Source organism: Bradyrhizobium sp. SZCCHNRI1009 (assembly GCF_032487575.1).
Classification (GTDB): domain Bacteria; phylum Pseudomonadota; class Alphaproteobacteria; order Rhizobiales; family Xanthobacteraceae; genus Bradyrhizobium.
In genome coordinates this window covers 626,134-737,568 of record NZ_JAUEUL010000001.1, presented here as the reverse complement: position 1 = coordinate 737,568, position 111,435 = coordinate 626,134, and the positions used below count along the sequence as shown (strand labels likewise).

Below are 111,435 nucleotides of genomic sequence, written 5' to 3'. Positions count from 1 at the left end.
TCGCGGCTCCTATGCCGAGGAGACGCTGCGCGCCAACCGCGACGATCTGCAGAAGATCAAATTCCGCCAGCGCATCCTGGTCGACGTGTCCAAGCGCGATCTGTCGACGACGATCCTCGGCGAGCCCGCGTCGATGCCGCTGATCCTGGCGCCGGTCGGCCTCCTGGGCATGCAGCACGGCGACGGCGAGATTCACGCCTGCCGCGCGGCGCAGGCCGCCGGCATCCCGTTCACGCAGAGCACGATGTCGATCTGCTCGATCGAGGACATCGCTGCTAGCGTCGAGAAGCCGTTCTGGTTCCAGCTCTACGTCATGAAGGACCGCGGCTTCATCAAGGCCCTGGTCGAGCGCGCGATCGCCGCGAAGTGCAGCGCACTATGCCTGACCGTCGACCTGCAGGTGATCGGCCAACGTCACCAGGACATCAAGAACGGCATGAGCGTGCCGCCGGAATGGACGCTGTCGAAGCTGTTCGATTTCGCGATCAGGCCGGCCTGGGTGCAGGGCGTGCTGCAGGGCAAGCGCCGGACGTTCGGCAACATCGCCGGCCACGTAAAGAACACCGAGGATCTCACCAAGCTCTCGGCCTGGACCGCGGCGCAGTTCGACACCTCGCTGAACTGGAAGGACGTCGACTGGATCCGCTCGATCTGGCCAGGCAAGCTGATCATCAAGGGCATCCACGACATCGAGGACGCCAAGCTCGCGGCCGCCACCGGCGCGCAGGCGCTGGTCGTCTCCAACCACGGCGGCCGCCAGCTCGACGGCGCGCCGTCCTCGATCCACGTGCTGCCCGGCATTGCGGAAGCAGTCGGCGACAAGATCGAGATCATGTTCGATGGCGGCATCCGCTCCGGCCAGGACGTGATGCGCGCGCTCGCGCTCGGTGCCAAGTCCTGCATGCTCGGCCGTGCCTATGCCTACGGCCTCGGCGCCGGCGGCCAAGCCGGCGTCGCCAAGGCCATCGACATCATCCGCAACGAGCTCTTGACGACGATGGGCCTGTGCGGCGTCAACACGGTGGCCGAAATCGACCGCAAGGTGCTGGCGGATTAGGCGGAGTTGGGTCGAGGGTCTAAGGGGAGAGGGAGCGCACCGTGCTCGCGGCGCCGCTCACATCGGCGGCGTCAGCCCATCGCGGCCGACGCTGACGCGGCTGGTCTCGAGCGAACCGTCAGGCAACGGCTTGACGATCGCGATCACCTTGGCGCCGGCTTTCAGCTCGGACTTGTCGCCCGGCACGAAGGTGACGATCGGCGTGTCCGGCGCGATGTCGACGCGCTTCTCGCCGCCCTTGTACTTGACCAGCAACGTATGACCGTCGGTCGAGACCGAGCTTTCGGATACGGTGGCGTTGGTCATGCTCGAGTTCGGCTTCAGGTCCCACGACCGCGAGCCTTCGCCCGTGCCGCGCATGTCCTCGGGAAAAATGTGGATCTCGACCGCCTTCGGCGCGCCGTCCGGGCCGGGCACCGTGGTGGCGCCGATGAACGAGCCCAGCTTGATGTCGGAAAGCTGCGCCTTGACGACACCCGAGACGCGCAGATCACCGGCCATGCGGAGCTTGAAGATCTCGCCGCTGCGGGCTTTCACCGTCATGGTATCGGCGTCGACGCTTTCGATGGCGCCGCGCACGCGCGTCGGCACTGGCGCCTGCTGCGCGATGGCGGTCAGCGACGCCGCCGCAACCATTGCGAGCGCGGCGACCGGACGGATCAGAACGAGACGGGCAGACATGCTGGAAACTCCGAGGGCTCGAGAGACGCGTTCCGCGCTCGTATCGGAGACGCGGGCATCTGACGAGTGAAACGCCGGAGAGGGCCGCTCATTCCACACTCAAGCCCTTGTGAGATCAGCCTCGACCAACGCGCGCAGTTCGGGCGTGACCTGGGGGCGGCGGTGGAACCACAATTCGAAGCCGCGCACCGCCTGGTGCAGCAGCATGCCGAGCCCATCGGCGGTGCGCAGGCCCCGCGATCGCGCGGCGCCGAGCAATCGCGTCTCCAGTGGCACGTAGACGAGGTCGGCGACCACGGCGTGCGGCGACAGCAGATCGACGTCGAGCTCGAGCGGCGGCTGGCCGTGCATGCCGAGCGAGGTGGTGTTCACGAACAGGCCCGCGCGCGGCAGCAGCGCGCCGACGCGATCCCAGCCTTCGGCAACGACCCGGTCGCCGAACTGATCGGCCAGCGCCTGCGCGCGCGCAGCGGTGCGGTTGACCACATGGACGCGGCCGATGCCGCGCTCGAGCAGACCGAACACGACGGCCCGCGCCGAGCCGCCAGAGCCGAGCACCAGCGCCTCGTCGGTGCGGTCCCAGCCCGGGGCGGCGGCATCCAGGTTGCCGATAAAGCCTTCGACGTCGGTGTTGGTGGCCCGCAGGATGCGGTCCTCGTACCACAACGTATTCGCGGCGCCGACGGCACGGGCGCGCGCGTCCGGCTCGGTCAGCTCCAGCACGCGCTCCTTGTGCGGAATGGTGACATTGGCGCCGACGAAGCCGCGGCGGTCGAGATGCGTGACGAAATCCGCAAGCTCTTCCGGCGGCACCGCCTCGATGGTGTAGCCGCCGGCAATGCCGAGCTCGTGCAGCCAATGATGATGGATCAGGGGCGAGCGCGAATGCGCGGCAGGCCAGCCGATCAGGCACGCGGCGCGGGGTTTGGCGGCGACGGTCATGGCCGTGACATCGGACAAGCTCCGGCCGGAGTCAATGCTGCGGGCAGTCGAACCGGCCGCGACGACGAAGCCGGCCGTCGGTGCGCCTCGGTGGAGACCGGCGCGCGAGGCCGGACTCAGCTCGCCGCCAGCCCGTCGGAGATGTCCTCCTGCGGCGTCTCCTTGCCCTTGATGTCGGCGACCGCGCGCTCGATGGTCTCGCGGAAACGCACCAGCGGCGGCCGCACGCCGTGGGTCAGCAGCGCCCGGCGCACGGTCGGTGATGCGCCGGTGATGAACAGGCGGATGCCCTGGCGCCTGGCCTTGGCGGCGACGCGGCTCATGGCGTTGGCGGCTGTCGAATCCAGGAACGGCACCGCTGCGAAGTCGACCACGAAGGCCTTGCGGCGGTCGGCGATCGAGTCGAGCACGGTGCCGACGGTCGAGGCGGCGCCGAAGAAGAACGCGCCGGTGATGCGATAGACCAGCACGTCCTTGTCGGCGCTGAGCTTCGGATTGTATGGCACCCGCGCCTCATCCTCGAAGTCGGCGCGGTCCTTTGCGGCCAGAGGCGACCCGCCCTCGACGCCGGTCATCTGCGCCATGCGGTTGATGAACAGCACGGCGCCGAGCGCGAAGCCGACCAGGATGCCCTCGGTGAGATCGCGGAAGATCGTCAGCCCGAAGGTTGCGAGCAGCACCGTGGCATCGCCCCAGGACGATCGGATCAGGGTGGCGAACTCGTGCTTCTCCGCCATGTTCCAGGCGACAACGACGAGCACCGCGGCCAGCGCCGACAGCGGGATGTAGCTCGCCAGCGGCGCCGCGATCAGCATGAACACCAAAAGAAACAGCGAATGCAGCATGCCCGACACCGGCCCGCGCGCGCCGGCGCGGACGTTGGTCGCGGTGCGCGCGATGGTTCCGGTGACGCAGATGCCGCCGAACAAGGCCGAGCCGATATTGGCAAAGCCCTGCGCCACCAGCTCGCAGTTGGAGCGATGGCGGCGGCCGGTCATGCCGTCGGCGACCACGGCCGAGAGCAGCGACTCGATCGCCCCGAGCAGCGTGAAGGCAATCGCATCGGGAAACACCGCCTGGATCTTGGCAAGCGAAAACGCCGGCAGCGCCGGTGCCGGCAGCTCGCGCGGGATGCCGCCGAAGCGGGTGCCGATGGTCTCGACGGGAAGCTGCAGCGCGTAGGTGATGATGGCGGCGACCACGACCGCGATCAGGATGCCGGGCCAGGTCGGCCGCAGATGCTTGAGGCCGACGATGATCGCGATCGACAGCGCGGCCGTCGCGACCGCAGGCATGGTCGCGGTCGGCGCGCCATGCGCGAGCGCAGCGAGCTTCGGGATCAGCTCGCCCGGCTCCTTGCCCGCAAGCGTGATACCGAACAGATCCTTCAGCTGGCTGGCAAAGATGATGACGGCGATGCCCGCGGTGAAGCCGACCGTGACCGGATAGGGAATGAACTTGATGTAGGTGCCGAGCCGCAGATATCCGGCGATCACCAGCATTACGCCGGACATCATCGCCGCGATCAGCAGGCCATCGAGACCCTGGCGATCGACCGTCGCAGCGACCAGCACGATGAAGGCACCCGCGGGACCGCCGATCTGAAAGCGGCTGCCGCCGAGCAGCGAAACCAGGAAGCCGCCGACCACGGCGGTGTAGAGGCCGCGCCCCGGCGAGACACCGGAGGCGATCGCGATCGCCATCGACAGCGGCAGCGCCACGATCGCTACCGTCAGGCCCGCCAGCGCGTCGGCACGAAAGTCGCTGAGGCCGTAGCCCTCGCGCAAGACCGTCAGGAGCTTGGGGGAATAAAGCTCGGCGAAGGTCGGCTCATGATGTCCGACCCGCCCGTGCGAACGGTGTTCGTTTGCGATGCTCATGCCGACCACGCTCCCGTCGCCTCATCGGACCGCGGCGCAGCCGACGATGCGTCCCACACGAAGCGCTCAGGAGCCCCGTGGCGCGCGATGAGCCTAGCTCGCGTCATCGCGCACAATGTCAGTTTGACGGCCCATGCGGCGAGGCGGCCCCGGGTCCTTCAGGCGAACACCACGCCCGCCATTCTCACTGCGGGAATGCTCACCGATCAGATCCACGCCCGCACGATTGAGCGCATCGACGACCTTGGTCAGCGAGTCCACCACGCCGCGGACGTTGCCCGTGGAGGCTTCCATCCGCTGGATCGTCGGCAGCGACACGCCAGCCAGCTCGGCCAAGGTTCTCTGATCTATCCCGAGCAGCGCTCGCGCTGCCCGCATCTGGAACGACGTGATCACGATGGCCTCACGTGGCAGACACCATAAATGATGTCTGAGACAAAGACAATGATGTAAAATACATCATAAACTGATCTCGGACGCAAGCTGGAACCCGGCCCTCGCCGTCCGTCCCCTGCGCGCGCGAGCGACGGCCATGACGCGATCCGGCCCGCCATCCCGAGAGAGGATGACGGGCCGGTGCTGTTCGGCGCGGTGCGTTCGGCTCAGGCGGCGTCGCGGTGGGACGCGATGATGTGATCGGCGGCGCGGCCGGTCACCTCGGCCATATGGTCGAACTGGCGGGTGAAGCTGCCGGCGCCGGCGGTGGCCGAGCGCAGTTCGACGATCAACTCGCCGATCTCCGCCTCCGGCATCATCGCCCGCACGCAGTCCCAGCCCGGCCAGCCGTCACGGGTATCGAAGGACAGGATCTGGCCGCGCCGCGCCGACAGGATCGCGTTGATCCTGGCGGTCGCTTCCGTCGGGCAGACGATCTCGACGGTATGGATCGGCTCCAGCAGCACCGGCGCGCATTGCGGCAGGCCTTCGCTGACGCCGGCCCGCGCCGCGGTGCGGAACGCGAGGTCGGACGAATCGACGCTGTGATAGGAGCCGTCGGTGAGCGTCACCTCGACGTCGATCACCGGAAAGCCCAGGGGGCCGCGGGCCATTGCGTCGACGACACCCTCCTCCACCGCCGGGATGTAGTTGCGCGGCACCGCGCCGCCGACCACCTTCTCGGCGAAGCGGAAGCCTTCGCCGCGCGGCAGCGGCTTGATGTCGAGCACGACGTCGCCGAACTGGCCGTGCCCGCCGGACTGCTTCTTGTGGCGGCCGCGCTGCGTGATCGGCTTGCGGATGGTCTCCTGATAGCCGATCGCGGGCTGGTGCGATTTGACGTTGACGCCGAAACGGTCGCGCAGCCGCTCCAGCGCAACGCGCAGATGCATCTCGCCCTGCCCCCACAGCACGGTGTCGTGGGTGCGCGGGTTCTGCACCATGGTCAGCGACGGATCCTCCTCATGCAGCCGCTGCAAGGCCTGGCCGAGCTTGACGTCGTCCTTGCGGTCCACGGCGGCGATCGAGAGCGCCAGCACCGGCGGGCACGCCTCCACCTTTGCCAGCGGCGGTGGCGCCGTCTTGCCGGTCGCAACCGTATCGCCGGTCTTGACCGCATCGAGCTTGCCGAGCGCCACCGTGTCCCCGGCCTCGGCGCCCGCGCGCTTGCTGTCATAGGCGCCGGTGGCAGCCAGGATGCCGGACACGCGCGCCGCCTCGCCCGAGGCGGCATGCAGCGTCGCGCCGTCGTCGAGATGGCCGGACAGCACCCGCGTCAATGACAGCTTGCCGCCATGCTGCAGATGCAGCGTCTTGAAGACATAGCCGAGCGCCTCCTTGGTGTCCTTCACACCGAGCCGCCGCGCGGTCTCGGCGATTCCGGGCGCCTCGTGGCGCAGCGCCTTCATCAGCCTCAGCACGCCGTTCTCGCGCAACGCCGAGCCCAGCAGCACCGGGCAGATCAGTCCCTCGCGCAATTCGCGCGCGAGATCATCGAACACGGCGTCGCGCGGCGGCGGGATGTCCTCCAGCAGCTGCTCCATCAGCGAATCGTCGTGATCGGCGAGCTTCTCCAGCATCGAGAAGCGCGCCTCCTTCTCACGGTCGAGATCGCCGCCTTCGAGCGCGATCACCTCGCTGGCCTTGTGCTCGCGATAGATGAAGGCGCGCTCCAATGCGAGGTCGACGAAGCCCTCGATCAGCTCGCCGTTCCAGATCGGGATCTGGCGCAGCACCAGCGGCACGCGCGAGGCCGGCTGCAAGGTCGCGAGCGTCTCCCTGACACGTGCATTGGCGCGGTCGATCTTGTTGAGGAACAGGAAACGCGGGATGCGCAGTTCCTCGAGCTCGCGCAGGATGATCTGCAATTGCGGCAGCTTCTTCTCATCGGCCTCGCAGACCACGATCGCCGCATCGACCGCCGGCAGCGCGGCGCGCATGTCGTGGATGAACTCGATCGAGCCGGGACAATCGAGGAAGGTGTAGCTGTCGCCCATGAAGGTCGTCGTCGCCGCCGTCATGGCGACGCTCATCTTGTGCTGGCGCGCCTCCGGGCTGGCATCGCCGACGGACGTGCCGGCGTCGACGCTGCCCGCGCGCGCGATCGCGCCCGTCCGCGCCAGGATCGCCTCCAAGAGAGTGGTTTTACCGCTTTGGAAAGGGCCCACCAGCGCGATGCACCGTGGACCTCGGGGACTTCTCAGGTCTTGTCCCATTCGCCGCCTCCTCGTTGTGGAGCTCGGCCCTTGATTGGGTCGGCAAAGCCAAATGCTCTGCCTCGGCTGCCGCTTTGGCAAGCAGGCGGCCTGCGAAAAACGTTGCTGCAGTGCGGGGGATCCCACCGTCTTCCCGCACGATGGCGGGAAGAGCGCTGTTCACGGCAAAGGGAAGATCACCGACCCGGGCGCAATTCGAGGCTTTGCAGCCCCGCCGCGACGCTGATGCCGACCTGGCCCTGGACGCTGAGCGGCTGCAGCGCGATCGAGTTGGCGGAGCCGCCGACCAGCACGTTGCCGCCGACACCGACGCCGACCGCGGCCGAACCCTGCGCACCGGCATAATCGCCGGAGAGATCGCCCGGCCCGAGCCGCGCGACCGGCGCATAGACCACCCAGGCCAGCAGCGATTCCTGGGTGATGCCGAGATCGAGGCCGACCTTGCGGATGGTCGCGACGTAACGATCCTCCGGCAGCCCGTCGGCGCGCAGCACGCAGCCGAGATGGGTGACCGAGCCGACGATGAAGCCGACGCTGGCGCCGCCGCGGCATTCGAGGACGCCGACCCGCACGCGATCTTGCGCCTGGGCAGCGCCGCCGATGCAGAGGACGGCCGCAGCGGTGAGCCCGGCGAGGATGGTCGAGCGCATGAATAAAACTCCGGCTGAAATGAACATGTGATGCGGCGCTCGGTGATCGGGACTGATGATCACGAGCCATCACATCTATGCCACAAGGCTTACAGCCGCACCAGAAGCGGCGCGCCGTTCATCTGGCTGAACGACTCACGGCCTCGACCAGCGCAGCGCGGCTGCGAGGCATTGTCGCCGTGCTCAGCGATAGTAGCGCGAGAAGTAGGACGAGGGCTGGCTCGGGCTCGGATGGATCGGCAGCAGCGGCACCAGCTCGACCTCGGTGATTCCCGCGGCGAGGTTCATGCCGGTCTGCCCCTGCAGGCTGATCGGCTGCAGTTGGGTGGCGCGATCGGTGTCGCGCACCAGGAAGCTGCCGCCGAAGCCGACCAGCGCGGCGGCGTTGGCCGACAATCCGCCATAGCGCCCGCGCAGCTCGCTGCGGCCGAAATCGTTGACCGGCGCGTACACCGCCCACGCCATCCGGGTCTGATCCGTCAGTCCGAGATCGAGACCGTAGCGGCGGACCTTGGCGACATAACGCTCCGGCGCGCGGCCCTGGCTGCGGAAGACGCAGCGCAGACGGGCCTGTGACATCACGAGCTTGCCGGCCGTCCGGCGGCCCTCGCACTCCAGAACCCCCGCACGCATCGGGCGGCCCTGATGGGCCTGCGCGAGCGGCACGAGCATCACCATCGCCACGATCGACAGCACAAGCAGCCGCATCGAACTCCAACCTTACGCCACGCAACTTGATCCCGGACAAAAGAAAGGCGCCATGTTCAAAACATGGCGCCTTTCTGTGCGGAAATTGACCTTTAGAGATTCAAAGGTCGCTGTTGCCCGATTACCTCAAATTGCCGCAGAAGCGCTGGATGCGCTTGCAGGCGTCCTCGAGGTCGGAGGTCTTGGTCGCGTAGGAGATGCGGAATGCCGGGCCGAGGCCGAATGCCGAGCCGTGCACCACCGCGACGCCCTCGGTCTCCAGCAGCTCGGTGACGAAGGCCTCGTCATTGTCGATCACCTTGCCCGACGGCGCGGTCTTGCCGATCGTGCCGGCGCAGGACGGATAGACGTAGAACGCGCCCTCGGGGCGCGGGCATTCGATGCCGCTGGCCTGGTTCAGCATCGACACCACGAGGTCGCGGCGCTCCTTGAACACCTTGTTGTTGGCCGGGATGAAGTCCTGCGGACCATTCAAGGCTTCGACGGCAGCCCATTGCGCGATCGAGCACGGGTTGGAGGTCGACTGCGACTGGATCGTCGCCATCGCCTTGATCAGCTGCGCCGGGCCGCCGGCATAGCCGATGCGCCAGCCGGTCATGCAATAGGCCTTGGAGACGCCGTTCACGGTCAGCGTGCGGTCGTACAGCGAGGGCTCGACCTGTGCCGGCGTGGTGAACACGAAGTCGTCATAGACCAGATGCTCATACATGTCGTCGGTCATGATCCAGACATGCGGATGCTTGACCAGCACCTCGGTGAGCGCCTTCAGCTCGGCCTTGGTGTAGGCCGCGCCCGTCGGGTTCGACGGCGAGCACAGGATCAGCCATTTGGTCTTCGGCGTGATCGCCTTCTCCAGCGCCTCCGGCTGCAGCTTGAAGCCATGCGCGGCTGTGCAGACCACCGGCACCGGCTCGCCGCCGGCGAGCGCCACCATCTCGGGATAGCTGACCCAGTACGGCGCCGGGATGATCACCTGGTCGCCGGGATTGATGGTCGCCATCAGCGCATTGTACAGCACCTGCTTGCCGCCGACGCCGACGATCACCTGGTTCGGCTTGTAGGTCAGGCCGTTCTCGCGCTGGAACTTGCCGATGATGGCTTCCTTCAGCTCGGGGATGCCGTCGACCGCGGTATACTTGGTTTTGCCGTCCTGGATCGCCTTGATCGCGGCCTGCTTGATGTTGTCGGGCGTGTCGAAATCCGGCTCGCCGGCGCCCAGCCCGATGACGTTGCGCCCCGCCGCTTTGAGGACGCGCGCTTTGTCCGTGACCGCGATGGTCGCGGACGGCTTCACACGGTCGAGCGCAGCGGCGAGAAAGGACATCATCAGCTCCTATGCAGGCGTCGTGGATCACCCTTTTCGGGCCACGACCAGTCATGTCAGGGAAACGCTTGCTTTTAAGGCCCCGGGCGCTGCATCGCAAGAAGCTTGGGCACATGGCTCCCAAGACTTTAGGGAACGTTAAAGCGGCCCCGCTAGCGTGGCCCCCACGATTGTCCAGAGTTTCAGGCCGAAATGACCAATATCGGGTACGCCCTGCGATCCGGCGACTGGCTGACGGCCACGCGGATCAAGTCCTACAGCTGGATCCTGCTCGCGGTCACGGTCGCGGCCATCGCCGGCTGGATCGCGCTGTCCGATGGCCTGATCGACCGCAACGGCAAGCCGATCGGCACCGACTTCTCCAACGTCTATGCGGCAGGCGTGCTGACCCTTCAGGGCAAGGCGGCCGACGCCTATGATCCGCCGCTGCAGCATGCGATGGAAAAGGCGGTGTTCGACGGCCGCGACGTGCCGTTCTTCGGCTGGCACTACCCGCCGTTCTTCTTCGCGATCGCCGCCATCACCGCCCTTCTGCCCTATGCCGGAGGGCTCGCGCTCTGGGTCGTGTCGAGCCTGCTCGCGTACCTCGCGGTCATGCGCGCGATCCTGCCGCGCTCCGAGACCCTGCTGGTCGCGACCGCATTTCCCGCCGTGTTCGTCAACATCGGTCACGGCCAGAATGCATTCTTCACCGCGGCGCTGCTCGGCGGCGCGCTGCTGTCGATGGAGCGCGGCCGGCCGTGGACGGCCGGCATCCTGATCGGCCTGCTCGCCTACAAGCCGCAATTCGGCGTGCTCATTCCCGTGGCGCTGCTCGCAGGCGCGCGCTGGCCGACGGTTGCTGCGGCAACCGCCACGGTGGCCGCGCTGGTCGCGATCAGTTTCGCCGCGCTCGGCAACGAGGTCTGGCACGCCTTCTTCCAGTCGATGACCTTCACACAGAGCGTCGTGCTCGAGCAAGGCGGCACCGGCTGGGAGAAGATCCAGTCGGTGTTCTCGGCCGCGCGTCATTGGGGCGCCGATATCAGATCCGCCTATGCGCTGCAGAGCCTGCTGGCGCTGTCGCTCGCGGCCGGACTTGCCTGGCTGTGGCAGAGCGAGGCTGCGTTCGATCTCAAGGCGTCGGCACTGGCGAGCGCGAGCCTGCTGGCGACGCCCTATGTGCTCGACTACGACCTCGTCGTCGTTGCGGTCGCGATCATCTTCTTCGTCCGGCACGGCTTCGCGAACGGCTTTCGCGACTACGAGCTCAGCGTGCTCGCGGCCGCCTGGATCGTGCCGCTGCTCTCGCGCAGCGTCGCCGGGCTGACGACGATACCGCTGGGCCTCATCGTTCTGATGACCCTGTTCGCGCTGACCTTGCGCCGCGCACTCACCGATCGCGCGGTCGAGATCGGTGGACAGGCGCGCATCGCGCAGGCGTGATCTCGATTGTTTGAATCTATTGGAAAGTTGTTATTCGAGAGTGCAGTGCAGTAGCGCATTTCGACTTTTTCCATCCGCCGGCTCTTGCAGCCTGCGCTCATCGGCATCATTGTCTGGCCGCATTGCGGGACGATCTGGCGTCCGGATGCGCGATGCGTCCAACCCTTGATTCCTCGAACTCGAAACCGGCCGGATGTACAAGCTCTATTCGATGCAGCGGTCAGGCAACAGCTACAAGGTCCGCCTTGCGCTCGCGCTTCTGAACGCGCCCTATCAGGCGATCGAGATCGACATCCTGCGCGGCGAGAGCCGCACGCCGGATTTTCTCGCCAAGAATCCCAGCGGCCAGGTGCCGCTGCTGGAGGTCGGCGAGGACCGCTTCATCGCCGAATCGAACGCGATCCTCTGGTATGTCGCCGGCGGCACGCCGCTGGTGCCGGAGCAGCGCATCGAGCGCGCCGAAGCGCTGCAGTGGATGTTCTTCGAACAGCATGCGCTCGAGCCGAACATCGGCGCCGCCTATTTTTGGCTGCTGCTGGTCAAGGGCGGGCGCGACCTGCAGACCCATGCGCTGGAGGACTGGATGGAGCGCGGCTATGCCGCGCTGCAGGTGATGGAGAATCATCTCAAGAGCAACGACTACTTTGCCGCGAAGCAGCTGACGGTCGCCGACATCGCGCTCTACGGCTACACCCATGTCGCCGATCGCTGCGACTTCGATCTGTCGACCTTCCCGAAGATCCGCAGCTGGCTGCGCCGTGTCGAGCAGACGCCCGGCTTCGTCGCGATGGACTGGCAGCCGGCGCTGATCGATTCGGCAGGCATTGCTGCCGACTACGGCTGACACGTTCACCGTAAGACTACCGACTATCCGTAGAACAGCGGGGAAAATACACGCGATGGCGGGAACGATCACCGCCGACGCCATGTTTCTGCCCTTTTTTCTGATTTGCCGCCGCAATCCTGCCCAGCGCGACCTTAGAATTTACCTCTGCGAGTGATTCGCTCGCGGATGTATGGGTAAGGGATTTCGACTTCATGTCCGGGTGGCGTCTTGCTTCCGTTCCGAAGTTCAGTTGGGTTCGCGGCCAGGCATGGCCGCTAACGCCGGACCTCCGCCGAGAGCTCCCGGCGCCCGTCAGCGGCTTTCACGACGACGCGACGCTCACCCTGTCGCCGAGCCTGACCACCGCCGTGGTCGCGACGATCGCGGCCAGCACGCTCTCATTGGGTGTCAGCGTCACCATCGCGGTGGTGTCGATCCGCGCCCTCTTGTCGATGCCCGCTTAGCAGGAAGCCATTTTGACAACCCTTCGCGGTTTTCGCGACAACAGGCGATGATTGTCTCGCGCACAAAATGGCGATGAAATCAACGGTCGTAATCGTTGCCGTGACCCTGGCACTCGCGATCCTGCTGGCGGCGTCACTGCTGATCCTGATCGAGCGGCGGGGCGAGCTTTCGTTCTCACCGCTGACCGAGGAGGATCGGTCTGTCTATGTCGAGCTGGTGCGGCCGCCCGCCACCGAGCCGGTGCTGCCCGTCCCGGATTGATCGTGGGCGCGGCTGCGCGTATCGAGGGGCCGTCGACACTCAAACGGACGGCGAAGCCTTCATGCACGAAGCCCTCACTGTGCGCGCCATCGCGCGCGACGATCATGATCGCTGGTTGCCGCTCTGGGACGGCTACAACGCCTTCTACGGCCGTTCGGGGCCGACGGCGCTGCCGAGCGAGGTGACCGCCGTGACATGGTCGCGCTTCTTCGATGCCGACGAGCCGGTGCATGCCCTGGTCGCCGAGAGCGGCGGCGAGCTGATCGGCCTGGCGCACTACCTGTTTCATCGCGCCACCACCACGATCGGGCCGCTCTGCTATCTCAACGACCTGTTCACGAGCGAGGCCGCCCGCGGCAAGGGCGTCGGCCGGGCGCTGATCGAGGCGGTCTACCGCGAAGCGCGTCAGGCCGGTGCGCCGCGGGTCTATTGGCAGACGCACGAGACCAACACCACGGCACAGGCGCTCTACGACAAGGTCGCCGAGCGCTCGGGCTTCATCGTCTATCGCAAGGCGCTGTGAACGGGCGGTGTCACGCCGCCGTCACGGGGCAGGCCTACGCTCCATTGAGCGCCTGATCATCCCCGTCACCGGTCACGCGTTTCAGCGGTCCCCGTCAGTCGCCGTCTCTGACCGGGGCCGCATTTTTTTGGCGTGGCCACCTCTGAGAGCGGAAAGCGAGATGCTGCCGTGCGATCGGTGGGCTCCCTCTCCCCGTTCTTCACGGGGAGAGGGCTGGGGTGAGGGGCAGCGGATCGGGCGGTGCAGCCTTGCCAGAGCGCCCACTACTCACGCGTCAGCTCATCTTGAATCAGCGTCAGAACGCCTTCGATATTTCCTAGGACATCGTTGTTCCAAAAGCGAAGAACCCGATAGCCTTCCTCCGCTAAACGGCGATCGCGAACAACATCCTGCTTAGACTCGCTGTGTTGTCCCCCGTCAATTTCAACGATGAGGCGCCTCTCTCGACAAACGAAGTCGCAGATATATTCTGCGACCGGGAGCTGCCGAACAAACTTGTGACCATCCAGCCGACGGCTGCGTATCTTATCCCACAGCGTGTTCTCCGCGTTCGTCTGGGCAGTGCGGAGCCGCCGAGCAAGACCGACGGATTTCAGATCTGGTCCTCGCATGTGCCGTACCTCATCGCAGGTCTTCATCGTGCTGAAGCCGTTGAGACTGCAATACAGCACGAGCTGACGAGACCGGGCGAGCGCGACGACCACCACCCGTGCCGCTGCCCCTCACCCCAACCCTCTCCCCGTGAAGAACGGGGAGAGGGAGCATACCGGCTACGCAGCGGCAGCTCGAATCCAAATCCCGAGCAACGTCCTACTTCTTCCCACCCACCGTCTGCCTCACCTCGAAGCCCTCGAACTGCGGCGGGCCGAGATAGAGCGGCTTGTTGTCGCCGGCGCCCTTGTGGGCCATGCGGAAGGCTTCGGACTTGGTCCAGTCCTCGAACGCCCCCTTCGACGCCCAGATGGTGTGCGAGGCGTAGAGCGTATGGTCCTCGGCTTCCGGTCCCTTCAACAAGTGAAACTCGACGAAGCCCGGCACCTTGTCGAGATGGCTGTCGCGCGACAGCCAGACCTGCTCGAAGGCGGCCTCCGAACCCTTGGCAACGCGAAAACGATTCATGGCGATGAACATGCTGATCTCCTGAGGGATGAATGCCGCAGGCCAGGGAGTAGCAGACTTCGCGATGCAATGCGCCTGCGGCAATCGCCGCTGATGCCGCGACGTTGAACGCTACGGGACCCGATCAGGACAGGCGCAAGCGATCCCTACGCCACGAGCCCCTTGATCGGCTTCACGGCCGCGCTGTCCGGAAACACCGCGCCGCCGAGGGCGTGCTCACCGATGCCGAGATGATCGGCGAGCACGCCCTTGAACACCGCGCGCAGATCCGTGGTCGGCGCAAGATCGCGTCCCTGGTAGAGGCTGGCCATCTTCAGCGTCGGCCAGTCGGCGATCACCCGCCCGCCCTTCACCGCACCGCCGGCGAGCAGGGCGACGGTGCCGGTGCCATGATCGGTGCCTTGCGTGCCGTTGATCTTCGCGGTGCGCCCGAACTCGGTTGCGACCATCACGACCGTATCGCGCCAGCGCGGGCCGAGCCCGCTCTCGAACTCGGCGAGCGCACCATCGAGACCCGACAGGAGTTGCGCCAGCCGGCCGACCGCGCCGCCTTCATTGGCATGGGTGTCCCAGCCGTCGAACGCCAGCGCCGCAATGCGCGGACCGTCATCCGCCGCGATCAGCTTCGCCGCACCGCGCGCGACCTGGCGCATTGCCGCGATCTGGTTGCCGCCCGGCTTCGGCTTCATGTCGTCGCCGAACGCGACCTTGTCGAGCTTGAGCCCCTGCGACAGCGCAGCCGCCAATGCGGGATCGCGATGCGCATAGAGGTCCACCAGCCGCGTCGCGGTGTCGTCATCGGCCTGCGGCAAGGTCACCGGCGCCCAGCCGACGGTGGGCGCTGCGCCGCGTAGCACCAGCGGTGCCGTCGGACCGACCGCGAGCGCGCCCGTGACGCGGGGGCCGCGTGGCAGAGCCTCGACTGCGCGGTTGAGCCAACCCGATTGCACGCGGCCGGGACCGGCGAAGCCGCTTTCGAGCACGTCCTGGCCATCAAAATGCGAGCGTTCGCGATACGGTGTCGCGACCGCGTGAATCACCGCCGCCTGCTTGTCGCGATACATGCGTGCGAATTCCGGCATCGCCGGATGCAGCGCAAAGAACGAGTCGAGCGGCAGCGCCGGACTAGGTCCCGCCGTCGTCAGCGCAATCGCGCCATGCAGCCCGGCGTAGTCGGGATCGCCGACCGGCGCCACGGTGGCGAGCCCATCGAGCGCGCCGCGCAGGATCACGACGATCAGCCGTGGATCACGCCGATCGGCGGCCCGCGCGAATTTCGGCAGATAGCCCCAGGCGGCAAAGGACGCGCCTGCCAGCAGCAGGTGGCGACGCGAGGTCAACAGCGAGGTCGCGATCCGGTCCATCGTCATCTCCTCTGGAATTCCGGCGACATCAGCAGCAGCGCCAGCGCCTGCTGGCGCGATTCCGCACGCTCGATCGTGCGCCGCGTCTCCGTCGAAGTCGCGTCTCCCGCGGCGAGATCGAGCAGATCACGGGGATCGAGATTGTTGCCGAGACGCGCGGCGAGTTGCGCGGAGATGTCCAGCCGCAGCTTCATGCCCTCGGGGGCGGCCCACATCGCGGTGGTATCCGCGAATCCGTTCGGCCCTGCGGGCGCCCACAGCGGCTGTCCCAGCATGTTCAGGGAATTGAGATAGAAGCCGGGATCCTCGGGCACGCGCGCCAGCAGCCGGCCGCCCGCGACCAGGAACTCATAAGGCGAGCGGATCTTGGTCAGCGGTGCCGACCAGGCTTCATCGGCATCGACGAGCGCCAGCGTCACCGCTCTCAGATCGCCGTCGCTCTTCTTGAATACGGCCTCGAGCCGCGCGACCAGCGCGGGCGGCGGATCATCGGCGACGAAATGGCGCACGAGCTTGGTGGCGATGAACTTCGCAGTCGACGGATGCCGCGCGATATCGGCGAGCGCAGCCTCGCCCTGGGCGAGGCCATCATCCCCGTAGACCTTGCCGAGCAGGGTTTGCGGCCCCGGCTGATGCGCATTGGCATTGAACACGAAGCTGCCGGGCGCCGCGTTGCGGGCGTTGCGGCCGGCGAAGCTCCAGCCGGTGATGATGCGCGCCAGCGACGTCACGTCCTCCTGGCCGTAGCCGCCGCCGACACCCAGCGTGTGCAGCTCCATGATCTCGCGCGCGAGATTCTCGTTGAGGCCGCGCTTGCGGTTCTGGCCGGCGCGCGAGTCCGGTCCGAGCGATTCCTGGTTGTCGAGAAAGAACAGCATCGCCGGATGCTGCTCGACCGCCTTCAGCATGTCGGCGAAGCGCCCGAGCACGTGCGGCCGGATCGCCTCGCGCTCGAACGCGCCAGCCCACATCCGCGCCAGTTCGCCCTTGCCCGCTGAGATGCAGAAATGATTCGACCAGAACGCCACCAGCCGCTCGGTGAAGCCGCAATCGGCGAGCACGGCGCGCTGCAGCCGCGCCAGCGCTTCGGCACGGAACGTCTTCTGGACGACGTTGGGCGGCTGCTGAGCCTGCGCGGGCTTTGCCGGCGCTCCCTGCATCGCGGGTGCGGGGTCGGCACCGGCCGCCGGGGCTGCCGAGGGCGGCGCGGCCATGGCTTTATCCGCGCCGCTCGTGGACAGGCCGCGCGTCTGACTGGATGGCTCCTGCGGCGCGGCCTCGGACTTCGCGGCCTCACGCGCCCGCTTGACCTCGTCCTGATAGGCGAAGACGGCAGCGGCGAGTGCGGGCGTCGACTGCAAGCCCGGCGCCTCCAGCAGCGCTCCATTGGGACGGCCGAGCTCGGCCTTGACGAAGCCGCGCGGGTCCGACGCCGCATTGACGAGATCGCCCGAGGCGCCGCCACGCGCGCCGAAGCCGAAGCGATTCAATGCGACAAGAGCCGCCTGGGCATCACGCGCCATGCCTCATCCTCACCAGCGGCCCGTCATCACGGGAGCTCCCGAAGCAGTTTGCTGCCGCGACCGCAGACTGCGATGGCGCGGCAGATTGTCACGCACTATACTTGCCCGCGCAGATGAACCGGACATGAAAAGAGGTGGATCGGACGTGGTTCCGAAGGTGACAAATCGTTTAGCAGACGTGGCCGCGCGGCAACTCATCTGTGAGTCGTGCGGCGTGGAGTTCAGCTGCGATCCCGGCGGCTCCTGCTGGTGCTTCGAAGAGGCCGTGCGCCTGCCGCTGCCCGAGACCGGACAGACCCGGTTCAAGGACTGCCTGTGCATCAATTGCCTCAAGAGGCTGGCCGGCGAACCGGAGCCGGGCGCATGACGCGCTGGCACGTCGAAGCCGTCCTGCTCGACATGGACGGCACGCTGCTCGACACCGAGAAGGTCTATCTCGAAGCGGCAATCGCAGCGCTGAATGCGCTCGGCTATAGTGATGGCGTCGTCGAGCTCTGTCACGCGATGATCGGCATTCCCGGACCCGACAACGAGCAGACCCTGCGCGACCATTTCGGCGACGATTTTCCGCTGCTCGAAGTCAACCGCCTGTTCGCGGCCAAGACCATCGAGATCCTGCAGGCGGGCATGCCGCTGAAACCCGGCGTCATCGCGCTGCTCGACGCGATCGACGCGGTCGGGCTGCCCAAGGCCGTCGTCACCTCCTCCTCGCGCCGCACGGCGGCGGAGCATCTTGGCCTCGCCGGCATCGACCACCGCTTCGATGCGGTGCTGACGCGCGACGACGTGACCCGTGCCAAACCGCATCCGGACCTCTATCTGCTCGCCGCGGAACGGCTACGGACGCGCGCGCCGGCCTGCGTCGCGATCGAGGATTCCAATCCCGGCGTCGCCTCGGCGCACGCCGCCGGCGCGATCACCTTGATGGTGCCGGACATCGTGGCGCCGAACGATCATTCGCGGGCGAATGCGGCGGCCGTGCTGCCGGATCTCGACGCCGCCATGGCGCTGCTCGCACGCCGTTCGGTGCTGCCCGCCAGGATGTGACGTCAGATCCGCGGCCTGTGAAGCGGCCGTACAGCTTTGCCATTGTCTTCAAACGCGACCGAACATAGTCACAATCGGTTCACGTCGTTGCGCCGGTGCCCACGGCCCTATCGGATGCATTAACCCGCACGCCCTACCGTGCACGGCGTTGGTGGATGGGCTTATTTCATGTTGCGATTCATTGGCGCCGCAGGTGCGGCATTCTTGGCTGCGTTCGCTGGTGTGAGTTGGGCGGTCAGGGGGTTTCCGCTTCCGGATGGACCGTGGCGGGGCATGATGCAGACAGCTTCGATTGAAGCCGCATCAAATCTCGCTGCGCCGACGCCCGGGACCGTGGCGGTCGTGGCTCCCCTCTCCCCGACGGTCGACAGGACCTTCGGCGGCCCAGAATCGAAGGAGTTCGAGCGCAAGGCGTGGCTCGCGCAGCACACCTCGCAGAGCGACAAGAATCCCAAGCTGGACGTTTTACGCATGGACGCGTTGCAGGCCGCGACGGCCTACAAGCTGTCGCCCTGCGACACAACCATGAAGCAGAACCTGGTCGACGCACTGACGGCCTACACGCGGGCCTATGTTGCCAAGCTGGACTGCAAGCGGCAGTTCTGGGGCGCGAAAATCTGCACCGACAAATCGCTTCGGGAGGCGGCCGACAGCGTCGGCACGCCGCTCGATCAGCGCGTGAAGGAGGCGTTGTTCGAAGCCTTCGAGGAGAAGGGCATCACCAAGGCGGACTTTCCGGCTGATGTGCGCGAGGAGGTCCCGCACTTCGCCGGACCCGCTTTCTGGTCCGACGAGTCGGCGGTGTGCCGGACGAGGCAGGCGCAACGGGACCGGCGATAGCAAACGGGCGCTGCCATGAACCGGCTGATCTTCATCATTGCGGCCATCGTCGTCTGGCAGGTCGGCGGACGGCTGTTCCTGACAGACGCGCCGACCGCGGCGGCGTTTCCGCCCGTCACCGGCGCGGAGTTTCAGGACCACGAGAAATACACCGAGGACGCCCGGCGTTCGCAGCGCGAAGACGCGCTGAAGTCGCTCGACCTCGCCTGGAGCGACCGCTGCGGCGCCAAGCGCGACAACTTCATCAGCGGTCTCAACCACTACTACTATCATCGGCAGAACCAGAACGAGCGCTACCCCGAGACCTATGGTCCGGCCGGCGCCGCCTATATCGCCGGCGTATGGACGACCGCCGAGGATCGAAGGATCGAACGGCTCACGCAGGAAGCCTACGCCGCCGGCTACATCAAGCCATCCGATTTCGACGGCATGGCGAGCCAGATGGTCGCCACGGTCGTCCGCGGCGAACAGGTCAGGGGACGCGGCTGCGCCGGCTGAGGGTTGCGCGCGACGCGGACCGCTTGCCCTTCGGCAGGGCCGCGGCGACCAGCGTCCGTGCCGCCGCGCCCGCGGTTTCCATGTAGCTGGCGTCACGATGCAGCAGCACGACGGCGAACGCGCCGTCGAGCAGCAGCAGCATCTGGCGGGCGAGCACGCCCGCTTCGGCAATTCCCTGCTCTGCGAAGATCGCCTGCAGCCAGGCCTCGAACTTCTTCTTGTGGGCGGCGCCGATCCTGATGGCGGGATGGCCGGGCAGATTGGCGAGCTCCGCGGTGGTGCGCAGGAAGCCGCAGCCGCGCCATTTCGGATGCCGCGCGGCGCGGGCGAGCTGGTTGAAGATCCCGGCGATCTTGTCGGGCAGCGCGCCGTCGGTCTCATCGAACCAGCGCTTGAACAGCGCCAGGTTCGGCTGGTCGCGCGCGGCGAGATAGGCCGCGACGAGATCGTCCTTGCTGCGGAAATGATAGTACAGCGTCTTCTTGGTGACCCCCGCCTTCTCCGCCACCGCATCGACGCTGACGGCGCGGATGCCCTCGGCATAGAACAGCCGGCTCGCGGCGGCGACGATGCGGGCGGGCGTGGGATCGGAGGAACGGGGCATGGCGGCGCTCGGTCAATGTATACTGACCAGTGAATATACCACGGCGGCCGCGGCGCCTAGTCTTTGCCTGCTCCACCCATCAGCCTGCGAGACGCCATGACCGACCTCATCCTGCTCGACATCTCCGACCGCATCGCACTGATCACGCTGAACCGGCCGCAGCGGCTGAACGCACTCAGCTACGCGCTGATCGACCGGTTGATGGCCGCGCTCGACCGCATCGAGACCGATGCCGGCGTCAGGGCCGTGATCCTCACCGGCGCCGGGCAACGCGCCTTCTCAGCCGGCGCCGACATCGACGAATTCACCGCGAGCGTCCGCCAGGGGCGTGCCGCGGCGCTGCGCGACTTCGTCCGGCGCGGCCAGGCGATGACGGCGCGGCTTGAGGCGTTCCGCAAGCCGGTCATCGCGGCGGTCAACGGGCTCGCCTTCGGCGGCGGCTGCGAGATCACCGAGGCGGTGCATCTGGCGGTGGCGAGCGAGCGCGCCAGCTTCGCCAAGCCCGAGATCAGGCTCGGCATGCCGCCGACCTTCGGCGGCACGCAGCGGCTGCCGCGGCTGGTCGGCCGTAAGCGCGGGCTCGAGCTGCTGCTGACCGGCGATTCTGTCCCGGCGCAGCGCGCGCTGGAGATCGGGCTCGTCAACGCCGTCGTGCCGCATGACGAGCTGTTGCCGGCGGCGCGGGCGCTGGCACAGCGCATCATCCGCCATGGGCCGGACACGGTCGGGAGCATCATCACCGCCGCGACGCGCGGGCTCAACATGACGATCGGCGAAGGGCTGCAGGTCGAGAGCGAGCAGTTCGCGAGCCTGGTCGGCAGCCGCGATCTCGCCGACGGGCTGGCGGCCTGGCGCGAGCGCCGGCCGCCGCGGGTCCCCAGCTAGACCGGATGGCCGGGCGACTTGCGCGCCAGCCCGTCGAACGCATCGAGCAGCCGCTCGCGCCAGGCATGGACGCTGTCGCTCTCCTCCAGCAGCCGGAACGGGCTCACCACGCGCGCCCACTGGAAGCCGCCGAACACGATGTAGTCGGCATAATCGGGCGCATCGCCGCCGATGAAGGCCTGCGTCTTCAAGGTCTGGCGCAGCGGCTCCAACGACCTGCGGAAGCCGATGACCGCCTGGTCGCGCGCGGCCATGACCTCCTCGAGGCTCTTGCCGAACCGCGCCTCGCGCGATTTGCGGAAGTAATCGGCATCCGCGGCGGCGAGGTTGTTCGGAATGTCGGCGATGATCAGCGGGAAGATGCCGCCGACGATGGCGATGTCGCCCCAGGCATTCATGAAGCGCGCCATCGCGCGGCCGCCGGCGCCGCCGAACAGCGACGGCCGGTCTGGATAGGTGTCCTCGAGGTAGTTGGCGATCACCCACGAATCGACCACCGCGCGGTCGCCGTCGAGCATGACCGGAACCTTCTCCGAGCCATGCGGCGCGATCGCCGCCTTTTCGGTGAAGCGCCACGGAATCGATTCGGTGCTCAGCCCCTTGTGCGCCAGCGCCATCCGCGTACGCCAGCAGTACGGGCTGAACGGGCGGCCCGCATCGGTCCCGACGAGTTCATACAGCTTCACGGCCATTCCCGGTCCTTCCTCCATCTCCGGCCCGTTCTAGCGCACCACGCGGCCGTTGTCGCGCAGCAGCTGCGCGCCGGCGTCGGTGACGACGATGAAGATGCCGACGCCCGCGATCGCCTCGCGCGTGACATAGCCGAGATCGGCGGCATCTTCCCACACCGTCAGCCGCGGGCAGCTCGTCCGCCACGTCGCCACCACCTCGGCGTGGCGGCGCGGCGCGCGCGCGATCCACTCGACGAAGTCCAGCACCAGGGGATCTGCCGATACGGCCATGCTCGCCTCACTCCGCCGCCGAGCTCTGCGCGGCCAGCAGCAGCCAGCCGCCATAGAGGATATAATAGCTCGCCACCGCCGTGATGATGCGGGTGGCCCAAATGCGGAACTGCTGCTCGCTCATCGCCTCCAGGAGCCGCCGCGCCAGGCTGGTGCCGAGCATCGACGCCGCCACGGCAACGAGCGCGAGCACCGGATCGAGGCCCGCGGCCTGGTCGATGATGCCGCCGAAATAGATCAGCTTGGTGAGATGGCTCGCGACCTGGCAGGTCGCCTTGGTGGCGACGATCGACCTGCGATCGAACCGCGCGCCGAGAAAGAACGTGTCGAGCAGCGGCCCGGACACGCCGGTCATCAGCATCAGCCCCATGCAGATCGTGCCGTAGATCGCGCCCTGCCAGACGCTGTCCGGGTCGGGCTTCAGGCCGGGCGGCATCAGCCGCGCCATGAACGGGGTGATGCCGAGCAGCAGCAGCGCCATCGGCGTGTCCGGCACGTAGCGGATCAGCGACCACAGGCCGAGCGCCAGCGCGCAGCCGATGAGATACACCGCGACCGGCCGCCAGCGGATGTGCCGGCGCCACAGCACCGCGCGCCAGCCGTTCGATGCCATCTGCGTCGCCGCGTGCAGCACCATCGCCGCCGGCAGCGGCATGATCGCCAGGAGCACACCGATCAGGATCAGCCCGCCCGCCATGCCGAACAGGCCCGACAGGAACGCCGTCGCCACCATCAGCAATCCGAGCGCTGCAATCAGGGCGGGTGTCATGGCTGATCTCCTCGCCATGCAATTTGTCGCACTGGCGATATCGGCACAAACCGAGTTATCTTGCCCTCCATCAGTTTTCCTGAGGGCGCGATGAGACGGCTGCTGTTCCTCAACGGCATCAAGGCGTTCGAGGCGGCGGCGCGCACCGGCAGCTTCGCCGCGGCAGGCAGCGAGCTCAACGTCTCCGCGGCCGCGATCAGCCGCATGGTCAACCTGCTCGAGCAGCGGCTCGGCGTGGTGCTGTTCGAGCGCAAGGCCAACCGGCTGGCGCTGACCGCGCCCGGCCGCGCCTATCAGAGCGGGCTGACGCCGATCTTCGATGCGCTGTCGAGCCTGACCGCGCAGATCATGGCGCCGTCATCGATGCGCGTGCTGACGCTGGGCGTCGGGCCGACATTCGCGATGAAATGGCTGATCCCGCGGCTCGCCGATTTCAGCACCGAGCAGCCGGACATCGAGGTGCGCATCACCACCGGCGGAGCGGCGGTGCCGTTCGGCGACGATTGGAGCTGCGGCATCAAGCTCGGCGACGGCGCCTGGCCGGGCCTCGTCGCCGAGCGGTTGTTCGCCGCCGACCTCGTGCCGGTGTGCACGCCGCGGCTCGCCGCGACCTTGAAGAAGCCGGCGGATCTCAAGGGACCGAGCCTGCTGCGGGTGTCGCACGCCGCCGAGGACTGGGCGCTGTGGCTGAAGGCCGCGGGCATCACGCGCGTCAGCGCGCGCGGCACCGAGTTCCAGTACTATGGACATGCGCTGCAGGCCGCAATCGACGGTCTCGGCGTCGCCATGGGCATCCGGCCCTATATCGACGACGATCTCGCCGCGGGACGCCTGGTTGCACCGTTCGCACTGACCGTCCCGAAAGGCGAGCGCTGGTATCTTGTCTACCGACATTTCCAGGCCGGCCAACGTGATTTCGCCGCGTTCCGGCGCTGGATCATGCGCGCGGCGTCACAGCCCGCGACCCGGAATTCTCAACGCAGGGACGCGATCAAAAAAGACGCGGACGTGTGAACCTGTTCACAAATGATCGGACCAATTCATGCTGTCGTTGCCGTTCGGGACATCCAGGACTGCGCAATGACGTATTTGTACGAGGACTTCGCCATCGAGCCGTTCGAAGCAGGACGCGGCTTGTGGCACGCGCGGATCCGCCGCGCGGACATGACCCCGGTGGTGATCAATGGCGTTTCGTTCCCCTCGCTCGAAGTCGGCTTCGCCTGGTCCGACGCGGACATGGCGATTGCCGACGCGAAAAGCCATATCGACCGCTTTCGCAAGCGGTGGGGCTGACACCTGCAAACCGATTCGGCGCACTTTGAGGCACGCGACGGAGGATATCGACCGAACCCCGGGAAAAGACGGATAGCGCGACGTGGAACAATCTCCGAGAGTGAAGTCCCCGAGAGTCCACCCGCGCGGCCAGACGGTTCCAAGCCAACATTCCAAACGCCAATTCGAAATGCCGAGTGTATTCGTAATGCGGACTGCAATTCATGGCTGAGCCTGCCGTCAAACACCTCGCTTTTTCGGTGCGTACGCGATGCCCGGACTGCGATGCAGAGCTGAGCGTCCTGAGCGTCATCAACGGCCGCGGCGGTTCCGAGTACTGGGCCCTGCAATGCGTCGCCTGCCACGGCGTGCATCTCGACATCGTCGAGCAGCCGACCCGGCATTGACCGTCGGCACGGCGTCGCGGGAACGCCATCGCGCTCATTGAACGCGCGTGGTCGTCCGCGCGCATGCGCATCGCGGCGTCCTGCTGCCACCATGCTGTCAGCAGGGCTCGCGGGCGCGCCCGATCACTCTTTCAAGTCGGCCTCATCCGTCCCATATTCGGGCGATGGCGAAGACCCCCGACACCCCCAAGAAGCCCGGCCGAACTCCGAAATCGAAAGCGCACCGGCCCGACGTGCAGCCGATCGGGCCCGCGCTCGCCGAGCTGCTCAATCCCGCCATCAACCGCGGCGAGAGCGGCATCGGTTCCTCAACGGGACTGCAGCCTCCGCCGGATAATTCCTGGGACCGCCGCAGCGGCGGCGAAGCCGCCGCGCACCGCGCGCGGGCGTCGACGAAGGGCAGGAGCGCCGAGGTCGCGACGGGCGACGCGTCGGCGCGGCCCATGCCGCTGCGGCCGAATCCGCAGCCGGCGGGGGAGCGGTCGTCCGTCCGTGACACGTCACGAGCTTCAGCCCAGCAGGACGCTGCGCTCCCTCCTCCCTTGTGGGGGAGGGCTGGGGAGGGGGGTGCCCCAAGCAACACTGCCCGTGAATCCACCCCCGCCTCCTCCCCGCAAGGGGGAGAGGAGGAGAGCGTGGCAGCGCGACCTGCGCCGCCTCCCGCGCTGGCCGACGACTCAGACGCAGCTCGTGCTGGAGTACCCCCCTCCCCACCCCTCCCCCACAAGGGGGGAGGGAGCGCCGCGGCGCAAGCGGACGCGCCCTCTAACAACACTGGCGCTTCCGGCCTCGCCGAAGCGCCGCAGGCCAATTACGGCACCGCCGCCACCATCCCGACGCTCGATCCGGAACTGGCGCGGCAGCTCGGCCTGCCCACCGCCGAGGACGACGAGGAAGCGCTCGCCCGTCCGCCGCGCAGCAAGATGGAGGCGCTCGGCGTCAAGGCCACGGCGGAAGCGCTGGAGTCGCTGATCCGCGAGGGCCGTCCCGAGTTCCGCAAGGACGACGGGTCGCTCAAGATATGGACGCCGCATCGTCCGCCGCGCCCGGAGAAGTCGGAAGGCGGCGTCCGCTTCGAGATCAAATCGGCCTATGAACCCAAGGGCGACCAGCCGCAGGCGATCAGGGAGCTGGTCGAGGGCATCCAGCGCAACGACCGCACCCAGGTGCTGCTCGGCGTCACCGGCTCCGGCAAGACCTACACCATGGCGAAGGTGATCGAGGCGACGCAGCGCCCGGCCATCATCCTGGCGCCGAACAAGACGCTGGCCGCGCAGCTCTATGGCGAGTTCAAGAGCTTCTTCCCCGACAACGCCGTCGAGTATTTCGTCTCCTATTACGACTACTACCAGCCCGAGGCCTACGTCCCGCGCACCGACACCTATATCGAGAAGGATTCCTCGATCAACGAGCAGATCGACCGCATGCGCCATTCCGCGACGCGCGCGCTGCTCGAGCGTGACGACGTCATCATCGTCGCCTCGGTGTCCTGCATCTACGGTATCGGCTCGGTCGAGACCTACACCGCGATGACCTTCGCGCTGAAGAAGGGCGAGCGCATCGACCAGCGCCAGCTCATCGCCGACCTCGTCGCCCTGCAATACAAGCGCACCCAGCACGATTTCACCCGCGGCACCTTCCGCGTCCGCGGCGACGTCATCGACATCTTCCCGGCGCACTATGAGGACCGCGCCTGGCGCGTGAACCTGTTCGGCGACACCGTCGAGAATATCGAGGAGTTCGATCCGCTCACCGGCCACAAGCAGGACGAGCTGGAGTTCATCAAGGTCTACGCCAATTCGCACTATGTGACGCCGCGCCCGACCCTGGTGCAGGCGATGAAGTCGATCAAGTCCGAGCTGAAGGTGCGGCTCGACCAGTTGCACGCGCAGGGCCGCCTGCTCGAGGCGCAGCGGCTGGAGCAGCGCACCACCTTCGACTTGGAGATGATGGAGGCGACGGGGAGCTGCGCCGGCATCGAGAACTACTCGCGGTATCTGACCGGACGCCTGCCCGGCGAGCCGCCGCCGACCCTGTTCGAATACGTCCCCGACAACGCGCTGGTGTTCGCCGACGAGAGCCACGTCACGGTGCCGCAGATCGGCGGCATGTTCCGCGGTGACTTCCGCCGCAAGGCGACGTTGGCCGAATACGGCTTCCGCCTGCCGTCCTGCATGGACAACCGCCCGCTGCGGTTCGAGGAGTGGGACATGATGCGGCCGCAGACCGTGGCGGTGTCGGCGACGCCCGGCGGCTGGGAGCTGAACGAGGCCGGCGGCGTGTTCGTCGAGCAGGTCATCCGCCCCACGGGCCTGATCGATCCTCCCGTCAACATCCGGCCCGCCCGCACCCAGGTCGACGATCTCCTCGGCGAGGTCCGCGCCACCGCGCAGGCGGGCTATCGCTCGCTGATCACGGTGCTGACCAAGCGCATGGCCGAGGACCTCACCGAATATCTGCACGAGCAGGGCATCCGCGTCCGCTACATGCATTCGGACATCGACACGATCGAGCGCATCGAGATCATCCGGGATCTCCGCCTCGGCGCCTTCGATGCGCTGGTCGGCATCAACCTCTTGCGCGAAGGCCTCGACATTCCCGAATGCGCGCTGGTCGCGATCCTCGACGCCGACAAGGAAGGTTTTCTGCGCAGCGAGACCTCGCTGATCCAGACCATCGGCCGCGCCGCGCGCAACGTCGACGGCAAGGTGATCCTCTACGCCGACCAGATGACCGGCTCGATGGAGCGCGCCATCGCCGAGACCAACCGCCGCCGCGAGAAGCAGGTCGAGTACAACACCATCAATGGCATCACGCCTGAGAGCGTCAAGAAGTCGATCGGCGACATCCTCAACTCGGTGTACGAGCGCGACCACGTGCTGATCGAGACCGGCGGCGGCACCACCACCGACGACGTCATCTCCATCGGGCACAATTTCGAGGCCGTCCTGGCCGACCTCGAAACCCGCATGCGCGAAGCCGCCGCCGATCTCAACTTCGAGGAAGCGGCCCGCCTCCGCGACGAGGTCAAGCGCCTCCGCGCCACAGAGCTCGCCGTCGTCGACGACCCCACCGCCAAGCAGCGCACCGTCCAGGGCAAGGCCGGCGCCTACGCCGGCACCAAGAAATACGGCGACGCCGCCAATTTGCCGACGGCGGCCTTGAAGGGCCGAAGCGGGCGTGGGGGAGCAAAGTCTCGCGACAGAGATCCGCTCGCGCCCCTGCTCGACGAACTCACTGGCTCTTCGCGCAGCGACGACGGTCCCTCCTCCCCCTCTCCCCGTTCTTCACGGGGAGAGGGTCGGGGTGAGGGGCGCCCCACGGGCAGTCCCTCGGCTTCAAAAGTCCACAAGCCCCATCTCGACGAGATGCACGGCCCGGAATCCCTGCCCTACCGCCCCAACGCCAAGCTGCCGTCCAAGCCGTTCGGCGGCAGCAGCAAGATCATCCAGCCGACCAACTCCCGCGAGTCCGGCCCCGAATTCGGCCCGGCGCCGCGCTCGACCGGTGGCGCGCCAGGCAAGCGAGGTGGGTGGAAGAAGCGGTGAGGAAATCAGGTCATGCCCAATGAATGGGAAAAGCTAACCGATCAAGAACTTGCGAGGATCGCTCAGGACGGACTGCAAGGGCAAGGTGCGCCCGTCGAAGCGATGCGTAGGCTCCGAATTGCTCTTGAAAGCGCCAGCGCGAGTAGCGACACCTATTCACGAAGGATGTTCTGGCTTACTATAATTGTTACCTTCCTGACAGCGATTCAGGCAATTGGTGCGTTCGACGTGATTTGGCGTTGGATCAAATAGATATTCGTAAACCCGGACTATCGAGCCGGGAACCTGCTCGATCCCGCCCGATACCCTCCGAAGAAGCTCGGCAAATACGGTGGATTGAAACGCGGTGAGCACATTATCTGGATTCCGAAGGTTTTGGCTTAGAATAAGGTTGTGGCTGGATTCGACCTACCTTCAAATTTTTGTTCGGCCCTACAAGCGACCACCTCCAATAGATATTCCAACCGCATTTGCCAGTTTCGTTGAGGAACAAGGTGGCGAGATCTGCGATCGCTTAGCACAAACCCAAAAACTTAAGGGCGAAATCGCAGACTACATTTTTCGTCAAAAGAACGTCGTCGCCGAACTGAAATGCCTAGAGACTGACCCATTCCATTCACCAGCAGATTTCAGTCGGCTTCTGGATGAACTCCGGAAGGCAGGCATGTCGGAAGTGGAGATCACCGACTGGCGCACCGGCGGTCGCACCCTGACGGAGAGCGCGGTTTGGCGACTTGCAACGCTCTTTCGCCGAAGAATTGAGAAGGTAGCTCGAAAGGCAGCGAAACAAATCGATGCAACAAAACAGGCATTTGATATGCCGTCAGCTGAAGGCTTATTACTAATTGCAAATGACAACAACTACCTATTCAACTATCCTGAAAAGTATGGATTTATCTCAGATGTATTTGCGAGACACTTCGAAGAATCAAGCATCAAGGGGTTTGTATTCTTTACTCCCAATGTACCTATGCGCGCCGCAGGCTCCCTACGGGAGTGGCATCCTTGGGCAGCTTCATACTCTAAGTCTGCCAGCAATGAATTAGTTGATTTCGTCGACGACCTTGGCCACCATTGGAATCGATCATTTTTCGCGCAAGAAGGTAGTCGATCGTTGACTTTTAGGACATCTGATCGAACTTTCATGTCGAGCTGGATGGCAGGAGCATCGAACGTAAAAATTCGCAGGAAATGAAAATCGTCTCGTGAGCGTCAAAATTTGAAACTCGGCTTCGAAGAATCCCCAACCGCCTACACCAGCGGCACCCAGAAAGCGCGGGCCTGGACCGAGGCGTGGGTCGGTGCGCAAGCCTATTGTCCGAACTGCGGCCGATCGAACATGGCGCAGTTTCCCAACAACAGCCCGCTGGCCGACTTCTTCTGTACGAGCTGCCGCGAAGAGTTCGAGCTGAAGAGCCAGAAGAAGGCATTCGGCGCCAAGGTCGCCGATGGCGCCTATGGGACGAAATGCGAGCGGCTGGCCGCCAGCAACAATCCCAATCTCCTGCTGATGAACTACGATCGTGACACCCGGTCGGTCATCAACCTGTTCGTCGTGCCGAAGCATTTCTTCGTCCGCGACCTCATCGAGCAGCGCAAGCCGCTCGCCGCGACCGCGCGCCGCGCGGGGTGGGTCGGCTCGAACATTCTTCTCGACCGCGTTCCCGAGGCGGGCAAGATTCACATCGTCCAGAACGGCGTCGTCCGCGCCAAGGAGCTGGTGCTGGAGGAATGGCGCAAGACGCTCTTCCTCCGCAAGGAATCCCTGGATGCGCGCGGATGGCTGATCGAGGTCTTGAAATGCGTGGAGTCGCTCGGCAGAGCGGAATTCACGCTCGACGATGTCTACGCCTTCGACCGCCATCTCAGCCTGCTCTATCCCGGCAACCAGAACGTCCGGCCAAAAATCCGCCAGCAGCTCCAGTTCCTGCGCGATCAGGGATTCCTGGAGTTCGTCGCGCGCGGCCGCTACCGATTGAAGAGATGAGGTCCGGCAATGGCGTGGTTCTTGAATTTCTATCGCTGTGAACGCTGTGCGCACGCCTGGACCGACGAGTGGTCGTGCATGTGCGACGACGAGTGTCCTCACTGCGGCGCGCGCGACATGTCTCCGTCCCGAAGCGAGGACCTGACGGAGCTGATCCTGAGCAACGAAGATTGCTTCGTCGTCCTGCGCTCGCCTGATGACGCAGAGAACGAGCCTGCCTATGAAGAGCTCGGGCGGTTTTCGAGCCGAGCCAAGGCGGAGGAATTTCTTGCGGCGTCCGCTCCCAGCTAAGTCAGCATCGACGGCGACGATCTTCGGCTTTGCGACGCGCATAGCCCTCAACCAAGTGCTCGTCATGGCAGCAGGAAGCGCGTGAGACGCAGCGTTCGTTCCGAAAAATAAAAAACTCTTGCGCCTTATCGGAAATCATGATTATCTCCCCCGCATCCCGCCTCACTGCGGAGGGGCGTTGCGCGCGATCGTCACGACACGCGAGGTGGGGATGCGATGGCCGCGGTGAAGCCGCAGCGTGTCTTCGGGCACGCCGACGAACGGCTTTGCTGCGGACGTGAAATCGCAGCGTCCTGATACCCCGACGCTGGTATCAAGCCGCGATGGCGCTGATGTGCCGCGTGGTGATGGTGGCCAACAAGCCCGGCGCACCAGGGAGACTGCGTATAAGCGTGAAGACCGTCGCGCAGGGAATGCCGGAGTGTTCGGCTTTGCCTGTGGTACCTGCCGCCTGCATTTTTTTCTGCAGGCGGGCCATGGGTGAGGCCTTCACCCGGCATTCCCTGCGCCCTCTGCATGATTTGCGAGGGACGTGTTCAATGCATCACTCGGGCGAATCTCGCCGCGAGATCACGTTCTCATGTCTTCAACTCGATCGCTGTTTGAATCGTAAATCCGCCAAACACACCGCTGTCGTCCCGGACAAGCCGTGACGCGCGCCAGCGCGGCGCGGCGCCGATCCGGGACCCATACGCCGCGGCGGACGTGATGGGCCAAATGCCAATGACCAGTCTGCCTCAAACCGATCCCTGGGTGTATGGGTCCCGGCTCAATGGCCGGGACGACAGTGGAGCGTGCTGAGACAGACGCGCGTCATCCTCGCTGACGTCGAACAAGCCGCGACGCACACGAGCGCTGCGCCGAGCCAGGCACCATGCTTCGCGGGACGGCGCCCGCCTCACCCCATCGCCAGCACCGCGACCGACAGCAGCGCCAGCATCACGGTCGAGCTCAGCAGTTGCAGCGATCCCTCGGGCTGCGTGCGCCAGCGCAGCACCTTGTCGGCGAGGCCGAGCGTTGCGTCGTAGAACTCCGCCGCGTAGGCCTGCCTGAGCATGCGCTGAAAGCGCGGGCCTGCCGCCGAGGTCATGAGCACGTGGATGATGGTCGCGCTCGCGACGAAGCCGATGATCCCCGGCCGCAGCGCGGTGCTGTGCGCGAGCTTGAGGATCAGCGCGGCGCCGGCGTAGGTCGGAATGGCCTGGAACAGCGCGGTCAGCGCCATGCCTTCGAGCAGATTGAGCAGCGCCGCCTTCGGCGCGGAGGTGCTGGGGGAGGCGACGGTGAGCATGGCCTGGACATCCGGTTGCGGCGGCCCTCGGCGAGGACCAGACCGCTCCCGTCTAGCCGCCACGTCCGGCTCGGACCGTGAGACCTGTCACGCCGGGCACCGTCTCCGGGCCGGTGCGGGGGCACGCCGCAGACGAGCGACGCGCCGCATCGACTAGGTTCGGCCCTGCCCGTTCACCTGGCCCTGCTGCTGCTGACGCTCCTGCTCCTTGGCGCGGTGACGGCCATAGAGACAGCCGGCGGCGGCGCCGAGCACGCCGTGATGACCGGCATAATGGCCGGCGACGCCGCCGACGATGGCGCCCTTGATGCACCCCTTGGCCTCGGCGGCCTGCGTCGACAGCAGCGCCAGCGCTGCGACGGAGGCGGCCAGCATGGTCTTCGTGATCGACATCGTCATGATCGAGCTCCGCTGGGATTGGTGCGGGGTAACGGCGACGCCGCGGGCCGGTTCCCGGCTCGCAACCGGCATGACGCGTTGCGCGAACCTTGTCGCGCGCGGTGATGACCCAGAAGCTGAGAGATCAGCTGGATGAGCTGAGAGACGCCCCCAGACATGATCGTGACGCGATCACCCGCCAAGCTTCCGTTCACCGTACCGGCGCATAGAGCTGGCCGACGGTTACACAGGTGGTTGACGGCCGCGCGCCGGCATCTCCAGAACGACATCGCCGACGCGGGTAGTCCCGTCAGTGGAGACAGGATGATCGAGCACATCAACAAGCAGCGTGTGCGCAGGCTGCTCGAGGCCCATGCCGCCGGTGATTTCGACAGCGTGCTGGCGCATTGCACCGACGACCTCGAGCACTTCGCGTCCGCGCCGATCGACATCTTTCCCCATCTCGGCGGCCGCCGGGGCAAGGCCGAGGTGCGGCAGATGTGGGAGACGTCCCGCAGCCGCTATGCCGAGGTCCGGCACGAGATCAAGACCATGATCTGCGAAGCCGACCAGGTCGCCGTGGATCTGCGCATCTTCCTGCGCAAGCGCGACAACGACCGCATCGTGCAGTACGACCTCGCCGCCTTCTATACGCTGCGCGACGGCCGCGTCGCCCGCATCCGCGAGATCATGGACACCTACGACTTGGTGCAGCAGGTGCTCGAATGCGATCTCAGCCGGCTGCTGATCGCGGGTGCCGCCCGGCCCTGAGGCCGGCACGGCCGTCGCGGACTAGCGCCCGGACCGGCCGATCACGCAAACGTCACCGACGGCGGCCTCATTGCCTTGAACCTGTGGCCCCGGCTCCGCACCCCATCAGCGGTGATATACGGGGCATTGGTGACATGAGAATAGCATTCCTGGCGATGGCCGGACTGGTGATGGGCGTCGTCGGCGGCGCGACGATCGGCATCGGGCTGGGGCTGGCCTGGATCGAGCTGTTCAACACCAGCGAATTCGAAGGCTATGCGGGCATGCTGGTGTTCTTCACCTTCATGCCGCTCGGCGCCCTGATCGGCGGTCTCGCCGGCGCCACCCTGTTCGGCCTGGCCGCCTTCCGAGAGCACGAGGTCGCGATCGCGCAGCAGCGGTTGCAGCACGAAGGACGCTGACGGCCCCGGCGCCCGCGCGCGGGACCGGTAGCGGCGCGCATTTGTGCAATGCAAAAACAACCGTTGCGCGCGCAGGTGGTTGATTTATGTGAGGCGTAAGAGAGATAGATTCGGCGCCCCGGCGCGACGTCGTTTCGACGTCGCCTCAAGGCCGGCGCGCCCCCTCGCAAGCCAGTTCAGGATCCCGACCCGATGACGGAGCACAGCCTCTGGCGTCTGTCGCGCGCATTGCATGGCGCGATCAACGACCGCCATTTCGACGATTTCGCCGCGCTTCTCGACGACGACATCGACTGGGCCATCTACGGCCCGATCGACATGTTTCCCTTCCTCGGCGCCCGGCACGGCCGCGCCGCCGTGCTCGACGCCGTCAGGCAGATCGCCGAGCATGTGAGCATCCGGCGGATCGAGCGCGAGACCCTGATGCTGGACGAGACCAGCGCGGCGACCATGGTCCGCTGCGCGATGACGGCGCAGGATTCCGACAAGCCGATCACGGCGCGGCTCGCGCAATTCATGCAATTCCGCGCCGGCAAGCTCGCCCGGCTTCGGATCCTGATCGATACGTTCGACCTGGTCGAGCAGACGCTCGGCCGCCCGATCGACCTGCCGCGCATCGGCAGCTTCGCCTGAGCCGCCCTGCCTGTTAGATTGTGGTCACAGTCACCGGCAACCCAACACATCGTGACTGGCGCAGCCATAATTTTGCGCCAAGATTCCACCATATTCCGGCACACAGGTTCGGGCGGCGGGGGTTGCTCTCATGACATCGTATGGTTGCGCGCTGGCGGTTTTCACGGCCGGCTTCGGGCTTCTTGCGTCCGCCGCCGATGCGCAGACGCTGATGCAGGCGCCGCAGCCGCTGCAGATCGCGCCGTGGCAGCAGATCGCGCCGGAGCCCGAGGACGAGGACAAGTCCGAGGACCAGGTGGCGGCAGCCGACCCGATGCAGGACATCGACGTCGAGAAGCTCGACTGGAGCCAGCTCGCGATCGACGACACCACCTTTCTCGACCGTCCCGAGGCCGCTGCCGCGGCGAAGCGCAAGGCCGCCGCCGAGAAGGCCGCCGCGCTCGACTGGTCGAACCAGAACAAGGGCAGCCTTGCCTCGGGCGTGTCGGTCAAGCAGTCGGTGTCGCCGTTCTGGGACGCCCGCGTCGGCGCCGACATGACGGTCGCGCGGCAGCCGACCACGATGTCGGAATTGCTGGCGGAGAAGGCCGAGAACGGCGGCAATGCTCCGGAGTCCGGCGGCTCGGCCTGGGCGGCCGTCACCGCGCCGGGTGCCGGCGCGATCTGGGACAAGACCGCCATCGAGGCCCGCGTCGATCCCGGCTCGGATCAGAGCCGGCTCGGCACCACCATCACCAAGGCGGTGCCGATCGATCACTACAATCTGACCCTGCAGAACGGCTACAACGTCACCCAGCAGGGCATGGTGCCGATTCCCGGCGCGGCGCCGAAGACCAGCCGCAGCTTCGACACCGAGCAGTCCGCCAGGCTCTCCATTGGCGACACCGGCACCAGCGTCACCGCAGGACAGACCTTGTCGTCGGGCGACGACAAATGGCTGCGCAAGGTCGGCGCCGAGCAGAAGCTGTCGGATGGTCTCAGCGTCTCCGGCTCGGTCAGCGAGACCGCGCAAGGCGGCACCAGCAAGAGCATCTCGGCCGGCTTCAAGCGGAGCTGGTGACGTTCACCATTGCGGCAGCCCGCCACGAATGATCGAACGATCGCCGCAGCTTTGCCGCGGTGCGGCCCAATTTGGCCGCACTGATAGGCTTTGAGAAGTTCGTCGTGCGGGGACACCGCGCTCGCTTGAACGCGAAATGAGGAAATAGCCGATGAATGTCATTCGTCCGGACAAGATCGATGGAACTGAAGCCGAGCTGGATACGGATCTGGCCGCGGTCTCCGAAGTCGAGGCCGGCATTCGTGATTTCGTCCGTAACGATATCGCCTATCTGCGCCGCCCCAATGCGGCCGCCACGGCCGAGGCCTCGATCGACGCCGATGCAGCGGTGAACAGCGTCACCACGCTGATCCAGCGCGTCGCCGGCACCTCGCTGTCGGAGATCGAGAACCTGATCGGGGAGCTCGAGAGCCTGCGCGAGCTGCTGCATGCCGAGGGCCAGCGGGTGCAGCGCGAGATCGCGAGCTATGCGCAGCTCAGCCAGGCGGCGATGAAGTCGACCCGGGCCATCGCCGAGAACGTGACGCAGTGGAAGCGCGCCGCCGACGGCCTGCGCAGCAGCTGATCGTTCTTTCCGGACCTTGAAGAGGACCGCCGTGCGAGCCATCGCGCGGTGGTTTTCGTCTTCGAATGCGCCAGGCGCTTGAACGTATCAAGACAGTCCCGCGACCAACTCCCGCCGCTCGCGCGGCGGGCAGCTTGCGTCAGGGGGATGTCACTTTGATGGAAACGATCCGGCCGGACAACACCGATCCGATTCCCCTGAGGCCTGAGCCTCAGCGGATCGGGATCATCATGGTCCGCTTCGTCGGATTGCTGCTGGTGGCCATGGCGGTCATGGTGCTCATCTGGAGCCGCTAGACCGCCTCTGCGAACAGGACCGCCCGGTCCGTTCTGGTTAACGAGTAGTTAAGGCGCTACTCGTTGATCGTCGCTGACGTCTCCAGCGAGTAAGAACCGTCGGCATAGCCCTTCACGACCATCCCCGTCGCAAGCATCACCGCGAGCGTCACGCTGGCAAAGATAAAGCCGAGGAGTTTCAGACCACCGCGATCTGCCATACTCATCCCCCACATCCTGATCCCTGATTGGCTGTCTTATAGAGTCCGAGTTCAGAATGCGTTAGCGCGAACTTCGTTCCGTGCCGACAATCCTACGAAGCGTGACCTTTTCGCCTCAACCGTTGTTCCGCCTCGGGACAAAGGCCGACGCAAGCACCGAGAACACCAGCTCGCCGCGCTGATTGATGCCGGTGTTGCGCGCTTGCAGGATGCCCCATTCGGGGCGCGAGGCCGACTCGCGAAGCGAATCAATCTCGCTCGAGAAGCTGATCGTATCGCCTGCAAGCACCGGCTTGTGCCAGCGCAGCTCACGAAAGCCGGGAGAAGGACCTCCGAGAACGACCGGCTCGCCGCGCGAGCGCGCGGCCTCCAGGAGACGCTGGTTGTCCGCGACGATCAGCTTCATGCAGACGGAGCCGACGTGCCATCCCGATGCCGCGAGCCCGCCGAACAGCGATCGGCGGCCCTCTTCCTCGTCGAGGTGAAAGCGTTGCGGATCGAATTGAACGGCGAAGCGCTTGATCTCTTCGGCCGTGAACGTGTAGGCGCCGAGCTCGCGGCGCTGGCCGACCTGAAGATCTTCGAAAAAGCGCATCAACCCACCTGCTCGCGGCGCTCGACGATGATGGGAGAGACCATCTCGCAGAGTCTCATGCCCGCCTTGTTGCGCACGCCGCATTTGAAGGTGACGATCCCGGTCGACGGACGGCTCCGCGACACCCGCGCTTCCAGAACCTCCACATCGAGCATCAGCTCATCGTCAGGACGCAACGGCGACAGCCACCGGACCTCGTTGACGCCCGGCGAGCCGAGCGAGGCGGTGCGGCCGATGAAGCCGTCGAACATCATGCGCATCATCAGCGAGCAGAGATGCCAGCCCGAGCCGGACAGGCCCTTGAGCATCGACTGCGAGGCAGCTTCTTCGTCCAGATGCATCGGCTGCGGATCATACTCAGACGCGAAGGCGACGATCTCGTCGCGGGTGACGTGTCGCGGGCCGAAGCTGCCGAACGGGCCTTGCGGAAAATCTTCGAAGGTGAGGGTCATGAGGTCGGGAATGGCTGAAAGAAGCCCGATTGTGGCCGCACTTTGCAGCAATCACAACCGGGCCGCTCGCATGGCTGACGCCCGGTCCAGTCGCAAGAGAGTGCCAGAAGGCGCCATATACCGGAATGAATTCGGCTGCCGCCGATGCCGTCTGGCGCGCAATTCGAGCACGACTTAAAGACGGATTTGACGACCGATTCGGACGTGGCCGGGGGATCAGGATGTTGGAATTTCGCGATTTGTTCCAGTGGGACCGCTTCATCACGCCCACCATCATCAAGACGTTCTATTGGCTCGTGATTGCGCTGATCATCCTGTCGGGAATTCGCGGCATTTTCACGGGCCTCTCCGAAATGGCGATCAGCCCGTTCGGCGGTTTCCTGATGCTGCTATCGTCGCTCGCCGGCATCATCGTCGGCATGGTGTTCTCGCGCATCATCGCCGAGTTCGTGCTGATCGTCTTCCGCATCAACGAGCACCTCGGCGCAATCCGCGAACAGGGGCGGATGTAGCCGCCCATGCGGCCTTAGTTGTTGAAGCGGAAGTGCATCACGTCGCCATCGGCGACGACATACTCCTTGCCTTCGAGGCGCAGCTTGCCGCCCTCGCGCGCGCCAGCCTCACCGCCGAGCGCGACATAGTCGGCATAGGCAATGGTCTCAGCGCGGATGAAGCCTTTCTCGAAGTCGGTGTGAATGACGCCAGCCGCCGCCGGCGCCTTGGTGCCGCGGTGAATGGTCCAGGCGCGCGCTTCCTTCGGACCGACGGTAAAGTAGGTGATCAGGTCGAGCAGCTGATAGCCGGCGCGGATGAGCCGATCGAGACCAGCCTCTTCGAGCCCGAGCGTCTCCAGGAAATCCACCCGCTCCTCGCGCGACAGCGTCGCGATCTCGGACTCGATCTTGGCCGAGATCACGACCGCGACCGCCCCCTCTTCCTTGGCGCGCGCGAACACCGCCTGTGAGAAACTGTTGCCGTCCTTGGCCGAGCCTTCCTCGACATTGCAGACGTAGAGCACGGGCTTGGAGGTGAGCAGTCCGAGCATGCCGAAGGCGCGCTCCTCCTCGGGCTTGCGCTCCAGCAGCCGCGCCGGCTTGCCGTCGCGCAGCAGCACGAGAGCACGGGTAACGAGCTCGTACTGCTCCTTGGCGTCCTTGTCGCCGCCCTTTGCCTTCTTGGAGAGGTTGTCGACCCGCTTCTCGAGGCTGTCGAGATCGGACAGCATCAGTTCGGTCTCGATGGTCTCGATGTCGGCGAGCGGGGCGATCTTGCCCTCGACGTGGGTGATGTCGGAATCCTCGAAGCAGCGCACCACATGGGCGATCGCATCGACCTCGCGGATGTTGGCAAGAAACTGGTTGCCGAGGCCCTCACCCTTGGAGGCACCGCGCACGAGGCCTGCAATGTCCACGAACGTGAGCCGCGTCGGAATGATCTGGCCGGACTTGGCGATCGCCGCGAGCTTCTCGAGCCGCGGATCGGGCACAGCGACCTCGCCGACATTCGGCTCGATGGTGCAGAACGGATAGTTCGCCGCCTGCGCGGCCGCCGTCTCCGTCAGCGCGTTGAACAGCGTCGACTTGCCGACGTTGGGCAACCCGACGATCCCGCATTTGAATCCCATGACCCGTCCCGCATCCTTTTGGACAACGCCCGAAGCGCTCACGCGGCGCCGGCGTCGCCCTTGTCCAGAAAACCTTTGGCCTGCAGCGCCAGATGCACCTTGTTGGCGAAGGTGGAGTCGCGCTTGCCGGTCAACAATTCAGCATTGTCGGCCACCGCCTCGCACAACGCCTCGACCCACGGCATGTCGGACTTGGCGAAGTCCGACAGCACGTGCCCATGCACCAGCTCCTTGACGCCGGGATGGCCGATGCCGAGCCGGACGCGGCGGTAGTCGTTGCCCAGATGCGCCGAGATCGAACGCAGTCCGTTATGACCAGCAATGCCACCGCCGACCTTCACGCGCAGCTTGCCCGGTTGCAGTTCGAGCTCGTCCTGAAACACGGTGACGTCGCCGACGCCGAGCTTGAAGAAGCTGGCCGCTTCCTGCACCGCGCGGCCGGATTCGTTCATATAGGTGGTCGGCTTCAGGAGAATGACGCGCTCGGAGTCGAGTGTGCCTTCGGACGTCTCGCCCTGAAACCTGCGCCGCCACGGCGAGAAGCGGTGACGCCGCGCGATCTCGTCAACGGCCATGAAGCCGATATTGTGCCGGTTGCGCGCATATTTCGCGCCGGGATTGCCGAGGCCGACAAACAGCAGCATGACGCGGCATCCGCACCCGCCGTCGCTTCGGGAAGCACGGGACCCGCCCGCGCTTCCCAGAAGCGGAACGGCTTACTTCTTCTTGTCGCCGCCAGCCGGCGCCTTGGCCGCGGCCGCGGGAGCCTTCGCAGCGGCAGCCGGAGCAGCAGCGGCGGGAGCCGCGGCAGCGCCAGCAGCAGCCTTCTGCTCCTCGCCATAGCCCGACGGCGGCACGATGGTGACGAGCGTCGCGTCGTCGCGCGACAGCGTCTTCACGCCGGTCGGCAGCTTGACGTCGGAGATGTGCAGCGAGTGGTTGATCTCGAGCGCGCTGACGTCGGCCTCGATGAACTGCGGGATGTTCTCCGCGAGGCACTCGAGGTCGAGCGTGTGGGTCACGATGTTGACCGTGCCGCCACGCTTCACGCCCGGCGCGCCTTCCGAGCCCACCACGTGCAGCGGCACGCTGACGCGAATGGTCGCGCCCTGGCCGAGCCGCATGAAGTCGACGTGGATCGGGAAGTCCTTGACCGGATCGAGATGGAAGTCGCGCGGGATCACCCGGTGCTTCTTGCCGTCGAGGGTGACGTCGAAGATCGTGGTCAGAAACCGGCCTGCGAGGATGCGCTGGCGCAGCTCGCGGTCTTCCACCGAGATCGGCAGCGGGGGCTGGTTGTCTCCATAAATCACTCCGGGCACTCTCCCGGCGCGACGCTCTGCCCGTGCGGCCCCCTTGCCGACTGACGGACGGGCGGTCGCCTTCAGTTCTCTGACGGTCGCCATCGTGTTAAGTCCTTGTTTTAAAAAGTTAAAGGCCGCGATGCGGCCCGTTGCTGGACGTCCTTCGGCAAGCCTCCAGGGGTGCGGGGGCCGCGGACGTGGCGGCGTTCTAGCGGCAAACCCGGGAAATGACAAGGAAATGAAGGGACCGGCGGCCCCTTCATCCCACCAACTCTCCGGAGGTATTTCGCGCGCGGGTCAGCCGTCCGCGCTGCCGGCGCCCGGCGGCGTGCCGGCCGCGCCACCCAGCTTGGCCTCCAGCGCCGCGATCCGCGCCTTCAGCGCCTCGTTCTCCTCGCGGGCGAGCCGGGCCATGTCCTTGACCGCCTCGAACTCCTCGCGCTTCACGATGTCCAGGTCGTTCAGGATCTTTTCCGCCTGGTTGCGGATGACGGAATCGACCTCCCGCTTCATGCCCTGGGCGGCACCTGCGGCATCGTTCATCAGGCGGCCGAGTTCGTCGAAAAACCGGTTGTTGGTCTGAGTCATGTGAGAAACTCCGCGTCCCGCGACGAGCACGATGATGGAAGACAGAATGGCGATCCCTGTCGCCGCCCGCAAGATGGGCCGTCTTGTCATGCCTTGGTTTCCTTGTCATCGTACTTGTTGCGCCGGCCCGCGGCGCTGGTATGAGCAGCCCTGAGATCACATCGCGCCGCGCCCGTTCATGTGGCGGAGCTCGTTCGAAGCCCGCATCGCCCGCGGGCTTCCGGAAGCGGGACGCCGTGCCCACGAAAGCCAGTGAATGACGCCTCTCCTCATCGATTTCCCCGTGTTCGATCCGGTTGCGATCGCCATCGGCCCGTTCGCGATCCGCTGGTACGCGCTGGCCTATATCTGCGGCATCGTCATCGGCTGGCTCTACGCGCGCTCGCTGCTCAAGAAAGAGCGGCTGTGGGGCGGCCCGGCGCCGGTGTCGCTGGTCCAGCTCGACGACTTCATCCTGTGGGTCACGATCGGCATCATCCTCGGCGGCCGCACCGGTTACGTGCTGTTCTACAACCTGCCGTTCTTCATCGAGCACCCGCTGGAGATCTTCCAACTGTGGAACGGCGGCATGTCGTTTCATGGCGGCTTCATGGGCTGTGTGCTCGCCGTGATCTGGTTCGCCCGCCGCAACGGCCTGCCGATCATCTCGCTCGGCGACGTCACCACCGCGGTCGCGCCCATCGGCCTGCTGCTCGGCCGCATCGCCAATTTCATCAATGGTGAGCTGTGGGGCCGTGCCGCCGATGCGAGCGTTCCCTGGGCGATGATCTTCCCGCGCGATCCGACCCACCTCCCGCGCCATCCGAGCCAGCTCTACGAGGCCGGCCTCGAAGGCATCGTGCTGTTCATCGTGCTGGCGATCATGATCCGGTTCGGCGCGCTGAAACGGCCCGGCCTGATCCTCGGCAGCTTCATCACCCTCTACGGCGTGGCGCGCATCACCAGCGAGCTGTTCCGCGAGCCCGACAAGCAATTGGGCTTTCTCTGGGGTGGCCTGACCATGGGCATGGTGCTGTCGGTGCCGATGCTGATCATCGGCGCCATCCTGGTGGCGCGGGCGCTCCGCAGGCCTGAGAGTCGTCAAGCCACTCCCCCGCTGCAGGCCAATCCGTGATCGAAACCTCTCCGCTCCACACCGAGATCAAGCGGCTGATCAAGGCATCCGGCCCGATGCCGGTCTGGCGCTACATGGAGCTGTGCCTGATGCATCCGGAGCACGGCTACTACGTCTCGCGCGATCCGCTCGGACGCGAGGGCGACTTCACCACCTCCCCCGAAGTGAGCCAGATGTTCGGCGAGCTGCTCGGGCTGTGGGCGGCCTCGATCTGGAAGGCGACGGGATCGCCGCAGCAATTCCGGCTGATCGAGCTGGGACCCGGCCGCGGCACCATGATGTCGGATGCCCTGCGGGCGCTGCGCGTGCTGCCGCCGCTGTACCAGACGATCTCGGTCCACCTGGTCGAGGTCAATCCTGTCCTGCGCGAAAAGCAGAAGGCGACGCTGACCGGCCTGCGCAACATCAACTGGCACGAGAGCTTCGACGAGGTGCCGGAGGGCCCCAGCGTCATCTTCGCCAACGAGTATTTCGACGTGCTGCCGATCCACCAGATGATCAGGCGCGAGACCGGCTGGCACGAGCGCGTGGTCGAGCTCGACGAGGAGGACAACTTCGTCTACGGCGCGGCCGCGGATCCAACGCCCGGCTTCGAGCTGCTGCTGCCGCCGCTGGTGCGCGCCGCGCCGGCCGGCGCGATCTTCGAATGGCGGCCGAACATGGAGATGATGGCCATCGCCAGGCGCATCCGCGACCAGCGCGGCGCCGCCGTCATCATCGATTACGGCCATGTGCGCAGCGACGTCGGCGACACCTTCCAGGCGATCGCCCGTCATAGCTTCGCTGATCCCCTGAAGACACCGGGGCTTGCCGACATCACCGCCCATGTCGATTTTGACGCGCTGGCGCAGGCCGCGGAAGCCGTCGGCGCGCGCGTTCACGGCCCGGTCACGCAGGGCGAGTTCCTGCAGCGGCTCGGCATCGAAACCCGCGCGCTGACCCTGATGCAGAAGGCCTCGCCGGAAGTCTCGGAGGACATCGCAAGCGGGCTGAAGCGCCTGACCGGCGGCGGCCGCGGCGGAATGGGGTCGCTGTTCAAGGTGCTCGGCATCTCCGATCCGGCCATTCCGGTGCTGGCGGGCATCAGCGACGAGCACACCAACGAGAAGACGGGAGGCGCGTGATGCTGGTATCATCGGATGTGATGTCCGCGGTCCCTGGCCTGCGCCACGCCTTCTTCACCCGCGAGGGCGGCGTCTCCGACGGCATCTATGCCGGCCTCAATGGCGGGCTCGGATCGCATGACGTGCCGGAGAACGTCCGGGAAAACCGCCGCCGCATGGCCGCCCATCTCGGCGTCGCGCCCGACCAGTTCCTCAGCGTGCACCAGATCCATTCGCCCGACGTCGTGGTTGCGACCGGGCCCTGGGACGGCCCCGTCAGGCCGAAGGCCGATGCGCTGGTGACCGCGACGCCGAATCTCGCGATCGGCGTCACCACGGCCGATTGCGGGCCGATCCTGTTCGTCGACCCGCATAAGCGCGTCATCGGCGCGGCCCATGCCGGCTGGAAAGGTGCGCTCACCGGCGTGCTCGAAGCCACGCTGCAGGCGATGGAGGAACTCGGCGCAGAGCGCGGCCGGATCATTGCCGCGATCGGCCCCCTGATCCGCCAGCCGAGCTACGAGGTCGGCGCCGAGTTCGTCACGCGCTTCCTCGACGACGACGCCGAGCACGCGCGCTTCTTCCTGCCGTCGACGCGCGACGGCCACGCGATGTTCGACCTGGCCGGCTTCATCCGGATGCGGCTGGAAAACGCCGGCGTGCTGCTGATCGACGATATCGGCCTCGACACCTATGTCGACGAGCGCTTCTTCAGTTACCGCCGCTCGGTCCATCGCAGCGAGCCGGACTATGGCCGGCACGTCCATGCCATCATGCTCGAAGGCTGAAGCTGGGCGCGATTGTGGCCGCATGTGGATTGCTTAACCCTTTCTGTACAACTGAATGCACTCTGTCCCAATCTGTGGCAGCCGCGACCTAGACGTTAATCGATTTTAACGATATCGCTCCCGACGATGAGGGGAGCGCCGACACCACTTCGACGGATCAGCCGCGCTGCGCAGCACGCCTGCGTTGCCGTTTTGCTGATCACGTCCGCTGCAGCGCTCGGCGGCTGCGCGACCAGCGGTGGTCCGTCCAACGCCTACGCGATGGCGCCTGCATCGGATAACGCCACGATCGCCTTCGAGCAGATCGACGGCCCGCCGCCGCAAATCTTCGACCGCATGGTCAGCGTGCTCGACAGCGAGTCCAAGCTGCGCAGCCTCGCCATCGTGTCGCGCGAGGCCCCTGCAGCGTATCGTGTCCGCACCTATCTCTCCGCCCAGGTCGTCGGCGGCAAGGGCGTGATCGCCTGGGTGTTCGACGTCTACGATCGCAATCAGCAGCGCGCGCTGCGGCTGTCGGGCGAAGAGCCGGTCGGACGCGGCGGCCGCGATCCGTGGAACAATGTCGACGACATGGTGCTTCGGAAAATCGCGCAGGCCGGCTTCAGCGGACTTTCGAACATGCTGAACGGCACCGCGCCCGTCGACGGCGCGCCCCCGGTGGCACCGGCCACCCGCGGCCCTGCGGTCGCCGTGGCCGAGCCCGCATCGCCGGCGTCCGGCGGCACCAGCGTCGCGGCCCTCGGCTACACCGACCGTTAGGCAAGGAGGCGCATTTTGCGCCGTTTTTGACCGGGAAAAACAGCCGTTTGACCGGGAAAAACACTTGCGGCGGGTTGCCATGCGCGCGGTGTCCTTGATATCACCTCGCCCGTGCAAAACTGCCGGTTCCATGGATCGCCCGATATGCTGAACAAGGTCTCCAGCGAGACGCGAGGAGAATTCACGATGTCGGCCAAGAACGGCTCCATCAAACTCGTCGCCGGCAACTCCAATCCGGCTCTCGCCGCCGGCATCGCCGCTGAGCTCGGGCTGCCGCTGACGAAGGCGGTGGTCCGGCGCTTCGCCGACATGGAGATCTTCGTCGAGATCCAGGAGAACGTCCGCGGCTCCGACGTCTTCATCATTCAATCGACGTCCTATCCGGCGAACGACCTCTTGATGGAGCTCCTGATCATCACCGATGCGCTGCGCCGCGCCTCCGCGCGCCGCATCACCGCCGTGGTGCCCTATTTTGGCTATGCGCGGCAGGATCGAAAATCTGCCTCGCGCACGCCGATCTCGGCCAAGCTCGTCGCCAACCTGATCACCCATGCCGGCGTCGACCGCGTCATGACGCTCGACCTGCATGCCTTGCAGATCCAGGGCTTTTTCGACATCCCGGCCGACAATCTCTATGCTTCGCCGCTGATGGTGCGCGACATCAAGGATCGGTTCGATCTCTCCAACCTCATGGTCGTATCGCCCGACGTCGGCGGCGTGGCGCGCGCGCGTGGCCTCGCCAAGCGCATCAACACGCCGCTCGCCATCGTCGACAAGCGCCGCGAGCGTCCCGGCGAGTCCGAGGTCATGAACGTGATCGGCGAAGTCTCCGGCCACACCTGCATCCTTGTCGATGACATCGTCGACTCCGGCGGCACCCTGGTGAACGCGGCCGATGCGCTTCTCAAGCACGGCGCCAAGGACGTCTACGCCTACATCACCCACGGCGTGCTCTCCGGTGGAGCGGCGAGCCGCATCACCTCCTCGCGCCTGAAGGAGCTCGTCATCACTGACTCCATCATGCCGACCGAAGCCGTCCGCAACGCGCCGAACATCCGCACGTTGCCGATCGCGCCGCTGATCGCCGAGGCGATCGGGCGAACCGCTGCCGAAGAGTCGGTGTCGAGCCTGTTCGACTGATATCGTCTCTCGTACGGCAAGAACGTCATCATCAAATTCCACTGTCATTCCCCGCGAAAGCGGGGAATCCAGTACGCCGCGGCGCCTCGATCAATCACAGCCATCTCCCTTTACTGGATCGCCCGGTCCCGTCTTCGCCTTCGGCTTTGACGCGGCCAAGAGCACTTTGGGCGCGCCGCAGCTTCAGCGAAGGCGGCAAGCCGGGCGATGACGCTGGTGTTTGGGCAAAGGGCCTGCCCCACACTCCCGTCATTGCGAGGAGCGCAGCGACGAAGCAATCCAGACTGCCTCCTCTGAAGGATACTGGATTGCTTCTCTCCGCTCGCAATGACGCCTGTGGTATCTTTCATCAGGACAATATCCGACAGGACTTCCGCATAAGCCTCCGCGATCTCGCGGCGCGTGTTGCGTCCGAGCTTTGATCACAGCATCGCCCTCTTGGTGGAGGGCGCAGGGAAGGCCGGGCGCTGGCCGCGCCCGTGGCCCGCCTGCTCAAAAAAATGCAGGCGGCAGGTACCACAGGTCTGGCCGAACACACCCGGCCCTCCCTGCGCGATGGCTTTACGGCTGCTTCGCAGTCTCCCCGGTGCACCGGGCTTTCTGGCCACCGTTGCCCGCGCGGCGCGTGAGCGCCGGCACAGGCGTGACACCAGCGTCGGGGTGTCAGGACCGTGCGACTTGACCGTGCGTGCCGGATCGTTCGTCGGCGCGGCATCCGCCACGCTGCGACCCGACCCGCCCATCGCATTCCGCTGCCGACGTCCGTGACGACCGCGATACGTCCCCTCCGACGCAACGGAACGAGCGGGACCATACTGCTGATTTTGCGAAACCTCCAGCGATTTATTTTTATCCGAAGGGCTGGACAGGATTTGCGGAGAGAAGCGTGATTTGGGCGACGGGCACGCGCTGGACCGAACGGACACTGACGCGGAGAGACGCGGCGGATTACGGCTTCGCCTAATCCGCCCTACGCTCAAACCCGTAGGGCGGATTAGCGCAGCGTAATCCGCCGTTGTCCAGCGCGAGAGTTTCAAGACAGCCTGATCCGGTCAACGCTCGCCGTAAGTCCCGTTCACATCGACATCGCCAGCCCAATCTGCGGAAATACTCCTTCACGCACGTCTCGGTGGAAGGACGAATGCGGCCAGTCCTCCACTCGACTTACCAGGCGAATGCTTCACCGGATTGATGTAACAATACTCCACGTGCCGGGCATAATCTTCCTCGTCGCGAATGAGATGCTCCCAAAACCGGCGCTGCCAGATGCCGCGTTCCTCCTTGCGGTGCGACGTGGAGTGAGGTCCTCTGTCTTCGGGAGTGCTCGCGCAAAACGGTTCTTGATCAGCCGCCAACGTGTTGAGAAGTCGGCATCGTCAGGTGGCAGGGTCCAGACCGCATGAAGATGATCCGGCATCACGACAAAGGCATCGATTTCGAACGGAAAACGGCGCCTGGTAGCGGCGACGGCAGACCGCAGGACGTCGATGTGCTCGATCAGCAGAGCTTGACGTCGGTCGAGAAGGTTCACGGTGAAGAACCAGGATCCGCCCGGAACGAATGCGCGTCGATTTTGGGCATGGAGCATGGTCCGCGTCGAGATGACCGACGTAAGCCTACTCGCTGAGGATGTATGGATTCAAGATTTGCGGCGGATTACGGCTTCGCCTAATCCGCCCTACGCTCAAAACCCGTAGGGCGGATTAGCGCAGCGTAATCCGCCGATCAGCCCAACGCCTTGCACAGCTCGTCCCGTTCGGCCAAAACATCCCCTACGACGCCAAGGACAACAACAAGAACACACACCGAGCCCCGCCCCTCCATGTTCAGCGCCATCGAACGCCCCGCGGCCCCGCCGCCCGGCCTCGGCCAGATCATCAGCGATTTCGGCCCGCTGTATGCCTCGCACGGCTTCATCGGCTGGCTGTTCGCGATTACCGGGCCGGTCGCCATCATCCTGTCGGTCGGCGCCAATGGCGGGCTGTCGCAGGCGGAGATCGCGTCGTGGATCTTCGGCGTGTTCTTCATCAACGGGCTGATCACGCTCGCGCTGTCGTGGCGCTATCGCGAGCCGCTGGTGCTGTTCTGGACCATTCCGGGCACCGTCCTGGTCGGCCAGTCGCTGACGCATCTGAGCTTCCCGCAGGTGGTCGGCGCGTTCTACGGCACAGCGCTGTTGATGCTGGTGCTCGGGCTCACCGGCTGGGTCAAGCGCGCGATGCAACTGGTGCCGATGCCGATCGTGATGGGCATGGTCGCCGGCGTGTTCCTGCGCTTCGGCCTCGATCTCGTCCGCGCCGTGTTCACCGACTTCGCCGTCGCCGGGCCGATGGTCGTGCTCTGGCTGCTGCTGACCGCACTCCCTGCGCTGGGCCGGCGCTGCCCGCCGATCATCGGCGCGCTCGTCGTCGGCACGCTCGCGGCTCTCCTGTTCGGCAAGTATGATCAGAATGCCTCGCTGCAGATCGCGCTGATCCATCCGGTGATCCCGACGCCATCCTGGTCGCTCGCGGCCATGATCGAGCTGATCGTGCCGCTCGCGGTCACCGTGCTGGTGGTGCAGAACGGCCAGGGCTTTGCGGTGCTGACCGCCGCCGGCCACAAGCCGCCGGTCAATGTGGTGACCGTCGCCTGCGGCATCGGCTCGGCGCTCGCAGCGATGGTGGGCGGCGTGTCGACCTGCCTGACCGGGCCGACCAACGCGATCGTCGTCTCCGGCGGCGAGCGCAAGCGCCACTATACCGCGGCGATGGTCGTGGGCGTGCTTGCGCTCGGCTTCGGCCTGCTGGCGCCGACCTTCACCACGCTGCTGCTGATCGCGCCGAAATCATTGATCACCGCGCTGGCGGGCCTCGCCATGCTGCGCGTGCTGCAGACCGCGTTCGTGACCGCGTTCAGGACCAACTTCTCCCTCGGCGCGCTGATCGCCTTCCTCGTCACCGTGGCCGACGTACCCCTGCTCAATATCGGCGCGGCGTTCTGGGGACTCGTGGCAGGCTTTGCAATCTCGTGGCTGCTGGAGCGGGCGGATTTCACCGCCGCATCGGGCGCATAACGGATTGCCGCGGCGCACCACGCGCTGTCGTCGCATCCCCAGCCGAACGGGCACCATGCTGTTGCAGCGTCGCTGGATCGCGCTACACTTCACGACCAAACAAAAAGTCTTCTGGGAGGATATGATGACCGCGATCACGCGCCGCAACATGCTTGCGGGTACGGCAGCAGCAGGCGCGCTTGCGCTTACCGGCCAGCCCGCCTGGTCGGAGCCGCAGTGGAAGAAATATGCCGGCACCAGGCTCGAGGTGATCCTCGCCAAGGGGCCGCGCGGCGACAATCTGCAGAAGAACATCAAGGAATTCACCGCGCTGACCGGCATCGAGGTGGAATCCGAGCAGATCCCGGAGCAGCAGCAGCGGCAGAAGGTCGTGATCGAACTGTCGTCGGGCAAGCCGAGCTTCGACGTCGTCCATCTCAGCTATCACGTGCAGAAGCGGCAGTTCGAGAAGGCCGGCTGGCTCGCCGACATCACCGACATGATGAAGGATCCGAACCTCACCGCGCCGGACCTCGTGCAGAGCGATTTCTCCGCCGCCGGCCTGAGTTACGCCAGCAACGACAAGGGCCGCATGTTCTCGCTGCCGTGGTCGGTGGACTACTTCATCCTCTACTACAACAAGGAGCTGTTCGCGAAGAAGGGCGTCGAGGTGCCGAAGACGCTCGACGAGATGGTCACGGCGGCGCAGAAGCTGACGGATGCCAAGGACGGCATCTTCGGCTTCGTCGGCCGCGGCCTGCGCAACGCCAACATGACGTTGTGGACCAACTTCTTCCTCAACTATGGCGGCGAGTTCCTGGACGCCAAGGGCAACATCCTGACCGACGGCCCGGAAGCCATCGAAGCCACCAAGCTTTATCAGAAGCTGCTGACGACCTGCGCGCCTCCGGGCGTCGCCGGCTTCAACTGGATGGAGTCGATGGCCTCGTTCACGCAAGGGCGCTCGGCGATGTGGATCGACGGCGTCGGCTGGGCGCCGCCGCTGGAGGATCCCAATGCTTCGCGCGTGGTCGGCAAGGTCGGCTACACCGTGGTGCCCGCCGGACCGAAGGGACAGTACTCGGCGACCTATGGCGACGGCATCGGCATTGCGGCTGCGAGCAAGAACAAGGAAGCCGCCTGGCTGCTGTGCCAGTGGCTGGTGTCGAAGCCGCAGGGCGCCCGCCTGGTGCAGGCCGGCGGCGGCGTGCCGTTCCGCAACTCGGTGCTCAACGACCCCGGGGTCCAGGGCGGCGTGAAGATGCCGAAGGAGTGGCTGCAGTCGGCGATCGACTCCGGCAAGATCAGCAAGCTCGGCCTGCCCGTGATCATTCCCGTCGCCGAATTCCGCGATCTCGTCGGTGCGGCGCTGACCGCCACGCTGTCGGGCGCCGATCCCGCGACCGAGCTGAAGAAGGCGCACGAGCAGTTCCGCCCGATCCTGGAGCGCAGCGAGAAAGCGTGAGCACGATCGTCGAACAGGCCGGCGCGGCAGCGGACACTGCTGCGCCGGAACGTGCATTGCGACCGCCGTCCTACTGGCCGTTCGTGGTGCCGGCGCTGGTCACCGTGCTCGCGGTGATCATCTTTCCCTGGCTGTTCACGATCTGGATGAGCTTCCAGGAGTGGAAGGTCGGTTCGCCCACGACCTTCGTCGGGCTGTCGAACTATATCCGGCTGCCGGCCGACCCGCGCTTCGTCGAGTCGGTCGGGCACACGCTGTCCTACACGGCTCTCTCCGTGCTGCTGCCGCTGGTGCTCGGCACCTTCGCGGCGGTGATCTTCCATGCGCGTTTCCCCGGACGCGGGCTGTTGCGCGCGCTGTTCATCATGCCGATGATGGCGACACCGGTCGCGATCGCGCTGGTGTGGACGATGATGTTCCACCCGCAGCTCGGCATCCTGAACTATCTCTTGTCGCTCGTCGGCCTGCCGCCGCAGCTCTGGGTGTTCCATCCGGCCACCGTGATTCCGTCGCTGGTGCTGGTCGAGACCTGGCAATGGACGCCGCTGGTGATGCTGATCGTGCTCGGCGGCATCGCCTCGCTGCCGACCGAACCTTACGAGAGCGCACAGATCGACGGCGCCAGCACCTGGCAGATGTTCCGCTACATCACCCTGCCGCTGATCATGCCGTTCCTGTTCATCGCCGCGATGATCCGCGCCATCGACGCGATCAAGAGCTTCGACATCATCTTCGCAATCACGCAAGGCGGTCCGGGCTCGGCGTCGGAGACCATCAACCTCTACCTCTACAGCGTCGCCTTCGTCTATTACGACCTCGGCTATGCCTCGGCGATCGCGGTGGTGTTCTTCGCGCTGATCGTGGCGCTGACCGCACTGTTGCTGATGCTGCGCCGGCGCGCACAGTGGAATGCGCTGGGGAGCGACACATGAGCGCGCAGACCATCCTCGGCCGGCTCGCCCTTGCGCTCGGCGTCTTCCTGATCGTCTCGCCGGCGATCCTGTTCTTCCTCTGGATGATCTCGCTGTCGGTCAAGTTCGAGGTCGACAACGCCGCCTATCCGCCGGTGTTCTGGCCGGAACACTTCGCCTGGAAGAACTATGCCGACGTGCTGTCGTCCAACCGTTTCTTCACCTACTTCAGGAACAGCCTCTTGGTGACCGGCGGCGCGACGGCGCTGGCGATGCTGGTCGGCGTGCCCGCCGGCTACGGCATCGCCCGCATGGCCGCGCACAAATCGGCGATCGTGATCCTGATCGCGCGCATCACGCCGGGCCTGTCCTATCTGATCCCGCTGTTCCTCTTGTTCCAGTGGCTCGGCCTGCTCGGCACGCTGTGGCCGCAGATCATCATCCATCTCGTCGTCACCGTGCCGATCGTGATCTGGATCATGATCGGCTATTTCGAGACCACGCCGATCGAGCTCGAGGAAGCCGCGCGGATCGATGGCGCGACGCGCTGGCAGGTTTTCCGCCACGTGGCATTGCCGGTGGCGAAGCCCGGCCTCGCCGTCGCCTTCATCCTCGCGGTGATCTTCTCCTGGAATAATTTCGTGTTCGGCATCGTGCTGGCAGGGCGCGAGACCCGCACCCTGCCGGTCGCGGTCTACAACATGATCTCGTTCGATCAGCTCTCCTGGGGGCCGCTCGCGGCGGCCGCGCTGATCGTGACCCTGCCGGTGCTGCTGCTGACCGTGTTCGCGCAGCGGCAGATCGTGGCCGGCCTGACGGCGGGTGCGGTCAAGGGCGGCTGACGGGTATAATGCATACCAAGCAGAACCTGCGGCGGAATGCCAAACCTGCCTTGGTCAGGCCATAGTCTGCCCCTTGGTTACCCGCATGGAACCGGGATTCGCCCCGCGCCTGCGGCGCGGCGGTGACCGCGTTGACGGTTTCATCTCGTCTCCGTGCCGGCTTCGTTCCAGCCGAATACCACTGCGCCGCACGATCGACCGGCTCCGGATCTGCGCTCCGCCCGGCCCGTCGTGCAACCCATCACCGGCTGAACGCCAGACCGACGAAAGCTTCATGACGTCCGATCGCGACGCCTCCGCGCCAGACCGATTGACTGCCCTGTTGCAGACCGAGCTGCTCGACTCGCCGCCGGAGCCGGGCTTCGATCGCGTCACCCGTTTGACCTCGCGGCTGCTGCAGGCCCCGGCGGCGATCATCGCGCTGGTGGATCGCGACCGGCAGTTCTTCAAGAGCTCGGTCGGCCTGTGCGAGCCGTGGGCGTCGCTGCGCGAGACGCCGCTCAGCCACTCCTTCTGCCAGCACGTCGTGACCTCGGCGCAGCCGCTGGTGATCAGCGACGCCAACGAGCATCCGCTGGTGAGGGACAATCTCGCGGTGCCGGTTCTCGGCGTGATCGCCTATCTCGGCGTCCCCCTGCGGCTGCCGAGCGGCGAGGTGATCGGCGCGCTCTGCGCCATCGATCACGAGCCGCGGCCGTGGAGCGACGACGACATCGCCCAGCTCACCGAGCTCAGCGAGATCGTGATGGACGAGATCGCGCTGCGCACCGAGAATGCGCGGCGGCGCACGGTCGAGCAGCATCATCGCGTGCTCGTCCATGAGCTCAATCACCGTGTCAAGAACACGCTGGCGTTGGTCGACAGCGTGATCGCGCTCAGCATCCGCGCCGATTCGGCGCTGGCCGAGTTCGGCGAGGTGCTGCGCGGCCGCATTGCCGCGCTGACGCGCAGCCACGCGCTGGCGCTGGATCGCGGCCGGGAGGCGATCGCGCTCGATGAGCTGGTCTGCGCCGAGCTGGCGCCGCTGCAAGGCGACCGTGTCGCGGTCGACGGCCCGGCCGTGCCGCTTGCGCCGGGCGTCGCGCTGTATCTGTCGATGGGGCTGCACGAGCTCGTCACCAACGCGGTGAAATACGGCGCGCTGTCGAACGATGCAGGACAGGTGACGCTGAGCTGGACCCATGCCGACGGACGGCTCAAGCTGTCCTGGGAGGAGAACGGCGGGCCGCAGGTCTCCCCACCTGCGAGCAACGGCTTCGGCTCGCTGCTGTTCGAGCGCATTCTCGGCGCCGCGCTGAAGGGCGAGGTCACGCGCGACTTCGCGCCGGATGGGCTCAGGGTCTCGTTCGACCTGCCGCTCGCGCCATGACGGAATTCAGCCGCGCTGGCCGCGCCGGCGCACCTGCGTGATCTCGGCCAGGATCGACATCGCGATCTCCTCCGGCGTGATGGCGCCGAGATCGAGGCCGGCCGGCGCCTTGACCTCGTCGAGCAGCGCGGCGTCGATGCCGTCCTTGATCAGCTTGTCGCGCAGGCTGTCCATCTTGCGGCGGCTGCCGACGAAGGCGTGGTAGGCCGCATCGCAGGCGAGCGCGGCGCGCAACGCCGCCTCGTCGCCCTTGCCTTGCGTCGACACGACCACGAAGCGGCTGCTCCCGGCCGGTTGGCCTAGCGCGAAGCCATCGATCAGCACATCGGCCTGCGGTGTCGTGACGAGATCGGACGCCGGCGCCGCCAGCGTCACGTGATAGCCGAGCGGCCGGGCCTGCGCGGCGAGCGCGACCGCGACCGGGCTCGCGCCGAGAATGACCAGCGCGGGATGCGGAAGCACCGGCTCGACGAAGATATCCATGGTGCCCTTGCTCGGGCACATGTTGGCGGCGAAGCGCACGCCTTCCTTGGTTTCGCCCGGCTTGACGCCGAGCTCGGCGAGCAGGTTCTCAGGCTGCACCGAGACCATGCGAGGGATGCCGTCGGCGAGCGCCTCACGCGCCGCCTTCAGCACCGCGCCGCGGGCGCAGCCGCCGCCGATCCAGCCCGCGACGATGCTGCCGTCGGGGCGGATGATCGCCTTGGCGCCGGCCTTCGCGGCGGTCACCGACACCGTGCGGACGACAGTGGCGAGCACGAAGCTCTCCTCGGCGGCCTTGAGCTGCGCGGCGAGATCGAGCAGTTCGACAGTTGCCGTCATGATTGCCTCCTCTGCGGACTGTCGGAAGCACACTGCTTCGACAGAGAAGGTATGTTCCCTCCCCCCTTGTGGGGGAGGGCTAGGGAGGGGGCGTCTTGCACCGATGTCGGGGTACCCCCTCCCCAGCCCTCCCCCACAAGGGGGGAGGGAGCGCACTGCCGATGCCGTAGCAGAGTGCCTTATGGTCAGATCGATCAGGCTATTCGCCATCCTCACAACCTCGCCAGATACGGCTCCAGTGCGGCCAGCGAATTCAGCGTATGCGCGGCCGCGTAGAGATCGACGAACGGCAGCGCGGCCTTGATGCCGCGTGCGTCCGGCGCGTAGCCGTCCCAGCCGAGCATCGGATTGAGCCAGACGATGCGGCGGCAGCGGCGGCTCAACTGTGCCATCTCACGGCCGAGCAAGGCGGGATCACCGGTGTCGTAGCCGTCGGAGACGATCATCACGCAGGTCCGCGAATGGATGACGCGCGGCGCGTGCCAGCGGTTGAACGTCGCCAGGCTCTCGCCGATGCGCGTGCCGCCGCCGGCGCCCTGCGCCATCATCGAGAGACGGTCGAGCGCCCGCGCGGCGTCCTTCTCCTTCATGGCGTCGGAGACGTAGGCGAGCCTCGTGTGAAACAGGAAGGCCTCGGCCTCGCGAAAGGCGTCGAGCACGCCGTGGATGAAGCGCAGAAACACCGCGGTGTAGGGGCTCATCGAGCCGGAGGCGTCCAGCAGCACCACCAGCCGCAACGGCTTGTGCTTGCGTCGCCGGTGCACCAGCGCAATCGGCACGCCGCCATGGCTGATATTGCGGTGGATGGTGCGGCGCAGGTCGAGCCGCTCGCCCGACTTCCGCTGCTGATCACGCCGGGTCAATCTCGTCCGCATCGCCTTGGCGAGCCGCGCCGCTGCCTCATGCGCCAGCGCGACCTGGTCGGGATCGGCGAGCTTGCGGAAGTCGGTATCGCTGATGGCGGCGACGCGCGAGGCGCCTTCGCGCACGCCCTCGCCGCCCGCGTCGCGCGAGGTTTCGTCAGAGGGAATCTGATCGGTCGCGCCGTGAGGCTCCGGCTGAGCGGCATTCGCATCCTGCAGACTCTTCAGGGACGGGCTGTTCGCTCTCGCCGTCGAGCCGGAGACCAGCGACCGCGAGCGCACGCGCCTGCCGAGCCAGAAGGCGTCGAACAGGCCGTCGAAGCGATCCCACTCGCTCTTGCGTGCCGAAAACAGATGCTTGAACGCGGAGCGCAGCAGGCCGGGCTTATCGGCATAGCCCGCACTCATCACTGCCGCCGCGTCCTGCCCTTCCGCCAGGCCGACCGCAAAGCCGTTGTCGCGCAGCGTCTTGAGAAACGCACCGAGACGGCCCGCGACGAGCCGCGCCACCGCGTCCATGTCCTCGTGGTCGGGTGTGGCGCCACAGCAGCTCATGCGACCTTCCCCAACAGCCGCGCCGCGACCTCGCGGGTGATGCGCGCGCGGTCCTCATGCGTCTTGAGCAGGCACATCAAGGTGTCATGCACCATCTCCGGCTGGTCCTTGAGATCGCGTACGTCGAGCCCGACCAGGGCCGCCGCCCAGTCCAGCGTCTCGGCGACGCCGGGCACCTTGCGCAGTTCCTCCTTGCGCAGGGATTCGACCATGCGCGCGATCTGCAAGGCGAGCGAGGCGGAGGCACCGTCGATCCGCGTCAGGATGATGCGCGCCTCGCGGTCGACATCGGGATAGTCGACGTAGTGGTAGAGGCAGCGCCGGCGCAGCGCATCCGATAGCTCACGGGTTCCGTTCGAGGTCAGCACCACATGCGGAATGCTGATCGCCTTGATGGTGCCGAGCTCGGGGATCGAGACCTGGAAGTCGGACAGCAGCTCCAGCAGGAACGCCTCGAACTCGTCGTCGGCGCGATCGATCTCGTCGATCAGCAGCACCGGCGGCATGGCGCGGCGGATCGCCGCCAGCAGCGGCCGCTCGAGCAGATATTTCTCGGAGAAGATCTGATCCTCGATGGTGTCCGGCTGGCCGCGATGCGCCTCGATCGCCAGCAGCTGGCGCTGGTAGTTCCACTCGTAGAGCGCGGAGCTCTGGTCGAGGCCTTCATAGCATTGCAGACGGATCAGCTCGGTGCCGTGCACGCAGGCGAGCGCCTTGGCGACCTCGGTCTTGCCAACGCCGGCTTCCCCCTCCAGCAGCAGCGGCCGCTTCAACAGCTGCATCAGCGCGATCGCGGTCGCCAGCTCGCCGTCGGCGATATAGCCGCAGGCGGCGAGAGATCGGGCGATGTCGTCGCGGGTTTTCATACCGGTTTGTTTCTCGATCTCGCCGCGAAGTCGGTGTGTTCCCTCCCCCCTTGTGGGGGAGGGTTAGGGAGGGGGGTGCCCCGCGCGAGACTGCCGCCGGAGACCCCACCCCCGACCCCTCCCCGCAAGGGGGAGGGGAGCGCACCGGCGATGCGGTTACAGCGCCGTCTCTCTCGGCGTCATTGCGAGCGGAGCGAGGCAATCCAGGGTGATGGACGGGACTCTGGATTGCTTCGTCGCTTCGCGCCTCGCAATGACGAAGGTGCTCTTGGACTTCGTCTATGCAACCGCGCCCAAATTCTTCGCCGCCTGCCAGTTGCGCCAGAAGTCGTGGGGCATCTGGATGTGCGTCGCGCCGAGGAACGAGAACGCGTCGTTCACGGCGTTGGAGAACGCCGGCACGCCGCCGACATTGGGGCTTTCGCCGACGCCCTTGGCGCCGATCGGATGATGCGGCGAGGGCGTGACCGTGAAGTCGGTCTCCCAATGCGGCGTCTCGACCGCGGTCGGCATGAAGAAGTCCATGAACGAACCGGTCACGACATTGCCCTCGGCATCGTAGCGGATCTCCTGCCCCATCGCGATGGCGAAGGCTTCGGTGAGGCCGCCATGCACCTGGCCCTCGATGATCATCGGGTTGATGCGGGTGCCGCAATCGTCCAGCGCATAGAAGCGCCGGACCTTGTACACGCCGGTATCCACATCGATGTCCATCACGCAGAGATAGGCGCCGAACGGATAGGTCATGTTGGGCGGATCATAGTAGCTGACGGCCTCCAGCCCCGGCTCCATGCCCGGCGGCACGGAGTTGTAGGCCGCCCAGCAGATGTCCTTCATCGACATCGCCTTCTCCGGCAGGCCCTTGACCCGGAAGCCGTCGATGTCCCATTCGAGATCGTCCTCGTGGACCTCGAGCTTGTAGGCCGCGATCATCTGCGCCTTCGCCTTGATCTTGCGCGCGGCCATCGCGATGGCCGCACCTGCCACCGGCGTCGAGCGCGAGCCGTAGGTGCCCAGGCCGTAAGGCGCGGTGTCGGTGTTGCCCTCCTCGACCATGATGTTATCGGCGGGTATGCCGATCTCGCTGGCGATGATCTGTGCCCAGGTGGTCTCGTGGCCTTGGCCCTGGCTCTTGGTGCCCATCCGCGCGATGCCGGCTCCGGTCGGGTGCAGGCGGATCTCGCAGGAGTCGAACATCGCGATGCCCAGGATGTCGCAATTTTTCGACGGACCGGCGCCGACGATCTCGGTGAAGAAGGAGACGCCGATGCCCATGATCTCGCGGGTCTCGCCGCGCTTAAACGCGGCGCGCTTCTCGGCCTGCTCCTTGCGCAGCCCCGCGTAGTCCACGCTCTCCATCATCTTACGCATGGCGGTGTGATAGTCGCCGGAATCGTATTCCCAGCCGAGCGCCGAGTGATAGGGAAACTGCTCCGGCTTGACGAAATTCTTCAGCCGCAGCTCGGCCGGGTCCATGCCGAGCTTCTGCGCGAGAATGTCTATGCCGCGCTCGATGCAATAGGCCGCCTCGGTGACGCGGAACGAGCAGCGATAGGCGACGCCGCCCGGTGCCTTGTTGGTGTAGACGCCATCGACCGCGAGATGCGCGACCGGGAAGTCGTAGGAGCCGGTGACGATGTTGAAGAAGCCGGCCGGCCATTTCGACGGGTCGGCGCAGGCGTCGAAGCCACCGTGGTCGGCAAGCACATGGACGCGCAGGCCGGTGACCTTGCCGTCCTTGGTCGCCGCGATCTCCGTGGTCATGTGATAGTCGCGCGCGAACGCGGTGGCGGTCAGATTCTCGATGCGGTCCTCGACCCATTTCACCGGCTTGCCCGTCACGATGGAGGCGACGGCGGCGCAGATGTAGCCGGGATAGGCGCCGACCTTGTTGCCGAAGCCGCCGCCGATGTCGGGCGCGATGACGTGGATCTTCTGCTCGGGGAGTTTCGCGATCAGCGACACCACGGTTCGGATGACATGCGGCGCCTGGAACGTGCCCCAGATCGTCAGCTCGCCCTTGATCTTGTCGAACGAGCAGACGCACTGGCATGTCTCGAGCGGCGACGGATGGGTGCGGTGATAGGAGATCATCTCCTTGATCGTCACATCCGCCTTCTTGAACGCCGCCTCGGTCAGCTCCTTGTCACCGACGCTCCATTCGAAGATGTGATTGTGATGCTTGCGCGGGCCGTGTGCGCCAGAGGTCTTGCCGGCGAGGTCCTCGCGCAAAACGGGAGCGTCCGGGTCCATGGCCTTGAACGGATCGACCAGCACCGGCAGCGGCTCGTACTCGACGACCACCTTGGAGACGCCGTCATCGGCGGCGTAGCGGTCGGTCGCGACGACGAACGCGACCTCCTGGTTCTGGAACAGCACCTTGCCGTCGGCGAGCACCATCTGCACGTCGCCGGCCAAGGTCGGCATCCAGGCGAGGTTGACCGTCTTCAGCGTCTCGGCGGTGATGACCGCCAGCACGCCCGGCACCTTCAGCGCCTCCTCGGTGTGGATCGCCTTCACCCGCGCATGCGCATGCGGCGAGCGCACGAAGTCGCCGTGCAGCATGCCAGGCAGCTTGACGTCATCGACGTAGTTGCCCTTGCCTTGCGTGAAGCGAATGTCCTCGACGCGCTTGCGCCGGCAGCCCATGCCTTCGAGGGCGGCTTCGCGTTGTTCCCGCGTGGGAGTCATGTCGTTCATTCCGCGGCCTCCTGGAATTCCACGCCGTTGATCTTGGCGGCGGCGTATTGGATCGCCTTGACGATGTTCTGATAGCCGGTGCAGCGGCAGATGTTGCCGGAGATGCCGGCGCGGATCTCGGCTTCCGTCGGCTGCGGATTCTCCTTCAACAGCCGATGCGCGCGCAAAATCATGCCGGGCGTGCAGAAGCCGCATTGCAGTCCGTGCATCATGCGGAAGCCTTCCTGCAGCGGCGACAAGGTGCCGTCGGCATTGGCCATGCCCTCGATCGTGGTGATCTCGGCGCCATTGGCCTGCACCGCGAGCATGGTGCAGCTCTTCACGCTCATGCCGTCGATATCAACAGTGCAGGCGCCGCAATGGCTGGTCTCGCAGCCGATATGCGTGCCGGTGAGCTGCGCCTGCTCGCGCAGGAAATGGACCAGCAAGGTGCGCGGCTCGGCGAGGCCTTCGACCTCGCTGCCGTTCACCTTCATCGTGACGTGGGTTTTGGGCATTCGGTGCTCCCTGAAGACGTCTTCGAACTTTTGCTCAGCTACCAGCCGCGGTGTCAGTGCGCTCCCCTCCCCCTTGCGGGGAGGGCAACCGGCCGCATTCGCGGCCGGCTTTTTTGAAGAACGCCGAAGCAAAGCTTCGGCTGCGGGTGGGGGTCCACGGCGGCAGTCTCGCCTGGGGCTACCCCCCTCCCCGCCCCTCCCCCACAAGGGGGGAGGGAGATGAGAGAGCTCGCCGCATGGCGAGGTTGCACCGCGTGCGGGGCCGCGGCGTCAGCAAACGCGGCTACTTCGCCCGGCTCGCCGCGCGCTGCAGGGCGCGCATCACCATGATGCCACCGACATGCTTGCGGTACTCGGCCGGGCCGCGCGCATCGGACGCCGGCTGCATGATCGCGCGCGCCGCCGTCGCGGCGGCCTTTAGCGCGGCATCGTCGAGCGCCGTGCCGATCACGGCGTTCGCCGCGGCGGTCGCGAGCAGCGGCGTCTCGTGCAGATTGGTGAGCGCGATCACGCAGCTCGCCACCTTGCCGCCGGCCATGGTCAACACGACGGCCGCCGCGGCGGTCGCGTAGTCGCCGACCTTGCGCTTCAGCTTATCATAGGCATAGCCGTGTCCCGCGGGTGGAACGGGAATGCTCACACCAGTCAGGATCTCGCCGGGCTCGAGCGCGGTGAAATAGGCGCCCTGGTAAAACTCGCGCGCGGCGACCTCGCGGGCGCCGTTCGGACCTTCGAGCCGGTAGGTCGCGTCCAGCGCCAGCATCAGAGCCGGCATGTCGTTGCCGGGATCACCATTGGCGACGTTGCCGCCGAGCGTGCCGCGGTAGCGCACCTGCGGATCGGCGATCAACAGCGCGGTCTCGTGCAGGATCGGCAGCGCCGCGCCGATATCGGCCGACGCCAGCAGCTCGGCCTGCGTGGTCATCGCGCCGATGACGATGCGTTCGCCCTCGCGGCGGATGCCCTTGAGGCCGGCGATGCCGTGCAGATCGATCAGATGCGCTGGCGTCGCCAGCCGCAGCTTCATCATTGGCAGCAGGCTGTGGCCGCCCGCGAGGGGGCGCGCATCGTCGCCGAGGTCGGCGAGCAGCTTGATCGCATCGCCGACGCTCGCCGGCCGGTGATAGTCGAACGGGCCAGGAATCATGACGTGTCCTCTCCTGTGCTGGCCTGCCTTGCCGGCAAGGCCGTCGCGTTGTTGCGGCGGGCGTTCGTGCTGCGAGAGCGAAGTGCGAACGCGGACGCATCGCGGATTGGCGCGGAGCGTCGATCGTGACAGCCGGCCGCGCAACGAAGCCGGCACGGAGAGCGGCGAAATCGCACGAAATGCGGCTGGTCGCGCACGAATTGCGTCAGCGAGCGCGACCCAATCGCGCGAGTGACGGCATGCGCGGCCGCGCAAGACGCGCGCGCGGTGTTGGATGCGTTGCGGAGAATGGCGGCGCTCTGTTGCGGCAGCGAAATGAACGCTGAGCTCAGGCCGGCCGCCGCAGCCCGAGCCGCGCCTTGACCTCGGCGACCTTGGCGCGGCTCACCGGCACGCGCGGCTTCGAGGGGCCATCGAGCTCGATGATCGCGCCCTCGCCTTCCCGGCCGACGTAGATCACATGCTCGATCGCGACGATGTGGCTGCGGTGCACGCGGATGAAGCGGCCGGGATCGAGCTGCGCCTCAGCCTCGGAGATCGACCAGGGGCACATCCGCTCGCGGGTGCCGTCGTGGATCCGGGTGTAGTGCGCATCGGCGCGCACGCTGCGCACGTCCCCGGCGTCGATGAAATGGGTGCCGTTGGCGCCCTCCAGCGGCAATCGCGCCGCGGTCGCGCGTGGCGGCTGGCCGATGCCCCCCAGCGGCGCCGCCGTTGCCCGGCTCATGGCGGCGACCTCGACCACGGACTCGGCCGCCGGCGCGGCCGGTTCCGGCGCCAATTGCGGCGCAGCCTCGGCAACGGCCGGCATGGGCTGCGATTGACGGCGCGGGTCCGGCACCAGCGACAGCAAAAATCCGGCGGCGATGACGAAGCACAGCACGGCGACGACGATCGCGAGCGCTTGCGGCGACGCAGCAAGTCCTGGTGCGGCGTGATGATGTCCCTCGCCCATCGGCACGACATGCATTCCCAGCATCGCCGTGTAATGCATGCCGGACACGGCGATGCCGAACGCAACCGCACTGATGGCGAGCCGCAGGCCGTCCTGCCGCGCCAGGAAGATGCGCAGGCCGCCATAGGCGGCGCCGATCGCAATCGCCACCGACAGCGCCACCAGCGCCGGATCATGCGTCAGCCCGAACGAGCCGGACAGGCCGTGCATGCCGACATAATGCATGCTGGCGATGCCGGCGCCGAGCAGCAGCGCGGAAGGAACGACGCGCCGGGGCGAGGGATCGCCGATGCTGACGAAGAACAGCGAGATGCCGATCACGAGCGCGCAGATCAGGAACGAGATGATGGTCGGCAGCACCAGATAGACGGCATCGGCCGGCAGCGGCGCCGCCATCATGCCCACGAAATGCATGGTCCAGATGCCCACGGCCAGAATGCCGGCGGCGCCGGACAGCAGCACGCGCGCGTTCTCTCCCGGCCCGCTGCGGATGCGCGCGGTGAGACTGAAACCGGTATAGCCACCCAGGCTCGCGATCACGACCGAGAGCGCGACGAGATAAGGATCGTATCCTTCGATCATCCTTGCCGGCCGCCCGTCGCCACGGGCCAGCCTCCTCCCGCGGATGTTTTACAGGTGCGGCGAGGAAATTGACAACACAAGGCGGGGAGCGGGAGGGGGCGTGATGTCGCTGGGGTTGCGTGAGCGCTGAGCGCCTAGCGACCCTTCCGCGACAGTGAGATGCGGGACTCTTACCGCAACGGCGGTGGGCCCCCTCCCCCTTGCGGGGAGGGGAGCCGACTGCCGTCGCGGTGAGAGCTGAGTTCGAACGTCGAATCAGGTGTGGCCGGCGTCAACCGGCCACACGTCGTCAGCCTCAGATGATCCCCGCCGCGACCTGGCCGCGCAGCCGCTCCAGGCTCAGCAAGGTCTCGGCACAGGCGGTCGCCACCTCGATGCCCTTGGTCGCAAAGTGCTTGCGGAAGAACTCGAAATGCGCCTGCGTCTCGTGGAATTGCTGCGGCGTCAGCACCGCGGAGAACACCGGCACCTCGGTGCGCAATTGCACGTCCATCAGCGCCTTGATGACGGTGTCGGCGACGAACTCGTGGCGGTAGATGCCGCCGTCGACGACGAGACCGGCCGCGACGATCGCGGTGTAGCGCCGCGTCTTCGCCAGCAACTGCGCATGCAGCGGGATCTCGAACGAGCCCGGCACCTCGAAGATGTCGACGCGGTCGCGCGGGATATTCCGTGCTTCGATCTCGTCGAGGAACGCCACCCGGCATTCGGCGACGACGTCGCGATGCCAGGCCGATTGCACGAAGGCTATGCGCTGCGGCTTGCTGAAGCGCGGATGCGACGGCGCCGGTGGCGACTCGTCGGGCGGTGACGCGGCCGACATGTCCGCCGGCGGCGACGTGGCTGCGGTGAGGGTGTCGGTGGGAGTATCGGTAGGCGCGTCTTGCAACATCTGATTCATGGTTATCCTCGTCAGAGACCAGAATCAGGGCATACGGAACGACGACGCCCCCACGCTGACATGCGCGGGGTGCCGGGACCCGTTCTCTTTCATCCGGACTGTGACCGTCGGCTTCGGAATCGCACCGAATCTGCTGACCCTTCTCTGCGCGGCGCGTTCCGGAGAACAGAATTCTCCAGACCGAGCCTTGCCGACAAGGCGCTCGCGGGCTCGCGCTCGACCGGGAACGCTTACCGCCGGTGGGGAATTTCGCCCCGCCCTGAGAACATCGGCCGCCCGGGATGGACGGCCTGAACGAACTATGCAGGCGGCCGGCGGCTGCGGCAAGGCCTCACGCCCGCAGTCCGCGACGGGCGGCCATGCAGTCGCCCGCGGCCGTTCCCACGGCCGGATCGGCCCGGACGGAGCGGCTGCGGCGAATCCGATTCCGTTTTGTTCTCATTCGGCGATGATTCCACAGGCCGGACAGGAGTTGTGGACGAAGCGGTGTTTGGCTGTGGACGGACTCGCCCCCCCGTTGCGCAGATTCCGCAAATCACATCAGTTTGTCCTCGCACGCCCGGGTTACCTCCGGGACTGCAAGCCGGGTCTCGAAGCGCCGCGAGGGCGTGGGCCGGGTCGCCGCGTATGTACCAACGAGATCAAGAAGACGAGGTCGAGACGGCATGTCCCTGCTCGAAAGCACTATCGATTCCGCCGATCATCCGCTGAGCGTGGTCGAGACCATTGCGGCCGACAACAACTGGATGTTCGAGCGCTCCGGCGAGGACGAGATCACGATCGCCTCCAAGGGCCAGTGGACCGACTACCAGCTCTCCTTCACGTGGATGGCGGAGATCGAGGCGCTGCATCTGGCCTGTGCCTTCGACATGAAGATTCCCGAGGCCCGCCGCGCCGAGGTGCAGCGGCTGATCGCAGCGATCAACGAGCAGCTCTGGCTCGGCCATTTCGACATCTGGACCCACACCGGCATGGTGATGCACCGTCAGGCCCTGGTGCTGCCGGGCGGCATCACCGCGTCGGGACTGCAATGCGAGAGCATGCTGGCCGGCGCCATCCACGCCTGCGAGCGCTATTTCCCGGCCTTCCAGTTCGTGGTCTGGGCCGGCAAGTCGACCCAGGAGGCCATGGCCGCGGCGCTGTTCGATACGGAAGGCGAAGCGTAAGCGCCTCCCCTCGTCATGCGCGGGCTTGACCCGCGCATCCATCTCACATCTAAAAGCCGCTCCTTTCAGTCGATGGATGGCCGGGTCAAGCCCGGCCATGACGGGTAGTGGCTCCATGACGTCTCTTTCCGACCTCCAACACACCACCGGCACCATCGTACTGGCCGGCGCCGGCAAGATGGGCGGCGCGATGCTGACCGGGTGGCTGGCCGGCGGCCTTGATCCCGCGCGCGTGGTCGTGATCGAGCCGATGCCGTCGGCCGAGATCACGGCGCTGAAGGCCCGGGGCGTCCGCCTCAATCCGACGACGGCCGCGCCGGCCGAGGTCGTCATCGTCGCCGTCAAACCGCAGATGTTTCCCGACGCGGGCCCCGCCTTGAAGCCGTGGGTCAGCGACGCGACGCTGGTGCTGTCGATCATGGCGGGCATCACGATCGCCGGCCTGCAACAGACGATCGGCGGCGCGGTCGTGCGCGCAATGCCGAACACGCCGGCCGCGATCGGCCGCGGCATCACCGTGGCGGTGCCGGCCGGCAACGTCAGCGCCGCGCAGCGCCTGCTGACGGACGCGCTGTTGCGCGCCACCGGCGCGGTGGAATGGGTCGACGAGGAGGCGCTGATGGACGCGGTGACCGCCGTGTCCGGCTCGGGTCCCGCCTATGTGTTCCTGCTCGCCGAGGAGCTCGCCCGCGCCGGCGTCGCCGCCGGCCTGCCCGAGTCCCTGGCGACGACGCTCGCGCGCCACACCGTGTCGGGCGCCGGCGAGCTGCTGCGCCAGTCGGACCTGCCGTCCGCCACGCTGCGCCAGAACGTCACCTCGCCCGGCGGCACCACCGCCGCGGCGCTGTCGGTGCTGATGGCAGCCGACGGATTCCAGCCGCTGCTGACCAAGGCGGTCGCCGCGGCCACGGCGCGCTCGAAAGAGCTCGCGAAGTAGACAACGGCGAGCTGACAGCTCAGCGCGACGGCGTCGGCGGCCCGCCATGCTGCTGGCGCCATTGCAGGAACTGGCGGAACAGGGCACTGCGCTCGGTTGGATCGTTCGACAGCTGTCCGCCGCTCTGGCGCACGAAGCTTTCGAACTGGGTCTGCTGCACGTCGGCGACCTGCGGCCGCGGCACCATGTTGTGCGCCAGCAGCCAGTCTTCCGCGGCCTTGAACCGCTTCCAGTTCGGGATGGCGGCGACGATGCTCGACTCCCGCCATTTCGGATGCCGCGGCGGCTTCATGAACTCGTCGTAGTTGGCGAAGAACGCGTCGACGAAGCGCGCCACCTTGCGGTAGCGCTCGGTATGCTCCGGCCAATTGTAGCTGACGAGCAGCATGCCGATCGCCACCGTCTCGATCGTCTCGCCGGGGTTGAGCAGGTTCGGATATTCCTCGGAGGACAATGTCGTCGGCAGATAGAGGTCCTGCAGCCGGCGGTCGTAGGGGATCGTCACAAGGTGCAGCGCGCGGTTGTCGTTCCTGATGTTGCGGGCGAGCTGGAACACCTTGCCGGTGGAGACGATGTAGGCGTCGGCGTCGCCATCGATCAGCTTCTGGATCGATTTGGCGTCGTCGGTCGCGTAGTCGAACGACGCCGTGAGGCCGAGACGGTGGAAGATCACGCGCGCGGAATAGAAGCCGACATCGGTCGGCGCGATGATGCGCTTGCCGTTCAGATCGAAGATCGAGCGGATCGAGGACCGCGCGATGACATGGATCTCGTTGTGATAGAGCCGCGCGATGTAGCGGAGCTGCGAGGTGATGTCGGGGATGCCGTATTGCAGGCGGTAGAATTCGGGCACGTCGGCGGCGACCGCGCCCATGTCGATGCTCTTCAGGAATAGAATATCGGAGACGTTGCGCACCGGTCCTTTGCCGAGCACCGGCAGAACGCGGACGTTGGTCTGGTCGTCGAGGACGCGCGCCATGTCCGAGCCGAACACGGAGGTGGCGCCGCCGGCCGGCGCCGTGATGATGGTGACGGTGCCGTCGTTGACGTCGGTCGGGTTGGGCAGCCGCCACACGTCCGGCCCGCTGCCGGGCGCGGGCGACAGCGACGCCGGCAGGCCGGCGGGACGTGGCGGCGCCGGAATCACGGGCGCGCCGTTCGGCCGGGCGGCCGGCGCCACCGGCACGATGATGGAGCGGGTCGCTGCCGGGCGCGGCGGCTGCGGCGGTTGTTGTTGGAGCTGCGGCCACGCCTGCGCGGACACCTGGCTCATCATGAGTCCGGCTGCGAGCGCGGCGAGCGCGACTTGCGAAGCTGCCTTCGAGACGATGGACATAGCGCAACGGCCTCCTGCACCATCGCGATGCCGCCGCAGCGTTCTCGACCGGTCCGGAGCATTCACCTCGAGGCCTGCCTGCGTCAGGCATGCGACGGGCGACCGCGGCCTCGGCTGAGACCTCGCGACAACCAACCTCGCGATGCGGAGCGCGCCCGAGGCCAAACGGCCACGATCGGCTCCGATCGAGGTCGATAGTTGCGGGAGGTGATTCGATGGATTTGCGGCAGCCGCCGGGATTTTGTATGACGACGTGCATATAAACCGGATATCGGACTCCGGCTGTGGCTCTCGTGCAACGCGTTGCGTTCAGACCGCCAGCCGGTGTTGCCGCCGCGCCAGGATCAGCAGCGTCACGACGATCGCCAGGTTCAGGCCATTCCACGCGATGCCGTTGGCGAAGGCCGCTGAATAGGACCCCGTGGCGTCGAAGATGACGCCCGAGACCCAGCCGCCGAACGACATGCCGAACACCGAGGCGAAGATGATGATGCCGACCCGCGTGGCGGCCTCGCGCGCCGGCATCGCCTCGCGCACGATGATCGCATAGCTCGGCACGATGCCGCCCTGGAACAGGCCGAACATGCCCGAGATCAGATAGAGCGACGTCAGGCCGTCGAAGAACAGATAGAACAGAAGCGCAAAACCCTGCGCCAGCGAGCCGATCAGGAGCGTGCGCATGCCGCCGATGCGATCGGCGAGAAAGCCGGAGCCGATCCGGCTGACGATGCCGAGCGCCATCATCAGGGACAGCATCTGCGCGCCGACGGCGACGCCGTAGCCGAGATCGCCGCAATAGGCGACGATGTGCACCTGCGGCATCGCCATCGCCACGCAGCAGGCGATCGCGGCGATGCTGAGCAGCACAGTCAGCGCATTGGTGGAGATCGGCAGCTCCAGTTGCGGCGGCGCCGCGCCGGCATGGTTCTGCGCGCCGGCACCGTCCATGCGGGCGCGCAGCACCAGCAGCAGCGCGCTCATCGTCACCGCGCAGAAGACGCCGAGCGCGACATGGCTGGCGCGCCAGCCGATCTGCTGCACGCCCCAATTCACCAGCGGCGGCCACACCGTGCCGGCGACGTAGTTGCCGGAGGCGACGATGGTGACGGCGAGGCCGCGATAGCGCACGAACCAGTGCGACGCCTCCGCCATCAGCGGCGCGAATGTGACGGACGAGCCGAGCCCGATCAGGAAATACACCGCCTGAAACTGCCACAGCGTCACCGACGCACCGGCGAGCAGATAGGCCGCGGCGGTCGTCGCGATGCTGAGCGCCATCGCGGTGACGATGCCGAAGCGGTCGGTGATGCGGCCGACGATGACGCCGCCGAGGCCGAAGCCGAACATCGTCAGCGTATAGGCCAGCGAGACCGCGCCCCGGCTGGCGGCGAACTCGGCCTGCACGACCGGCAGCACGACCACCACCGTCCACATCCCGGCGCCGCCGATGGAGCCGATGACGAGCGCAAGCGCCAGCCGCGCCCAAGCCTGGCGCGAGTCCGGAATGAAGTGAGGCGCTTCCTCGAATCTTGTCTGGGGTCCGTGCACGATTCCTGCAACTTCGTTGCCGCACCGCATCAGGTCAAGCCACATTGCTGCGGCATTGGGCATGCAGAAGCAGCGCAACAGGAGGGACCTGTGCGGTCAGGGTTCGGCCCTCTTGGCGGCGCGACACTTTGTCATTAGGTTGCGCTCGATTGGAGAGATTTGCGCGGATGTCATTGGGACTGACCCGGAAGATGCTGCTGGTGGCAGGACGGTTGCTCGTCCTGGCCTACATCATCTGCGTGGTCAGCCCGGGTGTGGCGCTCGCGCTCGGCAACGCCGCGCCCTGTCTCGACGAGCCCGTCGTTGCCGCTGTGGTCTCCCCTCATGACGCGGCTCGCCACGAGATGGTCATGACGGCGATGCCGCAGACCATGGCGGCGCACGCCCATCATCATGATCACCCTGTCGCCGACGTCGCGATGCACACTCCAGCTCCCGCGCCGTCGCACCACGATCATGACAAGATGCCAGGCCCCTGCTGTGCCATGATGTGCGCGGTGGGTCTGGCTGCCGCGCTGCCGGCGGTCGCCCTCCCCGCCTCGCTCGCCGCCACCAGCGTGACGCCGCGCGACGAAGGCCTGCCCGGTCGCACGCCGCAGCGCCTGTATCGCCCCCCCATCGTCCTGGCCTGAGCGAAAAACGCCGGCTTCGCGCCCAGGTGGCGCGGCCGCTCGCGATTCATCGACAGACCAAGGATACCTCATGTTGTCGCAATCCATGGCGACGCCCGCTGCCGCATGTCCGGCGCGGCGCATCCTGCCATTCTCCATCGTCGCCAGCGCATTGACACTGCTTGTCGCGACGAGCCTCGCCGCCTGCCAGCCGCGCACGATCGCATTGGCCGGGGCTGATCCGGCCGATCCGGCGGCGAGCGTCGCGCCGGTGCGCGTGTCGGGCGTCGTCGGACCCTACACGCCGCTGCGACCGGCCGCGCCGGCCGCCTGGGGCCAGCGCACCGACCCCGGCGCATCGCGCCCCGAGCCGAGCCGCTAGGGAGCGCCACATGCAGGGTATCATCAGGCTCGCGGCGCTCGCTGCAGCACTTGCGCTCGCAGGCTGTGCCTCGTTCTCGCCGGACGGCGGCATGGGCGCGGTCGCGGACATCACCGGCCATACCACCGGCAAGGAGATCGCCTCCGTGAGAGGCGATGACGACGCTGAGCGCGTCCGCGCTGCGACGCGCCGCCTGCTCGCCCGGCCCTTGTCGGCCGATGCCGCCGTGCAGGTCGCTCTGTTCAACAACAAGGGCCTGCAGGCCGTCTACAACGCGCTCGCGCTCAGCGAGGCTGACATGGTCGAGGCCAGCCTGCCGCCGAACCCGACCTTCTCCCTGATGCGCATCAGCGGCGACGGCGCGCTGGAGGCCGAGCGCCAGGTCGCCGGCGACATCCTGGCGCTCGCCACCTTGCCGCTGCGCTCGGAGATCGCGCGCGAGCGCTTTCGCCAGGCCCAGTTGAAGGCGGCGCTGGCGACACTGCGGCTCGCCGCGGAGGTGCGCCGCGCGCATGTGCGCGCCGTCGCTGCCAACGAGCTGGTGGCGCTGCTGGTCGAGGCGCAATCGGCCGCGGAGGCGACCGCGAAGCTCGCCTCGAAGCTCGGCGAGACCGGCGCGCTCAACCGGCTCGATCAGGCGCGCGAGCAGGTGTTCTATGCCGAGACCACCGCCGAGCTCGCCACCGCGCGCCGCGCGGCGGGAAGCGCGCGCGAGCGGCTGATTCGGCTGATGGGCCTGTGGGGCGACGATCTCGCTTTCCGCCTGCCCGACCGGCTGCCCGCGCTGCCGCGCCGCCCGCTGAGTCAGCCCTTCGTCGAGGCCGATGCCGCCGGCCATCGCATCGATCTGCAGATCGCCCGCCTCGAGCTCACGGCGCTCGCCGCCTCGCTGCAGCTCACCGACGCCACGCGCTTCGTCACGCTGCTCGACCTCGCCGGCCTCGACCGCAAGACCGTCGAGCCGGACGGCCGCGTCATCCGCGAGCGCGGCTACGACGTGCAGTTCCAGATCCCGATCTTCGACGGCGGCGAGGTGCGGGTGCGGCAGGCGGCGGAGAGCTACAACATCGCCTTCAACCGTCTCACCGAACGCGCCGTCATTGTCCGTTCCGAGGCGCGCGACGCCTATCGCAGCTACCGCGCGGCCTTCGACATCGCCGGCCACTACGCCCGCGAGGTGCTGCCGCTGCGCCGGATCATCAGCGAGGAGATGCAACTGCGGTACTCCAGCATGCAGGTCGACATCTTCGCCCTGCTGCTCGAGGCGCGGCAGCGGCTGGCGTCGCGCCGGGCCGCTATCGATGCGGTCAGGGACTTCTTCCTCGCCGACGCCGAGCTGTCCGCCGCGGTCAATGGTGGCGGCACCGGCGGCGAGGACACGACACAGCAGACCGCGAGCGCGCTGGCGCCGGGCAATGACTGACAGGAGAGCATGCATGTTTTCACGCCGCACACTGCTCGGCTCCGCGGCTCTTGCCGGCGCCGCCGCCGTCTCCGGCCGCGTCCAGGCCGCCACGATTCCTGAGGCGCCGACCATGGACAAGGCGGTGATGCAGCCGCCGCTGCATCCGACCGCAGGCCCGGACTATCAGCCGGTGGTCACGCTCAACGGCTGGTCGCTGCCGTTCCGCATGAACGGCGACTGGAAGGAATTTCATCTCGTCGCCGAGCCGGTCACGCGCGAGTTCGCGCCCGGCATGACCACGCATCTGTGGGGCTACAACGGCCAGTCGCCGGGTCCGACCATCGAGGCCGTCGAAGGCGACAAGCTCCGCATCTTCGTCTCCAATAAATTGCCGGAATACACCACCGTGCACTGGCACGGCGTGATCCTGCCCTGCGGCATGGACGGCGTCGGCGGCCTGACCCAGCCGCACATCAAGCCCGGCAAGACCTTCGTCTACGAGTTCGAGATGAAGCATGCCGGCACCTTCATGTATCACCCGCACGCCGACGAGATGGTGCAGATGGCGATGGGCATGATGGGCATGATCGTCGTGCATCCGCGCGACCATGTGCCGCCGCCGGTCGACCGCGACTTCGTGTTCGTGATGTCGACCTACCGCATCGAGCCCGGCAGCTATCTGCCGAAGGTCAACGAGATGACCGACTTCAATATGTGGACCTGGAATGCGCGGGTGTTTCCCGGCATCGATTCCCTGCCGGTGCGACTCGGCGATCGCGTCCGCATCCGCATCGGCAATCTCACCATGACCAACCACCCGATCCATCTGCACGGTCACAAGTTCAAGGTGATCGGCACCGACGGCGGCTGGCTTCCGGAAACGGCGCAATTGCCTGAGACGACGACCGACGTGCCGGTCGGCGCGGTGCGCGTGCTCGACTTCACCGCCGACAATCCCGGCGACTGGGCGTTCCACTGCCACAAGTCGCACCACACCATGAATGCGATGGGCCATGACATGCGCAACCTGATCGGCGTGACGCGCAAGGAGCTGGCCGCCGCGGTCGGCAAGCTCGCGCCCGACGGCATGGTGATGGGCAACACCGGCATGGCGATGGGCAGCATGGAGATGCCGGCCCCCGACAACACGCTGCCGATGATGACCGGCAGCGGCCAGTTCGGCCCGATCGAGATGGGCGGCATGTTCACGGTCGTGAAGGTGCGCGAGGGCCTCGCCCGCGACGACTACAGCGATCCCGGCCCTTATCAGTTCCCCAAGGGCACCGTGGCCTATGAGGTCGCGAGCGCGCCGGAGCCGCCGCAGCGAACCGGGAGTGCCGCGACGCAAATCCGAACACAACGCTGACGACAGATGCACTAAACGCCACACAACGAACTGGAGACTACGAATGAAGATTCCGATCGCGATCAGCGCGGCGCTGGCCACCGCCATGATCATCGCCGCACCGGCTGATGCCCATGAGGCGCACGGATCGCGCGGCTATTCCGCGGGCGAGCCGGGCGATCCCAAGCAGCCGTCGCGCACCATCGAGGTGCTGCTGAGTGAGATGGAGTTCACGCCGGCGCGCATCGAGGTGAAGCGCGGCGAGCAGATCCGCTTCGTGCTGCGCAATACCGGCAAGGAGGATCACGAGTTCCTGCTCGCCACCAAGGCCGAGAACCTGAAGCACGCCGCGGTCATGAAGAAGCACCCGCACATGGAGCACGACGAGCCCAACGGCACCCGGCTCGCGCCGAACAAGACCGCCGAGCTGCTGTGGCGGTTCACCAGGCCCGGCACGTTCGAATATTCCTGCCTGATCCCCGACCACCGCGAGTTCGGCATGACCGGCCACGTCACCGTCAAGTGACGCCTAGTTCGTAGGGCGGACTAGCGAAGCGTAATCCGCCCCGGACCGCCCACGGGAATGAGAAACGCGGCGGATCACGCTTCGCTGATCCGCCCTACCCATCGAGATCAATCTCGCAGAAGGAACGACACCATGAAGACACTCCCTCAGCTCACGACCGCCGCCGTGCTGGCCCTTGCGCTTGTTGCCCCCGCCTTCGCCGCCGACATGATCAGCGGGGAGGTCAAGAAGATCGACACCGCCGCCGGCAAGGTCACGCTGAAGCACGGCCCGGCCAAGAGCCTCGGCATGACCGAGCCGATGACCATGGTCTATGGCGTCAAGGACCCCGCTCTGCTCGGTACGGTCAAAGTCGGCGACAAAGTGAAGTTCGAGGCCGTCGAGGACTCCTCGGGCTACACCGTGACGAAGATCGAGAAGAGCAAGTAGGAACTGCTGCGCGCGGCAAGGATCGCGGGACGTATCGGTCCTATTGCGCCACAACCATCGTCATTCCGGGGCAAGGCCGCAGGCCTTGAACCCGGAATCTCAGCCGCTTCGCGCTGCGCATTGACGATTGCCCCGGAATGACAGCGAGTGGAGGCTGCTGCGCGCGGTGAGATCGCACAGCAGCAAGCGAACGAGCGTCGCCGTCATCCGCCATTCCGCCGCGCACGCGGAGGCGCGGCGGATCATGCTGTGCTGATCCGCTCTACGCGAGCCGCCCTACGGGACTCCTACAGCTTGGCCCGTCCGAGAATGCCGACGATCCAGTCGAGGAACACGCGCAGCCGCAAGGTCATCTGCCGGTTCTGCGGATAGAGCGCGTGCAGCGGCGTCGGCGACGGCGGACAGTCGCTGAGAATCTCGACCAGGCTGCCGTCGGCCAGATCCGGCGCGAAGCGATAGCGCGGCGCCTGCACCAGTCCGAGGCCGAGCCGGGCGAGGTCCCTCATCGTGTCGGAATTGTTGACCGTGACCCGGCTCGGCAGCACCACATGGCGCAGCCGGCCGTCGCAGGTGAATTCGAGCGGCAGCACCTCGCCGGTCCGCGAAGAGATGAAGCCGACCATGCGATGGCCGTCGAGATCGTCGGGACTCGCCGGCGTGCCGTGCGCCCGCAGATAGGCCGGACTGGCGACGGTGATCTCCTCGATCGTGCCGAGCCGGCGCTGGACCATGCCGCTCGCCTCCGGCTCGCCGGAGCGGATGACGCAATCGACGCCCTCGCGCACCAGATCGACCAGGCGGTCACCCTGGCCGATGCGCAGGTCGAGCTGCGGATGCGCGGCGAGAAGCGCCGGCAGGTGCGGCAGCAGGAAGGTCCGCGTGAGCAGCGGGTGGGCGTCAATCCGCAGCAGGCCGCGCGGGCTCGCGTCGCGCAGCGCGCTTTCGGCCTCCTCGATGTCGGCGAGAATGCCGATCCAGCGCCGGTAATAGTCCTCGCCGTCCAACGTTGGGGTGACGTGGCGCGTGGTGCGCTCGATCAGCCGGACGCCGAGCCGCGCTTCGAGCTCCTTCAGCACCTCGCTCGCGGTCGAGCGCGGCAGGCCGAGATCGGCCGCCGCGGCCGTGAAGCTCCGGCGCTCGACGACGCGAACGAACAGACGCATGGCGTCCAGGCGATCCATGGCGATTGTTCGCCCAGGCCGACATCTGATGTCAAGCTACCGGCGATTATACGGACCGAGCGATCAGCTATGTCCTCTCGCATTGAAACGAGGGAGACCGACCATGCCCAACACGTCAACCCAGGTCGCGATCGTCACCGGAGGCTCGCGCGGCATCGGCGCGGCCATCGCCGAACGCCTCGCCGCTGATGGCGTCGCCGTCGTCATCAACTATGCCTGGGCCGAACAGGCCGCGGCGCACATGGTGCAACGGATCGGGGCGGCCGGCGGCCGCGCGCTTGCCGTGCAGGCCGATGTCGCCGCCCCCGCCAGCGCGGCGGCGCTGTTCGATGCCGCCGAGCAGGCCTTCGGCGGCGTCGACATCCTGGTCAACAATGCCGGCACCATGGCGCTCGGCGCCTTCGCGGAGCTGAGCGACGCCGATGTCGCGCGCCAGTTCGAGGTAAATGTCGCAGGCGTGTTCCGCACCCTGCGCGAGGCGGCGCGGCGGCTTCGCGACGGCGGCCGCATCGTCAATTTCTCCTCCAGCGTGGTCGGCCTCTATCAGCCGCGCTATGGCGCCTATGCCGCGACCAAGGCCGCGGTGGAAGCCATGACCCATGTGCTCGCCAAGGAGCTGGCGCCGCGCGGCATCACGGTCAACGCGGTGGCACCGGGGCCGACCGAGACCGAAATGTTCCTGAACGGCAAGACCGACGAGCAACTGCGCGCGATGGCGGCCGCGAACCCGTTCGGCCGCTTCGGACAGCCGCGCGAGATCGCCGACGTGGTGGCGTTCCTGACGAGCCCGGAGGCCGGCTGGGTCAACGGCCAGGTCGTGCGCGTCAATGGCGGCGTGATCTGACGCCGCGCCGTTTTCACCCGCCGGCCGATGCCGGCCCAATACCAGAGGAGTCTCCCATGCCGTTCGCCAACATCAAGGTGCCGCAGGCCGCGCTGACCAGCGCGCAGAAGGAGGAGATCGTGCATCGCGTGACCGCGATGTTCGTCGATTATTTCAGCGAAGCCGCGCGTCCGCACGCGATGGTACTGATCGAAGAGGTGCCCGACGGCGGCTATGGCCGCGCCGACGAGGTATTCGTGATCCCGCAAGCCTATCGCGCGGCGACGTGAGCCGCGGGCCGCGGCCGCGCTCCTCGCATTGCCCGCGATTCCCTGACAGGGCGGATGAACATCAGCGTCATCCGCCATCCCATGGATCGCCAGGCCCGCGGCGGATCACGATGCGCTGATCCGCCCTACGCGAGCCGGCCCATCTCTTTCCACCGTCGTTCCGGGGCTCGCGCTAGCGCGAGCCCCGGAATCCACGACCACGACCGTCAGCCACGATCTTCCCTCACAATGACGGCCTGTGGTTATGGATGCCGGGCTCATTCACAGGCGCCAGGTTCGCCCGCGAATGCCCGGAATGACGTGCGGATGGATCGCGCGGTGATCCGACAACCGGACATGTTGGCGCTTCGATCTCGATCGTATGGTCAGCCTCCTCGCACGGAGCGCGCCATGAAGGCCTATCTCGTCCTCGATCTCGCGGTTCACGACTTCCCGGCATTCAAGACCTATATCGACGCGATCCCCGCCTTCATCGCCTGGCGCGTTGGCCACACGATGCCGCTAGAGCACTGGCTGCGCTGATTGAAGAGGTTCGCCTGTCTACCAGACGCCAGGGATAAGACCGTGCGACCTTGGGGCGCTTTTCTGTTACTTGGACGCTTCGGTCGGTTCGGCCGCGGGCTCCGTCACAAGCACAACGGCTTCGTCCGGGATGTATATGTCTTGAGCCGGCATGCTCTTCAGCTTGCCGAGCAGGTAGGCGTTCTTGCTCGCGCGAGAGCCAAATACCTGAATGGCCTCACCGGGGTTCTTACGAATGAAATCCTCAACCGCTTTCAGGCCAGCACGAGTGATGTATTTGCGGCCCATTTTCTTCTCCACGACACAGTGGACGTTGTCGCCGTCGATCTTCAGGTGGCGGAGCAGCAGCGTCACCTGGGGCGGGTGAATCCGAGGAATGCCGTACACATCCCTCACCACCGCCGACAGCATCCTTGCCGCTTCGGTCGGGATGTTCTTGTCTTCATCCTCAAGGGGGGCATGAACGACCTGCTGGAGGTCAACGTTACCCATGACCACGTAAGCCGGCGCACCCGCTTCCTGTACGATCTGGCCCTTGTCGATAAAGGCGAGGCCCTTGGCAGTCTCCTTCGACATGAAGATGCGCGAATGCGGAGCCGACATGTCAACGATGCCGGCGTTTTCCAGCCCAACCTTCTGGATGACCTGCAGGGTCTCCATCATCTTGCGCAGGTATTGGGTCTCGCGCTCGACCAGCATGTTGTGCAGTTCGGCAAAGCCGATGGTGCGGGTCTGGCCAGCATAGCGGTAGTAGATGGCGCCTTCCTGGATGACGCCAACGTCCTTCTTGCCCGCTTTCTTGTCTTCGGCCACCTTCGACCGAGTGCGCTTGCAGATAACCGGCTTGTGGAGGCAGGGGTTTACGCCAACCGCATACAGGGTAGCCTTGCCAACCGTGTATTCGCGGATGGTGAAGGGGAGCTCCGGATCGAAATCATCCCGTAGCCGGTTGGCCCAATTAGCCTCATCGGTCATGTCCTGCGCGCCGATGATGTTGCGTGGCTTGTTGCTCACGCCGAAGATGATCACGCCGCCCAAGGCGTTCGCGAAAGAGGCCAGCACCTTGGTGTAGTCCGACAGGTCAGCGGAGATGAAGCCTTCCTTGAACTCAAGCCGCTTGCCCTCGCGGCTTGTTACCGCGCCGGTATCCGCATCGAACTGAACCAGCTCAGTGAAATCCGCTGGCAAGGCAAGCATGACAGCACCACAACGGAAGGGTGTAAAGGTCGGCCGCCGCCGTCACCTCAAATACACATTATATATGAAAGTAACCGCGATTCCCACGATAGCGACGATGCCGATCGGCCCGCGCCGCGCTCTGGCGATACCAAACAGGAGCACCAGCGTCGCCCGTCCGGGGCCAAGCGCCTGCGACAAGGCAGGGCCGTGCGACATGACCTGGCTGAGATCACACTCGACCGGCGGCGGCTTAGCCGGCTTCTTCGGTACGGGCAGCTCGTCACTCATGGGGCACGCTGACTCCTATAGTTCGTCCTCGGTTCGCTTGGCCGGCAAGATTTGGTTTTCAGATAACCTTCGTGCCACGTCGCCGAACATTTCCTGGGCAATCGGTCTGCGGTCTCTGGCCATAACCTCGATTGTGTCGTCCAGCACGCGCTCGAAGTCCTTTTCCTGGATGTATTGGATGCGTGCCCACGCGTAGGGCTTCAGCTTCTCTACCAGCGGCGCCATATCGTATTCCTGCAGATCGTCGCGGCTGCGGCGAGGTGCCTTGGCAATAAACTTGTTCTCGATGAGCCAGGACAAACCGCGCTGCACGGTCCGCTCGCTTATGCCCATGCGCCTCGCGATCGTGCTGGTACGGGGTCGTGGCATCCGGCCGTTCGAATGCCAGTGCGCGATGATGTTGAGGAGCACGTTGAGGTGCTCGCTGGAGATTTTGAGGTCTGCCTGATGCAGCAGCAGCACATACGGCAGGGTCAGGAAGCCGGGATCGGTTACGTAATCCCATTTCGCCCTGACGCGGCTCGGCCGCCTCGGCTCGCCGGTTTCGGTGATGGTCATGGGGCCTCGTCGTGATCGTGGGCTGATTTGTAGTCAAAAAACGATAGGACGGCATGTGTTCTTTTAGGTAAAATGACAAAATTGGCGGATTTTTGCGAGCTCGGCATACTTCTGTCTTCTCCTGATATCGAGCGCAGGCTCAGTGCGGTTCTTTGATACCGCTAACCGGGTTACAATCAGGGAGTGAACAGGGGAAAGCAGCGACGAAACGTCCGGACGGGAAGCCGGTCGGTCAGCCATTTGAGCTTGGTCAGTCGGGCAACCCTAACGGCCGTCCCCCTTGCAGTCCCAACCTCGAAGCCCGACGACACCAAGCTTCCCCAGCCGATAGCCGGCTGACGCCAGACGTGCCCAGTGCGGCGAGGAGAAGAAGGCCATCGACGCCGTCTTCATTGTCGGCCTGCTGCAGGCGCTCCAGGGCGACAAGGTGTGGGCGCAGTTCCTCGTAGAACGCCGCTGGGGCAAGGTGCCGGACAAGTTGGAGGGACAAGTTGGAGGGTGGCGACCCGGCCAGTCCTCTGCAGGTCAGCAGGAAGCCTGAAGTCGTTCTAATGCGGCCGAAGGAAAGCCCGGCCTTACGATCAGGATAACCAATGGCCTGCGCGTGCACCCGGAGCCCCGTATCTCTGCGCAAGCCTCGAACAACGTGCTGAAGTGCGGTAGTGCCTTAAGCCTGTCGCCAATCGCGCGGCTGACGCTGAGCGGCATAGCCGAGCAGAAGCCGCCGAGCAACTTCGACGGGCTGTTGGGGTGACACGCGAAGCCGGCTCGGGTGCGATGCTTGTGGATCATCGAACAACTCGACGAGGTCAGTGCCAAGCCGCCCCTGCTGCTATGGTACAAATCCATGCAACTCAAGTTTGCGAGGAAGGCAAGGAGCGATGGCGTTATTCTCAGGCTGGAGTCTGAGCGACAAGATTGCTGCAGTAGCAAGCCTCGTCGCATTCCTCCAATTTTGCGCACTGATCGCCACTATCTTTTACACGGTTCGAAACGGCCGGCGCCAACTGCGCGCCTACATCCACACATTGGGCAAAAACATTCTTGTTCAGGACGACGAAGCCGATCGCTTTGTTCACAGCTTCACTACCACCAACGCAGGCCAAACACCTGCTTACAAGTTACACGTTGAGGCGGTCACTAAGCCTCTGCCCCATCCCCTCCCGAGGGATTTTGACTTTGCCCAACTCTTTATGCCAAAGGGCAGAAATCCGAGCGTGATGATGGTTGGACCTCATAGGTCTATCGACCATGACAGCCACGCTGATACAATCCTGTCATCCTCCGAGATGATCCGCATCAAGACCCCTGAAAGCGGGATGCGGCTCTACACCGTCGGAAAGATCAACTACGAAGATTGTTTTGGGCGGCGGCGTTTCACGAACTTCTGCTACTTCCTCGAATGGCAGATCACCCCGAAGGGCCATTCCTTCAGCGTTCATCCGAGTGAACAACATAACGACGCGAATTGAGCGACGGCTCGCCAGCCTGAAATCCGCTCGCCCGACGTCGTGATCCGGAATTCGACTTGGTCGACCAACCGGCGGAGCCCCATTTGATAATCACCTGTGTAGCACGACGCTCGCCCGGACGCCGACAATGGAACTGCGAGAACTCTGCCCAAAGATTTCTATTTCATTTTTCCCGAAATCATGTATATCTCTCCCCGTCCTGCTTCCGCCGGAGGGGCGTGTCGCGACCGTCACGAGACGTGGGAGGTGGGATGCGATGGGCGCAAGGAATCGCAGCGTGGCCTATGGTCGCGCGGACGAACGGTTCGTTGCGCACGGCGAAATCGTGCGGTCCTGACACCCCGACGCTGGTGTCCCGCGGCGGCGTGCGCAAGCGCGTTGTCGCGCATGGTGGCCAACAAGCCCGGTGCACCAGGGAGACCACGTATAAGCCGTTCCAACCGTTGCGCAGGGAGGGCCGGGCGTGTTCGGCCAGACCTGTGGTACCTGCCGCCTGCATTTTTTCGCAGGCGGGCCACGGGCGCGGCCAGCGCCCGGCCTTCCCTGCGCCCTCCTGGAGTTCGAGGGCGGACGTCATGCACAGCCCGGGCGCCATGCGCCGCGGGAAGGCAAGTCTGCGTCCGTTGAAACAGAAAGGCGATCGATGCAAACTCGCGCTCGGCAACCTCGTCCCGATCAGACGCCCGCGGCGCTCCGGCCGCCGGCGTTAACCATTTGCTAACCATGGCGCGGGCAAGCTTTGCCGCGTCGCGCCTGCGCGTGGCCGGCGACCGGACGACCACAGGACATCCTGGGCTTTGCTGCCGCCGGGCATGGCGGCGGCCCGGTTGCCGGCCGCAGCGCGTCGCTGCATCCGACGCCCTGCCGTCCTGTCTGTCCGGAGACCCAAGTCCTTGAGCACCGTCGGTTCGCGCGCCTTCCAGAAGGCACGGCAGGAAAAGAAGCAGAAGAAGCTCGTCGAGACGCAGTTGGCGGCGGCGTACAAGGCGTTCCAGGCCGGGCGCCAGGCGGAGACGCAGGCGCTGTGCGCGCAGCTGCTGCAGGAAGTCCCCGGCTGCTTCGATGCGATGCATCTGCTCGGCGTGTCGCTGGTGTCGTCGGCGCGCTTCGCCGAGGCCACCGCCTTCCTGACCCAGGCCGTGGCGATGGAGCCGAATTCCGCCGACGCGCAGTCCAATCTCGGCTGGGCGCTGATCAATTGCGAGCGCTACGCGGAGGCGCGCGCCGCGCTGGAGCGATCACTGGCGCTGCGGCCGAACGCGCCGATCACCCTGCGCAACCACGCCATCGCGCTGCTGCGGCTCGGACAGGGCGAGGCCTCGCTCGCCGCCGCGACACGCGCCCTCGAGCTCAAGCCCGACGACGTCGACGCCTGGTGCAATCGCAGCGTCGCCGAGCTGATGCTGCGGCGCTGGGACGCCGCCGCCGCCAGCGCCGAGCGCGCGCTGGCGTTCAATCCGAACCATTTCGAGGCCACGGTCAACAAGGGTCTCGCGCATCTCGAGTTGCACCATTACGAGCTGGCGGAAGCGACCTTGAATGCGGCGTTGGCCGCACGCCCGGCCCATGCCGAGCTGCGGGCGCATCGCGGCCGGCTCTACATGATCTCCGGCCGCACGGCGGAAGCGGAAGCCGATTTCGATGCCGCCGTGACGCTCGATCCTCATCTGCAGATCGGATGGCAGGGCAAGGCGCAGATCTGCATCCTCAACGGCAACGTCGCGCAGGCGATGGCCGCCTGCAAGCGCGTGCTCGACACCAATCCGAAGGCGCAGGTCGCGCTCACCCTGCTCGGCGCCTGCCGCGGCCGGCTCGGCGACGTCACCGGCGCCATCGCGCAATTCGACCAGGCGCTCGCGGTGCAGCCCGACTATGACGAGGCGATCACCAAGAAGATCTTCTATCTCGACTTCCTGCCCGGCGCGGATTTCGCCGTCCAGCAGGCGGCGCGGCAATATTGGTGGATGGCGGTCGGCTCGAAATTCCCCCGCCGCAAGCTTGCGCCGCGCTCGCTCGATCCCGACAGGCGCATTGTCGTCGGCTACGTCTCGGCCGATTTCCGCATGCATTCGGCGGCCTTCGCCTTCCTGCCCGTGCTGCGCGGCCACGACAAGACGCAGGTCCAGGTCAACTGCTACTCGACCTCGCCGCGGCACGATTCCTACACCGCGACGTTCCAGTCGATTGCCGACGTCTGGGTCGAGGCCTCCAGCCTCTCCGACGACGAGCTGGCCGACCGCATCCAGGCCGACGGCGTCGACATCCTGGTCGATCTCTCCGGCTACACCACGGGCACGCGCATGCCGGTGTTCGCGCGCAAGCCGGCGCCGATCCAGGTCACGGCCTGGGGCAGCGGCACCGGCACCGGCCTCGCCACGATGGACTACTTCTTCGCCGATCCGGTCACGGTGCCCGAGAGCGTCCGGCCGCTGTTCGCCGAGCACGTCCACGACCTGCCCTCCGTGATCACGATCGATCCGGTGCGCGACGTTCCGCCGTCGCCGCTGCCGATGCTGACGAACGGCCACGTCACCTTCGGCGTCTACAACCGCATCGACAAGATCTCCGACGCTGCGATCGCGCTGTGGGCACGGCTGCTCGCCGAGATCCCGGACGCGAAGCTCGTCATCAAGCATCTCGCGCTGAACGATCCCGCGGTGCGCGACGGGCTGCTCGCCCGCTTCGTCGCCCAGGGCGTGCCCGAGGCGCGCATCCTCTGCCTCGGCGCCAGCGAGCGGATCGAGCATCTCAAATCCTACGAGCGCATCGACATCTCGCTCGATCCGTTCCCGCAGAACGGCGGCATCTCGACGTTCGAATCGCTCTACATGGGCGTGCCGGTCGTCGCCAAGCTCGGCGCCGGCGCGGCATCGCGCGCCGCGGGCGGCATCCTGACCGCGGCCGGCCTCGCCGACTGGGTCGCCGGCGATGACGACGGCTACATCCGGATCGCCAAGCGCTTTGCCGCGCAGCCCGAGCTGCTGGCAAAGCTGCGGCCCGAGCTGCCCGGCCTGGTCGCGCGCTCGCCGGCCGGCGACGTTGCCAACTACACGCGCTGCGTCGAGGCCGGCTACCGGCAGTTCTGGCGGGACTATTGCGCCAAGGCCGGCAAGACCAGCGCCTGATCGCGCCGGCATCGCCGAGGTCGGCATCTCGCAGCAGGCCGGGAAGCTCCGCCGCACGAACGTCCAGCGACAAACGGCCCCACAACCGCAAGCTGCACCGGTTTCCACTGTGCCATTTCGGCCGGGTGCGATCAGGCGACGACTCGCGGACTGATACCGCGGCGTTTCTCCGTCCAGACCGAGGCGCAATCAAGCCTATGGCTTTTTGGTGGCGATGATGCGCCTCGCAGCAGACCCGGCTGCGACCAACCGGCGAGTAGTAGACCTCATTCGTCAACCAAGGAGATAATGCGCGAAAATCGGCCGTGCCTCACGATCGCCGTGTGGCCGGCAACGGAGGAATTTGGGGCATGCGGGTCGCGGTGTTGAGTTGCGTCGTTGCGGCGGGATTGAGTCTGGTGGCACCGTTGCTGCCAGCCATGGCACAGACGGCGCGGACCGGAAGGCCGGCGGCGGCGACGGCCGTCGCGGCCGGCGAAGGCGGCAAGCTGCAGGAGTCCAACGAATGGACGGTCGGCATCGCCGGCGGCCTGCTCGAAGGCACCAACATCCGCTTCGCCGCCGAGATGGCCAAGGTGCTCGACGACCGGCCGAACCTGCGCGTGCTGCCGATGGTGACCTACGGCGCGCTGGGGAACATCGAGGACCTGCTCTATCTGCGCGGCGTCGACGTCACGATCACCTCGGCCGACGTGCTCGACGAGTTCGTCCGCAACGGCACGCTCGCCAACATCAAGAGCCGGATCCGCTACATCTGCTCGTTCTACATCAACGAGATGCATGTCTATGTCCGCCCGGAGATCAGGACGCTGGAGGATCTCGCCGGCAAGAAGGTCTCCTTCAACACCGTGGGCAGCGCCGCCAACCTCACCGGCGGCATCGTGTTCGACCGGCTCAAGATCGGCGCGGAGAAGGTGTTCATCAACAATTCGCTGGCGCTGGAGAAGATGCGCAGCGGCGAGATCGCCGGCGTCGTCCACGTCACCGGCAAGCCGACCGATCTGTTCGCCAAGTTCAAGCCCGAGCCGGGCTTTCACTTCCTGCCGATTCCGTTCGCGCGCAGCCTGCAGGACTACTACGTGCCGACCAAGCTGACCTCGCAGGACTATCCCAATCTGCTCAAGCCCGGCGAGAGCGTCGAGACGATCGGCGTGCCGCAGGTCCTGGCGGTCTACAACTGGCCGCCGGAGACCGAACGCTACCGCCGCGTCGCGCGCTTCGTCGATTATCTGTTCAAGCGGTTCGACCAGTTCAAGCAGCCGCCGTTCCACCCGAAATGGAATGAGATCAACCTCGCCTCCTCACTACCCGGCTGGACCCGCTTCCGCGCCGCGGAGGAGCTTCTGGCCAGCACGCGCCCGCCGCAGGCCGACGGCGCCGCCGTCAAGCAGCAGTTCGACGCGTGGATGAGCACGCGGGCGCCGACCGGCGGCCGGCGGATGAGCGAGGACGAGACCAGGGTCCTGTTCGAGCAGTTCCGCGACTGGATGAAACGGGACGGCAGCCAGCCGGCGCGATAGCGCTGCTGGTGGTGGCGTAGAGCATGATCCGGAAAAGTGGAAACCGGTTTTCCGAAAGGATCATGCTCAACAAAGAGAGGAGGCTACGACGCCGCCGGCTTGCCGCGCAGCGCTGCCGGCGTGTCCGGCTGCGCCAGCGGATGGGCGGAGGCGAAGGCCGGCAGCGCCATCGCCGCCTCGAACACGCGCTGCACCGTCGGCGTCGCGCCGAGGTCGAGGCCTTGATTACGCGCGAAGACGGCGTGGCCGGCGAGGCAGATGTCGGCCATCGTCGGCGCATCGCCATGGCAGAACCGGCCGGTCGCGGCATGGCCGGCGAGCTGGGCCTCGACTGCGGCCAGCATCTCCGCGGCCCAGTGCCTGAGCCAGGCCGCGCGCGCCGCGTCGTCCAGGTGCAGCACCTCGGTGAGATAGCGCTGCACCCGCGGCGTCGTCAGCGGATGCGCGTCGCAGGCGATCATCGCCGCCAGCGCCCGCACCCGCGCGCGCCCCTTGGCGTCGCCAGGCAGCAGCGCAGCGCCAGGACAGGCCTCGTGGAGATAATCGAGGATCGCCAGCGACTGCGTCAGCACCGTGCCGTCATCGAGCACCAGCGCCGGCAGCGCCATCTGCGGGTTGAGCGCGGCATAGCCGCCGCCACGATGCTGCTGCCGGTCGATATCGACCGCCACCTGCTCGTAGGCGACGCCCTTCAGGTTGAGCGCGATGCGGACGCGAAAGCTCGCGAGCGACCGCCAGAACGAATAGAGCTTCATACGGGCTCTCCTGGGCAGGCGGGTGAATGGCGATCAGTTCACGCTCGATAGAAAGCCTGCGAGGACCGTCCGACTCTGGCTGAGCGCCGCGATGCGTTGATCGATGAGGCCGACCTGCTGCGCCAGCACGCGTCGCAGATTGTCGCAAGGCCGGAAGTCCGGACGGGTGTTGCGCACGCACGGGAGCAACTGCTTGATCGTCTCGAGGGTCAACCCGGCGGCGCCGAGCAGTTTGATCCGGCGCACGGCTTCTTCGTCCGCCGGACCGTAGTCGCGATAGCCGGACGCGGTCCGTTGCGGCGCAAGCAAGCCCTCGTCCTCGTAGTATCGCAGCATCCGGATGCTCACTCCCGTCCTCCGGGAGAGTTCGCCGATCTTCATCTGAAACCCTCTTGACCCTGACAGTGCTGTCAGACCTTACAGATCGTGCTCATCCAAGTGGAGTCCACTTGTGAAGGGAGCAACGATGAAAGCCTATCATTTGAAGGGCCATGCGGGCGCGGGTCGCCTGGTGCGCACCGAAATCATCAAGCCCGAACCCGCCAGCGGCGAGGTCCGCATCCGGGTCGAGGCGGCAAGTCTCAACTACCGCGACCTCCTGATCCTGGACCGAGCGGGTGAAGGCGGCTTCGACGGCCGCGTTCCGCTGTCCGACGGCGCAGGCGTCGTCGATGCCGTCGGCTCCGATGTCGATCGATGGCGCCCGGGCGACCGCGTGGCCGCATCGTTCTTTCGCGATTGGATCTCCGGGCCGTTCAAGGCGAGCTACGTTCCGTCGTCCCTGGGCGGCAGCACGATGGATGGCATGCTGGCGGAGTACGTGGTGCTGCCGGCGACGGCGCTGGTCGCCGTGCCGGCGCACCTGACGTCGATCGAAGCCGCGACCCTGCCCTGTGCCGCCGTGACGGCCTGGCACGGCCTCGTCACCCGAGGCGGGATGGGCAAGGGCGACACGCTGCTGGTCCAGGGAACCGGCGGCGTCGCCCTGTTCGGCCTTCAGTTCGCCACCGCGCTGGGCGCCCGCGCGATCGTCATCTCGTCCTCGGATGAAAAACTCGCCCGCGCCAGGGCGCTCGGCGCCTCGATCCTCATCAACTACCGCGACACGCCCGATTGGGATGTCGCGGTGACGACAGCGACGGATGGCGAAGGCGCCAGTCATGTCCTCGAACTCGGCGGCCCCGGCACCTACGACCGCTCGCTGCGGTCGGTCGCGTCAGGTGGCAAGATCGTCCAGATCGGTGTCTTGACGGGGTTCGGCCCCAAGCCCGATCTCGCCCGCCTGCAGTGGGAGAACGCCGACATCATCGGCGTCACCGTCGGCTCGGTCGAACATTTCACGGCGATGAATCGCTTCCTGTCCGAACACGCGATCCACCCGATCGTCGATCGGATCTACGACTTTGATGACGCTCCCGAAGCGTTCGCCCATCTCCAAACCGCCTCGCACTTCGGCAAGATCGTTTTGAAACTATGAGCGAGAGGATGTGAGCGCTGCGCCGATCTGCGACGCCGGAAAGCGCATCGCCGCGGAGTTGCCACCTGCCGACAAAGACCGGCCGGAAATCTCTTCCGGTCAGCCTCAACCCAGGCGACAAACCGAGAGGGGGATCACGCTTCGCTGATCCGCACGCGCGTCCCTTGGCCCCCGGCCGGCAGCAACGCCGGACGACTCTGATCCTGTCTCACTGTCCGCCCGCGATCACTCCGAGCCGGGCGTGAAATCCTGGTCGGCAACGCTGGCGGTCTGCGGCACCTTGATGACCACGGCGGCGCGATTGAGCGCCTGGTGGCACGAATTGCAGGCGGCCGTAAGGTCGGCATAGGAGCGCTCGAAACGGCCGATGTCCTTCTGCTTGATGGCCTGCGCCAGTTCGTCGAACGGCTGCTGCGTCACGGCCGTCGTCATGTCGGCGAACGAATTGCCCTCGACCAGCGGCTGCGCCCGGCCGACGCGATTGAACGCGCCCTTGAGATTGCCGAGCTCATAGGCACTGAACGCCCAATTGCCGCTATGGCCGGCGATCCAAAGCCTGAGGTGGCGCGGCTGGATGGTCGCGATCATCAGGTCGCTGATGGTCGGGAGGTAGGCCGGCGCTGGGGGAGGTGTCGGCGTCTCCGCCCTTGGGGCAGCGACCGCGATCAGCAATGCAAGCCCGGCAAGTCCGGCGGCCATCACTGTCAGCCGCAGACCATGGCGGAGCTTCGTTCGATGCATCTTCGGTTCTCCTGAATTCAATTTAGAAGTCTTCTAAGGAGCAACGTCCCTCGCCGCCAATCGCAAAGGCTGATCGCAGCGATCAGAAAAACTTGATGCCTCCGCCGCGCGGCGCGCACGATACGGACACATTGCTTGGCGCCACGCGCGCAACTGGATGAGGCGCGAGCGCCGAGACCGGGTGAGCCGGGCACCTGAGTTTTGATTTGGCGAAATTTTCCTCTTTCATTTTTTCCGAAATCATGTATATCTCTCCCCGTCCTGCTTCCGCCGGAGGGGCGTGTCGCGACCGTCACGAGACGTGGGAGGTGGGATGCGATGGGCGCAGCGAATCGCAGCGTGGCCTCGTGCCGCGCGGACGAACGGTTCGTTGCGCACGGCGAAATCGTGCGGTCCTGATACCCCGACGCTGGTATCAACGTGGCGCAATGCAAACGCATTGCGCCAGGGATGGTGGCCAACAAGCCCGGCGCACCAGGGAGACCACGTATAAGCCGTTCCAACCGTCGCGCAGGGAAGGCCGGGTGTTCCGGGCCAGACCTGTGGTGACTGCCGCCTGCTTTTTTTCTGCAGGCGGGCCACGGGCGCGGCCAGCGCCCGGCCTTCCCTGCACCCTCCATTTGTTTCGAGGGCGGACCTGATGCACAGCTCGGGCGCGATGCGCCGCGGGAGACGATCGCTCATGTCTGCGAGAACACGCTCATTCGTGCAGCTTGGTGTCGGGCGCGGCGGGGGCCTCATGGTTCGAGACGCCGCTGCGCGGCTCCTCACCATGAGGGTCTGGCACCAAAGGCGGTGCTGCACATTGACCATGAACACGCTCACAGCATCTTCATGGAGAGGGGTGAGCTCCGAGAGCGGCGCTGGACATCGACCGTGCTCAGCGTGCGCTTGGACCGGAGCTTGTCGGCGGGCGTGCAGCCTGACAGCGCCTCCCCTCACCCTGAGGAGCCCGCCGAAAGGCGGGCGTCTCGAAGGGCGAGGCCCCCGACCGCGGCGGCCCATCGAAGATGCGGCAGGAGAGCGCATCCCGTCTCCCCCGCAACCTTTTGTTAACCGCCATTAACCGAACGCTAACCATACACCGGGCAAAAATTGCCGGGTGGAACGTGCGTGTCGTGGGCGGGTGCAGTTGACGGAGGAGAGCTTCCGTGGACGCCGGCGCGGTACCTCAGGTTCGGAACGGCGGCCCATCGGCCGCCGCGCAGTCGTTTGGGGCCGGCAGACGCGGCCCGCGGGAAGGGGCGAAAGCCATGGTCGACGTCACGGCGGGTCAAGGCGCGGGGTCTCCGGCCGGCGGGTTCTCATTCGACGATCTGAAGACGGTGATCCTGCGCGGCGACATCGCGCTGGCGCTCGGCATCCTCACCATCCTGGTGGTGCTGATCCTGCCGCTGCCCTCGCTGGTGCTCGATCTTTTCCTGGCGATCTCGATCACCCTGTCGATCCTGATCCTGATGACCGCCCTGTTCATCCAGGCGCCGCTGGAATTCTCGTCCTTCCCGACCATCCTGCTGATCTCGACGATGCTGCGGCTGTCGCTCAACCTGGCCTCGACCCGGCTGATCCTGTCGCGCGGCCACGAGGGCACCGATGCCGCCGGCCACGTCATCGAGGCGTTCGGCAACTTCGTGATGGGCGGCAATTTCGTCATCGGCATCATCGTGTTCGCGATCCTGGTGACGGTGAACTTCGTCGTCATCACCAAGGGTTCGGGCCGCATCGCCGAAGTCGCGGCGCGCTTCCACCTCGACTCGATGCCCGGCAAGCAGATGGCGATCGACGCCGACCTCTCCGCCGGCCTGATCGACGAGAAGGTCGCCAAGGTCAGGCGCAAGGAGCTGGAGGACGAAAGCGGCTTCTTCGGCGCCATGGACGGTGCGTCGAAGTTCGTCCGCGGCGACGCGGTCGCCGGCCTGCTCGTCGTCTTCATCAACATCATCGGCGGCATCATCATCGGCGTCGCCCAGCAGGGCCTGGGTTTTGCCGAGGCCGCCCGCACCTACACCACGCTGACCGTCGGCGACGGCCTCGTCACCCAGGTGCCGGCGCTGATCGTCTCGACCGCCGCAGGCCTGCTGGTTTCCAAGGCCGGCGTCAGCGGCGCCGCCGACAAGGCGCTGATCAAGCAGTTCTCCGGCTATCCGCAGGCGCTCGGCATGTCCGCCGCGGTGATGCTGGTGCTGGCGGCGCTGCCCGGCATCCCGACCCTTCCATTCCTGGCGCTCGGCGGCGGCGCCGCCGCGCTCGCGTTCAAGGCGCGCAAGCAGAAGCAGGAGGCCAAGGCGGAGGAAGCCGCCGCAGAAGCTGCGGCCCCTGCCGCCGCCGCGGCCGCGGCCGCCGAGGAGCCGATCTCCGCCGCGCTCAAGATCGACGACCTCAAGATCGAGCTCGGCTATGCGCTGCTGCCGCTGGTCAACGCGCCCGACGGCACCGACCGCCTCACCGACCAGATCAAGGCTCTCAGACGCTCGCTGGCGATCGAGATGGGCTTCGTGATGCCGTCGGTGCGCATCCTCGACAACGTCCAGCTCGAGGCCAACACCTACATCATCAAGATCAAGGAGGTCGACGCCGGCTCCGGCAAGATCTGGCCGAGCCAGTTCATGGTCATGGACCCCGGCGGCAACCAGGTCGCGGTGCCCGGCATCCACACCACCGAGCCGACCTTCGGCCTGCCCGCCACCTGGGTCGACGCCGGCCTGAAGGAAGAGGCCACGCTCAAGGGCTACACGGTGGTGGACGCGGCGACCGTGCTGTCGACGCATCTGACCGAGCTGCTCAAGGCCAATATGAGCGATCTCTTGTCCTACGGCGAGGTGCAGAAGCTCCTGAAGGAGCTGCCGAAGGAGCAGAGCGAGCTGGTCAAGGACATCGTGCCGACGCAGATCACGATCTCCGGCATCCAGCGCGTGCTGCAACTGCTGCTGTCGGAGCGGATCTCGATCAGGGACCTCTCGACCATCCTCGAAGGCATCGCCGACGCGCTCGCCTTCTCGCGCAACCCGGCCACGATCGTCGAGCATGTCCGCGCCCGCCTGGCACGCCAGATCTGCGCGCAGAACACCTCGCCGATGGGCTACCTGCCGCTGATCGCGCTGTCGGCGAAATGGGAGCAGGCGTTCGCGGAATCGCTGATCGGCCAGGGCGAGGAGCGCAGCCTCGCGATGCAGCCGTCGAAACTGTCGGAGTTCATGACCGCCACGCGCGACGCCTTCGAGCGCGCCGCGCGCGAAGGCGAATCACCGGTGCTGGTGACGTCGGCGGCGATCCGGCCCTTCGTCCGCTCGCTGGTCGAGCGCTTCCGCGCCCAGACCACGGTGCTGTCGCAGGCGGAGATTCATCCGCGGGCGCGGCTGAAGACGGTGGGCAGCGTGTGACGGAACCGAGGATTCCCGAGCGCGTTTCATCCGGGGAGCCGGCGCTAGGCGCCGGCTTGTGCCGTTTTTACCGGCAGGACCACCCCTTGCTTTACCGCCACAGGCAAACGTTTTCTTAATTTTGCGTTAGGTGGCCGAAGTTTCATCCGAACACCGAACAATCATTTAAATTATTGATATAGATATACAAAGTTACATTTCAGCGATTTTCGATCGCGAGACATCACGCATTATCACACACTTGTGATGCGGCCTACGAAACAGAATTGAGGTTTCCTACGTTAGTTGACGCGAGACGATGAACCGGAACGCTCCCGGCTCACACGAATCAGCGAAGGACGGAAGACGGCAGGAGGCTTCCATGAACCACTCGATTTACAGCGCGGATCGGACGACCCACCTCAAGATCGTGGTGGTTGCGCTCGTGGCTGGCATCGCGGTGGCCGGCCTCGGCATCTCGGCCCGACTGAATGCGGAGCCGAACTACACGCAGACGGCAAAGGTCATCAAGGCCGGCAAGCCGATTGCGGTGACGAGCTCGGAGACGTCGCTGGTTCGCTGACAGGAATTCCCGGAATTCACGCGGTTCTCACAGCCCCCCAACTGGCCGCGTGGATATGTAGTAGACCCAACCCCAAGTCGACTACTGAAAACGCCCGCTCCCCACGGGCGTTTTCTTTTTGGCCGCTTGCCTCAACGCGCCGGCGGCACGGTCTCGATCAGCTTGCCGGTAAACACGATCGGCCCGGTCGCCTGCCCGGTCGGCGACCCGCCCTCCGGCTCGACCGTGACCGCGTAGGTCGCGCGACTCACTGTGTCGGCGTCGTAGGACGAGAGAACGGGACGGCTGGTGAAGTCGCTGCCGCCGATCACGCCGAGCGAGCGCGGCTTCTGCAGCTTGTCGGACACGAGCCACAACTCGAAGCTCTTGCCCGGCTCCGGCGCGGCGCCGACCCGGCGCACGGTGTAGCTCTTGCTGGCGGCATCGACGGTCAAGATGAACGCCGGCGACGCCGCGTCCTTTTGCAGGAGGGCAACGAACTGGGCCGAGGGCTGCACGGCCGGCACCTTGACCTCGACGGTCTGGATTCGCGGCTTCGGCTGCAATGGCCGCGGCAGCAGGTCGGGGCGGTAGACCTGGACACCCACCAGCGCAAGCAGCACGGCGGCGATCGCGGTCATGATGTTGGCGACCGCGCGCAACTGCCGGACCTTGGACGAGAGGCGAACGATGTTCGCGTTGTCGTTCGCAACCTCGTCCGTCGCAGGCGCATTTCGCCGGGCTGCGATGGCCGGGGCTTCGACACCGATGTCTTGCGGAGCGACCTGAATCGCGGGAGCGCCGATCTTCGCGGCTTCGATCTCGGCAACCTCGACGGTTGGCGCCTCGAGCTTGGGTACATCGGCCGGCGGAGCTTCGGCGACGAGCGCTGGAGCCTCGGCAGTTTCCGGCTCCGGCGGAGCGACGACGACCGGAACCTCGACAACCGCCGCAGGCTCGGCCGCGGCGTTCGCGCGCAACTGCGCGATCTCGGCCTTGATGCGCTCCCACAGCTCGGGGCGCGGCTCGACCAGCCCGACCATCTGGTTGAGCGGACCGAGACGGAATTCCCACGCCTGGACCAGCGCGACAAAATCGGTGTCGACCGCCATCATGGTCTCGACCTGCGCCCGTTCGGCGGCGTCGAGCGTCCCGAGCGCATATTCCGCCGCCAGCGCGATATGGTCTTCGCTATACGCCATCACAGGTCCAGATCACGTCACCTACAAGATCTCTCGCCGGCTCGAACAGCACCTCATCCGAGACCGAGACATTGGCGGATGTCCATCATGCTCCGCCGCAGCCAGGTCTTCACCGTGTTCACCGGCGCCTCGAACTTGGTCGCCAATTGCTCGCGGCTCCAGCCGTTGTAGTAGGCAAGCAGCACGAGCTTCTGGCGGTCGGGCTCGAGCTGGCCGACGCATTCCAAAAGACGCTTGAGCTCCTCCGACATCTCGCGGCGCGCCAGCGGGTCCGGCGTCTCGGCAGCCACCTCGAGCGCGGAGGGCTCATCCTCCAACGACAGCTCGCCGCGCTTGCGCACCAGATCGATGGCGCGGTTGCGGGCGATGGCGGCCATCCAGGTGATCGGGGACGACACGGCCGGGTTGAACTGCGCGGCGTTGTTCCAGACCTTCACATAGGTCTCCTGGACGACCTCCTCGGCGAGGTCCTGTCGGTGCAAGATACGGAGCACGACGCCATAGAGTTTCGCGCGCGTCGCCGCGTAGAGGCGCTCGAAGGCGGCCTCGTCCCCTTTGGCAACAGCGGCAAGCAACCAGACCAGCTCTGCCGGCGTCAGCATTCAGCGTCCCCGAAAATCGCCCCACTCCCTCGTTCGAGCCTACGTCCTCCCGTAGCACAAGTCCTGGGCAACTCTCCACCGGGGCGGGCGCGACGAAAAACCCGGACCTGGCGGCCCGGGTTTTCGAAAGCTCAAGCCGTGACGGCGACGGGCTCAGGCGATGACGCCGAGCCGGGCGCGCATCAGGCCGATCGAGTCCATGTCCGCCTGCTCGCGGGCGCTCTCCTCGGCCTTCTCGCGGGCCTGGTCACGCTCGTCGAGCAGCTCGACCTTCTTCATCTCCTCGAACGCCTCGGACAACGCGGCCTTGGCGTCCTCGAGCTGGGTGCGCAGCTCGTCGGCCGAGCGCGTCAGGTTTTCCCGGCGCTGGATCGCGGCCTTGGCGTAGGTCGGATAGGCAAAATGGGTTGGGTCGTTGATGCCGGCCCGCTCCTGCTCGGTCTGGATCTCCCGCTCGAGCTCGGCCGACATGCGCTGGAAGTCAGCGATCATGCCCTCGATCTGCGTCACCCGGCGGCGTTTCTCATCCACCTGAAATTTCTTCAGACGGATCAGCGTTTCGCGCGACTTCATCGACTCATACTCCCCAGAAGTCCCGTATACGGCGCGGGACAGGGCCGGCCGCCCGTGCTGGGCCCGCCGACTAGGCTCGTTACATGGAGGGGATGATTACCCGACAAAGTTAGCTTTCCGTTTCCAAGCGCCCCAGGATCTGTTCCAGCTCCCGATACCCGCTCTGCAGCGTCGAGACCTCGTCCTTGCGCTGGCGCAGGAACGCCTCCAGCGGCTCGTGCAGCCGGATCGCCTCGTCGACCTCCGGGCTGGAACCGGCGCGATAGGCGCCGAGCCGGATCAGCTCCTCCATGTCGGCGTAGGTCGCCATCACCTGGCGCGCGCGCATGATCGTCGGCAAGAATACGGGGTCGGCCGATTTCGGCATCGTCCGCGACACCGATTTCAGGACGTTGATTGCCGGATAGCGGCCGCGTTCGGCGATCGAACGCTGCATCACGACGTGGCCGTCGAGAATGCCGCGCACCGCATCCGCCACCGGCTCGTTGTGATCGTCGCCATCGACCAGCACCGTGAAGATTCCGGTGATGGTGCCCTCGCCGCTCCCTGGCCCCGCCCGCTCGAGCAGTTTCGGCAGCTCGGTGAACACGGTCGGCGTGTAGCCCTTCGCGGTCGGCGGTTCGCCGGCCGACAGCCCGATCTCGCGCTGCGCCATCGCAAAGCGCGTGACCGAGTCCATCAGGCAAAGGACATCCTTGCCCTCGTCGCGGAAATATTCGGAGATCGCGAGCGTCAGATACGCCGCCTGCCTTCGCATCAGCGCCGGCTCGTCCGAGGTCGCGACCACCACGACGGAGCGCGCGAGGCCCTCATCGCCGAGATCGTCCTGCAGGAACTCCTGCACCTCGCGGCCGCGCTCGCCGATCAGTCCGATCACCGACACTGCCGCATCGACGTTGCGCGCCAGCATCGACAGCAGCACCGATTTGCCGACGCCGGAGCCGGCGAAGATGCCGAGCCGCTGGCCGCGGCAACAGGTAAGAAAGGTGTTGAGTGCGCGAACGCCGAGATCGAGCGGCGCACCGACACGCCGTCGCGAATGCGCCGGTGGCGGATTGTTCCGATAGGGAACCGGCGAGGCGCCCTGCGGCAGCGGCCCCTTGCCGTCGATCGGCTCGCCCATCGCATTGATGACGCGGCCGAGCCAGGCCGGCGACGGCCGCACCTGATTGGCGGCATTGGCGATCACGGCACGGCAGCCGCGGCGCACGCCCTCCAGCCCGGCGAACGGCATCACCACGGCGTTCTTGCCGGAGAACCCGATCACTTCGGCAGGGATGTAATTGTTGCCGGTCTCGATCACGATGCGCGCGCCGACCGACATCGCATGAATCGGCCCGGCGATCTCCACCATGAGTCCCTTCACGCCGACGACACGCCCATAGGTGTTCACGGCGTCGATGTCGCTGATCTGCTCGGCCAGAGCCTTCATTGCGGAAGAGCCTTCATTGCCGAAGCGCCTTCATTGCGAGAGAGAGGGCATTGCACCAGAACCTTCATTGCGAAAACCTTAAGTAGGGGCAGATTCGCGTCGTCGGTTTAACTCTGTGTTTACTCGCATCATTAATCATTACGTCATGGTCTGGAGTGACTGACGTGCTTCGCTTTGCCGCCCTCAAAAAGCGGTGAGATCCGAGAGTCGGTTAGGTCCATCTCTTAACATGGAGCTTGAACGAGAGCGGCTAAGAAAAACTGCTTCATCGCAACACCTTACGGCGATTCGATAAAAATTGCACGGATAGAGCTTGCGGAGGGGAATCAGGATTTGTTAACCATCTCTCGTCAGGATCCGAATCAGTTGTTCAAAGGCGTTTTGAGTGCCGCAGATGGCGGCCGACCTGACGCCCGGAGCGGCGACTATGGGGAACTGGCATGCGCGTTTTGCTGATTGAGGATGACAGCGCCGTCGCGCAGTCGATCGAACTGATGTTGAAGTCCGAAAGCTTCAATGTCTACACGACTGACCTGGGCGAGGAAGGCGTCGACCTCGGCAAGTTGTACGACTACGACATCATCCTTCTCGACCTCAATCTGCCCGACATGTCCGGTTACGACGTGCTCAAGCAGCTGCGCGTGTCGAAGATCAAGACGCCGATCCTCATCCTGTCCGGCCTCGCCGGCATCGAGGACAAGGTCAAGGGTCTCGGCTTCGGCGCCGACGACTACATGACCAAGCCGTTCCACAAGGACGAGCTGATCGCCCGCATCCACGCGATCGTCCGCCGTTCCAAGGGCCACGCCCAGTCGGTCATCCAGACCGGCGACCTCGTCGTCAACCTCGACACCAAGACGGTCGAAGTCGGCGGCCAGCGCGTGCACCTGACCGGCAAGGAATACCAGATGCTGGAGCTGCTTTCGCTCCGCAAGGGCACCACCCTCACCAAGGAGATGTTCCTCAACCATCTCTACGGCGGCATGGACGAGCCCGAGCTGAAGATCATCGACGTCTTCATCTGCAAGCTGCGCAAGAAGCTGGCCAACGCCTCCGAGGGCCGCAACTTCATCGAAACCGTCTGGGGCCGCGGCTACGTGCTGCGCGAGCCGCACGACATGGACGAGCGCATCCCCGCCTGATCTTTCACTGGGTCCTCCGGCAGGCCTCACGGCTTGCTCCTCCCAGACTGGGCCCCGCCGCAAATGGCGGGGTTTTTGTTTGTGGGGTGGTTGTTCATGGAGCGGGCGTCTCCGACGGAACGAGCGCCTCGCGCCTGGCAATCGGCGATGGAGCCAAGCTCTCGCCACGCGCCCGCTGCGCTCCCCTCCCCCTTGCGGGGAGGGCGATCGCATTTGGTGAAAGAGGCAGGGCGCGCAGTCTTTCCGCGACCATCCTTCGAGACGCCCGCCTTCGGCGGGCTCCTCAGGATGAGGGCCTTCTCCGCCGCAAAGCTGTTGATCCTCATGGTGAGGAGCGTCGCTCTTGCGACGCGTCTCGAACCATGAGGCCATGAAAGGTCCGCCCAGGAAAACCATATGCGATCGCCCTGCCGCAAGGGGGAGGGGAGCGCGCCGCGCTCGCACGCCTCAAACGACCGGACACGGCCGCCCTCGCCTTTCATCAGGCAAAGGGCGCCTGGTCCTCGTGCGCCATCGCCCGCCATCGATCTCTCCAAAATCCATCATCCCATGTCATCATCCCATGTCATCATCCCATGTCATCATCCCATGTCATCGCGATCTCGCAGCGCCCCGCGCCCGAGTGATGTGCCATTCTCACCGCCCTCTACCTAACTGAGGGCGCAGGGAAGGCCGGGCGCTGGCCGCGCCCGTGGCCCGCCTGCAGAAAAGAAAGCAGGCGGCAGTCACCACAGGTCTGGCCGAAACACCCGGCCCTCCCCGCGCGATGGCTTTACGATTTATACGCGATCTCCCTGGGGACCGGCTGTCTTGCCCCCATCACCCGCAGGCTGCGCTTGACCGCAACGCCCACGCGCTTGGCCTCAGCACCGGGAGGCCAGGACCACGCGATTTCACCGTGCGCCGGAGATCGTTCGTCGGCACGGCCAAGCCATGCTGCGATCTCCAACGCCCATCGCATCCCACACCCGACGTCCGTGACGACCGCGAAGCGTCCCCTCGTTGGGGCGGGACGGAGCGAGTAAAACACAAATTCTGTAAAAGCGAAAGAAGAATTTTTGAGAAGCCGAAATTCGTCCGGTCGAGCACGAAATGACAGGCTTGCGTTGGGGTCAGCGCAGACCGCAAGCCGTGTCCGCGAAAGTTTCCTGCCGGTTTTCGCTGCATCGGTCCATGTGCAGAAGACTCATCGGCGTCGGAAGCAACCTTTCACCCGACGCCGAAGTGGGAACAGCTTACGAGAAGGCCGACGGCAGCATCGAAGCCAAGGAGCCGGTCGCAAGGATCGAGATGGTCGGCACCTCGCAGCGCAGGCCGAGTGCCATCAGCGCCCCTTCCTCGCCCCGCTCTTCGTTGCTCGCTTAGCGCTCTTTGCCGTCTTCTTCTTGGCCGCCTTCTTGCTCGCCTTCGCTTTGGCCTTCTTTCCGGCGGCCTTCTTCGTCGTCTTCTTGACAACTCGCTTGGTCGTCTTCTTGCGGCCCGCGCTTGTCTTTGCCGCAGCAGCCGCTTTCTTCGCGGTCTTCTTCGCCGGCTTGGTTGACGGCTTTGCAGGCTTGGTCGTCGCAGCCGGCTTCTCGGCAGGCTTGGCCGTACCGCCCGGCTTCTTCGGCGTCGCGCCGCCGCTGCTGCTCTCGCCGCCGCTCGCAGTCGCCGCCCCGCCCGCCGCCGACAGCCAGAACCGCAGCTCCGGTGACTTCTCGTCCGCGCCCTTGATGTAGCGGTCCTGCCAAGTGTCGTCGCCTTGCAGCGGCTTGCCGAAGATCTCCGGGTGCTGCTGCAACAGGAAGCGCCAGGCGTAGTGGTCGTAGAGGTCGAGGACGTGGCAGGCATAGGCCTCGGCGAGACCGCGGTGGCCGCGGATGATCAGCATGTTCTCGTCGTTGTTGTGCGAGGCGCGGAAGCCGAGATTGTGCGAGCCGGTGACGACGACGCAGTCGTCGCTGAACGGATCGATCACCACGATCTTGCTGTGGATGATGGCGAAGCCGTATTTGCCGAGCTCCCGCTCCCACTTGCCGAACGCGTCCTGCACCGCGCCGGCCGGCACCGCACGGAAGTCGATGCTGCCCTTGGCGCCCGGCTGCTTCGGCTTGCCGGCCTCGCCGACCACCGTCACCTGGGGCGCGGTATCCTCCACGCCCGCCTCCGCCGGACGTTCCGAATGACCGCCGGAATGCAGCGCGGCGGAGAAGTTGGTCGCGCGCACCGGGCTGGTCAGCGCGCCGCGCACGAACAGATCGGGCTTGTCCTTGAGCAACTGGCCGGCGACGTCGAGGATCGAGTTGTTGCCGGGGTCGAAGGCGAGGAACAGCACGGCGTGCTTGGCGCCCTTCATCAGTTCGAACACGCGGCCCATGTCACCGGGCGTATCGGGATTCTTGCCGAGCTTGCCGTGGGTGTTGGGCGAGAACATCGGCTCGACGGTGACGCCGTGGCCGAGGTCGACCGGCGCCTGGATCGCGTCGGCATTGTTGGCATGGGCGAAGTCGCGCAAGGTCTGCGACTGCAGTGCCGCCTTGTTGCCGGCGGCGGCGGCGACGTCGGCCTTCAGCGCGTTCCAATAGCCGAGGTAGCGCTGCGCCAGCACCGGGCTTTCCACCACCAGCGCGTTGTTGGTCTGGGTGCACAGGCCGGTCGAGGTCCAGTTGGTCGAGCCTGACAGCACCGCGCTCGGCTTGCCGTTCTCGGTGAGCATCATGAACTTGTTGTGCGGGATGCTGCCCTTGTCGAGGATGCGGTCGATCACGGCGACGCCGGCCGCCTTCAGATTGGCGCGGTTCTCGGCATCGGCATCGTCGGAGTCCTTGCCCTGCTCGTTGCCGAGGATGACGCTACGGCTCGCCGGGTTCTGGTGGAGCTGCTTCTCCAGGCCGTCGGGATCGTTGAGCTCGTAGAGCGCGGCATGAATGGTGCCGCCGCCGGCATCGGCGCGCGCCAGCAGTGAGGTCAGGCCGTCCTGGAGCTGGCCCATCAGGCGGATGCGAATGGGATCGGCGGGATCGAGGATGTGCGGCGCCAGCGCCGACACGCTCGGCTTGTCGTTCAGCTCATGGCTCAGCGCCTGGGTCGCGGTGATGCCGCGGTTGAAATAGACGTGGAACGGCGGCCGCTCCGGCGTCAGCGTGACCGCATTGCTCTCCAGCGGCGCGACGCCGGCGAGCGGCGTCAGCGTCTGGCCGGGCGTGCCGCCCATCGGCACGATGCGATATTTGTAGGTGCCGCCACGCCTGGCATACAGGTCCTTCCACCAGAACTTCTGCACTGGCGCCTGGTCGGTGGCGAGCTTGTCGGCGGTCTGCCCGGCAAACCGCGCCAGCGCCGGCAGCACCGTGTCGGTGTTATCGGCGCTATCGATGCGATGAATGGCGAAGCCCAGGCAGCCGTCGAGGCGGCGGTCGAAGGTCCAGGCGACGACGGCGATATCGTTGTTGGAAAATGCAAGCGCGGGCATGGCGGCACTCCTCGTCTGACAAGGATATGTCGCCGGGTTGCATCAATGGTTCGATGCATCCGGGGCAGGAAAGGGAAATCGAGGGCACGGCAGTGCGGTGCGGGAGGGCGAGGATCGTGACCTGCGAGCTCACGCGGCACGCGAGGTCAGCTCCCCTCCCCCTTGCGAGGAGGGCGATCGCATATGGTGAAAGAGGCTGGGCGCGCAGTCGTTTCGCGACCATCCTTCGAGACGCCCGCCTTCGGCGGGCTCCTCAGGATGAGGGCCTTTCTCCGCCGCAAAGCTGCCGATCCTCATGGTGAGGAGCGTCGCTCTTGCGACGCGTCTCGAACCATGAGGCCACGAAAGGTCTGCCCGGGAAAACCATATGCGATCGCCCTGCCCTTGCGGGGAGGGGTTGGGGGTAGGGATCCGCCAGCGCTGAAGGTCGTGGGACGCGCTGATGGATCCGGGTGTTCATGTGGAATGCTGATGGCGCTTGCACGACACGTGCTCTCACCGAGAGAGCGGAATGCGCGGACCCCCACCCCCGACCCCTCGCCGCAAGGGGGAGGGGGGCGCACCGACGCTGCCGCGAGAGTTTGGCGCCAGACGGCGATGAGTTGGGCGCGATCCATCCTCGCGTCATTGCGAGGAGCGAAGCGACGAAGCAATCCAGGGCTACGCCCGCGACAGTGGATTGCTTCCGCCTTCGCTCTGCGAGCTACGGCCCACAAATCGCTTCGCTCGCGACGACGCGAGGATCGAGCGTGCGTTAGGCCACGGCGCCGGGCTTGCCGCGGCTGACGTAGCGGCCGTCGCCCTTGGCGCCGACCAACTCGCCGTCGCGCACAACGAACTTGCCGCGCAGCATGGTCGCGACCGGCCAGCCGGTGATCTCGATGCCTTCATACGGCGTGTAGTCGGAGCCGTGGTGCAAACCAGCCTGGCTGATGGTCGCCGTCTTTTTCGGGTCCCACAGTGCGATGTCGGCGTCGTAGCCGATGGCGATGGAGCCCTTGCCTTTCAGGCCGTAGGTCTTGGCGTGGTTGGTGGCGGTGAAGGCGACGAACTGGTTCAGGGTGATGCGGCCCTTGCTGACGCCTTCGGAGAACAGGATCGGCAGCCGGGTCTCGACGCCGGGGATGCCATTCGGCACCCAGCGGAAGCTGGTGCGGCCCTTGGGCGTCAGCTTGCCGGCCTCGTCGTCGTAGCGGAACGGGCAGTGATCTGACGAGAACAGCGAGAACACGCCGGTCTGCAATCCTTCCCAGCACGCCTGCTGGCTGGCGTGATCGCGCGGCGGCGGCGAGCAGACATATTTGGCGCCTTCCATGTTGAGGCCCTGCATGTCCTCCTCGGTCAGCACCAGATATTGCGGGCAGGTCTCGCCGTGGATCTTCAGGCCGCGCGCCTGCGCGCGACGAATCTCCTCCATCGCCTCGCGGTTGGAGACGTGGACGATGACGATGGGAACGTCGATCAGCTCGGCCAGCGAGATCGCGCGATGGGTCGCCTCGCGCTCGACCGGAATTGGCCGCGACTTGCCGTGATAGTATGGCGCGACCTTGCCGGCGCGCTCCAGCCGGTCGGTGAGGAAGCGGATGGCGTCGTAGTTCTCGGCGTGGATCTGCACCAGGGCGCCCTGCTCGCGCGCGACCTGCAGCACGCCGAGGATCTCGTAGTCGTTCAGTGCGAGACCCTCATAGGTCATGAAGATCTTCAGCGACGAATAGCCGTCGGCGACCAGCGCCGGCAGCTCCTGGCCGAGCACGGCGTCGGTGGGGTCGGCGATGATGAGGTGGAAGGAGTGGTCGACGTAGCAGGCCTGCTCGGCCAGGGCGTGATAGTCCTTCAGCGCCGCGCGCAGCGGCTGGCCCTTCTCCTGCAGGCAATAGGGCATCACGAAGGTGTTGCCGCCGAACGCCGCGGCGCGCGTCGCGCTTTCGAAATCGTCGGCCATGACGATGCCGGGGCCTGACGGCTGGCTGATATGCACGTGGCTGTCGATGCCGCCGGGCAGCACCAGCAGGCCCGTGGCGTCGACGATCTCATCGGCATCGGTGATGGCCTCGCCGATCGCGGCGATGCGGCCCTGCCGGATGGCGACGTCGGCCTGATACGTGTCGCTCGCGGTGGCGACGGTGCCGTTGCGGATGACGGTGTCGAATGCAGCCATGTGACGCGATCTCCCAATCTCAGGCGAATCTCTGAAACAGCGATCCCCACCCGCTAACGCCGCGGGGATCCGTACCCGCCAATTTCAGCGACTTCCATACCACGGTGGCGATGGTGTCGAGGATCGGAATGCCGGTCTCCAGCTCGAGCCGCGCCGCCAGCGGCGCGGCGCGCATGTTGGTGCAGACCACCGCGATGGCATCCGGCTTCTCGCGCGCCACCTCGCGGATCATGGTCTCGATCTCCGCGGGCGTCACCTCGGCGAAGGAGAAATTGTCCTGCAAATTGAGGTGCCGGTCGCCGCGGCAGGCAATGCCGAGCTTTGCATAATTGGCGATGATGCGCGCCTGCACGTCGTCGCGATAGGGGGTGACGAGGCCGAGCGACGTGGCGTTCGATGACGCCAGGATCTCGTTCAGCGCCAGCATCGAGGTGGTCGCGGGAATGCCGGTCGCGGCCGTGATCTGCTCGCACAGGCGGACGTCGGTCTCGAAGCCGAGCCAGCCCGAGGAGGTGCCGTTCCAGCCGATGACGTCGACCTTGGCATGGGCGAGCAGCTCGGCGGCACGCAGGATGTTGCTGATGTCGAACTGCGCCAGCGCGTCGGTGGACAGCGCAATCTCGGTGACCTTGAAGCGGGAGAAATGCGCCGAGACGTTGGGCAGGCTCGCGACCATCGCCGAGGTGATCGGCTCCAGCGCGGTGTTCGACGACGGCGTCAGCATGCCGAGAAGCGTGCGTTTGGTCATGGGTGAGTGAATCCCTTTGCCATAGCCAACTCCGGCCCATCGGGAAATACTTGAACAGCAGAAGCGGGCGATCCGCCGGTGACTATGCCCTCTCCCCTTGTGGGAGAGGGCATGCACGAACGTGCAGCGGCCTCGCTCGGGTGAGGGGTCTGCCTCGACAGATGAGACCGCGGAGAGAGACCCCTCACCCGGTTTCTCACTTCGTGAGAAACCACCCTCTCCCACAAGGGGAGAGGGTGCACCGCCCGTGCCGCGACAGCACGCGTCATCGGTGATGCGGCGGTTCGGCGCCACTGTGAGAGTAGGTTCAGAATCTCCGCACCATGGAGACAGGCGCCAATCATGCCAGCGCCCTCTCCCGCTCCCCACGCAGCAACGCGAGAATATGCCGCTTGAGCGCGTTGAATTGCGGGCTGGTGATATCCCGCGGCCGCGGCAGATCGATCGGGATGATCTCGACGATGCGCCCGGGGCGGGCGCTCATCACCGCCACATGGGTGCCCAAGGTCAGCGCCTCGTCGATGCCATGGGTGACGAACACGATCGTGCCCTGGTGCTGCTGCCAGATCCGCACCAGCTCGGTCTGCATGTCCATGCGGGTCTGCTCGTCGAGCGCACCGAACGGCTCGTCCATCAGGATGACCTGCGGGTTCATCAGCAGCGCCCGCGCGATGCCGACACGCTGGTTCATGCCGCCCGACAGCTCGGACGGATAGTGGTTCTCGAAGCCGGTGAGCCCGACCATGTCGATATAGACCTGCGCGCGGGCGCGGCGCTCGGCCTTCTGGCCGCCGCCGAGCAGGAGGTGAAAGGCGACGTTCTCCCACACCGGCAGCCACGGCATCAGATTGGCATGCTGGAACACGACGCCACGGTCGGCACCGGGCGCGGTGACGGGTCGGCCGTCGACCTCGACGCTGCCCGCGCTCGGGTGCTCGAATCCGGCGATCATGTTGAGCAATGTCGACTTGCCGCAGCCGGAGGGCCCGAGCAGGCAGACGAGCTCGTTGCGGGCGATGGACAGATTGATCTGGCTAAGCGCGGTGACGTCGGCGTTGCGCTTCCTGTCGGTGAAGATCTTGGAGACGCCGGAGATCTCGATCGTGGCCATCATTACTCTCCGCCGCGAAGCGTGGTGTTGCGCTGCCAATGCAGCACCCGCGCCATCACGGTGCGGATGGCGAGATCGCTGCAGAAGCCGAGCAGGCCGATGCTCGCCATCGCCGCCAGCACCAGATCGTAGCGCAGGAAGTAGTAGCTGTCCCACAGCACGTAGCCGAGCCCGCTCTTCACCGCGACCATTTCGGCGGTCACCGTCAGCATCCAGGCCGAGCCGATGCCAATGCGCAGACCTGCAAAGATGCTCGGCATGGCCGCTGGGACCACGATGTAGCGCAGCAGCTTGCGCTCGCTGCCGCCGACCATGGCGCCGGCGCGGATGAGGTTGCGGTCGCAGGTCTTCACGCCGTGGATGGTGTTGAGCAGGATCGGAAAGAACGCGCCGAGGAACACCAGGAAGATCGCCGGCTTGTTGGCGATGCCGAACCAGATGATGGCGAGCGGGATCCACGACACCGGCGGGATCGGCCGGAGCATCTGCAAGGTCGGCTCAATGATGAGCTCGGTCTTGCGCGACCAGCCGATGGCGACGCCGAGCGCGACGCCGAGCACCGTGGCGATGGCGAAGCCGGCGGCGACGCGCGACAGGCTGGCCAGCATGTCGGCCAGCCAGTGCGCGCTGTAGGTCTGGGTGTTGCCGTCGGTGCCGACCAGCCAGTCCGCCCACGCCCACACCACCGTCGACGGCGCCGGCAGCAAGGCTGCCGGCAGCGCCCCCGAGCGCGAGAACGCCTCCCAGCCGGCGAGCACCAGCACGGGAACGATGGCGCGGTCGAGCTTCCTGAGCTGGGCGAGCGCCGTCATCTCAGTAGCCGAGCTCGGTCTTCGGCTTGCCGGTGGCCGCTTCCAGGAAGCGGTAGTCGAGATTCTTCTCGACGGCGGCCGTGACGTCCGAGTTGATGTATTTCAGGTCGCGCATCATCGATGCGATCGCGAGCGCCGAGGCGCGGTACATCTTCGGATCGGGATCGAGGTTTTCGACCGCGCCGGTGGCGATCGCCTTGTCGAGGCCGGTGACCTTGGAGATCACCTCGATCAGCGCCGGCTTGTCGGCGGCGATGTGCGCGTCGACCTTGACCACCGCGCGCACCACGCCTTCGAGCGCCTTCGGATTGGAGGCGATGACGTCGGAGCGGGTCAGGATCAAATTAGTCAGCTTGCCGGCGGCCTGATCATAGGGGAAGCCGAAGAACTTCGCCGCCTTGGCCTGCATGATCTGGGTGGCGAACGGCTCGACGGTGCAGATCAGCTCGACCTCGCCGCGGCGCAGCGCCTGCAGATGATCGGACGGATTGGGGATGTTGACGAACTGCACGTCCTTGTTGATGTCGATGCCCTGCTTGGCGAAGGCGCCGCGCATGTGGATGTCCTGCGCATTGCCGCGCGAGGCGGCGACGCGGAACGGCTTGCCGTCGGCCTTGTACTTGGCGATCAGCGCCTTCAAGGCGCTCCAGTCGCCCTGCGGAATCTCGATGTCGTTGGCGAGCAGCATCGCCGAGCCGCCATTGACCTGGCCGGAGATGGCGACGACGTCGAAGCCTTTGTCGAGCGCGATGGCGTAGTGCAGATAGGTCACCTGCGCGACGTCGATATTCTTCGACACCAGGGCGGTCAGCGCGTCCGTGCCGGTGTTGAAGCTGACGGCATCGATCGCGACGCCCTCCGCGAATTGCGGCGTCAGCGACATCGGCGTGCAATGCGCGCATTTGGCGTAGCCGAGTTTGATCTTGGGGGCGTCGTCGGCGAAGCTGAGCGAGGGCAGCGCCAACAGGGCAAGAATGAGCAGCACGAAACGTTTCACATCCATCTCCAGGGCAGGTCGATCCACGGGCTTGTCTCTCATGGCTTGGGCTCTCATCAGCAAGCGACGTGCCAACTGGATGCGATATGCAATGTTGATTTTATGCAATAAAATCAGTATGTAATGACACTCCAATTTTGAAGAACCTGCCTGATCCGCGGGCGCATCGCCCGAATTTCAGGCATCTCGCAGCGGAGCAGCCGCGCCCCCATGACCCCACCGGCACCCCGGCCCAGACTGAAGACGCGCTTCAAGCCGGCCCGGCTGAAGCTGTCGTCCGACCACTCCAAGCGGCCGCTCGAGCGGCTGTCGCTGCACGATCAGGTCGTCGCCAGGGTGCGCGAGATGATCGTGGACGGCGAGCTCGCCGCCGGCGCTGCCTTGCCCGAGCGCATGCTGTGCGAGACCTTCGGCGTGTCGCGCACGCCGCTGCGCGAGGCCTTCAAGATCCTCGCCGCCGAAGGCCTCATCGAGCTGCGGCCGCATCGCACGCCCGTGGTGACGCCGATCAACGCAAACGAGATTGCCGAGATCTTCGACGTGATGGTGTCGCTCGATGCCGCCGCGGGCCGCGCCGCGGCCGCGCGTGCGACGGCGGACGACCTTGCCAGGCTCGACGCCCTACATGCCGAGCTGGTGGCGCTGCATCGTGCCGCCGAGCGCGCCGCCTATTTCCGGCTCAACCAGCAGATCCATGCCGAGATCACCAGGCTCGCCGGCAACGCCGTGCTGCTCAACATGTGGAGCACGCTGCACGCGAGCGTCTTCCGCGCCCGCGCCGTGGCCAATTACGATGCGCGGCGCTGGGACGAGTCGATCCGGGAGCACGAGGCCTTCATGGCGTTGCTGCGGGCACGAGACGGCGCCGGCTTCGCGCAGGCGCTCTCCGAGCACACCCGCAAGACCGGGGATTCGGTGCTGCAGATGCTGGACCAGGCCAGGCAGGACCAGGCGAAGGGCGGATAGACTTTGTTCACGTCGAACCGGGCATGCTGGCATCGCGACAGATGAGAGCTCCTCACGCCTGGCCCGATCATGATCCTGCAATCGCTCGCCGGCCTGCCGGCCTTTCTGGTGTACTTCTGTACCGCGCTGGCCGCGGTGACGGCCTACCTGTTCGTCTACACCCGCGTCACGCCCTACAATGAATTCCAGCTGATCCGGGACAATCACCCCTCGGCCGCGATCGCGCTCGGCCTCAGCCTGCTCGGCTTCACCCTGCCGCTGGTCAGCGCCATCGCCCATTCCGCCAACGTGCTGGACTGCCTGATCTGGGCGCTGGTCGCGCTGATCGTCCAGGTGATCGTCTACTACCTCGTCCGCATTCCGGTGCCGGATCTCGCCCAGCGCATCGTCGCCGGCGAGCTGGCTTCGGCGATCTGGCTCGGTCTCGCATCGCTTTCCGCCGGCGCGCTGAACGCCGCCTCGATGATCATCTGACCATGGCCGAGAAACGCCGCGAATTCGGCAAGCGCCGGCCGATGCCGCCCCCGCCCGCGACGCCGCCGGTGAAGCGCTCCGGCCATGTTGCGCTGCTCTTGATGGGCACGCTCGCCGTCGGCAGCACGGCCTATGCGCTGATGCCGCGGCAGCAGAGCTGCCCGCAGCCAGGCGCCGAGACGCCGACGATGGCCGGCCAGCCGCAGACCGGCGAATGCACGACACGCCGCTCGAGCAGCGGCGGCAGCGGCTCCGGCCGCTGGGGATTCTCCAGCAGCGACGGTGATTCCAGAAGCAGCGGCTCGGGCCATGTCGCCGAGGCCTCCTCCACCCATGTCTCGCGCGGCGGCTTCGGCTCGTTCGGGCACGGCCTCGGAGGCGGCGGCTGATTTTCGTCGCGCCGGCGCCGTGAAAACACCGCGTTCATGCTGCTATCTTGGATTCGGATCTTTGACACAGACTCAAAATCATAAAAAACTGGCCTACCGACTCATCGGAAATGATCCGATGCAACGTCCGCACCGGGTGGTGCGGGCGACGATCAGGGCCGCGGTGACCGCCGCCGCCTTGCATCATCTTGCTGGCAAGCGATCGCGTGGTCACCGGCGCGGGACGGCGCCGGGACCGCGCGGGCGTGATCATGGCCGCATCATCGATGGCGGCCGCGGCCGTGCTGCGCCCTGCTGCAACGGACACGGCATATTCCCTGTTGCCTTGTTCGCTGTTGCATTGGGCTGACGCCGATGCAGCGCATCCCCTGTCCCGAGCGTGACGACTGGCGCGAGACCGCGGCACGATGCGGATTCGACTTCTACGAACTCGACGGCGAGCGCTATTGGGACGAGCGCGCCTACTACGCATTCACGATCGCCGAGATCGAGCTCGGCATCGAGGAGCCGACGGCCGAGCTCGAGCAGATGTGCCTCGCGCTGGTCGCGCGCGTCGTCGGCGACGAGGCGCTGCTGCGCCGGCTGAAGATCCCGCAAGCGGTCTGGCCGCTGCTGGCGGAGAGCTGGCGCCGGAGGGACGGCAGCCTCTATGGGCGGTTCGACCTCAGCTATCAGGGCGGCCGTACGCCGGCGAAGCTGCTCGAATACAATGCCGACACGCCGACCTCGATCTTCGAGGCCGCGGTCTTCCAATGGACCTGGCTCGAGCAGGCGATCGAGCGCCGCATCCTGCCGGGGCGCGCGGACCAGTACAACTCGATCCATGAGCGCCTGATCGAGCGCTGGCGCGCCCTCGGCAAGCGGCGCCGCGTGCATCTGGCCGGGCTGACCGCCAACGCCGAGGACGCCACGACCCTGGCCTATCTGGCCGACACGGCAGCCCAAGGAGGCCTGACGACAACCATCCTTGACGTCGCCGACATCGGCTGGCGCGACACCGGCGGCGGCTTCGTCGATCTCGAGGACGGCGACATCGCGCTCGCCTTCAAGCTGTATCCCTGGGAATGGATGTTTCGCGATGCGTTCGGCGCCAAGCTCGCGCAGGCACCGACGCAATGGATCGAACCGCCATGGAAGGCCATCCTGTCCAACAAGGGCATCCTGCCGCTGCTCTGGCAGATGCACGAAGGCCATCCCAACCTGCTGCCGGCCTATTTCGAGGGAGATCCGAAGGCCGCCAGCCTCGGCCCGAGCTTCGTGCGCAAGCCGATCTATTCGCGCGAGGGCGCCAATGTCAGCCTGGTGTCCGACGGCGTCGCCGTCTCGGCGCAGGACGGGCCCTACGGCGCCGAAGGCTTCATCCGCCAGGCGCTGGCGCCGCTGCCGGATTTCGGCGGCGTGTTCCCGGTGATCGGCAGCTGGCTCGTCGACCATCAGCCCTGCGGCCTGTCGATCCGCGAGGACACGAGCCCGATCACCGGCAACCGCTCGCGCTTTTTGCCCCACGCCATCCTGTAGGATATTAACGACAGCCGGCGAAAACGCCTCGACACGCCGGTCGAGAGCATTAGATAGGACCGAGGGCGAATTCCCTGCGCGATTGGGCGCGCATGGCCGGGACGAGGCATGGCGACGGACAAGACCGAACTCGAAGGCTTGCGCATCCTGGTCGCCGAGGACGAGGGCCTGATCGCGCTCGAGCTGGAAACGGTGTTGCAGGGGTTCGGCTGCGAGGTGGTCGGTCCCGTCTCGCGCGTCGGCGACGTGCTGCGCGAGGCCGAGCGCGGCGGCCTGGACGGCGCGCTGCTCGACGTCAACCTGCGCGGCGAGCAGATCTTCGCCGTGCTGCCGCAGCTGATCGCGCGCGAGCTCAGGATCGTCATCACCTCCGGCTATGACGACGCGACGCTGTTTCCGCCGGAGTTCCGCGGCCTGGCCCGGCTCGCCAAGCCGTTCGACGAGCGCGCGCTGCGCGCGATGTGCGAGGCCACGTTCGTTCGCCGTCAACGCAACTCATAACGCTTCGCTCACGCCCCGTGCATCGGGAGGCATCGCGTGTCCATCATCGAGGATACCATGGCCTACGAGGCCTGGCTTCGCAGCCAATGCAAGGTGATCGAGGACGACCTCCTCACCAAGCACCGGCGCATGCGAAAGTCGCCGTTCGCCCTGCTGCGCGCCAGCTACTATCGCTGGGCGCGGCGCATCGAGGAGATCTGCCCGGAGCTGGCCGAGGCTCCGGTCGCGCTGTGCGTCGGCGACATCCATCTGGAGAATTTCGGCACGTGGCGCGACGCCGACGGGCGCTGGGTGTGGGGTGTCAACGATTTCGACGAGGCCGCGAGGATGCCCTACGCCTTCGACCTGGTCCGGCTCACGACCAGCATCGAGCTCGCGCCCGACATGGCAATCGACAGCCGCGACGCCGCGGACGCGATTCTCCAAGGCTATCGCGACGGTCTCGAGAACCCGCGGCCGGCGCTGCTCGACGAGCACGAGATCTGGATCAGGCGCTACGTCAAATGCTCGGATGATTGCCGCCGCGCATTCTGGGAGGAGATCGACGGCCTCGCGGCCGCCGATGCGATTCCAGCCGCGGTGCGGAAGCTGCTCACCGCCAGCCTTCCGGAACAGGTGGAGACTGCAGCGTTCTTCCGCCGCTTCGCCGGCGGCGGCAGCCGCGGACGTCCGCGCTACGTCGTCGTCGCGACATGGCGCGGCGGCCGCATCGTCCGCGAGGCCAAGGCGCTGGTCCCTTCGGCCTGGACCTGGGCCAAGAACAGGACGGAGAACAGGACGAAGAGCGGGACGCAGCCGAAGCCGGCGCCGCCGCACAGATTCGTCGCGCTGTCGACCGGGACCTATCGCGCACCCGATCCATTCCTGCACGTTCACAGAACCAACGACGGGGACTACGTGGTCCGGCGCCTGTCTGCGGACTCGCGCAAGATCGATCTCGGCAAGGAGGCCGGTGCCGATCTCAAGCTCGAGCTCCTGCGCGGCATGGGCACCGACCTCGCCTCCATCCATGCCGCCGGCCGCCGCGCCGGCGCCGAGATCGCGGCGGACCTCGGGAAGCGCGGTTCCGGCTGGCTGCGTCGAGCTGCGCGCGCCGCGCGTGAGGCGACGGAAAGGGATCACGATGTATGGCGCCGCAAGGCGCCAGGCTCGATTCCGACCGCGCGCTGAGGCAGGGATCCGGACGCGACCGCTCAGGTCATCAGTCCGGCTGCACGGCCGATGCCGGCAGATGTTCGGGGGTCGTCTCCGCGGTCAGCGCAAAGGTCAGCGAGCAGCGAATTCCGGCGGGCTCGAAATCCAGCAGAGCTTCGCCATCGAGATCGAAGCGGACGACGCGGTCGATCAGCGTGGTGCCGAAGCCCCGCGCGCCGCCGCCTTCGATCAGCGGTCCGCCGCGCTCCAGCCAGACCAGCTCGAGCCGGCGGCGATCGTCGCGCAGGCGCCAGGAGATCGTGACCTGGCCGTGGGGGGCGGACAACGCGCCATATTTGGAGGCATTGGTCGCCAGCTCGTGCAGCACCATCGAGAGCGGCAGCACGAGCCGTGCCTCCAGCAGAACCGGCTGGCCGTCGATGGCGATCCGCCCTTCGCCGATGCCGTAGGGCGCCAGCACGGTCGTGAGCAGCTCGTTCAGCCCGATGCCGATCCAGCGGGTCTGCGTCAGGATGTCATGCGCGATCGAGACCGCCTGGATGCGCCCGGAGAACGCCTTGTTGAAGGCCGGCAGCGACGGTGAGGTCCGCAAGGTCTGCCCCGCCACCGACTGCACGATCGCCAGGATGTTCTTCACCCGGTGGTTGAGCTCGGCGACCAGCACGGTCTGCTGCTCTTCCGCGCGCTTGCGTTCGGTGATGTCGGTGAGGGTGACGATCGAGCCGACCGTCTCCTTGAGATCGTTCACCAGGGGCCCGCCCGACAGCAGGAACGACCGTCCCGACGCCTGAGCATTGCGCAAGGCGACCTCGACGCCATGGAAGGGCTTGGTCGCCAGCGCCTGATCGAGACTCTCGCGCGAGAAGCGCGTCAACGTGCCTTGCTGGCTGGCGCTCTGCCCATCGAGCGGGAACGCCTCAGAAAACAACTGGCCGACCGGCGGCCGCTCGGCAAGCTGCTCGGCGACCCAGCTCGCATGGGTGATCCGGCCGTCGAGCGCCAGCACCACCACCGCATCGGTCGCCTGTTCCAGGATCGAGCGCGCGAAGCGCTCGGCATTGGCGACCTCCTCGGCGCGCCGTTGAATCGACATGTCGGTCAGCGTCACGAGCGTGGCGACGACGCCGCCCATCGCCATCTGGCGCATCCACACCGACACCGGCAGCTGGCCGCCGTCAGCGCGGCACAGTTGAGCATCGGTTGCCGCATCGTCGGCGCGCTGCTCGGGCACCGCTCCCGCAAACAGCGAGGCAAAGCTGCGTCCCACCAATTGCTGTACGCCGAGGCCGGTCAGCGCGCACAGCCTGGAATTGACATAGACGATGCAGCCGTCGGCATCGAGCGTCAGCGCGCCGTCGCTCATGCGCTCGACCAGCACATGATAGGGCGCGTCCGCGCCCTGCAGCATGATGACCTGGGGTCCGGTCGGGCCCTGCACCACCACGGCATCGACGTTGCCGCGATGAATGGCCTCGACCGTCTCTTCCGCCTCGTTACGCGGCCGTCCCGCCTGCATCGCGTCTGTTGATGCCACGCGTCCTCCGTTCAGCTCGGTGCGATGTCCAGACCAACCAGCACCTTCTCCGC

115 protein-coding genes, 1 pseudogene and 1 riboswitch (2 of these 117 cut by a window edge) are annotated in these 111,435 nt (G+C 66.2%); of the genes and pseudogenes, 60 read left to right on the top strand and 56 right to left on the bottom strand.

Annotated elements, in window-relative coordinates; translation table 11 throughout:
• A protein-coding gene (locus QX010_RS03445) for an alpha-hydroxy acid oxidase (protein ID WP_315803316.1) crosses the window boundary here: on the top strand, positions 1–1,057 show its 3' portion. Its footprint begins 80 nt before the window's first position; 1,057 of the gene's 1,137 nt are visible here — the last part of the coding sequence; its start codon lies off the left edge, out of view; the stop codon is at positions 1,055–1,057.
• Positions 1,058–1,114: 57 nt separating this feature from the next.
• Here the strand turns inward: QX010_RS03445 and QX010_RS03440 are convergent, their stop codons facing one another.
• The 8 genes from QX010_RS03440 to QX010_RS03405 form a co-directional block, all read right to left on the bottom strand.
• Complete coding sequence (locus tag QX010_RS03440) at positions 1,115–1,693, bottom strand: hypothetical protein (RefSeq protein ID WP_315803494.1); 579 nt, start codon at positions 1,691–1,693, stop codon at positions 1,115–1,117.
• Positions 1,694–1,837: 144 nt separating this feature from the next.
• The gene (locus QX010_RS03435; protein WP_316177613.1) at positions 1,838–2,680 is read right to left on the bottom strand and encodes a shikimate dehydrogenase; all 843 of its coding nucleotides are present in this window, start codon (positions 2,678–2,680) and stop codon (positions 1,838–1,840) included.
• Between the two features lie 116 nt (positions 2,681–2,796).
• Positions 2,797–4,560, bottom strand: a complete 1,764-nt coding sequence (locus tag QX010_RS03430) for a SulP family inorganic anion transporter (protein WP_316177611.1) — start codon at positions 4,558–4,560, stop codon at positions 2,797–2,799.
• Between the two features lie 93 nt (positions 4,561–4,653).
• Positions 4,654–4,956 (bottom strand): helix-turn-helix transcriptional regulator, encoded by a 303-nt coding sequence (locus tag QX010_RS03425; RefSeq protein ID WP_315757334.1) that lies wholly within the window; start codon positions 4,954–4,956, stop codon positions 4,654–4,656.
• Positions 4,957–5,162: 206 nt separating this feature from the next.
• Positions 5,163–7,211: an elongation factor G gene (locus QX010_RS03420; RefSeq protein WP_316177608.1), complete on the bottom strand. Its 2,049-nt coding sequence runs from the start codon at positions 7,209–7,211 to the stop codon at positions 5,163–5,165.
• A gap of 176 nt (positions 7,212–7,387) precedes the next feature.
• Positions 7,388–7,861 carry a DUF992 domain-containing protein gene (locus tag QX010_RS03415; protein ID WP_315803312.1) on the bottom strand — a complete coding sequence of 158 codons (474 nt, stop codon included), beginning with the start codon at positions 7,859–7,861 and terminating at the stop codon, positions 7,388–7,390.
• Between the two features lie 183 nt (positions 7,862–8,044).
• Positions 8,045–8,569 carry a DUF992 domain-containing protein gene (locus tag QX010_RS03410; protein ID WP_315803311.1) on the bottom strand — a complete coding sequence of 175 codons (525 nt, stop codon included), beginning with the start codon at positions 8,567–8,569 and terminating at the stop codon, positions 8,045–8,047.
• A gap of 121 nt (positions 8,570–8,690) precedes the next feature.
• Positions 8,691–9,893: a pyridoxal phosphate-dependent aminotransferase gene (locus QX010_RS03405; protein ID WP_316177606.1), complete on the bottom strand. Its 1,203-nt coding sequence runs from the start codon at positions 9,891–9,893 to the stop codon at positions 8,691–8,693.
• A 192-nt stretch (positions 9,894–10,085) separates the two neighbouring features.
• Here QX010_RS03405 and QX010_RS03400 point away from each other — a divergent pair, with 192 nt between their 5' ends.
• The 5 genes from QX010_RS03400 to QX010_RS03380 all read left to right on the top strand — a co-directional run bounded on the left by QX010_RS03400 (position 10,086) and on the right by QX010_RS03380 (position 13,393).
• A complete protein-coding gene (locus QX010_RS03400; RefSeq protein WP_316177604.1) occupies positions 10,086–11,318 on the top strand; it encodes a glycosyltransferase family 87 protein in 1,233 nt (410 codons plus the stop codon).
• A 193-nt stretch (positions 11,319–11,511) separates the two neighbouring features.
• Positions 11,512–12,162: a glutathione S-transferase family protein gene (locus tag QX010_RS03395; RefSeq protein WP_315803309.1), complete on the top strand. Its 651-nt coding sequence runs from the start codon at positions 11,512–11,514 to the stop codon at positions 12,160–12,162.
• Positions 12,163–12,356: 194 nt separating this feature from the next.
• Entirely contained in the window at positions 12,357–12,608 is a 252-nt protein-coding gene (locus QX010_RS03390) for a hypothetical protein (RefSeq protein ID WP_316177602.1), read from the top strand.
• A gap of 67 nt (positions 12,609–12,675) precedes the next feature.
• Entirely contained in the window at positions 12,676–12,870 is a 195-nt protein-coding gene (locus QX010_RS03385) for a hypothetical protein (protein WP_315803307.1), read from the top strand.
• A gap of 61 nt (positions 12,871–12,931) precedes the next feature.
• Entirely contained in the window at positions 12,932–13,393 is a 462-nt protein-coding gene (locus QX010_RS03380) for a GNAT family N-acetyltransferase (protein ID WP_316177600.1), read from the top strand.
• A gap of 263 nt (positions 13,394–13,656) precedes the next feature.
• Here the strand turns inward: QX010_RS03380 and QX010_RS03375 are convergent, their stop codons facing one another.
• The 4 genes from QX010_RS03375 to QX010_RS03360 all read right to left on the bottom strand — a co-directional run bounded on the left by QX010_RS03375 (position 13,657) and on the right by QX010_RS03360 (position 17,399).
• Positions 13,657–14,100 (bottom strand): endonuclease domain-containing protein, encoded by a 444-nt coding sequence (locus tag QX010_RS03375; RefSeq protein WP_316177599.1) that lies wholly within the window; start codon positions 14,098–14,100, stop codon positions 13,657–13,659.
• 103 nt (positions 14,101–14,203) lie between these two features.
• A complete protein-coding gene (locus tag QX010_RS03370) occupies positions 14,204–14,524 on the bottom strand; it encodes an antibiotic biosynthesis monooxygenase (protein ID WP_315803304.1) in 321 nt (106 codons plus the stop codon).
• 134 nt (positions 14,525–14,658) lie between these two features.
• On the bottom strand, positions 14,659–15,882 hold the full coding sequence (locus tag QX010_RS03365) for a DUF1501 domain-containing protein (protein ID WP_316177596.1): 1,224 nt from the start codon (positions 15,880–15,882) through the stop codon (positions 14,659–14,661).
• Positions 15,879–17,399, bottom strand: a complete 1,521-nt coding sequence (locus QX010_RS03360; RefSeq protein WP_316177595.1) for a DUF1800 family protein — start codon at positions 17,397–17,399, stop codon at positions 15,879–15,881. The genes QX010_RS03365 and QX010_RS03360 overlap by 4 nt, the downstream gene beginning before the upstream one ends.
• Positions 17,400–17,544: 145 nt before the next feature.
• Between QX010_RS03360 and QX010_RS03355 the strand changes: the two genes are divergently transcribed.
• The 4 genes from QX010_RS03355 to QX010_RS03340 all read left to right on the top strand — a co-directional run bounded on the left by QX010_RS03355 (position 17,545) and on the right by QX010_RS03340 (position 19,784).
• Complete coding sequence (locus QX010_RS03355) at positions 17,545–17,766, top strand: cysteine-rich CWC family protein (RefSeq protein ID WP_316177593.1); 222 nt, start codon at positions 17,545–17,547, stop codon at positions 17,764–17,766.
• Positions 17,763–18,446, top strand: coding sequence for an HAD family phosphatase (locus QX010_RS03350; RefSeq protein ID WP_316177591.1), 684 nt, complete (start codon positions 17,763–17,765; stop codon positions 18,444–18,446). Before QX010_RS03355 ends, QX010_RS03350 begins: the two co-directional genes overlap by 4 nt.
• A gap of 204 nt (positions 18,447–18,650) precedes the next feature.
• Positions 18,651–19,286, top strand: a complete 636-nt coding sequence (locus QX010_RS03345) for a hypothetical protein (protein WP_316177589.1) — start codon at positions 18,651–18,653, stop codon at positions 19,284–19,286.
• A gap of 15 nt (positions 19,287–19,301) precedes the next feature.
• Positions 19,302–19,784, top strand: coding sequence for a hypothetical protein (locus QX010_RS03340; protein ID WP_316177588.1), 483 nt, complete (start codon positions 19,302–19,304; stop codon positions 19,782–19,784).
• On the opposite strand, the gene QX010_RS03335 is transcribed toward QX010_RS03340, so the two are convergent.
• Complete coding sequence (locus tag QX010_RS03335; protein ID WP_316177587.1) at positions 19,759–20,388, bottom strand: helix-turn-helix domain-containing protein; 630 nt, start codon at positions 20,386–20,388, stop codon at positions 19,759–19,761. The two genes, QX010_RS03340 and QX010_RS03335, sit on opposite strands and share 26 nt — an antisense overlap.
• Before the next feature lie 96 nt (positions 20,389–20,484).
• Here QX010_RS03335 and QX010_RS03330 point away from each other — a divergent pair, with 96 nt between their 5' ends.
• Positions 20,485–21,273, top strand: a complete 789-nt coding sequence (locus tag QX010_RS03330; RefSeq protein ID WP_316177585.1) for a crotonase/enoyl-CoA hydratase family protein — start codon at positions 20,485–20,487, stop codon at positions 21,271–21,273.
• Here QX010_RS03330 and QX010_RS03325 read toward each other — a convergent pair.
• From QX010_RS03325 to QX010_RS03315, 3 genes are read right to left on the bottom strand one after another with little or no spacing between them, the layout of a single operon-like run.
• On the bottom strand, positions 21,270–21,965 hold the full coding sequence (locus tag QX010_RS03325) for a glutathione S-transferase family protein (RefSeq protein ID WP_316177583.1): 696 nt from the start codon (positions 21,963–21,965) through the stop codon (positions 21,270–21,272). The genes QX010_RS03330 and QX010_RS03325 overlap by 4 nt on opposite strands.
• Before the next feature lie 30 nt (positions 21,966–21,995).
• Positions 21,996–22,235, bottom strand: coding sequence for a hypothetical protein (locus QX010_RS03320; protein WP_316177581.1), 240 nt, complete (start codon positions 22,233–22,235; stop codon positions 21,996–21,998).
• 7 nt (positions 22,236–22,242) lie between these two features.
• Positions 22,243–23,004, bottom strand: coding sequence for a sulfite exporter TauE/SafE family protein (locus tag QX010_RS03315; RefSeq protein ID WP_316177579.1), 762 nt, complete (start codon positions 23,002–23,004; stop codon positions 22,243–22,245).
• 90 nt (positions 23,005–23,094) lie between these two features.
• Between QX010_RS03315 and QX010_RS03310 the strand changes: the two genes are divergently transcribed.
• The 8 genes from QX010_RS03310 to QX010_RS03275 all read left to right on the top strand — a co-directional run bounded on the left by QX010_RS03310 (position 23,095) and on the right by QX010_RS03275 (position 30,509).
• Positions 23,095–24,018 carry a LysR substrate-binding domain-containing protein gene (locus tag QX010_RS03310; RefSeq protein ID WP_316177577.1) on the top strand — a complete coding sequence of 308 codons (924 nt, stop codon included), beginning with the start codon at positions 23,095–23,097 and terminating at the stop codon, positions 24,016–24,018.
• 66 nt (positions 24,019–24,084) lie between these two features.
• Positions 24,085–24,297: a hypothetical protein gene (locus tag QX010_RS03305; protein ID WP_315803493.1), complete on the top strand. Its 213-nt coding sequence runs from the start codon at positions 24,085–24,087 to the stop codon at positions 24,295–24,297.
• Positions 24,298–24,500: 203 nt separating this feature from the next.
• Positions 24,501–24,683, top strand: a complete 183-nt coding sequence (locus tag QX010_RS03300; protein ID WP_315714095.1) for a hypothetical protein — start codon at positions 24,501–24,503, stop codon at positions 24,681–24,683.
• Positions 24,684–24,847: 164 nt separating this feature from the next.
• Entirely contained in the window at positions 24,848–28,231 is a 3,384-nt protein-coding gene (uvrB, locus tag QX010_RS03295; RefSeq protein ID WP_316177576.1) for an excinuclease ABC subunit UvrB, read from the top strand.
• A gap of 12 nt (positions 28,232–28,243) precedes the next feature.
• On the top strand, positions 28,244–28,483 hold the full coding sequence (locus QX010_RS03290) for a hypothetical protein (RefSeq protein WP_316177574.1): 240 nt from the start codon (positions 28,244–28,246) through the stop codon (positions 28,481–28,483).
• 139 nt (positions 28,484–28,622) lie between these two features.
• Positions 28,623–29,426 carry a hypothetical protein gene (locus tag QX010_RS03285; protein ID WP_316177572.1) on the top strand — a complete coding sequence of 268 codons (804 nt, stop codon included), beginning with the start codon at positions 28,623–28,625 and terminating at the stop codon, positions 29,424–29,426.
• A gap of 24 nt (positions 29,427–29,450) precedes the next feature.
• Positions 29,451–30,218 carry a DpnI domain-containing protein gene (locus QX010_RS03280; RefSeq protein ID WP_316177570.1) on the top strand — a complete coding sequence of 256 codons (768 nt, stop codon included), beginning with the start codon at positions 29,451–29,453 and terminating at the stop codon, positions 30,216–30,218.
• A 9-nt stretch (positions 30,219–30,227) separates the two neighbouring features.
• A complete protein-coding gene (locus QX010_RS03275) occupies positions 30,228–30,509 on the top strand; it encodes a hypothetical protein (RefSeq protein ID WP_316177568.1) in 282 nt (93 codons plus the stop codon).
• 313 nt (positions 30,510–30,822) lie between these two features.
• On the opposite strand, the gene QX010_RS03270 is transcribed toward QX010_RS03275, so the two are convergent.
• The 3 genes from QX010_RS03270 to QX010_RS03260 all read right to left on the bottom strand — a co-directional run bounded on the left by QX010_RS03270 (position 30,823) and on the right by QX010_RS03260 (position 32,175).
• Positions 30,823–30,987, bottom strand: a complete 165-nt coding sequence (locus QX010_RS03270) for a hypothetical protein (RefSeq protein ID WP_316177566.1) — start codon at positions 30,985–30,987, stop codon at positions 30,823–30,825.
• Between the two features lie 420 nt (positions 30,988–31,407).
• The gene (locus tag QX010_RS03265) at positions 31,408–31,800 is read right to left on the bottom strand and encodes a hypothetical protein (protein WP_316177564.1); all 393 of its coding nucleotides are present in this window, start codon (positions 31,798–31,800) and stop codon (positions 31,408–31,410) included.
• Between the two features lie 153 nt (positions 31,801–31,953).
• Positions 31,954–32,175 (bottom strand): hypothetical protein, encoded by a 222-nt coding sequence (locus tag QX010_RS03260; protein WP_315714380.1) that lies wholly within the window; start codon positions 32,173–32,175, stop codon positions 31,954–31,956.
• Between the two features lie 327 nt (positions 32,176–32,502).
• Between QX010_RS03260 and QX010_RS03255 the strand changes: the two genes are divergently transcribed.
• The 6 genes from QX010_RS03255 (at position 32,503) to QX010_RS03230 (ending at position 35,904) form a co-directional block, all read left to right on the top strand.
• The gene (locus QX010_RS03255; protein WP_316177562.1) at positions 32,503–32,949 is read left to right on the top strand and encodes a nuclear transport factor 2 family protein; all 447 of its coding nucleotides are present in this window, start codon (positions 32,503–32,505) and stop codon (positions 32,947–32,949) included.
• 134 nt (positions 32,950–33,083) lie between these two features.
• Positions 33,084–33,350: a hypothetical protein gene (locus tag QX010_RS03250; RefSeq protein WP_315803283.1), complete on the top strand. Its 267-nt coding sequence runs from the start codon at positions 33,084–33,086 to the stop codon at positions 33,348–33,350.
• Positions 33,351–33,542: 192 nt separating this feature from the next.
• Positions 33,543–33,983, top strand: a complete 441-nt coding sequence (locus QX010_RS03245) for a nuclear transport factor 2 family protein (RefSeq protein ID WP_315803282.1) — start codon at positions 33,543–33,545, stop codon at positions 33,981–33,983.
• Between the two features lie 130 nt (positions 33,984–34,113).
• Positions 34,114–35,043 carry a hypothetical protein gene (locus QX010_RS03240; RefSeq protein ID WP_315803281.1) on the top strand — a complete coding sequence of 310 codons (930 nt, stop codon included), beginning with the start codon at positions 34,114–34,116 and terminating at the stop codon, positions 35,041–35,043.
• 151 nt (positions 35,044–35,194) lie between these two features.
• Positions 35,195–35,608: a hypothetical protein gene (locus QX010_RS03235; protein WP_315714086.1), complete on the top strand. Its 414-nt coding sequence runs from the start codon at positions 35,195–35,197 to the stop codon at positions 35,606–35,608.
• Between the two features lie 158 nt (positions 35,609–35,766).
• Positions 35,767–35,904, top strand: coding sequence for a hypothetical protein (locus QX010_RS03230; protein ID WP_315803280.1), 138 nt, complete (start codon positions 35,767–35,769; stop codon positions 35,902–35,904).
• A gap of 56 nt (positions 35,905–35,960) precedes the next feature.
• Here the strand turns inward: QX010_RS03230 and QX010_RS03225 are convergent, their stop codons facing one another.
• The 3 genes from QX010_RS03225 to QX010_RS03215 form a co-directional block, all read right to left on the bottom strand.
• Positions 35,961–36,110 carry a hypothetical protein gene (locus QX010_RS03225; RefSeq protein WP_315714401.1) on the bottom strand — a complete coding sequence of 50 codons (150 nt, stop codon included), beginning with the start codon at positions 36,108–36,110 and terminating at the stop codon, positions 35,961–35,963.
• Positions 36,111–36,219: 109 nt separating this feature from the next.
• A complete protein-coding gene (locus QX010_RS03220) occupies positions 36,220–36,699 on the bottom strand; it encodes a MaoC family dehydratase (protein WP_316177668.1) in 480 nt (159 codons plus the stop codon).
• Complete coding sequence (locus QX010_RS03215; protein ID WP_316177559.1) at positions 36,699–37,151, bottom strand: MaoC family dehydratase; 453 nt, start codon at positions 37,149–37,151, stop codon at positions 36,699–36,701. Before QX010_RS03215 ends, QX010_RS03220 begins: the two co-directional genes overlap by 1 nt.
• A 221-nt stretch (positions 37,152–37,372) precedes the next feature.
• Between QX010_RS03215 and QX010_RS03210 the strand changes: the two genes are divergently transcribed.
• A complete protein-coding gene (locus tag QX010_RS03210; protein ID WP_315714083.1) occupies positions 37,373–37,663 on the top strand; it encodes a DUF4282 domain-containing protein in 291 nt (96 codons plus the stop codon).
• Between the two features lie 14 nt (positions 37,664–37,677).
• Here the strand turns inward: QX010_RS03210 and ychF are convergent, their stop codons facing one another.
• The 4 genes from ychF to QX010_RS03190 all read right to left on the bottom strand — a co-directional run bounded on the left by ychF (position 37,678) and on the right by QX010_RS03190 (position 40,667).
• Complete coding sequence (gene ychF, locus QX010_RS03205; protein WP_315803277.1) at positions 37,678–38,775, bottom strand: redox-regulated ATPase YchF; 1,098 nt, start codon at positions 38,773–38,775, stop codon at positions 37,678–37,680.
• A gap of 38 nt (positions 38,776–38,813) precedes the next feature.
• A complete protein-coding gene (gene pth / locus QX010_RS03200) occupies positions 38,814–39,419 on the bottom strand; it encodes an aminoacyl-tRNA hydrolase (protein WP_316177557.1) in 606 nt (201 codons plus the stop codon).
• A 72-nt stretch (positions 39,420–39,491) separates the two neighbouring features.
• Positions 39,492–40,181: a 50S ribosomal protein L25/general stress protein Ctc gene (locus QX010_RS03195; RefSeq protein ID WP_315803275.1), complete on the bottom strand. Its 690-nt coding sequence runs from the start codon at positions 40,179–40,181 to the stop codon at positions 39,492–39,494.
• A gap of 195 nt (positions 40,182–40,376) precedes the next feature.
• On the bottom strand, positions 40,377–40,667 hold the full coding sequence (locus tag QX010_RS03190; protein WP_315714079.1) for an accessory factor UbiK family protein: 291 nt from the start codon (positions 40,665–40,667) through the stop codon (positions 40,377–40,379).
• 256 nt (positions 40,668–40,923) lie between these two features.
• Between QX010_RS03190 and lgt the strand changes: the two genes are divergently transcribed.
• The 5 genes from lgt (at position 40,924) to QX010_RS03165 (ending at position 45,571) form a co-directional block, all read left to right on the top strand.
• Positions 40,924–41,781, top strand: coding sequence for a prolipoprotein diacylglyceryl transferase (gene lgt, locus QX010_RS03185; protein WP_315803274.1), 858 nt, complete (start codon positions 40,924–40,926; stop codon positions 41,779–41,781).
• Positions 41,778–42,905 (top strand): class I SAM-dependent methyltransferase, encoded by a 1,128-nt coding sequence (locus QX010_RS03180; protein ID WP_316177555.1) that lies wholly within the window; start codon positions 41,778–41,780, stop codon positions 42,903–42,905. Before lgt ends, QX010_RS03180 begins: the two co-directional genes overlap by 4 nt.
• A gap of 20 nt (positions 42,906–42,925) precedes the next feature.
• Positions 42,926–43,672, top strand: a complete 747-nt coding sequence (pgeF, locus tag QX010_RS03175) for a peptidoglycan editing factor PgeF (protein ID WP_410051916.1) — start codon at positions 42,926–42,928, stop codon at positions 43,670–43,672.
• Between the two features lie 126 nt (positions 43,673–43,798).
• The gene (locus tag QX010_RS03170; RefSeq protein WP_316177552.1) at positions 43,799–44,431 is read left to right on the top strand and encodes a hypothetical protein; all 633 of its coding nucleotides are present in this window, start codon (positions 43,799–43,801) and stop codon (positions 44,429–44,431) included.
• A 186-nt stretch (positions 44,432–44,617) separates the two neighbouring features.
• On the top strand, positions 44,618–45,571 hold the full coding sequence (locus QX010_RS03165) for a ribose-phosphate pyrophosphokinase (protein WP_315803270.1): 954 nt from the start codon (positions 44,618–44,620) through the stop codon (positions 45,569–45,571).
• Positions 45,572–46,623: 1,052 nt separating this feature from the next.
• Here QX010_RS03165 and QX010_RS03160 read toward each other — a convergent pair.
• Positions 46,624–47,159, bottom strand: a pseudogene (locus tag QX010_RS03160) (REP-associated tyrosine transposase).
• Positions 47,160–47,393: 234 nt separating this feature from the next.
• Between QX010_RS03160 and QX010_RS03155 the strand changes: the two are divergent.
• From QX010_RS03155 to QX010_RS03135, 5 genes are all read left to right on the top strand, one after another.
• A complete protein-coding gene (locus tag QX010_RS03155) occupies positions 47,394–48,626 on the top strand; it encodes a benzoate/H(+) symporter BenE family transporter (RefSeq protein WP_316177550.1) in 1,233 nt (410 codons plus the stop codon).
• Between the two features lie 124 nt (positions 48,627–48,750).
• Complete coding sequence (locus QX010_RS03150) at positions 48,751–50,070, top strand: sugar ABC transporter substrate-binding protein (RefSeq protein ID WP_316177548.1); 1,320 nt, start codon at positions 48,751–48,753, stop codon at positions 50,068–50,070.
• Positions 50,067–51,002 carry a sugar ABC transporter permease gene (locus QX010_RS03145; RefSeq protein WP_316177547.1) on the top strand — a complete coding sequence of 312 codons (936 nt, stop codon included), beginning with the start codon at positions 50,067–50,069 and terminating at the stop codon, positions 51,000–51,002. The genes QX010_RS03150 and QX010_RS03145 overlap by 4 nt, the downstream gene beginning before the upstream one ends.
• Positions 50,999–51,823, top strand: a complete 825-nt coding sequence (locus QX010_RS03140; RefSeq protein WP_315803265.1) for a carbohydrate ABC transporter permease — start codon at positions 50,999–51,001, stop codon at positions 51,821–51,823. The genes QX010_RS03145 and QX010_RS03140 overlap by 4 nt, the downstream gene beginning before the upstream one ends.
• Before the next feature lie 274 nt (positions 51,824–52,097).
• Positions 52,098–53,192, top strand: coding sequence for an HWE histidine kinase domain-containing protein (locus tag QX010_RS03135; RefSeq protein ID WP_316177544.1), 1,095 nt, complete (start codon positions 52,098–52,100; stop codon positions 53,190–53,192).
• 6 nt (positions 53,193–53,198) lie between these two features.
• Here QX010_RS03135 and QX010_RS03130 read toward each other — a convergent pair whose 3' ends face one another.
• The 8 genes from QX010_RS03130 to QX010_RS03095 form a co-directional block, all read right to left on the bottom strand.
• Complete coding sequence (locus QX010_RS03130; RefSeq protein ID WP_315803263.1) at positions 53,199–54,014, bottom strand: XdhC/CoxI family protein; 816 nt, start codon at positions 54,012–54,014, stop codon at positions 53,199–53,201.
• 212 nt (positions 54,015–54,226) lie between these two features.
• Positions 54,227–55,432: a VWA domain-containing protein gene (locus tag QX010_RS03125; protein WP_316177542.1), complete on the bottom strand. Its 1,206-nt coding sequence runs from the start codon at positions 55,430–55,432 to the stop codon at positions 54,227–54,229.
• Complete coding sequence (locus tag QX010_RS03120; protein ID WP_315803261.1) at positions 55,429–56,298, bottom strand: MoxR family ATPase; 870 nt, start codon at positions 56,296–56,298, stop codon at positions 55,429–55,431. The genes QX010_RS03125 and QX010_RS03120 overlap by 4 nt, the downstream gene beginning before the upstream one ends.
• 279 nt (positions 56,299–56,577) lie before the next feature.
• Complete coding sequence (locus QX010_RS03115; RefSeq protein WP_316177539.1) at positions 56,578–58,998, bottom strand: aerobic carbon-monoxide dehydrogenase large subunit; 2,421 nt, start codon at positions 58,996–58,998, stop codon at positions 56,578–56,580.
• Positions 58,995–59,495, bottom strand: coding sequence for a (2Fe-2S)-binding protein (locus QX010_RS03110; protein WP_008961550.1), 501 nt, complete (start codon positions 59,493–59,495; stop codon positions 58,995–58,997). Before QX010_RS03110 ends, QX010_RS03115 begins: the two co-directional genes overlap by 4 nt.
• Before the next feature lie 283 nt (positions 59,496–59,778).
• Positions 59,779–60,642, bottom strand: a complete 864-nt coding sequence (locus QX010_RS03105; protein ID WP_316177538.1) for a xanthine dehydrogenase family protein subunit M — start codon at positions 60,640–60,642, stop codon at positions 59,779–59,781.
• Positions 60,643–60,970: 328 nt separating this feature from the next.
• Complete coding sequence (locus tag QX010_RS03100; RefSeq protein ID WP_316177536.1) at positions 60,971–62,179, bottom strand: MHYT domain-containing protein; 1,209 nt, start codon at positions 62,177–62,179, stop codon at positions 60,971–60,973.
• A gap of 295 nt (positions 62,180–62,474) precedes the next feature.
• Positions 62,475–63,080: a 6,7-dimethyl-8-ribityllumazine synthase gene (locus QX010_RS03095; protein ID WP_316177535.1), complete on the bottom strand. Its 606-nt coding sequence runs from the start codon at positions 63,078–63,080 to the stop codon at positions 62,475–62,477.
• Positions 63,081–63,157: 77 nt separating this feature from the next.
• A riboswitch (FMN riboswitch) is annotated at positions 63,158–63,351 on the bottom strand.
• Between the two features lie 394 nt (positions 63,352–63,745).
• Between QX010_RS03095 and QX010_RS03090 the strand changes: the two genes are divergently transcribed.
• A complete protein-coding gene (locus QX010_RS03090) occupies positions 63,746–64,246 on the top strand; it encodes a YbjN domain-containing protein (RefSeq protein ID WP_315714059.1) in 501 nt (166 codons plus the stop codon).
• A 115-nt stretch (positions 64,247–64,361) separates the two neighbouring features.
• Entirely contained in the window at positions 64,362–65,183 is an 822-nt protein-coding gene (proC, locus tag QX010_RS03085; protein ID WP_316177533.1) for a pyrroline-5-carboxylate reductase, read from the top strand.
• Positions 65,184–65,202: 19 nt separating this feature from the next.
• Here proC and QX010_RS03080 read toward each other — a convergent pair whose 3' ends face one another.
• On the bottom strand, positions 65,203–66,519 hold the full coding sequence (locus QX010_RS03080; RefSeq protein ID WP_315803255.1) for a TAXI family TRAP transporter solute-binding subunit: 1,317 nt from the start codon (positions 66,517–66,519) through the stop codon (positions 65,203–65,205).
• A 309-nt stretch (positions 66,520–66,828) separates the two neighbouring features.
• Positions 66,829–68,067, bottom strand: coding sequence for an MFS transporter (locus QX010_RS03075; protein ID WP_316177531.1), 1,239 nt, complete (start codon positions 68,065–68,067; stop codon positions 66,829–66,831).
• Between the two features lie 191 nt (positions 68,068–68,258).
• On the opposite strand from QX010_RS03075, the gene QX010_RS03070 reads away from it, so the two are divergent.
• From QX010_RS03070 to QX010_RS03045, 6 genes are all read left to right on the top strand, one after another.
• The gene (locus QX010_RS03070) at positions 68,259–68,699 is read left to right on the top strand and encodes a hypothetical protein (protein WP_316177529.1); all 441 of its coding nucleotides are present in this window, start codon (positions 68,259–68,261) and stop codon (positions 68,697–68,699) included.
• A gap of 70 nt (positions 68,700–68,769) precedes the next feature.
• Complete coding sequence (locus tag QX010_RS03065) at positions 68,770–69,060, top strand: hypothetical protein (RefSeq protein ID WP_316177528.1); 291 nt, start codon at positions 68,770–68,772, stop codon at positions 69,058–69,060.
• Positions 69,061–69,070: 10 nt separating this feature from the next.
• Complete coding sequence (locus tag QX010_RS03060) at positions 69,071–70,483, top strand: TolC family protein (RefSeq protein ID WP_316177527.1); 1,413 nt, start codon at positions 69,071–69,073, stop codon at positions 70,481–70,483.
• A 13-nt stretch (positions 70,484–70,496) separates the two neighbouring features.
• On the top strand, positions 70,497–71,831 hold the full coding sequence (locus QX010_RS03055) for a copper oxidase (RefSeq protein WP_316177526.1): 1,335 nt from the start codon (positions 70,497–70,499) through the stop codon (positions 71,829–71,831).
• A gap of 43 nt (positions 71,832–71,874) precedes the next feature.
• On the top strand, positions 71,875–72,336 hold the full coding sequence (locus QX010_RS03050) for a cupredoxin family protein (protein ID WP_316177525.1): 462 nt from the start codon (positions 71,875–71,877) through the stop codon (positions 72,334–72,336).
• A gap of 132 nt (positions 72,337–72,468) precedes the next feature.
• A complete protein-coding gene (locus QX010_RS03045; protein ID WP_315803248.1) occupies positions 72,469–72,765 on the top strand; it encodes a copper-binding protein in 297 nt (98 codons plus the stop codon).
• A gap of 287 nt (positions 72,766–73,052) precedes the next feature.
• On the opposite strand, the gene QX010_RS03040 is transcribed toward QX010_RS03045, so the two are convergent.
• Positions 73,053–73,946: a LysR family transcriptional regulator gene (locus tag QX010_RS03040; RefSeq protein WP_316177523.1), complete on the bottom strand. Its 894-nt coding sequence runs from the start codon at positions 73,944–73,946 to the stop codon at positions 73,053–73,055.
• Between the two features lie 103 nt (positions 73,947–74,049).
• Here QX010_RS03040 and QX010_RS03035 point away from each other — a divergent pair, with 103 nt between their 5' ends.
• The 3 genes from QX010_RS03035 to QX010_RS03025 all read left to right on the top strand — a co-directional run bounded on the left by QX010_RS03035 (position 74,050) and on the right by QX010_RS03025 (position 75,581).
• Positions 74,050–74,790: a glucose 1-dehydrogenase gene (locus QX010_RS03035; RefSeq protein ID WP_316177522.1), complete on the top strand. Its 741-nt coding sequence runs from the start codon at positions 74,050–74,052 to the stop codon at positions 74,788–74,790.
• 56 nt (positions 74,791–74,846) lie between these two features.
• Positions 74,847–75,059, top strand: coding sequence for a 4-oxalocrotonate tautomerase family protein (locus QX010_RS03030; protein WP_316177521.1), 213 nt, complete (start codon positions 74,847–74,849; stop codon positions 75,057–75,059).
• A 390-nt stretch (positions 75,060–75,449) separates the two neighbouring features.
• Entirely contained in the window at positions 75,450–75,581 is a 132-nt protein-coding gene (locus QX010_RS03025; RefSeq protein ID WP_316177520.1) for a hypothetical protein, read from the top strand.
• A 66-nt stretch (positions 75,582–75,647) separates the two neighbouring features.
• Here the strand turns inward: QX010_RS03025 and QX010_RS03020 are convergent, their stop codons facing one another.
• The 3 genes from QX010_RS03020 to QX010_RS03010 are packed head-to-tail and all read right to left on the bottom strand — an operon-like array spanning position 75,648 to position 77,606.
• Positions 75,648–76,778 carry an ATP-binding protein gene (locus QX010_RS03020; protein ID WP_316177519.1) on the bottom strand — a complete coding sequence of 377 codons (1,131 nt, stop codon included), beginning with the start codon at positions 76,776–76,778 and terminating at the stop codon, positions 75,648–75,650.
• Between the two features lie 42 nt (positions 76,779–76,820).
• Positions 76,821–77,048, bottom strand: a complete 228-nt coding sequence (locus QX010_RS03015; protein ID WP_316177517.1) for a hypothetical protein — start codon at positions 77,046–77,048, stop codon at positions 76,821–76,823.
• 15 nt (positions 77,049–77,063) lie between these two features.
• Positions 77,064–77,606, bottom strand: a complete 543-nt coding sequence (locus tag QX010_RS03010; protein ID WP_316177516.1) for a helix-turn-helix domain-containing protein — start codon at positions 77,604–77,606, stop codon at positions 77,064–77,066.
• An 881-nt stretch (positions 77,607–78,487) separates the two neighbouring features.
• On the opposite strand from QX010_RS03010, the gene QX010_RS03005 reads away from it, so the two are divergent.
• The 3 genes from QX010_RS03005 to QX010_RS02995 all read left to right on the top strand — a co-directional run bounded on the left by QX010_RS03005 (position 78,488) and on the right by QX010_RS02995 (position 83,723).
• Positions 78,488–79,078 carry a hypothetical protein gene (locus tag QX010_RS03005; protein ID WP_316177514.1) on the top strand — a complete coding sequence of 197 codons (591 nt, stop codon included), beginning with the start codon at positions 78,488–78,490 and terminating at the stop codon, positions 79,076–79,078.
• Positions 79,079–79,971: 893 nt separating this feature from the next.
• Positions 79,972–82,203: a tetratricopeptide repeat protein gene (locus QX010_RS03000; protein ID WP_316177512.1), complete on the top strand. Its 2,232-nt coding sequence runs from the start codon at positions 79,972–79,974 to the stop codon at positions 82,201–82,203.
• A gap of 350 nt (positions 82,204–82,553) precedes the next feature.
• Positions 82,554–83,723: a TAXI family TRAP transporter solute-binding subunit gene (locus QX010_RS02995; RefSeq protein ID WP_316177510.1), complete on the top strand. Its 1,170-nt coding sequence runs from the start codon at positions 82,554–82,556 to the stop codon at positions 83,721–83,723.
• A gap of 83 nt (positions 83,724–83,806) precedes the next feature.
• Here QX010_RS02995 and maiA read toward each other — a convergent pair whose 3' ends face one another.
• A complete protein-coding gene (gene maiA, locus QX010_RS02990) occupies positions 83,807–84,478 on the bottom strand; it encodes a maleylacetoacetate isomerase (protein ID WP_316177508.1) in 672 nt (223 codons plus the stop codon).
• 33 nt (positions 84,479–84,511) lie between these two features.
• On the bottom strand, positions 84,512–84,859 hold the full coding sequence (locus QX010_RS02985) for a MerR family transcriptional regulator (RefSeq protein ID WP_316177507.1): 348 nt from the start codon (positions 84,857–84,859) through the stop codon (positions 84,512–84,514).
• Between the two features lie 85 nt (positions 84,860–84,944).
• Between QX010_RS02985 and QX010_RS02980 the strand changes: the two genes are divergently transcribed.
• The gene (locus tag QX010_RS02980) at positions 84,945–85,955 is read left to right on the top strand and encodes an NAD(P)-dependent alcohol dehydrogenase (RefSeq protein WP_316177505.1); all 1,011 of its coding nucleotides are present in this window, start codon (positions 84,945–84,947) and stop codon (positions 85,953–85,955) included.
• 225 nt (positions 85,956–86,180) lie between these two features.
• Here the strand turns inward: QX010_RS02980 and QX010_RS02975 are convergent, their stop codons facing one another.
• Positions 86,181–86,696 (bottom strand): cytochrome family protein, encoded by a 516-nt coding sequence (locus QX010_RS02975; protein ID WP_316177503.1) that lies wholly within the window; start codon positions 86,694–86,696, stop codon positions 86,181–86,183.
• A gap of 1,253 nt (positions 86,697–87,949) precedes the next feature.
• Here QX010_RS02975 and flhA point away from each other — a divergent pair.
• Both flhA and QX010_RS02965 read left to right on the top strand, forming a co-directional pair.
• Positions 87,950–90,076, top strand: a complete 2,127-nt coding sequence (gene flhA / locus QX010_RS02970; protein ID WP_316177502.1) for a flagellar biosynthesis protein FlhA — start codon at positions 87,950–87,952, stop codon at positions 90,074–90,076.
• Between the two features lie 361 nt (positions 90,077–90,437).
• Entirely contained in the window at positions 90,438–90,638 is a 201-nt protein-coding gene (locus tag QX010_RS02965; protein ID WP_315803233.1) for a hypothetical protein, read from the top strand.
• Positions 90,639–90,769: 131 nt separating this feature from the next.
• On the opposite strand, the gene QX010_RS02960 is transcribed toward QX010_RS02965, so the two are convergent.
• From QX010_RS02960 to fliI, 4 genes are all read right to left on the bottom strand, one after another.
• A complete protein-coding gene (locus QX010_RS02960) occupies positions 90,770–91,819 on the bottom strand; it encodes an anti-sigma factor domain-containing protein (protein WP_316177500.1) in 1,050 nt (349 codons plus the stop codon).
• A gap of 53 nt (positions 91,820–91,872) precedes the next feature.
• Positions 91,873–92,421: a sigma-70 family RNA polymerase sigma factor gene (locus QX010_RS02955; RefSeq protein ID WP_315714037.1), complete on the bottom strand. Its 549-nt coding sequence runs from the start codon at positions 92,419–92,421 to the stop codon at positions 91,873–91,875.
• Positions 92,422–92,574: 153 nt separating this feature from the next.
• Positions 92,575–92,994, bottom strand: coding sequence for a flagellar export protein FliJ (fliJ, locus tag QX010_RS02950; protein ID WP_315714036.1), 420 nt, complete (start codon positions 92,992–92,994; stop codon positions 92,575–92,577).
• A gap of 109 nt (positions 92,995–93,103) precedes the next feature.
• On the bottom strand, positions 93,104–94,426 hold the full coding sequence (gene fliI / locus QX010_RS02945; RefSeq protein ID WP_315803231.1) for a flagellar protein export ATPase FliI: 1,323 nt from the start codon (positions 94,424–94,426) through the stop codon (positions 93,104–93,106).
• A gap of 440 nt (positions 94,427–94,866) precedes the next feature.
• On the opposite strand from fliI, the gene ctrA reads away from it, so the two are divergent.
• Entirely contained in the window at positions 94,867–95,568 is a 702-nt protein-coding gene (gene ctrA / locus QX010_RS02940) for a response regulator transcription factor CtrA (protein ID WP_012046382.1), read from the top strand.
• A 1,324-nt stretch (positions 95,569–96,892) separates the two neighbouring features.
• Here the strand turns inward: ctrA and QX010_RS02935 are convergent.
• The 6 genes from QX010_RS02935 to QX010_RS02910 form a co-directional block, all read right to left on the bottom strand.
• Positions 96,893–99,019, bottom strand: coding sequence for a phospholipase D-like domain-containing protein (locus tag QX010_RS02935; RefSeq protein ID WP_316177498.1), 2,127 nt, complete (start codon positions 99,017–99,019; stop codon positions 96,893–96,895).
• Positions 99,020–99,773: 754 nt separating this feature from the next.
• Positions 99,774–101,177, bottom strand: a complete 1,404-nt coding sequence (gene hydA / locus QX010_RS02930; RefSeq protein ID WP_316177497.1) for a dihydropyrimidinase — start codon at positions 101,175–101,177, stop codon at positions 99,774–99,776.
• A 19-nt stretch (positions 101,178–101,196) separates the two neighbouring features.
• Positions 101,197–101,925: an aspartate/glutamate racemase family protein gene (locus QX010_RS02925; protein WP_316177496.1), complete on the bottom strand. Its 729-nt coding sequence runs from the start codon at positions 101,923–101,925 to the stop codon at positions 101,197–101,199.
• Positions 101,926–102,265: 340 nt separating this feature from the next.
• A complete protein-coding gene (locus QX010_RS02920; RefSeq protein ID WP_316177494.1) occupies positions 102,266–103,036 on the bottom strand; it encodes an ABC transporter ATP-binding protein in 771 nt (256 codons plus the stop codon).
• 2 nt (positions 103,037–103,038) lie between these two features.
• Positions 103,039–103,848: an ABC transporter permease gene (locus QX010_RS02915; protein WP_316177492.1), complete on the bottom strand. Its 810-nt coding sequence runs from the start codon at positions 103,846–103,848 to the stop codon at positions 103,039–103,041.
• A 1-nt stretch (position 103,849) separates the two neighbouring features.
• On the bottom strand, positions 103,850–104,851 hold the full coding sequence (locus tag QX010_RS02910; protein ID WP_316177666.1) for an ABC transporter substrate-binding protein: 1,002 nt from the start codon (positions 104,849–104,851) through the stop codon (positions 103,850–103,852).
• A gap of 204 nt (positions 104,852–105,055) precedes the next feature.
• On the opposite strand from QX010_RS02910, the gene QX010_RS02905 reads away from it, so the two are divergent.
• The 6 genes from QX010_RS02905 (at position 105,056) to QX010_RS02880 (ending at position 109,863) form a co-directional block, all read left to right on the top strand.
• Positions 105,056–105,811 carry a GntR family transcriptional regulator gene (locus QX010_RS02905; protein WP_316177490.1) on the top strand — a complete coding sequence of 252 codons (756 nt, stop codon included), beginning with the start codon at positions 105,056–105,058 and terminating at the stop codon, positions 105,809–105,811.
• Between the two features lie 69 nt (positions 105,812–105,880).
• Entirely contained in the window at positions 105,881–106,285 is a 405-nt protein-coding gene (locus tag QX010_RS02900) for a DUF350 domain-containing protein (RefSeq protein WP_316169364.1), read from the top strand.
• Positions 106,286–106,287: 2 nt separating this feature from the next.
• Complete coding sequence (locus QX010_RS02895; protein ID WP_316177489.1) at positions 106,288–106,674, top strand: hypothetical protein; 387 nt, start codon at positions 106,288–106,290, stop codon at positions 106,672–106,674.
• Positions 106,675–107,028: 354 nt separating this feature from the next.
• Positions 107,029–108,192: a glutathionylspermidine synthase family protein gene (locus QX010_RS02890; RefSeq protein ID WP_316177487.1), complete on the top strand. Its 1,164-nt coding sequence runs from the start codon at positions 107,029–107,031 to the stop codon at positions 108,190–108,192.
• A 108-nt stretch (positions 108,193–108,300) separates the two neighbouring features.
• A complete protein-coding gene (locus QX010_RS02885) occupies positions 108,301–108,693 on the top strand; it encodes a hypothetical protein (RefSeq protein ID WP_315803222.1) in 393 nt (130 codons plus the stop codon).
• A 36-nt stretch (positions 108,694–108,729) separates the two neighbouring features.
• Entirely contained in the window at positions 108,730–109,863 is a 1,134-nt protein-coding gene (locus QX010_RS02880) for a DUF2252 family protein (RefSeq protein ID WP_316177484.1), read from the top strand.
• Between the two features lie 31 nt (positions 109,864–109,894).
• On the opposite strand, the gene QX010_RS02875 is transcribed toward QX010_RS02880, so the two are convergent.
• Together QX010_RS02875 and QX010_RS02870 are read right to left on the bottom strand one after the other, a co-directional pair.
• The gene (locus tag QX010_RS02875) at positions 109,895–111,382 is read right to left on the bottom strand and encodes an HWE histidine kinase domain-containing protein (protein WP_316177482.1); all 1,488 of its coding nucleotides are present in this window, start codon (positions 111,380–111,382) and stop codon (positions 109,895–109,897) included.
• A gap of 11 nt (positions 111,383–111,393) precedes the next feature.
• Positions 111,394–111,435: the final stretch of a circadian clock KaiB family protein gene (locus tag QX010_RS02870; protein WP_012046401.1), read on the bottom strand. 255 nt of this gene lie beyond the right edge of the window; the window shows 42 of its 297 coding nt (coding positions 256–297); its start codon lies beyond the right edge, outside the window; it ends in the stop codon at positions 111,394–111,396.

Bases quoted from the DNA above. Each gene is read 5' to 3' on its own strand.
- QX010_RS03165 (WP_315803270.1), top strand. From the start codon at position 44,618: ATGTCGGCCAAGAACGGCTCCATCAAACTCGTCGCCGGCAACTCCAAT.
- QX010_RS03125 (WP_316177542.1), bottom strand. From the start codon at position 55,432: ATGAGCTGCTGTGGCGCCACACCCGACCACGAGGACATGGACGCGGTG.
- QX010_RS03305 (WP_315803493.1), top strand. From the start codon at position 24,085: ATGACGTATTTGTACGAGGACTTCGCCATCGAGCCGTTCGAAGCAGGA.
- QX010_RS03385 (WP_315803307.1), top strand. From the start codon at position 12,676: ATGGCGATGAAATCAACGGTCGTAATCGTTGCCGTGACCCTGGCACTC.
- QX010_RS03045 (WP_315803248.1), top strand. From the start codon at position 72,469: ATGAAGACACTCCCTCAGCTCACGACCGCCGCCGTGCTGGCCCTTGCG.
- QX010_RS03155 (WP_316177550.1), top strand. From the start codon at position 47,394: ATGTTCAGCGCCATCGAACGCCCCGCGGCCCCGCCGCCCGGCCTCGGC.
- QX010_RS03195 (WP_315803275.1), bottom strand. From the start codon at position 40,181: ATGGCGACCGTCAGAGAACTGAAGGCGACCGCCCGTCCGTCAGTCGGC.
- QX010_RS03130 (WP_315803263.1), bottom strand. From the start codon at position 54,014: ATGACGGCAACTGTCGAACTGCTCGATCTCGCCGCGCAGCTCAAGGCC.
- QX010_RS03105 (WP_316177538.1), bottom strand. From the start codon at position 60,642: ATGATTCCTGGCCCGTTCGACTATCACCGGCCGGCGAGCGTCGGCGAT.
- QX010_RS03270 (WP_316177566.1), bottom strand. From the start codon at position 30,987: ATGGCCCGCCTGCAGAAAAAAATGCAGGCGGCAGGTACCACAGGCAAA.
- QX010_RS03015 (WP_316177517.1), bottom strand. From the start codon at position 77,048: ATGAGTGACGAGCTGCCCGTACCGAAGAAGCCGGCTAAGCCGCCGCCG.
- lgt (WP_315803274.1), top strand. From the start codon at position 40,924: ATGACGCCTCTCCTCATCGATTTCCCCGTGTTCGATCCGGTTGCGATC.
- QX010_RS03035 (WP_316177522.1), top strand. From the start codon at position 74,050: ATGCCCAACACGTCAACCCAGGTCGCGATCGTCACCGGAGGCTCGCGC.
- QX010_RS02960 (WP_316177500.1), bottom strand. From the start codon at position 91,819: ATGGCGTATAGCGAAGACCATATCGCGCTGGCGGCGGAATATGCGCTC.
- QX010_RS03265 (WP_316177564.1), bottom strand. From the start codon at position 31,800: ATGCTCACCGTCGCCTCCCCCAGCACCTCCGCGCCGAAGGCGGCGCTG.
- QX010_RS02910 (WP_316177666.1), bottom strand. From the start codon at position 104,851: ATGGATGTGAAACGTTTCGTGCTGCTCATTCTTGCCCTGTTGGCGCTG.
- QX010_RS03405 (WP_316177606.1), bottom strand. From the start codon at position 9,893: ATGTCCTTTCTCGCCGCTGCGCTCGACCGTGTGAAGCCGTCCGCGACC.
- QX010_RS02890 (WP_316177487.1), top strand. From the start codon at position 107,029: ATGCAGCGCATCCCCTGTCCCGAGCGTGACGACTGGCGCGAGACCGCG.
- QX010_RS03190 (WP_315714079.1), bottom strand. From the start codon at position 40,667: ATGACTCAGACCAACAACCGGTTTTTCGACGAACTCGGCCGCCTGATG.
- QX010_RS03440 (WP_315803494.1), bottom strand. From the start codon at position 1,693: ATGGTTGCGGCGGCGTCGCTGACCGCCATCGCGCAGCAGGCGCCAGTG.
- QX010_RS02980 (WP_316177505.1), top strand. From the start codon at position 84,945: ATGAAAGCCTATCATTTGAAGGGCCATGCGGGCGCGGGTCGCCTGGTG.
- QX010_RS02955 (WP_315714037.1), bottom strand. From the start codon at position 92,421: ATGCTGACGCCGGCAGAGCTGGTCTGGTTGCTTGCCGCTGTTGCCAAA.
- QX010_RS03030 (WP_316177521.1), top strand. From the start codon at position 74,847: ATGCCGTTCGCCAACATCAAGGTGCCGCAGGCCGCGCTGACCAGCGCG.
- QX010_RS03025 (WP_316177520.1), top strand. From the start codon at position 75,450: ATGAAGGCCTATCTCGTCCTCGATCTCGCGGTTCACGACTTCCCGGCA.
- proC (WP_316177533.1), top strand. From the start codon at position 64,362: ATGACGTCTCTTTCCGACCTCCAACACACCACCGGCACCATCGTACTG.
- QX010_RS02920 (WP_316177494.1), bottom strand. From the start codon at position 103,036: ATGGCCACGATCGAGATCTCCGGCGTCTCCAAGATCTTCACCGACAGG.
- QX010_RS02925 (WP_316177496.1), bottom strand. From the start codon at position 101,925: ATGACCAAACGCACGCTTCTCGGCATGCTGACGCCGTCGTCGAACACC.
- QX010_RS02975 (WP_316177503.1), bottom strand. From the start codon at position 86,696: ATGCATCGAACGAAGCTCCGCCATGGTCTGCGGCTGACAGTGATGGCC.
- QX010_RS03315 (WP_316177579.1), bottom strand. From the start codon at position 23,004: ATGACACCCGCCCTGATTGCAGCGCTCGGATTGCTGATGGTGGCGACG.
- maiA (WP_316177508.1), bottom strand. From the start codon at position 84,478: ATGAAGCTCTATTCGTTCTGGCGGTCGCTCGCGAGCTTTCGCGTCCGC.
- QX010_RS03230 (WP_315803280.1), top strand. From the start codon at position 35,767: ATGGAAACGATCCGGCCGGACAACACCGATCCGATTCCCCTGAGGCCT.
- QX010_RS03370 (WP_315803304.1), bottom strand. From the start codon at position 14,524: ATGTTCATCGCCATGAATCGTTTTCGCGTTGCCAAGGGTTCGGAGGCC.
- QX010_RS03275 (WP_316177568.1), top strand. From the start codon at position 30,228: ATGGCGTGGTTCTTGAATTTCTATCGCTGTGAACGCTGTGCGCACGCC.
- QX010_RS03055 (WP_316177526.1), top strand. From the start codon at position 70,497: ATGTTTTCACGCCGCACACTGCTCGGCTCCGCGGCTCTTGCCGGCGCC.
- QX010_RS03330 (WP_316177585.1), top strand. From the start codon at position 20,485: ATGACCGACCTCATCCTGCTCGACATCTCCGACCGCATCGCACTGATC.
- QX010_RS03335 (WP_316177587.1), bottom strand. From the start codon at position 20,388: ATGCCCCGTTCCTCCGATCCCACGCCCGCCCGCATCGTCGCCGCCGCG.
- QX010_RS03410 (WP_315803311.1), bottom strand. From the start codon at position 8,569: ATGCGGCTGCTTGTGCTGTCGATCGTGGCGATGGTGATGCTCGTGCCG.
- QX010_RS03390 (WP_316177602.1), top strand. From the start codon at position 12,357: ATGTCCGGGTGGCGTCTTGCTTCCGTTCCGAAGTTCAGTTGGGTTCGC.
- QX010_RS03060 (WP_316177527.1), top strand. From the start codon at position 69,071: ATGCAGGGTATCATCAGGCTCGCGGCGCTCGCTGCAGCACTTGCGCTC.
- QX010_RS03080 (WP_315803255.1), bottom strand. From the start codon at position 66,519: ATGTCCATCGTCTCGAAGGCAGCTTCGCAAGTCGCGCTCGCCGCGCTC.
- QX010_RS03430 (WP_316177611.1), bottom strand. From the start codon at position 4,560: ATGAGCATCGCAAACGAACACCGTTCGCACGGGCGGGTCGGACATCAT.
- QX010_RS03255 (WP_316177562.1), top strand. From the start codon at position 32,503: ATGATCGAGCACATCAACAAGCAGCGTGTGCGCAGGCTGCTCGAGGCC.
- QX010_RS03135 (WP_316177544.1), top strand. From the start codon at position 52,098: ATGACGTCCGATCGCGACGCCTCCGCGCCAGACCGATTGACTGCCCTG.
- QX010_RS03100 (WP_316177536.1), bottom strand. From the start codon at position 62,179: ATGATCGAAGGATACGATCCTTATCTCGTCGCGCTCTCGGTCGTGATC.
- QX010_RS03215 (WP_316177559.1), bottom strand. From the start codon at position 37,151: ATGACCCTCACCTTCGAAGATTTTCCGCAAGGCCCGTTCGGCAGCTTC.
- QX010_RS03120 (WP_315803261.1), bottom strand. From the start codon at position 56,298: ATGAAAACCCGCGACGACATCGCCCGATCTCTCGCCGCCTGCGGCTAT.
- QX010_RS03210 (WP_315714083.1), top strand. From the start codon at position 37,373: ATGTTGGAATTTCGCGATTTGTTCCAGTGGGACCGCTTCATCACGCCC.
- fliI (WP_315803231.1), bottom strand. From the start codon at position 94,426: ATGAAGGCTCTGGCCGAGCAGATCAGCGACATCGACGCCGTGAACACC.
- QX010_RS02995 (WP_316177510.1), top strand. From the start codon at position 82,554: ATGCGGGTCGCGGTGTTGAGTTGCGTCGTTGCGGCGGGATTGAGTCTG.
- QX010_RS03420 (WP_316177608.1), bottom strand. From the start codon at position 7,211: ATGGGACAAGACCTGAGAAGTCCCCGAGGTCCACGGTGCATCGCGCTG.
- hydA (WP_316177497.1), bottom strand. From the start codon at position 101,177: ATGGCTGCATTCGACACCGTCATCCGCAACGGCACCGTCGCCACCGCG.
- QX010_RS02885 (WP_315803222.1), top strand. From the start codon at position 108,301: ATGGCGACGGACAAGACCGAACTCGAAGGCTTGCGCATCCTGGTCGCC.
- QX010_RS02905 (WP_316177490.1), top strand. From the start codon at position 105,056: ATGACCCCACCGGCACCCCGGCCCAGACTGAAGACGCGCTTCAAGCCG.
- QX010_RS03110 (WP_008961550.1), bottom strand. From the start codon at position 59,495: ATGCCCAAAACCCACGTCACGATGAAGGTGAACGGCAGCGAGGTCGAA.
- QX010_RS03300 (WP_315714095.1), top strand. From the start codon at position 24,501: ATGGCTGAGCCTGCCGTCAAACACCTCGCTTTTTCGGTGCGTACGCGA.
- pth (WP_316177557.1), bottom strand. From the start codon at position 39,419: ATGCTGCTGTTTGTCGGCCTCGGCAATCCCGGCGCGAAATATGCGCGC.
- QX010_RS03245 (WP_315803282.1), top strand. From the start codon at position 33,543: ATGACGGAGCACAGCCTCTGGCGTCTGTCGCGCGCATTGCATGGCGCG.
- QX010_RS02900 (WP_316169364.1), top strand. From the start codon at position 105,881: ATGATCCTGCAATCGCTCGCCGGCCTGCCGGCCTTTCTGGTGTACTTC.
- QX010_RS03350 (WP_316177591.1), top strand. From the start codon at position 17,763: ATGACGCGCTGGCACGTCGAAGCCGTCCTGCTCGACATGGACGGCACG.
- fliJ (WP_315714036.1), bottom strand. From the start codon at position 92,994: ATGAAGTCGCGCGAAACGCTGATCCGTCTGAAGAAATTTCAGGTGGAT.
- QX010_RS03290 (WP_316177574.1), top strand. From the start codon at position 28,244: ATGCCCAATGAATGGGAAAAGCTAACCGATCAAGAACTTGCGAGGATC.
- ctrA (WP_012046382.1), top strand. From the start codon at position 94,867: ATGCGCGTTTTGCTGATTGAGGATGACAGCGCCGTCGCGCAGTCGATC.
- QX010_RS03115 (WP_316177539.1), bottom strand. From the start codon at position 58,998: ATGAACGACATGACTCCCACGCGGGAACAACGCGAAGCCGCCCTCGAA.
- QX010_RS03360 (WP_316177595.1), bottom strand. From the start codon at position 17,399: ATGGCGCGTGATGCCCAGGCGGCTCTTGTCGCATTGAATCGCTTCGGC.
- QX010_RS03320 (WP_316177581.1), bottom strand. From the start codon at position 22,235: ATGGCCGTATCGGCAGATCCCCTGGTGCTGGACTTCGTCGAGTGGATC.
- QX010_RS03170 (WP_316177552.1), top strand. From the start codon at position 43,799: ATGAGGGGAGCGCCGACACCACTTCGACGGATCAGCCGCGCTGCGCAG.
- QX010_RS02985 (WP_316177507.1), bottom strand. From the start codon at position 84,859: ATGAAGATCGGCGAACTCTCCCGGAGGACGGGAGTGAGCATCCGGATG.
- QX010_RS02965 (WP_315803233.1), top strand. From the start codon at position 90,438: ATGAACCACTCGATTTACAGCGCGGATCGGACGACCCACCTCAAGATC.
- QX010_RS03020 (WP_316177519.1), bottom strand. From the start codon at position 76,778: ATGCTTGCCTTGCCAGCGGATTTCACTGAGCTGGTTCAGTTCGATGCG.
- QX010_RS03090 (WP_315714059.1), top strand. From the start codon at position 63,746: ATGTCCCTGCTCGAAAGCACTATCGATTCCGCCGATCATCCGCTGAGC.
- QX010_RS03400 (WP_316177604.1), top strand. From the start codon at position 10,086: ATGACCAATATCGGGTACGCCCTGCGATCCGGCGACTGGCTGACGGCC.
- QX010_RS03225 (WP_315714401.1), bottom strand. From the start codon at position 36,110: ATGAGTATGGCAGATCGCGGTGGTCTGAAACTCCTCGGCTTTATCTTT.
- QX010_RS03140 (WP_315803265.1), top strand. From the start codon at position 50,999: ATGAGCGCGCAGACCATCCTCGGCCGGCTCGCCCTTGCGCTCGGCGTC.
- QX010_RS03250 (WP_315803283.1), top strand. From the start codon at position 33,084: ATGAGAATAGCATTCCTGGCGATGGCCGGACTGGTGATGGGCGTCGTC.
- QX010_RS03415 (WP_315803312.1), bottom strand. From the start codon at position 7,861: ATGCGCTCGACCATCCTCGCCGGGCTCACCGCTGCGGCCGTCCTCTGC.
- QX010_RS03095 (WP_316177535.1), bottom strand. From the start codon at position 63,080: ATGAATCAGATGTTGCAAGACGCGCCTACCGATACTCCCACCGACACC.
- QX010_RS03050 (WP_316177525.1), top strand. From the start codon at position 71,875: ATGAAGATTCCGATCGCGATCAGCGCGGCGCTGGCCACCGCCATGATC.
- QX010_RS03395 (WP_315803309.1), top strand. From the start codon at position 11,512: ATGTACAAGCTCTATTCGATGCAGCGGTCAGGCAACAGCTACAAGGTC.
- flhA (WP_316177502.1), top strand. From the start codon at position 87,950: ATGGTCGACGTCACGGCGGGTCAAGGCGCGGGGTCTCCGGCCGGCGGG.
- QX010_RS03070 (WP_316177529.1), top strand. From the start codon at position 68,259: ATGCTGCTGGTGGCAGGACGGTTGCTCGTCCTGGCCTACATCATCTGC.
- uvrB (WP_316177576.1), top strand. From the start codon at position 24,848: ATGGCGAAGACCCCCGACACCCCCAAGAAGCCCGGCCGAACTCCGAAA.
- QX010_RS03065 (WP_316177528.1), top strand. From the start codon at position 68,770: ATGTTGTCGCAATCCATGGCGACGCCCGCTGCCGCATGTCCGGCGCGG.
- QX010_RS03435 (WP_316177613.1), bottom strand. From the start codon at position 2,680: ATGACCGTCGCCGCCAAACCCCGCGCCGCGTGCCTGATCGGCTGGCCT.
- QX010_RS03040 (WP_316177523.1), bottom strand. From the start codon at position 73,946: ATGGATCGCCTGGACGCCATGCGTCTGTTCGTTCGCGTCGTCGAGCGC.
- QX010_RS03240 (WP_315803281.1), top strand. From the start codon at position 34,114: ATGACATCGTATGGTTGCGCGCTGGCGGTTTTCACGGCCGGCTTCGGG.
- QX010_RS03365 (WP_316177596.1), bottom strand. From the start codon at position 15,882: ATGACGATGGACCGGATCGCGACCTCGCTGTTGACCTCGCGTCGCCAC.
- QX010_RS03380 (WP_316177600.1), top strand. From the start codon at position 12,932: ATGCACGAAGCCCTCACTGTGCGCGCCATCGCGCGCGACGATCATGAT.
- QX010_RS03340 (WP_316177588.1), top strand. From the start codon at position 19,302: ATGAACCGGCTGATCTTCATCATTGCGGCCATCGTCGTCTGGCAGGTC.
- QX010_RS03010 (WP_316177516.1), bottom strand. From the start codon at position 77,606: ATGACCATCACCGAAACCGGCGAGCCGAGGCGGCCGAGCCGCGTCAGG.
- QX010_RS02935 (WP_316177498.1), bottom strand. From the start codon at position 99,019: ATGCCCGCGCTTGCATTTTCCAACAACGATATCGCCGTCGTCGCCTGG.
- ychF (WP_315803277.1), bottom strand. From the start codon at position 38,775: ATGGGATTCAAATGCGGGATCGTCGGGTTGCCCAACGTCGGCAAGTCG.
- QX010_RS03150 (WP_316177548.1), top strand. From the start codon at position 48,751: ATGACCGCGATCACGCGCCGCAACATGCTTGCGGGTACGGCAGCAGCA.
- QX010_RS03220 (WP_316177668.1), bottom strand. From the start codon at position 36,699: ATGCGCTTTTTCGAAGATCTTCAGGTCGGCCAGCGCCGCGAGCTCGGC.
- QX010_RS03235 (WP_315714086.1), top strand. From the start codon at position 35,195: ATGAATGTCATTCGTCCGGACAAGATCGATGGAACTGAAGCCGAGCTG.
- QX010_RS03005 (WP_316177514.1), top strand. From the start codon at position 78,488: ATGGCGTTATTCTCAGGCTGGAGTCTGAGCGACAAGATTGCTGCAGTA.
- QX010_RS03325 (WP_316177583.1), bottom strand. From the start codon at position 21,965: ATGGCCGTGAAGCTGTATGAACTCGTCGGGACCGATGCGGGCCGCCCG.
- QX010_RS03260 (WP_315714380.1), bottom strand. From the start codon at position 32,175: ATGCTGGCCGCCTCCGTCGCAGCGCTGGCGCTGCTGTCGACGCAGGCC.
- QX010_RS02895 (WP_316177489.1), top strand. From the start codon at position 106,288: ATGGCCGAGAAACGCCGCGAATTCGGCAAGCGCCGGCCGATGCCGCCC.
- QX010_RS03310 (WP_316177577.1), top strand. From the start codon at position 23,095: ATGAGACGGCTGCTGTTCCTCAACGGCATCAAGGCGTTCGAGGCGGCG.
- QX010_RS02915 (WP_316177492.1), bottom strand. From the start codon at position 103,848: ATGACGGCGCTCGCCCAGCTCAGGAAGCTCGACCGCGCCATCGTTCCC.
- pgeF (WP_410051916.1), top strand. From the start codon at position 42,926: ATGTCCGCGGTCCCTGGCCTGCGCCACGCCTTCTTCACCCGCGAGGGC.